Below are 113,314 nucleotides of genomic sequence, written 5' to 3' on the forward strand. Positions count from 1 at the left end.
CTGACGTTGACCACCTAATTCAATGACCGCATTATCTGGCAAGCGCTCAATGAAACCCTGAACCTGAGCAAGCTGGTTCACATTATTGACCGGTCCAAACATGGTGGTGGGGTCAAGAGGTGAACCGGTGATCGCGTTAGCACGTGCATACTTGACCAGCTCTGCCATGAACTCGTTATAAATGCCTTCTTGCACCAGCAAACGAGTTGCTGCTGTGCAGTCCTGTCCAGCGTTGAAGTAACCAGCACCCACAATTCCTTCGACTGCTGAAGGGATATCGGCATCGTCAAAGACGATGACGGGAGCCTTTCCACCAAGTTCTAGGTGAACACGCTTAAGGTCCGTTGCTGCGCTCTTTGCTACTTCCATGCCGGCACGAACAGAACCGGTAATGGAGATCATTTGTGGAATCTTATTCTCCACCATTGCTTTTCCGGTGTCACGGTTACCCATCACCGCGTTAAAGACACCCGCGGGAAGGAACTCTGAAGCCATCTCCGCCAACAACATGGTAGAGGCTGGGGTGGTGTCAGAGGGCTTGAGCACGATGGTGTTACCGGCAGCAATAGCTGGAGCAAACTTCCACACCGCCATGTTAAGGGGGTAGTTCCAGGGCGTGACCTGACCAATGACACCAATGGGCTCGCGACGAATCATGGACGTGTGGTCAGCCATGTATTCGCCCGCGGACTTGCCTTCGAGGTGGCGGGCTGCGGTGGCAAAGAAACGAATCTGATCAACCGAGGGCATGATCTCGTATTCCACGAGTGTCTCGAGTGGCTTACCGGTGTCCTTGGACTCGACCTCGGCGAACTCACGTGCGCGAGCTTCCATGGCATCTGCGATACGGAACAGCGCTAGCGAACGCTCACTGGGAGTGGTCTCACCCCAGCTTTCGAAAGCTGTTGCCGCTGCGCTGTAAGCGTCGGCAACATCCTTCTCATTAGAGACCGGGCTGGTTGCATAAACCTCTTCGGTAGCCGGGTTCAGAATCTCTAGTCGCTCGTCAGAGCTGGATTCGACGAATTTGCCATTAACAAAGTTAGTGAAAGTGTGTGCACTCATAAACACAGCATATGACGAATAACGATAGTAAATAAAGGGTAATCCTGTGGATTTCGTAGTTTTCGATAGAGATTTCTGCGGTTTCACTTGCCTCGGTGGATTTTTAGTGCCAGAATCAAGCCCATGAACTCTAAGTCACGTACCGCACAACTTGATGAGGTATCCAAGGCCATCATCGAGCAGTTACAGGAGGACGGACGCAGGTCTTACGCCGAAATCGGTAAGGCTGTCGGTCTTTCTGAAGCAGCTGTGCGCCAACGTGTCCAAAAGCTCACAGACGCAGGCGTCATGCAAGTAGTCGCCGTGACAGATCCCATGCAATTGGGTTTCTACCGTCAAGCAATGATTGGTTTGCGCTGTTCAGGTGATACCCGAGCAATTGCTGACCAATTGTCCGCCATGAAGTCAGTTGATTATGTCGTGCTCACGGCAGGATCATTCGACATCATGGCTGAAGTTGTCTGCGAATCGGATGATGATTTGATCAATCTTCTGAATGAGCAGATCCGAAAGCTTGAGGGCGTTGTTTCAACCGAAACATTCGTATACCTCAAGCTCCACAAACAGTTATACAACTGGGGAACGCGATAAAAAATGCCGTTATTCACATCACGGAAGAAAAAAGAAGCAGCACACGTTGCTGCACCCACAGCGCATGTATCGGCAGAGAAGCCCTACACCGCACCGGTATACAACAACAAGGACCTTCAGAAGAAGGCCAATGACCACCTCTGGATGCACTTCACTCGTCAGTCAGTGATGCACGAGAATGGTGTGCCCATCATCGTCAAGGGTGACGGTCACATGATCACGGACATTCAGGGCAAGAGCTACATCGACGGCCTTTCGGGTCTGTTCGTTGTCCAGGCCGGTCACGGACGCAAGCGCTTGGCTGAAGCTGCTGCAAAGCAAGCTGAAGAACTCGCCTTCTTCCCCATCTGGTCGTACGCACACCCTTCCGCAATTGAGCTTGCAGATCGTCTCGCTGACTACGCACCAGGCGATTTGAACAAGGTCTTCTTCTCCACCGGTGGTGGTGAAGCAGTTGAGACTGCGTTCAAGCTAGCTAAGCAGTACTGGAAGAAGATGGGTAAGCCCACCAAGCACAAGGTGATTTCTCGCTCGGTTGCTTACCACGGAACACCCCAGGGTGCTCTCTCCATCACAGGTATCCCTGCGATGAAGGAAATGTTTGAGCCCTTGGTTCCTTCAACCTTCCGCGTGCCCAACACCAACTTCTACCGTGCTGAACAGCACCAAGATGACCTTTATGCATTCGGTCAGTGGGCTGCTAACCGCATTGAAGAAATGATTGAGTTCGAAGGTCCCGACACTGTTGCAGCTGTCTTCCTCGAGCCCGTGCAGAACTCCGGTGGTGCATTTGCTCCACCTCCCGGATACATGCAGCGTGTCCGCGAAATCTGCGACAAGCACGATGTGCTCATGGTTTCCGATGAGGTTATTTGTGCCTTCGGTCGTATCGGTGAAATGTTTGCCTGCAACGCCTACGGTTATGTCCCCGACATGATCACCTGCGCCAAGGGTATGACCAGTGGTTACTCCCCTATCGGTGCAACCATCATCTCCGACAAGATTTATGAGCCCTTCTCCAAGGGAACCAGTTACTTCCCTCACGGTTACACCTTCGCAGGTCACCCCGTGTCAGCAGCTGTTGCTCTGGAAAACCTCAACATCTTCGAAGAAGAGAAGCTCAACGAGAACGTGCGCACCAACTCGCCACTGTTCCGCGCCGAGCTCGAGAAGCTGCTCGACATTCCCATCGTCGGTGACGTTCGTGGTGACGGATACTTCTTCGCTATCGAGCTCGTCAAGGACAAGGCAACCAAGGAAACCTTCAACGATGACGAGTCCGAACGTTTGCTCCGTGGATTCCTCTCCAAGGCCCTCTATGACGCAGGTCTGTTCTGTCGTGCAGATGACCGTGGAGACCCCGTTGTTCAGCTTGCACCACCGCTGACGATTGGTCCCAAGGAATTCGCAGAAATGCGTGAAATCCTTGAGGGTGTCCTCAAAGAGGGTGCTCGTATCGTCTAAGTATTGAGACTCTGACTCTGGCGGAGGTTGACGAAATCATCCGCAAGATGTCAGTATCCCAACTGGGGGCGTCGTCTGCATAAGGCGGCGCCCCCACCTTTGTGTTAATGAGATGTCGCACGTGTATATGCCCTCAAGGACACAATCGCGCAAGAATTGGGATATGCCCACACCACAGTTCTACGGAGTGACCACGACAGGAATCTATTGTCGTTTTGGGTGCCCTTCACGAACTCCTCGGCCCGAGAACGTGGTGTATCTCAACTCAACGCAGGATGCCCAAGTTCTCGGTTTGCGCCCCTGTAAACGATGTAGACCTGATCAACTCACCGCCCCGCACCAGGCCTTCCACGAATTCGTTGCTTCGCAATTAGTGATTCTCGCCCAGCAACATCCTGCACACTCCATTAAGGAATATGCAGCTGCACTGTCCATATCTACGCGCCAGTTGGAGCGGATTATCTTGCTTCAAACAGGCTTTTCTCCTCGGGCATACCTCAACAGCAGCACGCCTGCGTCCCTCTCTGAAAGAATCAGCACATGAGCGCAACCTTTGCCACAATTGACTCCCCCCTCGGACGCATCGAGCTCACGAGCGACGGTGAAGCTATCACCTTCTTGAGCATCGAGGGTGTCGAGGGTTCTCCTCACGGGCGTCTTCAACACGGTGGTCGTCCGGGTACCCCTGATGCTGTCATCACCCAAGCGATCAAGGAACTGAGCGAATACTTCGCTGGCACACGAAAAGACTTTGATGTTCCAGTCAAACTTGTGGGAACGCCGTTCCAGCAAGCCATTTGGCACGAACTTCTGGCTATTCCTTATGGTGGCCACGCCTCCTATGGCGACCTGGCAACACGTGCGGGGAACCCCAAGGCAGCTCGTGCTGTGGGAGGCGCTGTGGGTGCAAACCCTGTGCCGATCATTGTTCCTTGCCACCGCATTCTTGCTGGCAACAGCAAGCTCACCGGCTACTCCGGTGGTTCTGGTGTTCCCACCAAGATTCAACTCTTGGACATTGAGGGCATCGAATACAAGTAATGGCTTATAAAGATCTCGAGATTGGCGAAGACGGCCTCGCTCGCTGTGGCTGGGTTGGAACTGATCCCGAATATGCTCGCTATCACGATGAAGAGTGGGGCGTGAAGCTTCTCGGTGATCACAAACTCTTCGAAAAGCTTTCTCTCGAAGGATTCCAAGCTGGTCTGAGCTGGATTACCATTTTGAAACGGCGACCAGGGTTTCGTGATGCATTTCACAACTTCGATATCGATGCCGTTGCTGCGTTCACTACTGATGATGTAGAACGCCTCATGCGTGATGAACGCATCATTCGTAATCGAGCAAAGATCGAAGCGACCATTTCTAATGCGCAGGCAGTACAGCAGATGATTGCGCAGCAACCAGGTGCGCTCCATGATCTCATCTGGTCATTTCAACCACTGTCGAGGCAGCGCGCAAATGCGTGTGCTGGAGATGAGCAGGTGCGCTACCAAACTTTGGCACAAGTTCCTGCTGTAACAACAGAATCAGAACAGCTGAGCAAAGCCCTCAAAAGGCAGGGGTTTAAGTTTGTGGGAGCAACCACGATGTATGCGCTGATGCAATCTGGCGGTCTCGTTGACGATCACTTGGCGGGCTGCCACAGAGCAGTTTAGGTAGCTTCGATATCGAAGGGGGTAGCCGCATTTGCGTCGCGAGGTACCGCTTTCTTCGCAACTACTGCAGGCGCAATGACTGGGGCTGATTGAGGTGCATCATCAAGAAGCGCCTCACGGATAATACGACGGGGGTCATACTGGCGGGGGTCGAGTTTCTTCCACTCTTCCTCATCAAAATCGTCACCGAGTTCTTCTTTGATGCGTTCTTTTGCGCCCGTGGTCATTTCTTTGAGCTTGCGCACTAACTGACCAAATTTTGCGGAGTACGCAGGCAGGCGTTCGGGACCAATCACGAAGACAGCAATTACCCCGATGATGAGTAATTTCTCGAAGGTCAAACCAAACACACTACGAGAATACCGCTCCTAAAGCATGCGTTAGCTCTACGCTTAAGCCCAAGGAGACTGACGTGACACACAACGAACTAACGTGGAAGTTCCTCAACGAATTTGATGTTGAGTCGAGCACCCAGGCACAAGCCCGCGCTATTTCCCTCGAACACGGCTTAAACCCCATCAGTCCAGCTGTCGGAGCACAGCTTGCTTTGGTCGCTGCTGCAACAAATGCAACCAACATGATTGAGATTGGCACCGGTTGTGGCCTGTCTGGTTTGTGGCTTCTTTCCGGTGCTCCTGAGGCAACCCTGACCTCCATTGACCCCGAGTTTGAATACCACGAGCAGGCTCGTGAATTCTTTACCGAAGCAGGTTTCCCCGCCAGCCGCGTGCGTCTCATCACCGGCAAGGCGCTTGATGTTCTTCCTCGCATGAACGAGAACAGCTACGACGTTGTCCTCGTCGACGGTGACCCCAACCAGGTTGAACAGAACGTTGAACACGCATTGCGCCTAGTTCGTGTGGGTGGAACTGTGCTTGTTCCCCACATCCTGCACGATGGCGACGTAGCCAATCCAGCCAAGCGCACAGCAGCAGTGAACGGATTGCGAGCCGTACTCACCGCTGCACAAGAATCCGAGAACATCGTGGCTGCTCTCTCCCCTGCAGGTGACGGCCTGCTGCAGTTCACTAAAATTTCCTAAACATTCTTCATAAAAAGAACCCCCGCTGAGATCAGCGGGGGTTCTTTGGTTGAGACGTTAAAACTAGGCGGGGTTTACAACCTTGGCCAGTACGTCGTGAAGCTCCTTCGCTTCAGCGTCGTTGACGGAGACGACCAAACGGCCACCACCCTCGAGAGGAACGCGCACAATAATCAGGCGACCTTCCTTGACAGCCTCCATGGGACCGTCGCCAGTCCGTGGCTTCATTGCAGCCATTTAGGCCACCCCTTTCACTTACTTTGTGTACTTCTATTATCTCGCATTGTTTACTACTCAAAAACCACAGCTATGCCCCAAACAGCTACGGAATCCGTCGTTTCAGACTGTTTTTAGGGTGGACTCCAGTCGTATCCATCAATACGCCAGCAAATCAATAGCCAGCCCCACTGTAGGGCGATGAACAAGACCGTCATAGTGACGCGATAAACCTTCGATTTCGGGGCTGCAACAGCTCCTAAAGCCGGGAAGAGTGGTGCAAGCAAACGGAAGGTGCTCGACTGAGGGAAGAAGACAGCAAGGAGGTAGAGGGCGTAGCTGATAAGCCAGAACCGAATGTCAACACCCAAACGCTTCATAGCGGGGGTGAACAAGAAGATCACAAAGCCAATCACGAGTGCTGCCAGCAACACATAACCGGCAACTTCGGGATATCCGAAGTTGGTTGTCCACCACTGGGCGGCGAAAATCCAGGGGGTGAACGGAACCAGCTCTTGGTAGCCAATGTAGGCAGAGCGCCACGCTAACTCTGTTTCCAGATAAGCCGTAGGCATACCTGTGACCGCACCAGCAATAAACAACCAGACAACCCCAGAAAATGCTGCAATAAGTGCAACTGCGGCCACAAGGACTTTCTCTTTGAGGAGGAAGCGTGCTTTTTGCGTCGCGCGATAAATCCAATGCAGGACCAACGTCAATGCAATGGCGAGAGATCCAGGACGGGTTACAGACAATACGAGGACAACCGGAATCATCCAGGCATACTTACGCCGCACCAACAGATACAGCGCAATAACAATGAGCATCAGCTGCATCGACTCTGCATAAGCCAGTTGGAATAGCGGTGAAACCGGGGCCACCGAGAACAACAGCACGGCGAAAAGGGCCTGTTGCGCGGGAACAAAACGGGTCAGGAGTTTATAGAACACCAAAGTGGCCACATAAGCACACACCACCGTGATGATGATGGCAGCAATATTCCACGGCAGGCCGGTAAGCACCATCACTCCGCGCACCAGTGCGGGATACACCGGCATGAACGCCCACGCGTTCTCGGCGATATGGCCATCTTCAGTGACTGGAAGCTGCGTTGGATAACCAACCTCAGCAATGATGTTGTACCAGCGACCATCCCACATCGAGGAGAAATCCCAGAGACTGGGCTGTGCACCTGTCCATGCGTTCTCTGCTTGCTGACTGGCCAAAACGAGAAGCATTGCTGTGGATATGGCTCGGCCAAGCAGGAAGATCAAGCTGACCTTAATCCACCAGGCCAGTCGTGTACGTGCCATCCCCCGAAAGTCCTTAGGCCTGAGTGAGCCAGTTGCGCAGTGCCTGCTCGCAGGACTCAATCTGTGACGTCAATACGCGCTCATCATCAGTGTGGGCAAGGGATGGGTCACCTGGTCCAAAGTTCACTGCAGGGATTCCCAGCGCTGAAAAACGTGAGACGTCTGTCCAGCCATATTTAGGCTTGGGTTCTTCTCCCACGGCGGCGACAAAGTCTTGTGCAATGGCAGCAGTCAAACCAGGCCTAGCGCCCTCTGCGCTGTCAGTAACAACAATCTCAAACCCGGCAAAGACATCTTGCACGTGAGCAAGTGCTTGGTCTACAGACTTGTCTGGAGCAAACCTGTAATTCACTGTGAGCACAGCAGCATCGGGAATCACATTTCCTGCGACACCGCCAGAAATCCCGACTGCGCTGAGTCCTTCACGATAATCCAGACCATCCACTGTGACTGTTGCAGGTTCGTAAGCCTCTAAGGCAGACAGGGCAGAAGAGAGTTTGTGGATTGCATTTTCGCCCATCCACGCACGCGCAGAGTGTGCACGAACGCCCTGCGTTCTCACCTCTACGCGTAAAGTTCCATTGCAACCGCCCTCAACGGTGGAGTTGGATGGTTCCCCCAAAATGGCAAAATCGCCGGCGAGTAACTCAGGGGCCACTACAGCCAAGCGACCAAGCCCGTTGAGGGAGGACTCGACTTCTTCGTGGTCGTACCAAATCCAGGTGATGTCATAGGCCGGTTCGGTGAGTTCAGCGGCAAGTTTGACGGCAACAGCAACACCGGCCTTCATGTCTACTGTTCCCCTGCCCCACAACCATTGGGCGCCTTCTTCTTCGCTGTAGCGAACCGGAAGGTTGTTGTTGACCGGAACGGTATCGATATGCCCAGCAATAATGACGCGTTGCGAACGACCAAGGTTGGTTCGTGCCACGACAGCATCTTCATTGCGGAAGATGTCCAGATGCGCATATTCAGACAGTGCTGCTTCAATCGCATTTGCGAGGGCGTGCTCATTGCCTGAAACAGACTCGATGTTGCAGATATCTGCTGTGAGCTCAACGCTAGATCGGAACAGGTCAAGCGTTGGCGTGGAGGACATGCCCCAAGTTTATCGCCGGTAACCTAGAGGCATGGTTTCTTCGCAGACAAACACGCACGCCTGGGGTTACGGGCTCGCAACTGTTGCCTCAGATGGCACCGTATTAGACACCTGGTATCCCTCTCCACAGCTAGGCACTCTGCCTGCTGGTCGTGACAAGTGGATTGTTCCTGCCGAACTTGAAGACCTCGTCGGTGAGGATGCTCGTCGTCGGGTCACCTTGGAAGCCGTCACCGTCGAGATCAACCTAGAGGAACCAGCACAGGGCACTTCAGATGCTTACCTTCGCCTGCACCTGCTTTCTCACCTTCTCGTTGCCCCGAACACCATCAACCTCGATGGCATCTTTGGCCAGCTCCCCAACGTGGTGTGGACTAACGCTGGCCCTGTACACCCCACAGATTTCACAGCGCTTCGCCCCCGACTTCTTCGTGAGGGTATTCAGGCTCAGGGAATCGATAGATTCCCTCGCCTAACCGATTACGTCACCCCAGACCGCGTCCGCATCGCAGATGCTTCGCGGGTGCGCTTAGGTGCACACCTCGCTCCTGGAACTGTTGTCATGCACGAAGGTTTTGTTAACTTCAATGCAGGAACACTAGGAACCTCGATGGTGGAAGGCCGCATCTCTCAAGGCGTTGTCGTTGGAGACGGTTCAGATATCGGCGGCGGTGCCTCCATTATGGGAACACTCTCCGGCGGTGGAACCGAGAAAATCAAGATTGGGCAGCGTTCGCTTCTGGGAGCAAACTCCGGCATCGGTATTTCCATTGGTGATGACTGCGTTGTTGAGGCAGGCCTCTATGTCACGGCTGGCACCAAGGTCAACGTCATTGATGGCGAGAATACAACCGTGATGAAAGCTAAAGAGCTTTCTGGTGTGAACAACTTGCTGTTCCGTCGTAATTCAGGAACCGGTGCCGTGGAAGTAACCTCGCGCACGGGCGTGGGCATTGTCCTCAACTCTGCCCTGCACTAATTTCTAGGGCGCGATAATCTTCACGCCAGGTTCAGTACCTTGGCTCATCGCGGCTAACGCTTCCGGAACCTCATCCAAGCTGATGGTGCGTGTAATGAACTGCCCTGGATCGATAACACCAGTAGCAATGTCGGAGAGCATCTGCGGATAAGAAGCAGCTGCCATTCCGTGTGAACCCAACACCTGTAACTCACGGCCAATCACTAAATGCATGGGTACTGTAGCGCGGTCCCCAATCTTGGCAGGTAGCAACAAACCTATTTGAACGTGGCGTCCCTGGACACGCAGGCTTTCGACTGCTGTGCGCGAGGTTTCTATACTTCCCAACGCGTCCACTGAGACATCAACACCGCCTGGAACAATCGCCTGGATAGCCTCAACAACAGATCCACGCCCGGCATTGATCACATGTGCCGCACCGGCTTGACGGGCAAGCTCTAAAGCATCATCGTTCACGTCCACAGCAATGACCTGTGCACCACAGGAAGCTGCAACCATCACGGCAGCTAAACCAATCCCGCCGCAGCCAAAGACTGCAACGCTTTCTCCCAGAGTGACAGCTGCGACATGCTTGATGGCCCGATAGCTCGTGGCAAAGCGGCACCCTAAGCTTGCTGCCACAACGAAGGGAACTTCAGCGGGAAGTTTCACCGCATTGAAGTCTGCTCGAGGAATAGCGACGAACTGAGCATAGGTACCTGGGCCGCTGAAACCTGGTTGCCATTGATCTGGACACACCTGGGCATTGCCACTTTCACACCACGAGCATTGTCCACAGCCACACACAAAGGGAAAAACAACCCTGTCTCCCACAACAAGACCAGAAACCTCCGCTCCCACCTGGTGAACCACCCCAGCAAACTCATGGCCAGGGATGTGTGGAAATACGGTGATGTCGGGATCATGACCCTGCCATGCATGCCAATCAGAGCGGCACAATCCAGCCGCTTTGACTTCGATAACAACACCGTCGGCTGGAGCTGTTGGCATCACCACGTCTACTACAGTCAGTGGCCCTGCAAACTGTTCAAACTGAACTGCCTTCATGGCGGAGGTGAGCAGGCTTAGAAGTTACGAAGCTGGTCGCCGATGTACAGCTGCTGTGGGCGACCAATCTTGGTCTGTGGGTCCAGGTTCATTTCACGCCAGTGCGCAATCCAACCTGGCAGACGGCCCAGAGCAAACAGAACAGTAAACATGCGGGTGGGGAAACCCATCGCCTTGTAGATAACACCGGTGTAGAAGTCCACGTTGGGGTAAAGCTTGCGCTCCTTGAAGTAGTCGTCCTCGAGGGCGATTCCTTCAAGCTCCTTGGCAATTCCCAGAAGTGGGTCGTTGACACCGAGGGCAGCAAGGACCTCGTCTGCGGTGTCCTTCACAAGGCGTGCACGTGGGTCGTAGTTCTTGTACACGCGGTGACCGAAGCCCATGAGACGGACGCCGTCTTCTTTGTTCTTGACGCGCTCAACGTACTTAGAAACGGACTCACCTGATTCTTGGATTTCTCCGAGCATGGTGAGCACAGCCTCGTTTGCTCCACCGTGAAGTGGGCCAAAGAGGGCGTTGATACCTGCAGAGACTGATGCAAAGAGGTTTGCATCAGTAGAACCGACCAAGCGGACAGTAGAGGTGGAAGCGTTCTGTTCGTGGTCTGCATGCAGAATGAGCAAACGCTCGAGAGCGTTGACAACAACAGGGTTCTGAACGTAAGGCTCTGCCTTGTTGCCGAAGGTTAGGCGCAGGAAGTTCTCAACAAAAGACAGCGAGTTGTCTGGGTAGAGACGAGCCTGACCGATGCTTTTCTTATGTGCATAAGCAGCCATTACGGGAAGCTTTGCCAGAAGGCGGTAGGTCGACGTTTCAACCTGCTCAGGGTTCTTGGGATCAAGTGAGTCTTCGTAATAGGTCGACAGTGCTGAAACGCCTGCAGAGAGTACCGGCATAGGGTGTGCGCGACGTGGGAATCCGGAGAAGAAATCCTTGAGGTCTTCGTGCAGGAGTGTGTGACGACGAATGTTTTCTTCGAAGTTTTCTTTCTCGACTGCGGTAGGAACTTCGCCATGAATGAGCAGATAAGCAGTTTCAAGGAAGGTCAGGTTTGTTGCTACCTGGTCGATGGGATATCCGCGGTATCGCAGGATGCCAGCCTCACCATCGATGTAGGTGATTTTCGACTTGGTGGAAGCTGTGTTGACGAAGCCATAGTCCAGTGCGGTGAGGCCTGTCTGCTTGGTCAAAGTTGAGAGGTCAATAGCTGGATTGCCTTCGGTACCGTGCAAAACGGGTAGCTCAATGGTCTTGCCGTTGTAAGTGAGGGAAATGTTCTCCCCCGCAGGCACTGAGTTAGTGGCTTCAGTCACGAAGACTCCTTGTGGAAACTGTCTTAGGTGAGTGGGTACTCAAGTTCATTCATGGTGATGAAATCCCCAAGTTATCCAAGCCTATTGGCAAAAAGTACTGTTGCTAAACACTCAGAAGTCTGCGTGCAGCCTCAGCAATACGCTCATCGGTTTCCGTCAACGACAAACGAACATGGTTAGGAAAAAAATCACCATAAAAAACACCTGGCCCAGCAATAATTCCTAAGCCGGCAAGCTTCTCAATCGACGCCCACGCATCAACGCCCTCGGTGACCCATAAATAGAGTCCCGCTTCACTGTGGTCGATGCGGTATCCGGCAGAGTTCAAAGCAGGAATGAGCATCTCCCGGCGAGCGCGATAGCGCTCTTTCTGAGCGGCAACGTGTGCATCATCATTGAGTGCAGCAACCATCGCAACCTGGACTGGCCCCGGTTGCATCATGCCTGCGTGCTTACGAATGTTGGTGAGCTGAGAAATCAATGCGGCATCTCCGGCAACAAATGCTGCACGGTATCCAGCCAGGTTGGATTGCTTGCTCAAGGAATACGCGGTCAGAATTCCAGTGAGATCGCCACCGGTTACCTCTGGATCAAGCAGACTGGGAATAGGTTCGTGTTCCCAGCGCCCAGACCAGCCCAGTTCGGCATAACACTCGTCACCGACGATGTAGGCCCCGAGTTCTCGTGCTCGCTGAACACGAGCCTTGAGCTGTTCTTTATCGAGAACTTGTCCATCTGGATTACCGGGGCTGTTGAGCCAGACCAGCTTTGTGTTTTCTGGCCATTGAGCGGGGTTATCACTCGGGAAAGGGGTTGCCTCGGCCATGCGCGCCCCAATCTCATAGGTCGGATAGGCGGCTGTAGGGTGCACGACCACATCACCAGGACCTAAACGCAACATGAACGGTAGCCAAGCAACAAACTCTTTGGACCCAATGGTGGGCAGAACATTATCTACACCCAGGCCGGTCACACCACGACGGCGAGCAAACCACTCCACGATTGCTTCGCGTAACGCGGGAGTTCCGATTGTGGTGGGGTACGCGTGTGAATCTGTCGCCTGAGCGAGGGCAGCACGAATAACCTCTGGCGTGGGGTCTACCGGTGAACCGATGGAGAGATCAATTGCACCGCCATGATGAGCTTTCGCCTTCGCCACGAAGGGCGCCATGGCGTCCCATGGGTAATCAGGCAGCTCTGTGAGCATGAAACTTAGGCCTGTGGGGGCAGTGCAGTAATTACAGGGTGGTCACCCTTGATAACGCCAACCTTGGCAGCTCCACCGGGGGATCCAACTTCTTGGAAGAACTCCACGTTTGCCTTGTAGTAGTCAGCCCACTGCTCTGGGAGATCATCTTCGTAGTAGATGGCTTCGACGGGGCACACTGGTTCGCATGCGCCACAGTCCACACACTCATCGGGGTGGATGTAAAGCATACGGTCACCTTCGTAGATGCAATCTACGGGGCACTCATCGATGCAGGCACGGTCTTTGACATCTACACATGGCAAGGCGATGACGTAGGTCAAGGTGGTACTCCTCTATCGAAAGTTCAGGTGGGTCTGACTTAACTTTACTGTTCTTTTCTTAGCTGCTGATGCTCTCGCCACGGCGGTGTTCGGGCAGTTTGGGCCAAGCCACGACCACTATCGCAATCAACGTGGGAGCAACAGCCCAGATTGTGCCCAGCAGGTTGTTTGGCACAAGGACGGATCCCCCGACGCTGCGCAGACTCAAGAGAAAAACCATGCCAATAATTCCCAGTGCCGCACACAGCACGATCAGCCTGTCTTGCACAACCATTCTCAGGCCTACGAGAAAACCGATAAGCACAATCAGAGAAAGAATCATGCCCCAGGGAATGTCGATTCCCAATATGGTCACGACGTTTTGATGAGCAACGGTGGTGATGGATCCAACCAGAAGCCCCATGAAGAGTGCTCCTAGACACAGCAATAAACGGGTGGACCAGGGGCGTGTGGGGTGTTGTTCGGGCATTTATGTAGTGTACCTAGCTAAATATCGTTCGTATCCGTATGATTATTTCCATCGGTAAGAATATTGAGTTTGACCAAGTTAGGTAATCCTTACTAAGGTAAACCTTACTTAGGTAAACCTAACTCCGTTGCTGCAACTAGAAAGACCAGTGCCAGAATAATGTTCGCAAACTTGCTCATCGGTCTTCGCGAAGGCCTCGAAGCGGCACTGATCATCGGTATTCTCGGCGCGTATCTGATCAAAATTGATCGCCGTGATGTGTTGCCCAAAATGTGGGCTGGTGTTGGCATAGCTGCACTCCTCTCTGCTGCGGTAGGAATCCTTCTTGGTGTTGGGGTTGCAACACTCGATGACAGGTCAGAAGAAATCCTCGCAGGGGTGCTGTCCTTCCTTGCTGTAGTCCTGGTGACTTGGATGATCTTCTGGATGGCCAAAACTGCTCGCAGCATCAAAGCTCATTTGGAATCAGATGTGGATAAGAACCTTGCCGGTAACGGCTGGGGAATCATGCTTGTCGCATTTTTGGCCGTCGGTCGTGAAGGAATTGAAACCGCTGTCTTCATCTGGGCGGCAGCCAACGCAACAGGTGAACGCCTGCTGCCAACCTTGGGTGCCATCATTGGTCTCGGAATAGCAGCTCTGTTGGGATGGCTCATCTTCAAGGGAATGGTGCGCTTAGATCTCAAGAAGTTCTTCGCATGGTCAGGAGCTTTCCTCATCATCGTGGCCGCCGGAATTCTCAGCTATGGAATCCACGAATGGCAAGAAGCTGGTCTACTTCCCGGCGACGCGAACAAAGCCTTTAACGTGGAAGCTGTCATAGCTCCAGACACCTGGTACGCGGTACTACTTCGCGGAACAGTCGGCTTTACGCCCGAAATGTCATGGCTGCAGGTTATCGGCTGGGTTCTCTACGTCGGAATCACCATGACAGTTTTCTTGCGCTCTATGAAAACGAAAGCCCCAGCCAAATAAGGAGAGGGCTTGTCGTCAGTGAAACTGATTACTCGTTCTGCTTCTTGAGGCGGCTCGCGTTACGTGCACGAGATTGAGCATCGAGCTCAACCTTGCGAATACGCACCGTTTCAGGTGTGACCTCAACACACTCATCTTCACGAGCGAACTCGAGGCACTCCTCGAGTGAGAGCTGACGAGAAGGAGTCATTGACTCGAAGCTGTCTGCAGTTGACGAACGCATGTTTGTCAGCTTCTTTTCTTTGGTGATGTTCACATCCATGTCATCAGCACGGGAGTTCTCACCAATAACCATGCCCTCATAAACCTCTTCAGTGGGCTGAACGAAGAAGCTCATGCGCTCCTGCAGACCAATGATGGCGAAGGGAGTGACCACACCGGCGCGGTCAGCGACGATAGATCCGTTGACACGGGTCACAATCTGACCCGCCCACTCTTCATAGCCGTGAGCAATCGCGTTAGCGATACCGGTACCACGCGTTGCGGTGAGGAATTCGGTGCGGAAACCGATCAGACCACGAGAAGGAACGATGAATTCCATACGAACCCAACCGGTTCCGTGATTAACCATCGATTCCATACGCCCCTTGCGTGCGGCAAGCAGCTGCGTGATTGCACCGAGGTATTCCTCAGGTGCATCAATGGTGAGGTGTTCGTAAGGTTCGTGAACCTTGCCATCAACCTTCTTGGTCACTACCTGTGGCTTACCCACGGTGAGCTCGAAACCTTCACGGCGCATGTTTTCAACCAAGATGGCCAGCGCAAGTTCACCACGGCCCTGGACTTCCCAGGTGTCGGGGCGTCCGATGTCGACAACTTTGAGCGAAACGTTACCGATGAGTTCACGGTCGAGACGATCCTTCACCATTCGAGCGGTGAGCTTGTGACCCTTGACCTTACCGACCAGAGGAGAGGTGTTGGTTCCGATAGTCATCGAAATAGCGGGGTCATCCACTGTAATGGCGGGAAGGGGACGAACATCATCGGGATCAGCAAGAGTTTCACCAATGGTGATCTCATCAATACCTGCCACAGCAACAATGTCACCGGGAGCAGCACTCTCAGCGGGGAAACGCTCGAGGGCTTTGGTCTTCAAAAGTTCGGTGATGCGAACGTTGGATACAGTGCCATCGTGCTTGACCCAGGCAACGGTCTGACCCTTTTTGATGGTTCCGTTGAACACACGAATCAAAGCCAAACGACCCAGGAAGGGCGACGCATCCAGGTTGGTGACGTGCGCCTGAAGTGGTGCTTCGTCATCGTAGGAGGGAGCAGGAATGTGCTTGAGAATGGCTTCAAAAAGAGGCTCAAGGTCATCGTTATCAGGCAAAGAACCATCTGCGGGCTTGTTGTGACTTGCAGCACCGGCACGGCCAGATGCATAAACAACAGGAACATCCAGGATGGAATCCAGATCCAGATCGGGAACATCATCAGCCATATCGGATGCAAGACCAAGCAGGAGGTCCTGGCTTTCGCCCACAACTTCGTCGATACGAGCATCGGGACGGTCAGTCTTGTTCACCAACAAGATCACGGGAAGCTTTGCTTCCAGTGCCTTGCGCAATACGAAGCGGGTCTGTGGAAGAGGACCTTCAGAAGCATCAACCAGAAGCACAACGCCGTCCACCATGGACAGACCGCGCTCCACCTCGCCACCAAAGTCAGCGTGGCCAGGAGTGTCAATCACGTTAATGGTGATGGGTCCGCTTGTTGCGTGCTTTCCTTCGTAGGACACAGCAGTGTTCTTCGCAAGGATGGTGATGCCTTTTTCGCGTTCAAGATCGTTGGAGTCCATCATGCGGTCTTCGCCGGCAAAGTGGGCGTCAAACGAGTTGGTCTGCTTGAGCATTGCGTCAACAAGCGTGGTCTTACCGTGGTCAACGTGAGCAACGATTGCGACGTTGCGCAGGTCTGAGCGGAGGGCGTGCGCCATGAAAAATCCTCTCGATGACCTCACATGGTCATCGTTTGTGAAAAGTGAGCGCCCGAATAACGTGTACCAGCGGCACCACAAGTGTGCGATGCCGGGAAAATCGAGCAGTTCCAGCATACCGCAGGGCTTGAACTTCTTGATTTCGAAGCCTGAGTTACTGAAATAATGAGTCAATGCGCCGTGTGATTTCCCTCCTGACAGCTCTGTGCCTGATTGCCAGCGGACTAGTCATTGTTGGGCTGGTCACACCGATAGAGCCAGCACAGGCAGCGAGCAGTTGTCCACCGGCCATCACCGAGCTAGATAACCCCAGTTTTGAAGCCCCAGTGCTGACAAACAACACCTATCAGCAACTGAATGATTCCAAAGTTCCCGGGTGGTCAACTACGGCTACAGACCACCTCATTGAAATTTGGAAGAGCGGCTTCAACGGCGTACCTGCAGCATCCGGACTGCAATTTGCCGAAATTAACGCCACTCAAAACGCAGCGCTCTATCAAGATCTTCCAACTACCCCCGGCCAAACGCTCACCTGGGGCCTTTCTCACCGAGGACGCCAAGGCGTTGACACCATGCACGTCGAGATTGGCCCTGCCGGCGGTGCATCCAACTATTCCTCTGGAACCATCAGCGATGGAAACACCGCCTGGGGTCGCTGGACTGGAAGCTACACCGTTCCCGCAGGACAGTACACAACCCGATTTGCCTTCATTGCCGATTCAACTGCGGGCGGAAATAAGAGCATTGGAAACTTCCTGGATGACATTTCCTTTGGTACGCCTGCCTGCGTGATTGCAACAAAAGATGTTTACCCCCAAGGTCCGGTCGATGTTGGCGAAACACTCACCTATGTGGTCTCGGTGACGAACGAGGGTGGTGCAGCAACCCGGGACATCACCATTACTGATGCGATTCCTGCCAACACAACCTATGTCGCTGGTTCTGCCTCCCCCTCAGGCTCGCTGTCGGGATCAACTCTGACGTTGAGACCAGCTGGAACCAATGGGGTTCTAGGAGTTGTAGAACCGGGAGCAACAGCGGTTGTCTCTTTCCAAGTAACCGTGAATTCGGCGGCAGCTCAAACCACTATTCGCAACAGCGCATCGGTCAGTTCTGACAACGGCATCGCAATCGATAACTTCACGACTAATGAGGTTGCGAACACAGTTAATGCTGCAGCAGATGTCGAAATTCTCAAAGGTTTTTCTGGAGGAGGAACTGTTACCTCTGGTGGTTCAAAGACGATGTCTTTTTTCGTGAAAAATCTCGGGCCAAGTTCAGCAACCAACGTGACCGTCTCTGATGTCATTCCTTCTTCACTGACAATCTCAGGGGCCTTGCCTGCGGGCTGTTCCACGGCTCAATCTGGTGGAAATACAGTTCTGACATGCGTTATCAACTCCATGACGTTGAACCAATTGGAGACCATTTCGCTCAATGTCGACGCAGCCACAACAGCGACAGCCATTGAAGTGTTCAACACTGCCCGAATTAGCTCTGCAAGTTTCGACCCCAACCCCGTCAACGACGTGGCCATTGCTCCGCTTTCCATCCGGCCCGATACAACTGGAGCACTGAAAATTCAGAAAGTTTCTAGTCCTACGGCAACTACCGCCGGTGGGAAAGCGGGCTGGATTATCAATGTTCACAATGCGGGAAGCTCAGCAACCTCAGGGCCAGTGACTCTCAGTGATCCAGCAGTTCAAGGATTCACGGCGACGAGCGTCACGGTCATCCCTGCCATCAACAACCAAGGCGGCGACCCAACGGTAACGTGCACTCTCGGCGCTACGCCTCTGTGCACATTCCCTACCGGAATCAACGCAGGCAATAGCTACACCGTCGTTATCTCAGGAAACCTTGCCTCTACTGTCGGTAACGGAACGGTACTAACCAATACCGCAAGCCTGAGTAACGGCGAGAGTTCTTCTGCGACCATCACAGCCAATAACGTGGCTGATGTGGTTGTCCTCAAAGAGCTCACTACTCCGGCAGAGGCAGGAGTTCCTTTGGGATATCAAGTGACTGTCATCAATGCGGGCCCTAGCGCTGCAGTGAACACCGTAATTACAGATACCCTTCCAGCTGGAACAACACTGCTGAATCTCCCCTCAGGCTGCACGAGCACAGGACAAACTCTGACCTGCGCATTGGGCACACTGGCCACTGCTTCGGTGACAACCTTGGTCTATCAGGTTTCCATACCTGATCGCGGAGGTACCTTCACCAACCTTGCAGTCGCTACCTCAGATACTCCGTTCTTAGACGCCATCACCCCTGAAGCATCAGTCACAGTTACCATTGCTGGTCTCGCGGTTACAGGCTCATCTCTGAGTGCAGCACCTCTCGGAATTGGCTTGCTTGGTTCAGGAATAGCACTGATGATCCTTGCTCTGCGACGCAAGAAGGAGCAGCTGGGGTCATAAATGAACGACGAGTGGACTCCTCAACAGCAGCGTGCGCGGACCTGGCTCGAAATTGCCATCGTTCTCGCGCTTTCGCTGGGTTCGTCTGCGATTTATTCCATCGTCTCCCTAATACGTAAGCTGACCACCCCTGAAGCACTCAATGCTCAGAAGACGGTTATTAACCAGCCACTATCTGACCAGCCCATCTTTGATCTGGTTTACCAACTCTTAGGTATTGCTTTTGGTTTGGTCCCTGTGGTGCTCGTGTTCTGGCTCTTGGCAAAGCCAGGCCAGAGTGCGTTCACACAACTAGGTTTCAACTTCAAGGAACCGGGTAAAGATCTCCTGCGCGGCTTCGGTCTTGCAGCAGTTATTGGCATTCCTGGTCTTGCGCTCTATCTCGTTGGCCACGCGCTGGGTATTACCGTCACGATTGTTCCCACAGCACTGGATACGTATTGGTGGACTATTCCTGTGCTGGTTTTGGCCGCTTTGCGTGCCGCACTGGTGGAAGAGCTCATTGTGGTGGGATATCTCTTTACTCGATTGCGGGAGTTGGGCTGGCACACCTGGCAGATCATCACCGCAAGTGCACTTCTTCGCGGTAGCTATCACCTCTATCAAGGCTTTGGGCCCTTCATTGGCAATGTTGTTATGGGTGTGGTCTTTGGGTATGCCTATCAGCGCTGGGGCCGCACTATGCCGCTGGTTATTGCGCACTGGATTTTAGATATTGTCTCCTTCACCGGCTACGCCGCCATAAAGGCACTAGCTCCCGGCTTCCTGCCAGGAACCTAGGCCCACAGCACCTAGGCTAGAACCTATGTTCAAACGCATATTCATTGCCATTGCCCTTGCGCTTGTTGCCTCACTGACGGTTACTGCATGTAGTGCAACAGATAACAGGAACCTTTCCGGCCAGGCAGCTCAAGATGCCTTGGACATTGTGGTCAAGAACTCTGTCAAGAAAATGACTACCGAGGGCGGGTCTGAAACCCTCGCAGTTGGCCAGACCACCTATGCGATTATTTATGACCCCCAGGCCCCAGAAGGCAAGCAGGTCGTCACCGCAAATCTGACTGATAACTCCCCTGCGACCTTTGACTCCTTAGAGACGGTTTCTCTTCTGGCGCTAGAGCGTTTACTCACGACACCACTTCTTGAAGATGCCGAAGTGAGTTTGACCAAGAATGTCTTCACGATTCAGGGGAAAGATTTCTTGGTAGAAATTTTTGTCACGGATGATCTTGTTTACAAATCAAATATTTGGAGCAGCACCTCAGGCTCGAAAGACCCTCAAGTGGTCGTTATTAAGTACGGCATCAGCGAGGAATCACGAACCCTGTTCAACACCGCTGTCGAAACTGCCCCTGCACAGTAATCAATACCTTTCGTCCAATTATTCAGGGAGACATTACGCCTAGAATTAACTATGGCTAAAACCTCCCACCCCACTCGCGACCGTCTCATTGAGACCATGGCTGAGTTGTTGGATGGTTCAGATCCTGAACACATCACTGCAGACCAGGTACTAAGTGCAAGTGGTGTTTCCAAGGGATCGTTGTATCACCACTTTGAGGACTTCGAAGATCTTCTCGAAGCTGCACTCATCTCTCGGTTCAGTAAGAACGTGGATGCCACTATTGACCATCTTGCTTCCATCCTCGCCACCGCAGGTTCACGCGATGAACTACTTGCCGCTTTGCGGAAAGTTAATGATTTTGACCAAGACCAGTCACGTTTCCGTTTCCGTCTTGAGCGTGCCCGTGCCGCAGGTTTGACCTACAGCAGCCCTCGGTTTCACGACGCCCTGGGCATAGAACAACAACGTCTCACGGACGCTTTTACGGACCTATTTGTGGAAGCTCAAAACAAGGGCTGGATGTCAACCGAAGTTGACGCCCGCGCAGCAGCAGTTTTTGTTCAGGCCTACACTGTCGGACGTGTCGTTGACGACATCGCTCCAGAGAAGGTCAACCCCTTAGCTTGGATTGACTTGATCATGCGCATCATCGACAAGGCAATTCTCATCTAGCCTGCCAAGACCTCCGCAGTTGACTTCACGATGGCAAATTCACCATGCAGGTTTGCTGCCGTCATTCGCGCAACCTCCTCAGCGGGAATAATGTTGCCTTCGATGTCCTTCTTGTCGAAAGTATGAGTGGCATCCAACACAAAAGTAACGTCATAACCAAGGTTGCCACCCATACGTGCGGTGGTTTCGCAGCAGAAATTCGTCATAATTCCGCAGACGGTTATGGCATTGATGTGTTCTTTCTTCAGCCACGAATCCAAATCAGGTGTTCCATAGAAGGCAGAGTTCACGCTTTTGGTGACAAAGAGGTCATGTGGGCCATCAATACCAGGCTTGAGGTCATTGCCAGCTTGGCCAGGCGCCAAGGGTGATCCTGGCTTGATGGAGTCATGGCGCACCAGAACGACAGGTTGACCAGAGTTTCGCCACTTGTCCAATAGTGCGCGAACGTTTTCTTCGCACTTGGGGTTATTTCTAGGACCGTTGCGGGGGTCATCAAACCCACGTTGGACATCAACCACAATCAGAGCATTCTTTGTCATGTCTTGAGCATAAGAGAAAAGGCAGGCCCCCAATAGGGGACCTGCCTTTTCTTCTGTGGTGCTTAGTCGCGGAACTCAGTCTTGGCGAACTCTGCATCGTCCTCAGCGGACTTCATGCGAGCAATCGAGAAGATGAGCAGACCGAACAAACACTTCGCCAGAATGTCGGCGATGGTGTATCCAACTTCGCGAGCAACAAACTGGTCAGCTACGAAGCCATCGCTGTTCATCGCGAAGATGAAGGCGATGGGGTAAACGCCCCAGGTTGCGATCAGCAAGAGACGAAGCTGCTTGATCTTCTTCTGTACTCCTGCAGACTGGCGAACCAGGCTCTTGCTGAGCTCGATGAAGAGCACATACAGGATGTAGAGGAAGGGGATGGTGGAGAGTAGACCCCAGACAGATGGAGCAATACCCCAGATGTCAAGCTTGGCGTCTCCGGGATATCCCAGAACAATCATCAGTGCTGCCGCAGGCACCAGGCGCTTGAGCAGCGAGCTCTGGAGCTGTCTGGTCAGTGCAAGGACGGCAACAATTTCCATCAGAAGCAACGGAACGGTCAGCAGCCAGTCAACGTAGCGGTAACCCACGTTGTAGACAGCTGCATTGTTCATTGCTCCATCGAGTGATGAGAATGCGTGGTTGAACGAGTCGAACATTCTGAAGTAGTGATAGGCGGCAATGCCTGTCACGGTTGCAGAGATGAGGACTGCGAGACGATAACGCGGGAGCACACGATCTCTGGCTAATACCAGGAAGAACGTAGTGAACAACATGCTGGCAATACCCAGCGAGAGCATGTTGAAAACAATGTTGAACTGGGTATCAGTCAACAGTTCGGACAGATTATTCATTGGGGTGGAACCTTCCATTAGTGAGACGTACTAATGGCGGCGGAAAGCCTCAAAGTCCTAAACCCCTACTTTGAGGCTTGGCGTCACCATATTGGTAGAACATTCCCAGCATATAGCGATATATCGTTAATTTCGACAGGCGCACATAAAGAATTGAGCCCCTCTTTCGAGGAGCTCAACCTTAGTTTTCGAATGCCTCAGGCGGTGGGCATGAACACACGAGGTTACGGTCACCGTATGCGTTATCAACACGACGAACTGGTGCCCAGTACTTACTTCTGATGCGCATCGTGAGAGTAGCGGCATCCAGACCCTCTGCAAAGGGGTAGGCAGCCTTCTCTCGTGAGTAAGGGTGGTTCCACTCACCAGCAATCGACGCTGCAGTGTGAGGCGCGTTGTGCAAAGGGTTGTCATCAGCTGGCCACTCGCCTGCAAGAACAGCATCTGCCTCTGCCTTAATGGTGATCATGGCGTTGATGAAACGCTCGATCTCTTCGAGGTCCTCAGATTCGGTGGGCTCAATCATGAGAGTTCCCGCAACAGGGAAGCTCATGGTGGGAGCGTGGAAGCCAAAGTCCACCAATCGCTTGGCCACGTCATCCACGGTCACACCAGTCTCCGCGGTCAGAGGACGGATATCCAGAATGCACTCGTGGGCAACCAGGCCGTTTTCTCCGGTGTAGAGAGTGGCGAAATACGGCGCCAAACGCTGAGAGATGTAGTTTGCAGCCAACACAGCAGACGCTGTGGCTTGGCGGATGCCCTCTTCACCCATCATGCGCACATATGCCCACGAGATAGGCAAGATGCTCGGTGAACCATAGGGAGCTGCCGAGATCTGAACACCATCGTGTGTAACCGTGGTGACCTTGCCATCTTCAACGAGCACGTGGTGTGGGTTTTGGATAGCAAAGTGGCTGGGCAGATAGGGAGCAAGGTGTGCCTTGGCTGCAACTGGTCCAACACCGGGGCCACCACCACCGTGAGGAATACAGAAGGTCTTGTGCAGGTTCAGGTGAGAGACATCACCACCAAAGTCACCAAAGCGAGCAAAACCGGTCATCGCGTTGAGGTTTGCACCATCAACATAAACCTGGCCACCAGCTGCGTGAACAGCTGCAGTGATGTCGGGCACAGCGTGCTCGTAGACACCGTGAGTGGAAGGGTAGGTAATCATCAGAGCAGCAAGCTTGTCACCGTGCTCGGCGATCTTTGCCCGCAGATCATCGAGGTCAACGTTTCCAACCTCGTCACAAGCAACAACAACCACGCTCATGCCTGCAAGAACTGCGGATGCCGCGTTGGTTCCGTGTGCACTGGAAGGAATCAAACAGATGGTGCGCTGAATGTCCCCATTAGCCAGATGGTATCCGCGAATAGCAAGCAACCCGGCAAGCTCTCCCTGGCTTCCAGCGTTGGGCTGGAGAGAGATGGTGTTGTACCCGGTGAGGTCAATGAGCCACTTCTCCAGCTGAGCAATCATCTCAACATATCCAGCAACATCATCGGCAGGAGCAAAGGGGTGCAATCCGCCAAACTCAGGCCAGGTCACTGCTTCCATTTCGGTAGCCGAGTTGAGCTTCATTGTGCACGATCCCAGAGGAATCATGCCGCGATCGAGGGCGTAGTCGAAGTCCGCAAGACGCTTGAGGTAGCGCATCATGCTGGTTTCGCTGCGGTGCGTGTTGAACACTGGGTGCTCGAGGTAGCTCGAGGTGCGAACCAGCTTGGCAGGAACAGCAGCGGCAACAGCCTGGTAGGCAGCGTTGGCGCCGAAGAATCCAGCGACAGCTTCCACCTCACCTGGGGTGGTGGTTTCATCCACCGAAATGGAGAGAGTGTCTGCATCAACGAGGTTGAGTAAGAAACCACCCTGCTTGGCAGCATCAAAGATGGCCTGTGCCTTGCCAGGAACTGACACGGTGAGAGTGTCAAAGAAGTGGTCGTGGGCGACCTGGACACCGCCGGCGCGAAGAATCGCTGCCAAAGCGGTTGCACGCTCGTGCACCTGAGTTGCAATTTCCTTGAGACCTTCTGGGCCGTGGTACACGGCATACATTCCAGCCATCACAGCAAGCAAAACCTGTGCAGTACAAATGTTCGACGTTGCCTTATCGCGACGGATGTGCTGCTCACGAGCTTGAAGAGTCAAACGGTAGGCAGGCTCACCGTTAGCGTCCACTGAGACGCCGACGAGACGACCTGGCATGCTGCGCTCAAGACCTTCACGCACAGCGAGGTAGCCGGCGTGTGGACCACCAAAGCCCAGGGGAACACCAAAGCGCTGTGAGGATCCCACCGCAACGTCAGCACCCAATTCTGCTGGGGATGCAATGAGAGTTAGGGCAAGCAGGTCTGCTGCAACGATGGTGACAGCACCGGCTTCCTTAGCCTTGGCGATGACATCACTGGGGTCCCAAATACGACCCGAGGCTCCAGGGTATTGAATGAGCACACCAAATGCCTCTGGCAGCTGTGCGCCGGAGGCGAGATCCAGTTCCACGACCTCGATATCAACAGCACCAACACGACCAGCAATCAGGCTCTTGGTTTGTGGCAAGACATCAGTGTCAACAACAAACACGTTGGATTCAACCTTGGAGGAGCGACGTGCCAGCAGCATGGCTTCTACAGCAGAAGTCGACTCATCCAGCATGGAACCGTTCGCGGTGGACAGGCCAGTGAGGTCAGTGACCATGGTCTGGAAGTTGATGATGGCTTCCAAACGACCCTGCGAGATTTCTGGCTGGTACGGGGTGTACGCGGTGTACCAGCTGGGGTTCTCCAGAACGTTGCGCTTGATCACAGCAGGAGTAATGGTGTCGTAGTAGCCCTGACCAATGAGTGAGCGACGAACAGTGTTCTTCGACGCAAACTCACGCAGTTCAGCCAGTGCTTCACGTTCGGTGGCAGGTTCTGGAAGTAGTGAAGAACCCGCAGCACGGAACTGGTCCACGTGAATGGACTCAGGGATAGCAGCCTCAATGAGCTGCTCAATGCTGTCATATCCCAACTGCTTAAGCATGTGTGCTTGAGCAGAAGAATCTGTTCCGATGTGGCGGTTGACGAACGCGTTCGACATGTATGTTCCTTGCGTGAAAAGGGCAGGGCTATTTGAGAGTGGTGCGGGGGCTACCAAAAGGTAGCGACGAATTATTCGCCGGTAAGCGCGGTGTAGGCGTCAGCCTCAAGCAGTGCAGGCATGTCTGTGATGCTGATCTTGATCAACCAACCAGCACCGAATGGGTCTTCGTTGACCAATTCTGGGCTTGCAACGACAGCGTCGTTAACCTCGACGACTGTTCCTGATGCAGGAGCGTAAAGTTCGCCAACACTCTTGGTGGACTCGATCTCTCCAACTACAGTTCCGGCGTTGATGGAGGAACCAACCTTGGGAAGTTCAACATAAACAACATCGCCGAGCTTCTCAGCCGCATACGCGGTGATGCCAACGGTGGCACTGTCACCGTTAATTTCGAGCCACTCGTGCTCTTCGGTGTATTTGAGGTGTGAGGGGTTAGCCATGATTAGTTCTTCTTTCTGCTGTAAAACGGTAAAGCGGTAACGGTATAGGGAAGACGAGTGCCGCGGATATCCACATCGATGACGTTGCCAATCTCGGAGACAGAGGGGTCAACAAAAGCCATGGCGATGGGGTATTCCAGGGTGGGTGAAAGAGCACCTGAGGTAATCACGCCGACTTTGTTTTCGCCGGAATAGACCTCGTAGTCTGCTCGCGCAGCACGCTTGCCTTCACCAACCAGACCCACCAGCACGGGTGCGTCAGCGGCGACACCCTTTTCTGCTGCGGCACGGCCAACAAAGTCGCCTTCTTTAGAGAGGGCAACGACCTTGCCCAAGCCAGCTTGGACTGGAGCGGTGGTGAGGTTGAGCTCGTGGCCGTAGAGAGGCATACCTGCTTCCAGACGGAGAGTGTCGCGGCACGCAAGACCAGTAGGAACGAGGCCACGGCTTTCGCCAGCAACCATCAATGCATTCCACAATGCGGCGGCGTGCTGAACATCGATATAGAGTTCGAAACCGTCTTCGCCGGTGTATCCGGTGCGTCCGATCAGTACCGGGTTGCCCAGGAATACCGCGGGCAAAGACCAGTAGTACTTGAGTGTTTCTAGGGTGTTCTCGGGGCGATCGTGCGCTTCAGCAGAAAGCTCAAGGCCAACCGTGTGCTGGAGAATGTCCAGGGCATTGGGTCCTTGCACTGCGATGAGTGCGGTGGCGTCGCTTTCATCTTTGACGTTGACGTCAAAACCGGTAGTGCGGTGGTTGAGTGCTTCCACGGCGGGGAAACGGTTGCCTGCATTGGCCACAACCAACCAGTGGGTCTCCCCCAAGCGATAGATCACGAGGTCGTCAATGATGCCTCCTGCTTCGTTGAGAAGCAGCGAGTACTTGGCCTGACCAATGTTCAAAGCTGACAGTTTGCCGGCGAGTGCGTAATCCAAGAACGCACCTGCATCAGGGCCAGTAATGGAGATTTCTGCCATGTGGGAGATATCGAAGATACCTGCAGCAGTGCGCACCGCGTGGTGCTCGGCGAGGTCACTGTCATAACGAACAGGCATCATGAAGCCTGCAAAGTCAGTGAAGCTTGCGCCGAGTGACTCATGCACCGCGTGCAGAGGTGAGTATCGAGGTGTATCAGACATTGAGTTCTCCGATCGGTTAGAAACCTTCGTATGGAACTCCCCCTCTGTCATTTGTGCCTGAGAGCTTCACTACCTAGGGCAGTTTTCACCGTGGGCGAGATGGTTGTTCCACCATCTTCTTTTCAGAGTGGCCCGTTCACTGCGGTACGCGTACCTGAGAGATTGTCGGGGAGGATTGCTCCTTCGGTGTTCACCTCGAGGGTGAACTCTCCCGCAATGATCGATTGACCTCGATATTCAGTTGTTATGCCAAGTCTACGGCGGTATTACCTTTTTGTTCCCACCGAGCCGAGCGAAAACTTCCGTTTGGGCAAAGATGCTTCAAGTCAGGGTTGAAGGTAGGAGATGATGCATCGCGTTTGAGTCAGAATGACACTAAGATGGTTTTACTTAGAGTCATCCTGACTCTTACAAAGTTGGAGCTATGTCAACCGAGCAAAGCCAGGTCGCCCTCGCCGTTTCGACGGTGATCTTTGCGCTGCGCCCGCACAGCTCGGGAACACCGGAGTTAGTTCTTCCACTGGTCAGGCGTATTCGGGAGCCCTACCAGGGTCAATGGGCTCTGCCTGGCGGACCATTGAACTTGGATGAGGACTTGTCCCAGGCAGCCTCACGCACCCTGTTGGAAACGACAGCACTGGAGCCGCGCTATCTTGAACAGCTCTACGCCTTCGGCCAGCTCGACCGCTCCCCCGATGACCGTGTCGTCTCGATTGTCTATTGGGCACTCGTGGCCGGCGACGAAGCAGATCGCGCAATACAGAGCGAGAACGTCCAGTGGTTCACTGCTGACGACCTGCCCGAACTCGCTTTTGATCACAATCTCATCGTCGAATACGCCCTGTGGCGCTTGCGCACCAAATTGGAATACTCACGTATTGCACACGGCTTCTTAGGTGAAACATTCACCCTGGCCCAGCTGCGTGAAGTCTATGAAGTGGTTTTGCGCAAGCCTGTAGATCCTGGCAACTTCCGCCGCATGGTCGAAGCCAGTGGAACTGTGGTGCCAACCGGCGAGCGCCTCGCCGGTACACCACACCGCCCTCCCCAGCTCTATCGCTACAACACCTCTATTGATTTATCGGACAACGGTCCACTCTCACAGCTTGAGGCATCCCGCACTCTGGCATTCACCCGAGGAGAACACTCATGACCCCGACCGCCTCGGTCAACGACCGCATTCAACTCATTGCCGCAGGCAAGAGTGAGGACACCACGTGCTCTCCGTCATTGGCCAAGGGCCCCTGGGAGTTTGATAAAGGTGCGCCTGGATACGGTCCAGGCGCATCCATGGGGGATGTCATCCCGACGGGCTCCCCCGTTCAAGGTGGTCTGCCTGAGGAATACAAGAGCGCAAGCAACGAGGAACTCCATGCACGCATCCGCGCTGCCAAAGAAACCCTCGGTGACAAAGTTGTTGTTCTTGGCCACTTCTATCAGCGCGATGAAATCGTGCAGCACGCCGACTACCTCGGCGACTCTTTCCAGCTCGCCGTTGCCGCCAAAGGACGCCCCGAGGCAGAAGCCATTGTGTTCTGTGGCGTTCACTTCATGGCAGAAACCGCAGACATCCTCTCGGGAGATAACCAAAAGGTGATCCTGCCCAACCTGGCAGCGGGTTGTTCGATGGCGGATATGGCAGATATTGACTCTGTGACTCAGTGCTGGGAACAGCTCGAGGAACTCTATGGCACTGAACCAGATGAGAATGGCCGGGTTCCAGTTATTCCTGTGACTTACATGAATTCCTCTGCAGCGCTCAAGGGTTTCTGTGGTGAACACGGTGGCATTGTCTGCACTTCCTCCAATGCAGCAACAGTGTTGGAATGGGCATTCGAACGAGGACAGCGCGTACTGTTCTTCCCCGACCAACACCTCGGCCGTAACACAGCCAAGGCAATGGGTATCTCTGTTGAGCAAATGCCGTTGTGGTGGGGTCGCAAGCCTCTCGGTGGCAACACAGAACAAGAACTCCACGACGCCAAAGTGATCCTATGGAACGGTTTCTGCTCCGTGCACAAACGCTTCACAGTGGAGCAGATTGAGAAAGCCCGTGCCGAACACCCTGGCGTGCGGGTCATTGTTCACCCTGAAAGCCCAATGGCTGTCGTCGACGCCTCGGATGAATACGGTTCCACCGATTACATCCGTAAGGCCGTCGAAGCGGCCACAGAACCGACCACCTTTGCAATCGGTACCGAGATCAACATGGTGCAGCGTCTGGCGGCCCAGCACCCTGAGCACACCATCTTCTGCCTTGACCCCGTCGTGTGCCCCTGCTCCACGATGTACCGCATCCACCCCGGCTATCTCGCCTGGGTGCTGGAGCGTCTGGTTGCCGGCGAGGTTGTGAACCAAATCACTGTTGATGAGAGTGTGGCTGAGCCTGCTCGTGTTGCTTTGGAGAGGATGTTGGCTGCCAAGCCAGCCAACTAATCCATGTCCAAAGTAGTTGTTATCGGAAGCGGCGTCGCAGGACTGATCGCTGCTGCTCAGGCGAGCCGACAACACGAGGTTGTCCTCGTGACCAAGGCAAACCTGGCCGAAAGCAACACACACTATGCCCAAGGGGGTATCGCTGCGGTGGTGTCAACAGAAGACACCGTGGCAGAACACATGGCAGACACCATGTTTGCTGGTGCGGGTATGTGTTGGGAGCCAGCTGTCGAAGTCCTGTGTTCTGAAGGACCGGGTCGTATCAATGACCTCGTGAACTTTGGTGTTGAGTTTGACCGTAGTGGGACAGACTTTGCCATGGGCTTAGAAGCAGCCCACTCACATCCGCGTATCTTGCATGCAGGCGGCGATGCCACAGGAGCTGTGACAAGTGATGCCCTGGTTGAAACGGTGCGCAAGAGTGCCACAGAAATTCGTGAATACACTTTTGTAGCCGAGATAGTGGTCGATAACGGCATCGTCAGCGGCGTTCAGGTGCTCGATGCAGACGGCATGCACTTTATTGCCGCAGATGCTGTCATCTTGGCCAGTGGTGGCGCAGGCCAGCTCTACCGCCACACCACCAACCCGACCGTGACCACCGGAGATGGTGTCGCTGCAGCATTTCGTGCCGGAGCTGTGTTGGCTGATGTGGAGTTTTACCAATTCCACCCCACAGCGCTCGCCGTGCCAGGTTCCTTCCTCATTTCTGAAGCAGTGCGTGGTGAAGGAGCTGTGCTCATTGATGCCCAAGGCGAGCGCTTTATGCAGAAGATTCACCCCCTTGCAGAGTTGGCACCGCGTGATGTTGTTGCTCGCGGCATTCAACAAACCATGATCGAACAGGGCGGGCAGCCTGTGTTGCTGGATGCAACAGCATTGGGAAGTGAATTCCTCGCGCAGCGTTTCCCCAGCATTACCAAAGCATGTCGTTCCTATGGTTTGAACTGGGGTCGCGACCCCATTCCGGTAACTCCAGCCGCTCACTATTGGATGGGTGGTATCGCTACCGACACTTATGGGCGCACATCTATTCCAGGACTCTTTGCTGTGGGCGAGGTGGCCTGCACAGGAGCACACGGTGCAAACCGGTTGGCTTCAAACTCTCTACTGGAGAGCATCGTCTTCGCACACCGAGCAGTTTCTGCCCTGGGTGAAGCGTGGCCCACCGATGCACCAAGTGTGCGCTGGGCTTCAACAGAACCGCTGGCAGAACTCGAACTTCTCGAGCCCAATCACACCTCAACCGCACAGGTTGTAGACCGCGTGGAGTTACAGACATTGATGTGGGACAGCGTTGGCCTGGCACGTACTGGAACAGATCTGACCCGCGCACTAGAACAGCTTCACTCTTGGCGTCCAGCAGATCCCGCACACCGCCTTTTTCCTGACTGGGAGGATGCCAACCTGCTTCTGCTTGCTCGCACGGTGACCGAAGCTGCGCTTTCTCGCGAAGAATCTCGCGGCGGTCACTACCGTCTGGATTTCCACGACACTGACCCGGCGAAAGCTCGCCCGATCACGCTGGTTCGAAAGGCTTAACCATGTTGGACAAAGAGACCATCGACACCGTCGTGAAAGCTGCTTTGCTGGAAGATGCCCCCACTGGGGACATCACGTCACTGTTGGTTATCGCGGAAGACGCCACCGCCACAGCAGTGCTCTCGGCGCGCGAAGCGGGAACCTTCTCTGGTTCTGAGGTTTTTCAGGCAGCTTTTGACCTGACAGACCCTCGCATTCAGGTCGAACTCATCAAACATGATGGGGATCGGTTTGAGCCAGGGGATGTTTTGGCCCGAGTGTCTGGCCCAGCACGAGGAATTCTGACCGCAGAACGTATTGGGTTGAACTTCACCCAGCGCATGAGCGGCATTGCCACCTTGACGGCCGTCTATGTTGATGCCGTCAAGGGAACTCAGGCAACCATCTTGGATACTCGTAAAACAACTCCAACCCTGCGCGCATTTGAACGCCACGCTGTGGTGTGCGGTGGCGGAACAAACCACCGCCTCAACCTCTCCACTGCTTTCATGGCCAAAGACAACCACCTCGCGGTGCTTCTTGCTGGAGGCAAGGATCTCACCACCGAACTACAGCGCGTGAAGAAAGAACTTCCCGAGGGAGTGAAGTTTGAGGTTGAAGTCGATCGCCTTGACCAGATTGAACCCGTCATTGCCGGCGGTGTCGACATCATCATGCTCGATAACTTCTCCCTCGAAGATTTGAAGACCGGCGTCGCCCAGGTCGCCGGTCGTGCGGTGGTTGAAGCAAGCGGCGGGGTGAACCTCGACACCGTTCGCGCCATCGCCGAAACCGGTGTGGATGTCATTTCCGTTGGAGCATTGACCCACTCCGCCCGCGCACTCGACCTCGGGCTTGACGTCACCATCGATACTCCCGAGAACTAGAGCTCCCATGATTTACCTCGATAATGCCGCAACCACCCCGGTGGTTCCTGCCGCGCTGGAGGCGGCTTGGCCATATTTGACTTCAGAATTTGGTAATTCCTCAAGCACCCATGAACTTGGGTTGCGCGCCAAGCAGGCACTTGAAAATGCCCGCGCCACCTGTGGCGCCTGGCTGGATGTTCCAGCATCGGACATTATTTTCACCTCGGGTGGAACGGAGGGAGACAACCTCGCCATCACCGGTCTTGCCCTCGCCTATCCCCGAGGCAAACACATCATCTCTGCCCTAACGGAACATGAGGCAGTTCTCGAAACACTGCGTTTTTTGGAACGGGTTCACGGTTTCGAAATCACGTGGCTTGAGATTGATGGCCAAGGAAATATCGATCTCGCCGAGCTCACCGCTGCGCTACGACCACACACCACTCTGGTCACCCTCATGCTGGCCAATAACGAGATTGGTACCCTGCATCCTCTGCCCGAGATTATTGACGCGGCACATGCGGTCGGCGCACTTGTGCACACGGACGCAGTCCAAGCGGCTGGCTGGTGTGATCTGCGTGTGGGTGCATCTGGAGCTGTTGTTCGCGGAGTGGATGCGCTGACAATCTCTGGTCACAAGCTTGGCGCCCCCAAGGGTTCAGGCCTGACATATATTCGTGGACGCCTGGCCGTGGAGCCTGTGCTCCACGGGGGCGGCCAAGAATTCGGTCGCCGCTCTGGGACAGAAAACGTTGCATGGGCGGTAGCACTCTCGACAGCACTGCAGCAACTTCCCGAGCCCACAGCAGAAGCCACTCGAGTGAGCACACTGCGTGATGACTTTATTGCACAGGTACTGGGAACTATCCCCCAGGCCTCTTTGACAGGAAACCCCACACAACGTCACCCCGGTATTGCCAGTTTCACGTGTGCCGGGCTCAACGGTGAGACCTTGTTGTTGGAGTTAGAACAGCGCGGCGTCATTGTTTCGAGTGGATCAGCATGTGCTGCCGGAAGCGATGAGCCCTCTCACGTTCTGGTGGCATGCGGGATTGATCCGGATACTGCAAGAACATCTATCCGCTTTAGCTTCAGCCATAACACCACAGCAGAAGAGCTGAATATGGCAGCCGAAGCATTTGTCAGCGCAGTTTCAGCAGTGAGCGGGCTGGCGCAATAGCTTCTGCCGCTCAGGCTTAGCCACGTGGCGCTAAGGCAACCAAGACCTCGTTGCGCTTGAGAAAACCAGGTTTCCAGGGTGGGTCAAAGCGCGCAAAGTAGACATTTCCCTCGGGAATCAGGCCTGCTTCTTTTACGCGCTCAAGTAGGAGTTCCCCATTGTTCTGAAAACGGGTCGCATTCCAGCCACCACCAAATTTCATCACCGCAGCATCGTGAGCATGAACGTGTGTCGTGCGCACGCGCGCATTGGCAGGCACAGGAACCTCTGAAATATCGACACCTTCGGGAAGAACGAAGGAAACCGTATGTGTTTCTTGGGCAGTAGTTTCTTGAATGACAGGCGCAGTCATGGCGAACTTCTTGTTCGCCATGTTGTTTCCTGAGATGTAGCTCACCAGTGGGCCAAAGGCCACATTCCCAGCACGCATGAAATCGCCGACGACGTCTACTTGAACGAGGACGTAGTCGGGATAGTGACGCACATCGAACCCGTCGTAGTGCTTCACGAGCGTATAGGGCTGTTCAGCAGTCATAGTGCGAGTGTATTCCTGCCGGCTGTTATCCAGCTGGGAAAGCTTGAGCCATTCGCACGGCAATAAGTTTTTCAATCAGTGCATCAGGAACTGCGTGATCGATTGGAAACTTCACTCCCCCGCCTTTTTCGGAAACCTCATACCCACTTAGATCTTCCATCATCATGCGGAAGACCTGACCCGAGTGGGGGTAGTACCCAATGTGCTTGTTGTAGGAGGCAAACCCGGCAACAACCCTGCCATTTACCCGGAATCCAGGCATGGCATAGGAAATGCACTGCTCTGCTTCAGGAATCACAGCGAGAATCTGGGAGCGTAGGTGCTCCAAAGTGCTGCGTTGGGGTTCAGGTTGAGCCTGAATATAGGCGTCAACCTCAGCGGCTGTCATGACAAACCAGTGTTGGCGCGATACACAGCAACAACAGCATTGGCGTGGCCATGACCCATGCCGTGCTCGGTCTTGAGGTAATCGACCTGCTCCATGTGCTTTTTGTCTTTTACTGCATCAAGCTGACTCATCCAATGATCGATCGGTTGACCATACTTCTTCTCAATCGAGGGGAAATAGGAGGCGGGTCCCGTAACTTTTTCGTTCATCCTTCGAGGCTAGTCACACAGAAGACAAAGGTGAAGTTAACGAACTGTGCCTCCGGAGCATCCGGAGGCACAGTTAGAGCAACCTGTTTACCGACGAGATTCACTTCCGTTGAATCCGCGGCCAAATAGCGGTGCAAACATGCAGGTGTCAGATGCTCCTGCGGAGATCAAGAAAATACCAATAAAGAAGAAGACAGCACCAATGGGGCCCCAGGTCAGTGCAGCAATAGCGAGAACGAGACCGACGACAATCCGAGCCCAGCGTCCGAAGGTCGATGACATAAATGCGGTGAAACCCATGATGACTCCTGTTCCTTGGGTGTTTCTAGATTATCGCCAGGCTCCAATAATGAGACCCATAATTGTGAGATTCACAACATCGCTGCCGACCTCAAGAATCCACACCTTGAAGCCTTGACCGGCGAACAAACGGTGGGACAGAGACGAGGCTGCTGCTAAACCTAGACCAAGGAGAAGGCCGACGAGACCGCCCTCGAGAAAACCAAAGTTGGGGTTTGACTGTGCCACAAAATAAATCACGGATGCAACAGTCACTGCCTCGATGAATGCGGCTATGGCGGTGGCACCGAAGGTGACCGCCATGTTGCCGGTGACTTCCATGTTGTTTGGATCTTTACCCATGGCACGCCACCACGCAGGGAAGAACGTCTTTGGACCAAACCAGATAGCTCCAGCAATAAATGCGGCAACGAAAGCCACCAGAATGGCAATCCAATTCAATTCGAGTAAAAACATGGTGTTCCTTAGTGAGAAAGTGACGATTTAGTTTAGGACCGCTCAGTGGCAGAATCCACTATCCGCCAGCTCTCCAGCAGGAGGATACTGAAGTTGGATGGGTTGTCCTCATCCAGAAAAGAGTTCACTCATGGACATTGCAGGAAAAGTATTCGTCGTTACCGGTGGAGGTAACGGAATTGCACGCGAGCTCGTATTACAGCTTCTCGCCAAAGGGGCAACCGTTGCCGCGGTTGACCTCAACGCGGAAGGTTTGAAAGAGACAAAGAAGCTTGCCGGCGCAGGCGCCAAGCTTTCTACGCACACTCTCAACATCACCGACCGAGCCAAAGTAATGGCACTCCCGAAAACAGTAATTAGCAAGCACGGCCAGGTTGATGCCCTTGTAAACGTGGCAGGCATTATTCAGCCCTTTGTAAAAGTAAACGACCTCGACTTTGACGCCATCGAACGCGTCATGAATGTCAACCTCTATGGCACCATCAACACGGTGAAGGCATTCCTGCCTGAACTGCTCAAGCGCCCGGAGGGTTACATTGCCAATGTCTCCAGCATGGGTGGTTACGCCCCCGTACCTGGTCAGACAATATATGGGGCTACCAAGGCTGCTGTAAAACTTCTGACTGAAGGTCTTCATTCTGAGCTCATGGACACAAAGGTTCATGTCACTGCCATTTACCCCGGTGCCATTGCAACCAATATTGCCCAGAACTCAGGTATGGCCATGCCTGCCAACATGGATCCCCATGAGGCAAATAAGTTCAAAACAACCAGTGTTGAGGTGGCTGCACACACCATCATTGGCGCTATTGAAAAGAATGCTTACAAAGTCTTCATTGGCTCTGACGCCAAAACCATGGACAAGCTCACCAGGCTCATGCCCGAGAAGGCAGCGGCCATGATTTATAAGCAGATGAAATCTCTGCTGGGCTAACTAAGCCAGGTAGTCAGCTAAGGACTGGAAGTAACTCTCCATCCCCGCCTTGGCCATGGGGATGTGTTCTTCTGGCAGCTCACCATACTGAGTAAAGCGAACCCAGCTTCCGGTTGGGCGCTCCTCGAAATCGACCACAATCTTGGCAAATTCTCCTGAAAGATCTTTGGCTGCGAATTCTGCAAGGTCTTGGGAGTAAAACATGGTGTGCTCGATGAGCTTGCCTGGTTCGACAGCAGTGTATGTGCCCCAGAAACAGGACTGGAATCCATACTCTGGAACATCAACAGCGATAGCCCACATTCCACCAACTTCAGGCTCTGAGATTGAAGAACCAGGAACATTCTTCAGCTCTGTCGGGTGATACCACGCCTCAAGCTGGGCTGCGTCGGTCCATGCCTCCCAGATACGGGACATGGGCTGGGTGTACTCACGCTCGACGGAGTAGAGGAAATTGTGCTGCATTACTTCTCCTTCGGGAGGAACATTTTGCCCACCAGGCTGATGGTCGTTTTCTTGGGGAAAAACTTCACAAGACCAGCACCGACAGCGTTTGCTCCGCCGACCACAACAGAGGGGGTGTTTTTCTCCAGTGCCGAGAAAGTTTTCTCCACCACATCTGTTGCAGGAACGGCTTTGCCCGAGGGCTTCCCGCCGGCAACGATGAAGAATTCTGATTCGGTTGCACCGGGGCTGACTGCCAGCACGCGAACCTTCGAGGTTCCCAGCTCTCCCCAGAGAGCTTCGGTGAAGGAGCGCACAAATGCTTTCGTGGCGCCATAGACGGCCATGCCTGGCACAGGTTGGAAGGATGCCGTGCTGGCAATGTTGACCACAGCACCGCGGTCACGCTCAAGCATTCCAGGCAAGAAAGCTGCGGTGAGGTCGACAAGAACACCGATATTGAGCGTGATTTCTTGCTGGGTTAGTGCCCTGTCTTCGTTAACGAAGAAACCATTGAGCCCAAAGCCTGCGTTGTTGACCAGAACATCAACGGTGAGTTTCTTTTTGGCCATCTCTTTTTCCAGCTTGGCCACGGCACCTGCTGAGGTGAGATCAAGTGCAATGACCTCCACGTTGACCGAGTATTGCTGACGCAAACGCGCTGCAAGGACATCAAGACGGTCCTTTCGGCGCGCAACCAGGACAAGGTTTGCTCCGCGAGCGGCGAAACCATCCGCATAGGCAACACCGATGCCGGCACTTGCTCCGGTAATCAGCGCAGTACTTCCGGTGTATTCCATGGAATCCTCTTTCAACAAAGATGTTGTGGCCTCAAGTCTAGGTTGTGCTGGTGATTTGTTAGCGTTGAGTCATGACTGAGCAAGTGGGGCAACCTTCCACCCGACCTGATGTGACAAACATGCTCACTGAAGCTGCAGCTGCGATGGTGAGCTCGACTTATCCAGCTCCCCAAGCAGAACTTGTGCTGCGTGATCTTGCTGATGCCTATAACGCTGATGCAGAAATTGCTCTACTGCCGACTTTGGTGCTCACGGAAACGAAAAAACACGGCGTTCCCCAGATTCGTGTGGTGAAGACGAGTTACCGTTTTGACCAAATGACGAAGGTGCAATCAATTCTTGCCCAAGCCCGTCATAACCATGACGATGCCCATGATGTTGCCGAGAGCCTGCGCTCCATCGCAACGATGAAGCCCATCTATCCTGCCTGGTTGCGGGTGATTGGCTACTCACTGTCAGCGCTAGGTTTTGGTGCAGCGTTCCGCCTAGACCTCCCCGCATTGGCCGCGGTAACGATTATGGGTTTGTTGGTGGGCATCATGGTGCTCAACCTCAGCAGAAGTACTCGCTTTGCAGCTTTACTGCCTCTCATGGCTACCTTTGTTGCTGGCCTCATGGTCGCTGGAATCTCAATCTTGTTGGATAAGCCAGACCCTGTTCGCATGGTCGCGATGCTCATTGTGGTGTTGCTGCCCGGAGCAACACTGACCTCAGGGATTATCGAGCTGGTCAGTGGTTATATGGTCTCCGGCGCATCCCGACTGATGTATGCCCTCATGATTTTAGGCAGTATGGCCTTCGGAGGTGTTCTGGCCATTTCAGTAAGTGGGATCCCTGCCAGCCGACTCGAGGATGTCACAGTCACCCTCACCCCCGCATGGGTGGCCTGGGCAGGTGCAGCAATTTATGGCGTGGGAACGTTCCTCTACTTCTGCACACCTCTTCGACTCTGGCTTCCCAGCTTGTTTGTGATGATGTTCAGTTTTGCCATCTCCGTGCTGGCAGTTCCAAGCCTGGGTGTTCCCCTGTCTGCAGGGATTGCCACAGCTGCCGGATTGATTACCTCCTGGGCAATTAATGCTCGGTTGGGTGGTGGCCCGGGAGATTTGGCTATCTTCCTTCCCACGTTCTGGCTGATTGTTCCTGGCTCGACAGGCTTCGTTGCGCTCACGGGAGAGTTGGAAGCTTCACAAAATCTCAGCGATGTTGCCGGAACGGCCGGACTTACCTTCTTTGCTATGGCAATCGGCATGATGTTGGCCACTGCGGTCTATCCACTACTGACCAAGATCACCCCGGATGCCAAGCTCATTATGCGTAACGGGGCTGGCCTGATTCTCAACACCGTGAAAATCAAGCCTGAGAAATAATTACTCGCCTGACTTTCGTGCTCTGCGGCGCATAACCAAGACCGTCAGGGTAACCATGACTGCCAAGAACATGAGTACCGAGCTAAACAGCAGCGAATCTGATCCTGATTCGGGTTCAGGTGTCTGGCTCACCGGCGCAACAATCTTCACGCCAATTGCTACCGTGACAACTTCACCTTGAGTGGAAAGTCCGTGCAATACAACAGTATGTTGCCCCAGCTGTGCTGCTGAACTGAGTGGGAACTCACCCTTGAATGAGCCAGTTTCATCGGCAATCCCTGCACCCAAGCGAGCTGGAGTTGAGAAAATCCAGGCTTCCAAAGGCGAGTTGGGTGTGTATCCCTGAGCTTCCACGGCCACTGTTGATCCAGGATTTAACAACAGGGATGATCCATTGGTTGTTGATTGGGTTGTGTTCTGCAGGGTTACAAGAACTCCCTGCTCGGTTTGGACTGTGACTGTTTGTTCAGAAACTGAAAGCCACGCCTCTATTTCATTGCCATCTAATAGCGCCTTTGCATTGCCTGTTGCAGGAGCATCAAATTGAATTCCTGGATATGGAGCATCTCTAAATTCTGGAATTGAGGAAATCACTGGAGGAGCTTCAACTTGGGGTGTTGAAGAAACAGTTGGGCTCACGGTGCGGGCTGTAGAAACAACTGCTACAGGTGCGGCAGGCATCACTGCTGATGCCTCCGCTACAACCGATCCACCCATGATGTTCATGGCAGAAACAGAAAGATTGAGAGTGGACCCCGGCGTCAATCCCCGGTATTCACAGCGGGTAGCTGTTGGGGTGCTAAAGATGCAGCCTCCAGGGCTCAGAGAGTAGCCAGTGATCGGAGAACCACCATTAGACGTCGGGACTTCCCAGGTGACGAGTGCGGTGGTTGATGAGGTTGGAGTAATGATGACATTTCGAGGAGCGGATGCCTCAGTGGCTGGAATTCCAATTGCGGTTGCTCGGTTGGATCCCATATCCGATGTGTTTGCAGAACTAATTACAACCACTTCAACGTCATATGCCACACCGTTTGTTAGCCCTGTAAAGGTGTGCCTGTTGGCGGTTGAAGCGAAAAGGTTAACGGTCGTAAGCGGGCTTTCACCTCGGGGAGTAATTGTCACTTCGTAACGACTGAAAGTACCGCCACCAAAGTTTGTCGGAGGCCGCCAGGTGACTGTCAACGTGGTATTCCCTGGAATCGCAGCCAAAGAAGCAACAGAATCTGGCGCGGTGGCGGGCGCGATTGAGGGTGAAGTATTCGAATCAGGGCCTGTACCTGCGGAGTTTGTCGCAGCAACAGCAACGGTGTAGCTTTCACCGTTTGTGAGTCCTGAGATTGTGCAGGCAGGGGGCGTTTGTACAGGAACTGCCGCACAGTCACTCTTGATAATGGAAGGCCCAGAGGTCGGAGTAGCTGTGAGCACGTAGTTAGTGATGGGCGCCCCACCGCGGCTTGCAGGTGGAGTGAAGGCAACCGTAATCGAAGAATCACCTGAAGATACGGAGGTAATCTGTGGAGCGGTGGGAACAATGGCGAGAACCCTGAAAGTTCGGGTTACCGGGCTTGCAGAAGCGTAAACGTCATTGCCTAATGCTTGGGTGACGGTGATTGAACAGTTACCCACAGCCAGGGGAGTAATTAAACCAGATGAGTTGACACTACAAATCGAACCGGTCGTCGTGTTATAGCCCAGGCTCAAACCTGAATTCACGGTGGCAGAGGCAGAAAATGCCGATGAACCAAAGTTGCGATCAGATATCGCAGGGAACGTGATGGTTTGGTTCAGCATTCCAGCAACGATGGTTTGCGAGATAGAAGTTGCTGGAAGGTAGTTGGTGGTTCCAGACTGGCTTGCCGTAATGACACACTGTCCTCGAGCAAGGAAAGTGACAACGCCATTACTCATGGAACACACTGTCGCCAACCCTGTTGTGATATTTAGGGAAACACTGGCTCCGCCATTTGAGACAGCAACGGGTGTATAGGTCATTCCAGGCAATGCTTCTTCAGGAACATTAGAGGTGAAGTTCAGAGTCTGCGAAGCACGTGTAATTGTGATGTTTGCTGTCGTGGATTCCTCTAGGTAGGTCGCATCAGCTGCACGAGTGGCCGTGACAGCACAGGTACCCACACCCGTGGAGGTCATGACATTGTTTGTCACGGTACATGGCCCACTGGTACGAACGATGGTTAGTGCACCACTACCTGAACCACCCGAAGCAACAAGGTTGAGGTTTTGTCCATATTGAACGCTCGACGCGTTGGCAAAAGAGATGCCTGCTTGGTTTGTCTGTGTAATCGTGAGCAGAGGGGTCCCCACAATGGTGGGGAGTTGATAGTTGCCCGAGTCAGGTCCAATGACATACCCAGCGTTGACAGTTACAGTGACAGCTTTATTTACTCCCACAGACGGTGAGGACACAGTCGCGACAAGCTTGGAGTGATCTACGCTGACGTCATCGCCTGGTTCGATACCCACCAGATCCGCTGCAGTGGTGGTTGCCAGTTCCACAATTGAGCTGCCGTTATAAGGCCGCAGCCCTGGAGAAGGAGTCACGGAAAGAGCGAGTGGCTTGGGCGTCAAGGTGATGGTCACATCAGCGGACCAGGCAGAGGTTGCATAGGACGCATCCCCAGCTTTACGCGCGTGAATGACACATTCACCCGCAGAAAGCGGGATCAGAGTTGTTCCAACAACATCACATGCGCCTGAGACTTCAGTAAATGAGTAGGCGCCGGTTCCCGAGCCACCTGAAGCGGTCAATGTCAGCGTTGAACCATATTCCACCGATGTTGCACTCGTGACGGTAACGGTGGACTGGGTTGCTGCCGCGATTGAGATAGTTTCTGTCTGGGTTTGAGCTAAGTAGTTGGTGTCCTCTGCACGTGTTGCAACAACAACACAGCTACCAGCACTGGTGGGGGTCATGATGGATGAGGCCACCGTACACGGGCCGCCGGTTGTAGCGAACGTGAGGGCACCTGTGCCACTTCCGCCTGTGGCCGAAAGTGAAATGTTCTGGCCAAAGACCGTTGTGAGTGCACTTGTGACAGTGATTGCCGCCTGTGCGGTGCGAGTGATTGTGATGACGGGTGTTCCTGAGACTGTGGGGAGCTGGTAGTTTCCAGCGTTTGCGCCAGTCAAGAAGCCTTGCGCCACGGTAACCGTGACTACTTTGTTGGTTGCCACATCAGAAGTGGAAACCTGAGCAGAGAGTTTGGAATCGTCTGTGCTCACCACATCATTGTTGATGATGCCTGTCAGGTTTGATGCGCTCGTGGGCGCAAGCGTCACTGTGCGGGACGTGTTGTATTGACGGGAACTGGGGTCAACGGTGACCGCTAACGAAAGTGGCTTAGGCGTGATGGTAACCGTGAAGTTTGAGGTCCATGCCGAAGCGTTATATCCGCTGTCAGCCTGCTTACGCGCTTGGAAGACACAGTCACCGACAGCGGTAGTGCTCAGGGTCGTTCCAGAGATTGAACAGGGACCCGAGACCTTGGCGAACTCGAAAGCACCGGTTCCCGCGCCACCACTTGCGGTTAATGTCAGGGTTGAACCGTAGACAACAGTGGTGGCGCTGGTGATTGATACCGCCGCTTGGGTAGCGAAGGCAATCTCAACAGTTGAGGTCGCTGTCTGCGCCGAATAGTTGGCATCCTGTGCCTTGGTTGCTGTGATGACACAGGAACCAGCTGCAGAAGAAGACAGGGTCGAACCAGAAACGCTACACGGACCACTATCGACTGCGTAGCTGGTGTTACCGGTTCCGGTTCCTCCTGTGGTTGTCAAGGTGAGAGTCTGTCCGTATACGAATGACGTCGCCGAAGTGAAGTTCAATGTTGCTTGGTCTGCTTTGGAGATGTTAACTGTGGGGGAACCGGCAATCACAGGAAGCTGGTAGTTCACAGCATCAACACCAGAGAGATAACCAGCAGAAACAGTGACGGTTACTGTCTTATTTGTACCTACATCTGCTGTTGCAACTGAAGCAGCGAGATATGAATCATCAACTGTGAGAGTGTCCCCAGCTTCTACCCCAGATAGGTCTGACACCGAAGTTGAGGCCAGGGAGACAGAGGTACCACCGTTCCATTGACGGTTTTGGGGAGTTACCGAAAGGGTCAACGGCTTAGCCGTCATCGAGACGGTGAGATCAGCAGACCACGCGGAAGTCGTGTAGTTGGTGCTGCTGAGTTTGCGCGCATGCACAACACAATCGCCAACGCCCAGAGGTGTAAGAACACCATTCTCTACGACGCAATTGCCGTTCACTTTGGCAAAATCGAAGGCTCCAGTGCCACTGCCGCCTGCTGCAGTTAGTGTGAGCGTGCTGCCATAGACAACGGTTGTCGCGTTGGTCATGGTTACCGTCGACTGAGATGCCTGGCTGATTTCGACGTTGCCGCTGAGGGTTTGAGCAGTGTAATTAGTATCAGCGGCACGGGTTACTACAACTACACAGGTGCCAACGCTCGAAGGAGTCACGATAGAACTCGAGACTGTACAAGGACCACTGGTTGTGGCAAAACTCAATGCTCCAGTACCACTTCCCCCCGTGGCAGAAAGGGTAATGCTTTGACCAAAGATTGTTGCGAGAACAGTTGTCCATGACAGTGCGGCTTGAGAAATCTGTGTAATGGTGAGAACGGGTGAGCCCGTCACTGAACTGACGGAATAGTTGGCAGCGTGTGTACCGGTGAGGAATCCAGTATTCACAGTGACAGTGACTGCCTTATTTGTTCCCACATCTGCCGTGGTTACTGCAGCGCTGAGCTTGGTGTCGTCAGTAGTGACGACGTCATTGTTGATAATTCCAGTCAGATTGGACGAAGATGTTGCCGCCAATCCCACAGCAGTAGAGGTGTTGTAGGGCCTTGATGAGGGATCAACCGTCACAGACAGAGTCAATGGTTTTGGAGTGACACTGATGTTGACATTCGCTGACCAAGCAGAAACGTTGTAGTTCGTGTCGCCCAGGTGACGGCCACGAACCACGCAGGTTCCAGCCGCGGTTGTGCTCAAAGTCGCAGCAGAAACGGAACAAGGGCCGCTGACAACCTCATACTCGTAACCCATGACGCTTTCGCCACCGCTCGCTGACAGTGTGAGCGTGTTTCCATAGACGACGGTGGTGGCACTGGTCATCGTGACCGAACTTTGATCGGCCTTCACAATGTTGACCGTGGGCGAACCAGAAATAGTGGGGAGCTGGTAGTTTCCCGCATTAGCACCAGTGAGATAGCCCGAGGCAACTGTGACGGTTACTGCCTTGTTTTCCCCCACAATGGCTGAGGCAACCGTGGCAGATAACTTGCTGTTATCGACGGTTACCACGTCATTGTTGATAATGCCGGTGAGATCAGCTGCAGTGGTGTCTGCGAGGGTCACCGTTCTAGTGGTGTCAAATGCACGGGACGAGGGATTTACAGTCACTGCGAGGGTAAGAGGCTTGGGCGTCACAGTCACTGTCTGGCTCGCGGACCATTCAGAAATGCTGTAGTTGGTGTCTGCCGCGCGGCGGGCCTTGACCACACAATCGCCTACCGAGGAAGCAGTTAAGCTGTCGCCGGTTACAGAACAGTTTCCAGATACAACAGCGTATTCAAGAGCACCAGTGCCTGTGCCACCTGTAGCGGTCAACGTGAGTGAGCTGCCATAGACAAAGGTAGTTGCGCTACTCATGGTCACAGCGGACTGAGTTGCTTGGGTAATTGTCAGCACCGGAGAGTTTGACACCGTGGGCTCTTGATAGTTAGCTGCGTGAGTTCCACCTAAGAAGCCACTGGAGATAACTGTGCTGACGGGCTTGTTGACGCCAACGGAAGCGTCGGGAACTGTGGCACTGATTTTGGAATTATCCAAAGTGATGGAGTCGTTGCCAACAAGACCCGTTACGTGCGCAGAAGACAATGTCGCGAGGATAACCGTACGTGATCCGTTGTAATCCCGGGAGGAGGGAAAAGGAGTGACCACAATAGTCAAAGGCTTGGGAGTAATGCTGATGGTGACATCCGCACTCCACGCGGAGACGTTGTAACCGGAGTCTCCTGCTTTCCGAGCTTTGACAACACAGTCTCCAACAGCAGATGGCGTCATCGTGGTTCCGGAAACGCTACAGTTTCCTGAAACCTTGGCAAACTCATAGGCACCAGTTCCGCTACCACCCTGGGCACCAAGCGTGAGGTTTGTTCCGTATTCAACAGTGGTTGCGCTGGTCATCGACACGACAGCTTGGTCGGCATAGGCAATAGAAACTGAGTAGCTTGCTGTTTGTGCTGCGTAGTTGGTGTCAGCTGCACGAGTAGCGACAACCACACAGGTTCCAGCGCTGACCGGTGTCAAGATTGATGACGCAATCTGGCAAGCTCCGCTTGAGGTGGCAAATGTGAGCGCGCCTGTGCCGCTACCACCCGAGGCAGCCAGGGTGATGTTTTGACCAAAAATGGTTGTGAGTGCACTCGAGAAAGTGATGGAGGATTGCGTTGCTTGCGTAATGGTCACAACGGGCGAACCAGAGATTGTAGGAAGTTGGTAATTTCCTGCCTTAGTTCCAGTGAGGTACCCACTTGCCACAGCAACAGTGACAGCCTTATTCGTGCCCACATCCGCGGTCGCAACGGTGGCAGAAAGTTTGGTGTTATCTACAGAGACATCATCACCGTTGATAATTCCTGTGAGGTTAGACGCGGTAGTTGTTCCGAGGGTCACATCCCTAGTGGTGTTATAGGCGCGAGATGAGGGTGACACCGTCACAGAAAGCGTTAAAGGCTTGGGTGTAATTGTGGTGGTGAAGTTAGCTGACGTAGCCGACTGGTTGTAGTTTGCATCTCCGGCTTTGTATGCGTTGTAAACGCAGTCTCCTGCGGCACTAGTGCTCAGTGTTGTCCCAGAAATGGAGCAGGGTCCAGTTACCACGGTAAAGACGTAACCGGAGGCGCTTCCGGAACCGCCAGAAGCTGTCAGCGACAGAGTAGACCCGTACACAACGGTGGAGTTGCTAGTGACGGTGACTGTTGCCTGGGAGGCCTTAGCAACAGAGATGGTCAGACTCTGTGACGCAGGGAGGTAAACCGCAGTTCCTGTTTGCGTGGCAGTAATGACACAGTTACCGGCTTCTACAATTCGAACAGTGGAACCCGAGACAGTACATTTCGCTGTAGTTGTAGATGCGTAAACGATGGGAAGCGATCCAGCAGTTGTCGTTGCAGATACAGAAAAATCTGCATCCCCAAAGGTTTTCGCTGGTACAGAACTAAATGTCACTGTTTGCGAAAGGCGCCCTACTGTAATCGTTTGGGTTGCTGTGGCGGACAGGTAGTTTGAGGTTCCAGCTTGTGTAGCTGTGATGACACAGTCGCCAGATTCAAGGAACGAAACAACTCCCCCAGAAATTGAACAGACACTGCCGTTCGACGAGCTAACCGAGAAGGTAACCGTCTGCCCAATAGAGCTTGTGGCAGCCGGTGTATACGTTCCATTAGGCAACGGAGTAGAGGGCGCAGTAGAGGTGAAGGCAACTGTTTGCGTGCCCTTGAGTACCTCTATGGTGAATGAGCGAGTAGCCAAACCATAAGTGGAGCCGGTTGCTGTGACCGTATAACTGGTTGCCCCTTGGACAGTTGTAGGTGTGCCTTGAATTACACCTGTACTAGATGAAAGTGTCAATCCAGCAGGCAGAGAGGGGCTGACACTGTAGCTCACAGAGCTACCGATTCCGGAGCTGGTCAGGGTAGTAGAGAAGTTTGATCCCACGGCTAGCGTATATGCCGATGCGGAAGAAGTCACACTTGCGGTGGGGTTAGTCACAAGCGTTGCACTGATGTCAGGGCTGAATGCACCCGCAATCCTTGTGCAGTCAGCAGCTGAAGGCGCTGAATTAACTGGATTTCCACTGACGTCCCTGTTGAACCATAGTTCACGAACGAAAGTTTCAGGCGTCGTACCCGAATTAGTCCTGCTAAAGCTGGCTGATCCAGTCCAGGTTGTAGCGCCAGGAGTTACGTTACGGGCACCATTAGCTCCGTCTGAGTAGCACCCATAAAAAGTCTGTGAAACAGATACACTTCCATTGACGAGGTACTGACTGGTCGAACCGGTTGTAACAGTACTGGGGCTAAACGAGACAGCGCTTAGCGTCGACGCAGTGACACGCAGTGTGGCCGCGTTGGAAGCAGTTTCGGAATAGTTTCCGCCGGCATCGTAGTTTCTCACCAGTGCCCTGTATTGATAGCCATTTTGGGTGGTCGTAACTGAACTCACTGTGTAGGTATTGCTTGTGCCTGTATTCAGCGAGCCAACATTCGACCAGCTGGAGCCAGAATTCGTAGAAACCTGCCACTGAATTCTGACTGTTCCACCGCCGGGATCAGTTGAAGAGACACTAAAGGTAGGCGAGGTCCCTGTCGCTGCGAAGACATTGTTTGGGCTCGTTATTGTTGAGACGCTTGTTGGAGCATTTTTGTAGCGAACCTTAACAACGCCATCGGCGCCCTTGGCACCGTTTCGAGAGTAGCCCTGGATTCCAGTTTCTGGATCAGTAATCAATGAAGTGTCACCGTGTGATGCACCTGCTCCACCACCACCACCAGAGTTTGCTACAGCTACACGAGACAAAAACTTAGCTGTCGTACCTACGTATCCACCAGAACCGTTGCCACCACCATTGACACCGGCACCACCACGACGTGATGTATCGATTGCAGCGTATGCACCGTTGAGACAGGCACCACCACCACCACCACCTGCGTAATTTCCAGGAAAACTTGTTATCCCGTTAATTCCACCTGTACCCGCAATACCGGCTACACCTGATGTGCTCGAACAGGAGCCACCAAAAGCGATACCTGCTCCACCCCAGCCGCCAACATTCGAAGTGGCAGTTCCCAGTGTGAGTCCGAGGGAGTTTGTTACGGCAGGAGCAGATCCCCCAGCTGTCCACCCTGCTGCACTCACGTCAGAGGACCACTGTCCAGCACCGCCACCATACGCCGTAATTGAAAATGTAGATGCTGAGTTAACAAATGTGGTTGCTGAACCTGCGTAGTTGGTGCCCGTGAAATAACTGGAGGGAACCGAAATGTTTGAGGTGTGAATTTGTGGACGACCACCCACACCAACCGTGATGTTGAATGACGGTGAAACCAAAGACCCCAGATTCACAGAGTTGAAGTAATAGGCACCACCACCACCACCGCTACCGGCGTCAGCTCCACCACCACCACCTGCACCCACAGCCAGAACATCAAAGGCAACCACACCATTGGGAACCGTCCAGGTGCACTCAGAGGTGTTGATAAACGTCAATGTGGTGAAACCGCCAGAATTGCTGCTGGATGGCACGCACGCAGCCGCTGCAGAAGCAGGCTGCGGTGTTGCGATAAATACGAGAAAACCTGCCAGCAGCCCAAAGATGCTGAGGGTTGAACAGGTTGCCCAAAGCCTTCGAAGGGAATTATCTGATCCAGGAATGAAAACAGATTTTCCGAGAGAAAGTTGAGGTTTTTTCCAGACTCTGCCAACAAACTTTCGACTGGACCCCCACCATTTGGTTGCGACTGACAGCATCGTGACAAAGATGTGCACGATGCGCCGTTGCAGATGAAAATACAGATTTTTCATAGGTGGAGTTGTAACCCTTGTTACCACTTAAAAGTACCCCGTTTTATACAAAAGGTCTAACTCGAAAGTACTGTGAAAGTTTGCTGTGAACAGGATTTTGGCAGGCAAAAAACCCGCCTTCTGATTCAGTTATCACTCAACCCGTAAAGTTGGGATTAATAACGAGTCTTGACGGCCCACAGGGTCCGTGAATTAGCTCACAAAGAGTGGAACGAGAGCGCCGGAGAACACCTGCCAGGCAAGCACACTCTTGGCTACCAGGCTGAGCGTGATGTATGCACGCTCACCGCGCAAGTAGCTCTTCCAGCCGCCAATTTGGCGATACTGCAGCACCTGGTTGATCGCGAAGGTGTTGAAGAAGATGAACAGTGAAATGACGATGCCATAAACAAAGCCGGGAACCTCTGCAGCGCTGGTTGAACCTGGCTGCAGAGTGTAAATCGCGATGATAATCCAGGGAACAATACCGGTCATGGAACCGAAGATGAATGGCAGGAACTTCTTGTTTCCTGGCTTTTCATACTTCTCCTGCAACGCACCAAAGAAAATCATCGAGGCGTTGACGGCGAAGATGGCAAACAGTGCTGCGAAATCTGTCGCGCCATTGAGCTGCGCAATGAGCCAGATCATCACTGAAGAGCTCAAGGAATACTCGGTCCACCGGAAGTAGTTGTGGTTGAGCTTGAGCCCATTGGCATAGCGGGTGAAGACTCCGGGTAGTGAAATAAGGAAGTGGAAGAAGGCGGACATAAACAAGAACGCCACAACTCCCAGACCCAAGTTGACTTCAAACAGGGTTACCCGCTCGGTGGGAAGATCGACCCCGGGAGGACCTGTCATGTAGTCCACGGTGACCGGGAACATCACCTGTGAACTGAGCTTGGTGAGAATGAACAAGAACGCAAGGCCCTGCAGCAGGTGTATTGCTCCGGCAACGATGTTGTAGACCCGGAGGCGTTTGATTTGTTCGTCTTCACTGCGAATTTTGCGAGCCACTGTGCACCATCCTGTGTGACTGGGGAAAACCCAGTTAGGTGTCAGTCTGCTCGCTTGAGCCAGCTAAAGCAATAAATGGGGCTGAAGTTTCAGTGAATACTTCAGTTAGCGAGGCTCAATCAAGTCTGGCCCGTTACCGCGCAGAGGGTTGACCGCATACTCACTCAAGCCGGAAGCCACAGGGATTGCTGCTGCCACAGCGGCATCAACTAGTTCTTGAGTCCCCATCGTTGCAGGATTGAGCCACTCATCCCAATACTGCTCAGGAAGGGGCACAGGATTGCGATCGTGTATAGCTGCCAGCTGCGGCACGGTCGGCATAGTCAAGATGGTCGCAGTGAGCATCCACGGATCACTCTCGGCAGCTCGCCACCACGAATACAACCCTGCAAAAGCAATCAGGTGGTCTGAGTGAATGTAATGCGGAACTTTCACACCGTCTTCGACAACCCACTCGTAATATCCGGAGGCAGGAACAAGACAGCGCTTGGACTTGACCGCATCACGCCAGGACGCTTTGGCCGCCGCATCTTCACTGCGGGCATTGAAAGTGGAGAATTTGGGTGGTTCCCCCTTCACCCAGGACGGAATGAGCGACCAGCGGGCGCTCTCTAAGCGCCGAAGCTGAGCACCTGATTGCGCATCAATCGTGTCCACCACAATAGGTACTTGGTTGGTGGGCCGAATATTCCAACTCGGAACAGGCAGGTTCTCGCCTACGACATCCACATGAAAGACGTCCTCGAGCACTTCAGTGGGTTCCGCGAGCGCGTAACCTCCACACATGCTGTGCTCCTTTAGGTGCCTGAGGACGTGAGCGAAACATCACACTTTACGTGAATGAAGTTTCCACTCGGAAGTGTTTCACGAATATTTACCCGAACAAAGTCACTGAGATCACCAAAAAGCTTGACCCCGCTGCCGAGCACTACGGGAGCGTAGGTGATTTCAAGACAGTCAATCAGATTCGCTGCAAGAAACTGCGAAGCCAGTTGACCACCGCCAACCAGCCAGATGTTTCCATCACCAGCACGGCTGGTGATCTCATCTACATGCTCTGCAGGTATCCCATCCACGAAAGCAATGTCTGCCATCTCTGGCGCAGGAAGCGATCGCGAGCTGAACACAACTGTTTTCATTTCACCAAAGAACTGTGACCATTTTTCTGGGTGGCTCAGGATGTTTTCATTCTCGAGTAGCCACTCATAGGTTCGCGAACCCATGACTTGAACACCCACGGTTGAGATAAAGCTGGAGGTAATTTCCTCGGGAGCTCCCTCAATAGAGGTGAGCCACTCTAGTGATCCGTCAGAGTCAGCAATGTAGCCATCAAGGGATGAGGCGACAAAGTAGACAATTTTAGACATTGAAGCGGAATTCGACCACGTCGCCATCTTGCATGACGTAGTCCTTACCTTCCATGCGCGCCTTGCCTTTGGCGCGAGCTTCCGCAACAGAACCGGTCTCAACGAGGTCCTCGAAAGAGATGATTTCAGCCTTGATGAAGCCCTTTTCAAAGTCAGTGTGGATCACACCGGCTGCTTGGGGAGCTTTCCAGCCCTTACCAATGGTCCACGCACGAGCTTCTTTAGGACCCGCGGTGAGATAGGTCTGCAGACCGAGAGTGTCAAAGCCAATACGAGCAAGTTGATCCAAGCCCGACTCTTCCTGACCAGTGGAGGCTAGCAATTCAGCAGCATCTTCTGGAGAAAGATCAATAAGTTCAGATTCAAGTTTGGCATCCAAGAACACTGCCTTCGCAGGAGCAACCAGAGCAGCCAATTCAGCGCGCTTCGCTTCATCGGTCAACACAGACTCATCCACGTTGAATACGAAGATCACCGGCTTCGCAGTCATGAGACCAAGATCCTTGATGGGGGCAAGATCGATGCCAGACACAGAGAGAAGCTTGCCTTCGTTAAGCACCTTTTGTGCGTCAACGGCCGCTTCAAGGGCTGCAGGTTCTGCCTTCTTCGCTTTGACTTCCTTCTCGAGGCGCGTGATTGCCTTCTCCAAGGTTTCTAGGTCAGCAAGAATGAGCTCGGTGTTGATGGTCTCGAGGTCACTTGCAGGAGAAATCTTGCCGTCAACGTGAACAACGTCGGGGTCAGAGAATCCGCGAACTACCTGGGCAATGGCGTCTGCCTCACGAATGTTGGCCAGGAACTTGTTTCCCAGACCTTCACCCTCGGAGGCACCCTTCACAATGCCGGCAATGTCAACAAAGGACACCGCAGCTGGCAACAGCTGCTGGCTGCCAAAGATTTCAGCCAGCTTGTTCAAGCGTGCATCAGGGAGGTTGACCACACCTATGTTGGGTTCAATTGTTGCGAAGGGATAGTTCGCCGCGAGAACCTGGTTTTTGGTCAGTGCGTTAAAGAGGGTGGACTTGCCTACGTTGGGCAGTCCGACGATTCCGATAGTTAGAGCCACAAGGGTTAAGCGTACCGGGCACTAGAGAGTCAACTGGACAGTTTCAGCAAAGGCAAAGTGCCAACCAAACCACCACCATGCCGCAATGACGGCAACTCTGGTAGTTCGTGACTTCATGACGTGATCGAGCATGTCCCCCATTGGGGCAATGACATGAGGTTTTCTCTGAGCATAAATCTCAACGGCAATTGCTGTGAGGACAATCACGAGATAACCGAACGCAACGAGATTCCACATCAGGGCTTCCTCCACAACTGGAGGAGGCCTAAGCCGGCAGCAAGCCACAATCCAACAAAAACAATCCGGCCCCAGATGTTTTCAACGAACGGGTCAAGAAGCACAGAGATTGTCGGAAACATGTAGATCCCATCTGGGACGGTCACGCTCAACACAAAGGCGGTTGCTTCCCAGACGCACAAAGCCACTGCCGCCATCGACCAAAACCACATTGAACGCAGCAGCGAGGTGTGGGAGCGCTCAGGGCGTTCAGGAGTTGGCGCCCAGGCAACGATAAGAACAGTGACTCCAATGGCCACCAAAGCAACCAAATCGATCCAGCTGTGCCTTGGAGCAAGAACTAGGACAAGACCAAGAACTCCTGTGATTGCCAAGGTGACGACCTTGGGTGCGACTACCGGTTGTTTCATCAAAATGATGCGGCCACCAGTAAGCCGATCAATAATCAGCATTGCCACTAAGGCAAAGAACAACACTCCATCGACATAAGCGCCGCGCCAGGTCTGAAAACCAGCCATGATGGCCAGCACGCATATCCATAAAACAGCGCTCAGCGACCACCGAGGTCGTGAAACTTCGGTGGTCGCTGGCATATAAGGGCTTAGTTCTGGGGGAAGCCCAGGTTGATACCACCGTGGCTGGGGTCGAGCCAGCGGCTGGTGATCGCCTTTCCGCGGGTGAAGAAGTGGACTCCCTCAGCACCGTGAGCCTTGGTGTCACCGAACAGTGAGTTTTTCCAACCACCAAAGGAGTAGTAGGCAACAGGCACAGGAATCGGCACGTTGATGCCAATCATGCCGACCTCGATCTCGTTCTGGAAGCGACGAGCTGCACCACCATCATTGGTGAAGATCGCGGTTCCGTTACCGAACGCACCGTTGTTGATCAGATCAACACCCTCGTCGTAGCTCTTCACGCGAACGATGGAGAGCACGGGGCCGAAGATTTCCTCGGTGTAGACCTTGGAGGTGGTGGGAACGTTGTCGATGAGGGTGGGACCAAGCCAGAATCCGCCGGCAGCGCCGTCGAATTCTTGTTCGCGGCCATCGACAACAACTGTCGCGCCATCTGCCTTGGCGATATCGATGTAAGAAGCAACCTTGTCACGGTGAACCTCAGTAACCAAAGGACCCATGTCACAGTTACGACGGCCATCACCGGTGGTGAGCTTGCCCATACGCTCCACGATCTTCTCAATCAGCGGGTCAGCAACTGGTTCAACAGCCACAACAACCGAGATTGCCATGCAGCGCTCACCGGCAGAACCGAATCCAGCGTTGATGGCTGAGTCGGCTACGAGGTCGAGATCTGCATCGGGGAGAACAAGCATGTGGTTCTTTGCACCGCCGAGTGCTTGAACGCGCTTACCGTTCTTGGCGCCGGTTTCGTAGACATACTTCGCAATAGGTGTGGATCCTACGAAAGAGATGGCCTGAACGTCTGGGTGTTCCAGGAGTCCGTCAACGGACTCCTTGTCACCGTTGAGAACGTTGAAGACACCATCAGGAAGACCTGCTTCCTTAAGAAGCTTGGCGAGCCAGATGGCTGCAGAAGGGTCTTTTTCTGAAGGCTTCAAGACAACAGTGTTACCTGCGGCTATAGCAACAGGGAAGAACCACATGGGAACCATGGCGGGGAAGTTGAAAGGAGAGATCACTCCTACAACGCCCAGAGGCTGACGAGTTGAATACACGTCAACGCCTGTGGAGGCGTTTTCGGAGTATTCACCCTTGAGCATCTGGTTGATGCCGCAGGCAAACTCGACCACTTCCTGGCCACGAGTGATTTCACCCATGGCGTCTGAAAGGACCTTGCCATGCTCGCTGGTGATGATCTCTGCGAGTTCACCCTTGCGCTCGTTGAGCAGTTCACGGAACTTGAAAATAACTTGTTGCCGTTTGGCGAGTGAGGAGTCACGCCATTCGGGGAAAGCAGCTTTTGCGGAAGCAATAGCTGCATTGATTTCCGCCTGATTAGCTAACGCAACCTCTTTGGTGATTTCACCAAGAGCTGGGTCATAAACAGGAGCGGTACGACCGGACGTGGAGGGGCACTCTGCCCCATCAATCCAGTGAGAAACAACGGGGAGTTGCGACATAAATATCAGTTCCTTCTGTGCGTACCTACTCTAGCCGTGGCGACCGGGAAATGTCAGTACCTGCTGACACACTGAATACATGGACTTCACTCTCTTTCTGGTTCTTGGATTAATTGCAGGACTCATCGCTGGTATTGCCATCGGCTGGGCTTTGCGAGCACGCAAATCACTACCGAGTGATGCGGGTGATTTGGCCGTGCGTGCCGCAACTGCCGAGGCCCGCCTTGCCGGTAAAGACGAGCAAATCCAGACTCTTGAGCGCATGCTTTCTGAACTGCGTGAGGCCAACGACCGCAGGCAAGCAGATGATGCTGCCCGCGCTCAGGAGGAACATAAAGTTCTTGAAGCTCTCGCCCCTGTGAAAGAGACCTTGCAGGCGATGCAAACCAAGGTGAACGATCTGGAAAACCAGCGCCAGGAACAATACGGCCAAATTGCTCAGCAACTCACTCAATCTCGTCAGTTCGGTGAAGAACTTCGGGCGACAACACAGTCACTTGCTTCTGCGTTGAGCTCTAACAGCGTCAGAGGCACCTGGGGTGAAGCCCAGCTTCGTCGCCTCGTTGAGGTTGCCGGCCTTACTGCCCACGTCGACTTTGATACTCAAACCACCATGACAACGGATGGTGGAACCATCCGCCCAGATATGGTGATTAATCTTCCCGGCGGCAAGACCATCGTGATTGATGCCAAGGTACCTTTCAACTCGTACTTGGAAGCGAGCCAGATTCCTGTCACCGCAACTGGGGAAGAAGCAGCCCGCCGTGAAACCCTGATGAAAGCGCACGTCAAGGCTGTTCGCTCCCACGTTGATGCACTGAGCTCCAAGAGTTACTGGAGTGGATTCGATTTCAGTCCAGAGTTTGTTCTCGCATTCATTCCTAGCGAATCTCTGCTGGCCTCAGCATTGGAAGCAGACCCCACCTTGTTGGATTACGCCTTTGGTAAACGCGTAGCTCTCGCCTCCCCCGTCAACCTCTGGGCAGTGCTCAAAACTGTTTCTTACACCTGGCAGCAGCAGGTTGTCACCGATGAAGCAAAGAAACTCTTTGATCTCGGTATTGAGCTCTACAGCAGACTCAGCACCATGACCAAGCACACTGAAGATCTGCGTAAGGCAATCGAGAACACGGTCAAGCACTACAACGGCTTTATTTCCTCACTCGAAACTCGCGTGCTTTCAACAGCTCGCAAATTCCCCGGCATTGATCCCACCAAGATCTTGCCCGAAGGTATCGAGGTTCATGAAGCCCCCAAACCCCTCACTGCAGGCGAACTCGTGGACACTGATGACAAGACCGAAGCGAGCTAGTGCCATGATGGGAACGTGAGTTCCCCAGCTTCTAACGCGCCCCGCGCTTTGCTCGCCGGGCGCGTTTTAGCGTTTGCGGGCATTGTTCTCGTCGCCTTCAGTATGCGTGCAGCTGTGGCAGGGCTCTCTCCGCTGATTCCTGAAATCAGCGCAACCTATGAGCTCAACACTGCAGCTATTGCCTTGCTCGGAGCCATTGCGCCTCTGAGCTTTGCCGCTGGAGGTATCTTCACTCCGCGTATTGAAAAGCGCATCGGTATTGAGCGCACACTCATCCTGGCGCTTGTCTTGATGATTGCCGGACACATTCTTCGCGCTTTCTCCGTGAACTGGCAGACCTTGGCTTTTGGAACCCTCACTGCGCTAGTTGGTATGGGCTTTGCCAATGTCGCCATGCCGCCTGCGGTGAGGAAATATTTCCCCGATCACGTCAGCACTATGACGGCCATCTATATGTCGGTCATGTCCTTTAGTGCCTTCTTACCTGCACTGATTGCAGTTCCGGTTGCACACGTTGTGACGTGGCGAGGATCTTTGTTGCAATGGGCAGTCTTTGCCATCATCGCCCTGATTCCGTGGGTAGTGGAATACCGCTCACACCGCAAAGACTCCAGCTTTGATGCCCCCGAAGCCGCTCCCTTGGTGCGCAAGGTTCACCCGTGGCATTCCCCCACAGCATGGTCTGTGGGCATCGTCTTGGCGGTGTCTTCCATTACCGGTTATGCCATGTATGCATGGATGCCGGTGATCCTGATTGATATTGCCGGAGTGACCCCAGCACAAAGCGGGGCGCTGCTTGCCCTCTTTGCTGGAATTGGATTACCCCTGGCATTTGTTGTTCCCGGCCTAGCCAAGCGCATGGGGAAACATGCACACTGGCTTGTCACTATCTCCAGTGTGTTTTATCTCGTGGGATATCTCGGCTTGCTCTTCGCACCTGAGCACCTGATTTGGTTGTGGGTCGCCATCGTCGGAACAGGATGTCTTGAGTTTCCATTAGCTCTCACCTTGGTGAATCTGAGAACTGAAAATGTTAGAAGTTCTATGGCACTGAGCGGATTTGCCCAGATTGTTGCTTATCTCAGCGCAGCCCTGGCTCCACCACTCATGGGAATTCTGTATGGTTCAACCAGTAGCTGGACAGTAGTTCTGACAACCCTGTTGGTTGTCTCTGTAGCACTGAACGTGCCAGCGGCGATGATTCTGCGTCGCAACCGAACGGTTGACGCAGAACTTCACGCGAAGGTTTAGACCTCGAGCCAGCGGTCTGCGCGGTAGTCGGTCTGAACGCGACGGATGGTGCCCGAGCGTCCGCGCAAAATGATGCTGTCCGTGCGGATAATCGGTCCCTTACGGCGAACACCCTCAACAAGACCACCATCGGTTACACCGGTAGCAACAAAGAAGGTGTTGTCGCTGGTGACCAGACTGTCCTGGTCATAGACGTGATCAAACTTGAGGCCTGCATCTATACCTCGCTGCATCTCTTCGTCATCCTTGGGAGCCAGCATGGTTTGAATCTGGCCACCGAGCGCCTTAATGGCGCAGGCGGTGACCACACCTTCGGGGCTTCCGCCGATACCGACACACATATCAATGCGTGATTCGTAGCGGGCTGCGTTGATACCACCGGCAACATCACCGTCCAGCAGCAAACGTGTTCCGGCACCAGCGTCGCGGATTTCCTGAATGAGACCCTCGTGACGTGGGCGGTCAAGAATAGCGACGCGAATGTCACCAACAGGCTTACCCATCGCTTTTGCCAGCGCACGAATGTTTTCACCAATGGGCTTGCGAATATCTACAACACCAACACCGGCTTCCCCAGTGACGATTTTGTTCATATAAAAAACGGAGGAGGCATCAAGCATGGTGCCACGGTCAGAGACGGCGATGACGGAGACTGCGTTCTGGCGGCCTGCAGCCGTCAGGCTGGTGCCGTCGATGGGGTCTACGGCAATATCGCAGGCAGGACCTCGTCCGGTTCCCACCTTCTCACCGTTAAACAGCATGGGGGCTTCATCTTTTTCACCCTCACCGATGACGACAACGCCCTCAAAGTTCACGGTTGAGAGAAAAGCACGCATGGCGTCGACTGCTGCTTTGTCAGCAGCATTCTTGTCGCCATGGCCGATAAATGGCACTGCGCGAATCGCGGCGGCTTCGGTGGCGCGCACCAATTCCATACCTAGGTTGCGGTCAGGGTGGAGGTTCAAAATGCCTGTATTCGTTGACGTCACGCTTTCAGCCTAGGCGTCGACGCGCGTCACCTTCTATTCGACGAGCGCGCAGCAACACATTTGGATGCGAAATACCAATAAATGAGGGGCCTCACATCCCGATTAGACTAGAGAGGCGCTTTCCCACGTATATTCGCGCCAGAATCAAGGAGATGACATGCCCGTCGCAACCCCGGAACAGTATGCAGAGATGCTCGACAAAGCAAAAGCCAAAGGCTTTGCTTACCCTGCATTCAACGTCTCGAGCTCTCAGACACTGAACGCTGTTCTTCAGGGCCTCACCGAGGCAGGTTCCGACGGAATCATCCAGGTCACCACTGGTGGTGCTGACTACTTCGCTGGCCACACGGTCAAGGCTCGTGCAACAGGTGCACTCGCTTTCGCGAAGTTTGCTCACGAAGTAGCAAAGAGCTACCCCATCACCGTGGCACTGCACACCGACCACTGCCCCAAGAACGCTCTTGACGACTTTGTTCTCCCCTTGATCAACGCTTCTGAAGAAGAAGTCCGCGCGGGACGCAACCCCATCTTCCAGTCCCACATGTGGGATGGCTCGGCAGTGCCCTTGACAGAGAACCTCGACATCGCTGAGATGATGCTTGCTAAGACCAAGAACATCCACGCCATCCTTGAGGTGGAGATCGGTGTTGTTGGCGGAGAAGAAGACGGCGTCTCCCACGACATCAACGACAGCCTCTACACCACCGTGGAAGACGGCATCAAGACTGTTGAAGCTCTGGGCCTGGGAGAGAATGGCCGCTACATGGCTGCCATGACATTCGGAAACGTTCACGGTGTGTACAAGCCCGGTAACGTCAAGCTTCGTCCAGAACTGCTCAAAGACATCCAGGAAGGTGTGGCTGCCAAGTTTGGCACCGGCCCCAAGCCTTTCGACCTCGTATTCCACGGTGGATCTGGTTCAACCGATGAAGAGATTGCTGAAGCCGTTGCTAACGGCGTAGTCAAGATGAACATCGACACTGACACACAGTACGCCTTCACTCGCTCTGTTGCGGACACGATGTTCAAAAACTACGACGGTGTGCTCAAGGTTGACGGCGAAGTAGGAAACAAGAAGATCTACGACCCCCGCGCCTGGGGAAAGATCGCGGAGACTGCCATGGCAGCACGCGTCGTTCACTCAACCGAGCAGCTTGGTTCTGCCGGTCACTCCGGAAAGTAATTCTTGTCAGATAAAAAACCAAAGGCTCCCAAGCCTGAAGATTCAAAGCAGGCTCCGACTCCGCTTACTCCAGAGGAGAAGCAGGAGCGGAGTCTTGCTCTGGATCGATTCATCACCTGGGGCTTAATCTTCGTTGGCGTGTATTCGGTTTTCTCCGGACTTGCCGACTACATCAACCCTCGCCCAGTGATGAATGCACTCGTTGACGAACTCAACACCCTCATGCCCGACTTCAACTTGGGCACGTTCACTGGTGTGGCTTTCGCCACCCAAATGGGTTGGATTGCCGTCACTATTCAGGCAGTCATTCTTGCCTTGGTTGTGTGGAAGTCACGCGAGCGCATGCAAGCAAAGAAGAAGTCGTGGTGGGTTCCGGTTATTGGAGCAGTTATCTCCAACGTTATTTCCACAGCATGTATCTTCATCTCGTTGTTGGCTGATCCTGGATTCCAAGAAGCCATCAACAATATGGCGAACTCTGCGAAGTAGTTTTAGCTCGCGCGCTTGGGCCGCAGTTCTTTAGGCAAAGAGAAGATCAGGTCTTCTTCGGCTGTCTTTACTTCTTCGATGTCGGTATATCCGGCAGTCGCAATCACCTTGAGCACATCTTGAACGAGCTCTTCGGGAACAGATGCACCGCTGGTCACCCCAACTGTGGAAACTCCGTCAAACCATTCCTGCTGAATTTCATCGGCGAAATCAACACGGTAAGAAGCCTTGGCTCCGTATTCCAGAGCTACCTCCACCAATCGCACGGAGTTTGATGAGTTGGCTGAGCCAACAACAATGACAAGATCAGAGTTTGCTGCAACCTTCTTGATCGCAATCTGACGGTTTTGGGTGGCATAACAAATGTCGTCACTGGGGGGATCTTGCAAGTTGGGGAAACGTTCACGCAACAGGCGCACTGTTTCCATGGTCTCGTCCACGCTCAACGTCGTTTGTGACAACCAGACAACTTTGTTGGGGTCTTTGACCTCAATGTCAGGAACTGCGTGAGGACCATCCACGATGGTGACATGGTCCGGGGCTTCCCCTGCTGTTCCTTCTACCTCTTCGTGGCCGACGTGCCCGATGAGGAGGATTTCATAATCGTCGCGAGCAAAGCGCACTGCTTCGCGGTGAACTTTCGTCACCAGCGGACAGGTGGCATCGATGGTTTGCATGTTCTTCGCTTCAGCGCTGGCCACCACCGCTGGTGAGACACCGTGAGCTGAGAACACGAGATGTGAGCCTTCTGGAACTTCATCGACTTCGTCGACGAAGATGGCGCCCGCCTCTTCGAGGGTGGAGACAACATGCTTGTTGTGAACGATCTCTTTGCGCACGTAGACGGGTGCGCCATAGGTTTCAAGTGCCTTCTCTACCGTGATGACTGCACGGTCAACGCCAGCACAATAACCGCGTGGGGAAGCCAGGAGAACCTTCTTCGGGTTCGGCGATGGCATCTCAACCAGGGTCTTCATGGGGCGGGGGATGCGGGGCATACCCAGTCCAATATTCGTTGCGCTCACGTACTCCAGCTTAGGCGACGAAGATGAGTGTTTGCCCGTGGTCTCTACTAGCCTGATAGGTATGAGTGAGGCAGCATCGACCCCGGACGAGCCGTGGCCCATTGCTGCCTTGACGACCAAGCTCAAGGCATACCTTGACCGCCTCGGTCTGGTGTGGGTTGAAGGCGAGATCACCCAGTGGGATCAGCGTTCCTCGGGAATCTTTGGAAAACTCAAAGACCTCACAGAAGACTCCACTATGGGCTTCACCATTTGGTCGAACGCCCGCACCAAGATGCCTGATGACATCAAACAGGGTGACCGCGTTATTGCGCTCGTCAAAGTGGACTTTTGGAAAAAGAATGGCCAGTTGGGGCTTAATGTTCTCGAACTGCGCCATGTCGGCTTGGGCGATCTGTTGGAGAAGTTGGAGCGCCTTCGCGCTCAGCTGGCTATGGAGGGCCTCTTTGACGCTGACCGGAAGGTTCCACTTCCGTTCTTGCCGCAATGCATTGGGCTGATCACCGGTCAAAACTCTGACGCAGAGAAAGATGTTCTGCGCAATGCGCATCTGCGCTGGCCACAGGTGGAATTCAAGGTCATCCACACCAAGGTGCAAGGCGACCAAACTGTTCCCGAGGTGATTGCCGCTATCCAGAAATTGGATGCCGACCCCGAGGTTGATGTCATCATCATTGCGCGCGGTGGTGGCGATTTCCAGAACCTCTTGCCCTTCAGCGATGAAAAGCTTGTGCGTGTGGCAGCTGCCTGTGTTACTCCACTGGTCAGCGCCATCGGCCACGAGGCCGATGCGCCCCTGTTAGATAACGTGGCAGATCTGCGCGCTTCCACCCCCACCGATGCAGCCAAGCGGGTTGTTCCCGACGTGAGTGAGGAACTTGCTCGCGTTGCTGATGCGAAGAGCCGCATCAGCAACAAGGTCACAAGTTTCCTCTCCACTGAGCTGGAGCGCTTAGAGAGCCTTCGTTCTCGCCCCGTCCTGGCAGATTCTGATTGGATCATTGCCACTCGGGCTGAAGAGATTGTGCGTAACGTGCAGCGCGGTTCTGACCTTGTCGACCGCGCATTGCACAACGCCATGCAAGAGACAGTGTCCTTGAAAACTCAGCTGCGAGCGCTCTCGCCTCAGCAAACCTTGGATCGTGGCTACGCCATAGCGGTATTAGCTGACGGCTCCGTCGCACGCAGTGCGAAGGATGCTCCAGCAAACACTGAATTCACGCTGACCCTTGCCGAGGGAACTGTTGACGCTGTTTCGAAGGGTGCACCGAAAAAGAAGTAGTGTGCTTCTTTCTTAGTGAAGTGCTTAGTGTTCTTCGCTGACTCTCACGGCAATCTTGCCGAGCTGTTTGCCAGCTAGGAGCTTCTGGAAACCCTCATGGATGTTTTCTAGGCTCACCGTGTCGGTAATGGTGGGACGTAATCCTTCAGACTGCATAAATGCGAGCAGGTGGGTAAATTCATCCACGGTGCATCCTGTTGACCCAATCACCGAAAGCTGCTGATAGAACACCCGGTTCAGGTCTGCTGAGGCATTCGGGCCCGATGTTGCGCCACAAATAACAACAGTTCCCCCGGGGCGAAGCGCTTTGAGCGAATGTGACCAGGTGGCTTCCCCGATGGTTTCCACGACAATATCGACACGTTCAGGCAAACGGGCTCCGGTGATGAACACCTCGTCTGCTCCTGCCTTTTTCGCAAAATCAAAGTTTGCGTCATCGCGAGTAGTGGCATAGACCGTGGCGCCAGCTGCCTTGGCTAAAGAGATAGCCGCACTGGCAACACCACCGGTGGCACCTTGCACCAGGACCTTATCTCCAGGCTTGAGTCCCGCACGGGTGAACAACATGCGGTACGCGGTACCCCACGCGATGGGAAGAACAGCAGCTTCCTCAAAACTGAAGTAGTCAGGCTTGGGCACAACATGTGTTTCTGGAACGAGCACCCATTCAGCAAAACCACCGTTGTGGACTTCCGAGAGCAGAGCACGCTGCGGATCCATGGTGATGTCACCATGTCCGCGCTCTGCGTCTCCAAATACGGGGTGAACAATCACAGGGGTTCCATCTTCGAGATATCCGGCTGCATCGCAGCCCAAGATCATCGGGATGCGCTCAGCTGGATGGCCCACACCTTTGAGGGTCCACAGATCGTGTGGGTTCAACGAGGAGGCAACAACTTTGACCTTGACCCAGCCAGGAACCGCTTGAGGTTCGGGCATATCTTGAACAACAAGCCCTGCTAGAGGGTTGGACGGGTCTTGACTGATAGCTACGGCTGCACGCATACCCTCATTCTGGCTCACTAGGACGGTGTTTGTCTGCCCTGCAGGAATGCTGTGCACAGGACGTGAACGCACACCACCGCTGCAGGTAGAATTGAGCTATGGCAACACCAGCAGATGTCTCCAAGCTCAGCTACGAAGAAGCACGTAATGAGCTCGTCGCTGTCGTTGCGCAACTCGAGCAAGGTAGCCCCACTCTCGAAGAAACTCTCACCCTCTGGGAGCGCGGTGAAGCACTTGCCGCTCGCTGCGAAGAATGGCTGGTTGGAGCCAAAGAGCGCCTGAACGCCGCCCGGGCTGGTTTAGATTCTGCAGGCGCCTCAGCAGAATGAGCCCTCGCAAGAAGGAACCCAAGATTGTCGCGGAGCTAGGTAGGCCCGAGACACCAGAAGAGACTGCTGCTCGTAAAGCGGAAAATTCAAGGCTTTACAAATCTCGTAAGACCATCAACAACCTGGTCTATTCCATGCTGGTCACTCTGGCATTGGTGTTGGTGATTTATTTCCTCGTGCCTCGCCCCGATGGTGACCCCCAATGGAACATTGACTACGTGGCCCAGAGCGAGGTTGCCGCGCAAACGTTAAACCGTGACCTGCTTGTGCCTGCCATGCCAGAAGATTGGCGAGCAAACGCAGCAGAGCTGCGTAATGCCAACAATGGCAAAGTGACCAGTTGGTACATCGGTTTCATCACTCCCAACGATCAGTTCATTGCTTTCAATGAAGCTTTTGAGGCTGACGCGACATGGGTTTCACAAACTCTCAATGAATATCCCCCAACGGGAGAAATGACAATCGATGGCCAAGTCTGGACCGTATATGACAACCGGGAAATGAGTGATCCCGGCAATGTTGAATACGCGATGGTCACCACCTCCGGTGATGCCACCATCGTCCTCTTTGGCACGGCTGACCCTGTTGAATTTGAACAGCTGGCCACCTCGATTACGGCAGACCTGAGGAGCGCCCAATGAACCGAACGCGACTAAGCCCAGCTGACGCTTGGGCTGAAATGATTCGCGGTAACGAACGCTTCGTCTCTGGCGCCCCCGCTCACCCTCGCCAGGACGTGGAACGCCGTGCCGAACTCATGGAAGAACAGCGTCCCCTCTCCGCCCTCTTCGGCTGCTCTGACTCCCGTCTCGCCGCAGAGATCATTTTTGATAAGGGCTTGGGAGACTTATTCGTTGTGCGTAACGCAGGCCAGATTATTTCTGACTCTGTCGTGGGCTCACTGGAATATGCCGTGGGCATCTTGGAAGTTCCTCTCATTGTCGTGCTCGGCCACGACAACTGTGGGGCAGTCAAGGGCGCAATCAACATGTTGGGTCCAGATGCCTCACAGCTTCCTCCCCACATTGCGAGCCTGGTTGCGCGCATCGTTCCCGCTATTCGTCGTGTTGCCGGCAAGGCAGGACAGTTCGCTCCCGATGGTTCCCTCAACCCCGCAGACGTTGATGCTCTCGAAGTGGGTCGCGAACACCTGCGCGACACCATTGCTGAACTGATGGAAAGTTCAGAACTCATTACCCAGGCAATTGCCGACGGCAAACTCGCCATCGTGGGCGCCAACTATCGCTTGGGTCAAGGTGCTGTTAAGCCCGATGTTGTCGTAGGAGACATCGGTATCTAACTTTCTCCCCTCCCTTTATCCCCAAAGGACTACTCGTGGCCACAAACAAGGAATTCCGCGTCGAACACGACACGATGGGTGAAGTGCTGGTTCCCATCACTGCGCTCTATGGTGCACAAACACAGCGCGCGGTGGAGAACTTCCCCATCTCAGGCTCCACTCTCGAGGGAGCTCACATCGCAGCCCTGGCGCAAATCAAGAAATCTGCTGCCCTGGCCAATGCTGAACTGGGTGTGTTAAACCAGCGCATCGCTGAAGCCATCGCCTGGGCGGCCGATGAGGTTATTGCGGGCAAGTATGACGATCAGTTCCCTATCGACATTTACCAAACGGGCTCTGGTACCAGCTCAAACATGAACATGAACGAGGTGCTGGCTACTCTCGCCTCAAAGAAACTGAAGAAGCCTGTTCACCCAAATGATCACGTGAATTGCTCACAGTCCTCCAACGATGTGTTCCCCACGTCCGTGCACGTGGCCGTGACCAGTGCACTCATCAAAGATCTCATTCCATCTTTGGAATATCTCGCTAAGGCACTCGAGAAGAAAGCCAAGAAGTGGGCAACGGTGGTCAAGTCAGGGCGCACCCATCTCATGGATGCCACCCCTGTTACTCTCGGCCAAGAGTTTGGCGGCTATGCAGCACAGATTCGCTTAGGCATTGAACGCATCAAAGCTGCCCTGCCCCGTGTTGCCGAGGTTCCCCTCGGAGGAACAGCCGTGGGAACGGGAATTAACACCCCCAAGGGTTTCCCTCAGTTGGTCATTAAGAAACTGGCCAAAGAAACCAAACTGCCGATCACTGAAGCCCGTGACCATTTTGAAGCCCAAGCTAACCGTGACGGCTTGGTGGAGGCCTCAGGTGCTTTGCGCACCATCGCGGTGAGCTTGACCAAGATCTGTAATGACATCCGCTGGATGGGCTCAGGTCCGAATACCGGCCTTGCTGAAATTCATATCCCTGATCTGCAACCAGGCTCCTCCATCATGCCGGGCAAGGTGAATCCTGTAGTTCCCGAAGCAGTACTCATGGTCTGCATGCGTGTCATTGGTAATGATGCGGCTGTTGTGATGGGTGGCGCGTCTGGACTCTTTGAGCTCAACGTCGCCATTCCCGTGATGGGAAGCTCCGTGCTGGAATCAATCCGTTTACTTTCTGCCTCAGCACGCATCTTGGCCGATAAGACTGTTAACGGCCTAGAGGCTAATGTGAAGCGAGCTCGGGCACTGGCAGAGTCCAGTCCCTCGATCGTGACACCGCTGAATAAATACATCGGTTATGAAGCAGCAGCAAAGATCGCCAAGCATGCCGTTGCTCACGGCATCACTATCCGCGAAGCCACGCTGGAACTCGGCTATGTCGATGGCAAGAAGCTCACGCTCGAACAACTCGACAGTGCCCTAGATGTGCTGTCAATGACACATCCCTAACTTGGAGATCCACACATGAAGTACACCCAGTTACGCGAGCTCACCGTTTCTCGAATCGGCTTAGGCTGCATGGGAATGTCACACCTGTTCACAGGCAAGGATCAGCCCGACGAAGTGCACATTGCCACGATTCACCGTGCCTTAGATCTCGGTGTGACATTCTTCGACACTGCTGAAATCTATGGCCCCTTCAAGAACGAAGTTCTCGTGGGCAAGGCCCTCAAAGCTCACCGAGACAAGGTCGTTATTGCCACCAAGTTTGGTCTCATGACCGGCGAGGGGCCTGACCGCAAACTTGGTATGGATTCCACCCCGGCAAATATTCGTTATTCCGTGGAGCAATCCCTCAAGCGCCTGGGCATGGATTACATCGATCTGTACTACCAGCACCGCGTGGATAAGTCTGTTCCGATCGAGGACGTGATCGGAACTCTCCAGGAACTCATTACTGAAGGAAAGATTGGTCACATTGGTCTTTCCGAAGCGGGTAAAGAAACTATTCGCCGGGCAAACGCCGTTCACCCCATTACAGCGTTGCAATCGGAATATTCACTGTGGACTCGAGATGGTGAAGACGGCACTCTCGATTTGTTGCGAGAGCTAGGTATTGGCTTTGTTCCTTACTCCCCCTTAGGACGCGGGATGCTCAGCGGCAAGATCACCTCGCTGGATCAGTTCGACGCCGATGACTGGCGTTTGACGAATCCTCGCTTTGAGCCAGAAGCTTTCGAGAAGAACAAAGAAATCCTCACCGAGGTCATCAGCATTGCGGAAGAAGTTGGCTGCACTCCAGCTCAGCTTGCTATTGCCTGGCTGTTAGCGAAAGGTTCGGACTGGTCCCCCATTCCGGGCACTGTGCGGATCAATCACCTCGAAGAGGACCTCGCGGCGGTGGATGTTGTGCTCAGCGATGACCAAATAGCGCGTTTAGATAATGTCACGCAACCCATTGGTGATCACCACTCTGCAGCGCAGTTGAAAATGTTTGACCGCTAGGAACTCCATGACTCGTATCGCTGTTATCGGTTTATCTGACTCCCTGCTTGAGTTAGCTGTATCACTCAAGAACGCCGGCGCAGACGTGGCGGGCTTTGATGCTCATGTCCCGCATTATGTCCCTATTCCGGTCAGTTCGAGCATCGAAGAAGCCATCGAGGGTGCAGATATCGTGCTCGTGCAGAGCGCACCGCATCTAGCTCTTTCAACAGCAGAGAAGATTTCTCCTGTCCTGAAAGCAGGAGCAATCTATGCAGATTTCTCTGCAGGAACTCCTGACCTCAAACAGAGCATTAAACAAACTGTTCCCGAGGGCGCCTGTGCAGATGCCGCCCTCGTGGCAGAGGTAGGCGTGGAAGCCTCTGGTGCTGCTGCAAAGCGACTGGTTTCTGAGCTCACTGCCTTATCCCTTCCTGCCTATTTCATTTCAGATAGGGCAGGGGATGTTGCCACCCGTCAGCTGTTAAGAAACCTTCTGGCTAAATCTCTCACCGGAGCTCTCACAGATACTCTCTGGGCTGCCGAGAGTATCGGATTGCAGGACTTTGCCTGGCAAGAAATTCAGCGTAAATTCGAGGGCATGACTGCTGCCAGCGCTCAAGAACTCATCAATGATGCCGCGCACAACTTCAAACGCCACCAAATAGAAATGCAGGATGTGGTGGAGATTTTGGCACAGAGCGGATACGAAAGCACCATGATTGCACCCATCCAGTTCACGCACGGCCGCATCATGCATGGGAAGAAAATTCCACACGCTCAGCCTCCGGCGAAGAAGTCTTAACGAGTTATCCCCGCACAGTGTGCGGGGATAACTCGTTCTGTCCTGGAGGTGGCAGAAAGGTTTAGTAGTCCAGCTGCTGCTGCAATTTGTCGAGAACGATGTAACAGGGAAGAACCTGAGCAACACTCGCGTTAGGTTCACGGCCTTCCTTGATCGCTGCCACGAATTCACGGTCCTGAAGTTCAATACCGTTCATGGACACATCGACGTTGGAGACATCAATGACTTCCTCTTTGCCGGTAACAAGGTCGTCATAGCGGGCAATGTAGGTTCCAGTGTCGCCGATGTAGCGGAAGAAGGTTCCCAGCGGTCCATCGTTGTTGAACGAGAGTGACAGGGTGCAAATCTTGCCGGTTTCGGTGGCCAACTGGATGGACATGTCCATGGCAATACCAAGTTCAGGGTGCTTAGGACCCTGAATGGCGTTCGCCTTCACGATCTTCTCGCCTGTTTGGTACTGGAACAGGTCCACCGTGTGGGCTGCGTGGTGCCACAGCAGGTGGTCAGTCCACGAACGTGGCTGGCCAAGAGCATTCATGTTGGTGCGGCGGAAGAAGTAGGTCTGCACATCCATCTGTTGAATGTTGAATTCTCCGGCGGTTATCTTGTTGTGAACCCACTGGTGTGAGGGGTTGAAACGACGGGTGTGACCCGCCATGGCGATCAAGCCGGTTTCCTTCTGGACATCCACGATTTCTTGAACACCCTGCAGGTTATCTGCCATGGGGATTTCCACCATGACGTGCTTTCCTGCACGCAGAGCCTCAATGGTCTGGTCATGGTGCATCTGGGTCGGGGTGGCAAGGATCACACCGTCAAGGTCTGGCTGGGTCAGAAGCTCGGTGTAGTTGTCAAAGCCCTTGTCTGCGCCGTATTTTTCAGCGATTTCATCAGCCACGTTCTGGCGGCTGTGAGCGACGTATTTGATGTTGGCGTCAGCGATGTTGGCCAGAGCATCCAGATGCTTCTGACCGAAGGCTCCCAAGCCTACGACGGCAATGTTGACGGTCATTCTTAGTCTTCCTTCGGGGTCAAAATGAGGTGTCCAACTGAGGTGTTGGAGGCAGGAACGTGGTTGAAGCGGTAAACCTCGTTGACTTTGTCACCGAGGGCTCCACGCATAATGAGCCACATAATGAGTTCAACGCCTTCAGAACCGGCTTCGATCATGTATTCCAAGTGTGGCTTGTATTGCAGCACCTCAGGCTGGTTGATGAGGTCATCCATGAACTGGATGTCCCAGGGCAGGTTGATCAAACCTGCTCGTGCACCCTGGATCTGGTGGCTCATGCCCCCGGTTCCCCACACTTCAACCTTGAGGTCACCATCGAACTGCTCTACAGCGCGGCGGATTGCCTTACCCAAGGCGAGGCAACGCTCACCAGAGGGCTGTGGGTTCATCACCACGTTGACGGGCAAAGGAATGACTTTGGTAGGCCACTTGTCGGGAGTGCCATACATCAACGACATGGGCACAGTGAGTCCGTGGTCAACCTCAAGAACGTTGAGCACGGTCATATCGAAATCGTCCGTGATCAGCGACGCTGCGAGGTGGGTTGCCAGCTCAGGAGCACCTTCTACAACGGGCACGGGACGTGGGCCATAGCCTTCGTCGCAGATGGCGTAGCTATCTGCGATTCCAATGGCGAAGGTGGGCATGATTTCCATGCCGAAGTAGGACGCGTGGTCGTTGTACACGATGATCGCGACATCAGCGGGGTTGTCTTTGGCCCACTGCTTGGAGAATTCGTAGCCATCAAACATGGGCTTCCAGTAGGCGTCCTGGGTCTTGCCCGAGTCAACCGCGTGGCCGACGGCGGGGACGTGACTGGTCGCAATACCTGCAACAATCTTGGCCATTATGCTTCGCCTCGTTCCTTCTTTGAACGCCAGCCTTCAATATTGCGGCCGCCGTCCAACATCATCTGCTGGTATTCCTGCACGTTCATATCCGTCATTGTGCTGACGGCTTGAACATAGGAGAGTCCTTCTGATGCAAAAATCTTGGACAGGAAGTAGACGTTTCCGCCCAGGTCGAGCATCTTTTGGAAGTCGCGGTCAATAACCGCTTGCTTCTGCTCTTCAGTCATGTCCCACTCGTCGAGGTAGGCACGGTTATCTGCCAGGAAGCGCTTGCGGTTTTCTTCAGTACGCAGGCTCATGCAGAACTGGTTGAGGTGGAATCCTTGACGAGCCAACTCAATGGTGAAGATGGTCGTTCCTGGAATGTCCTTGTACTGCTCAAAGTTGGGCTTCATGATTAGCTCCAGTAGAGGGTGTTGGGGTTAGTAACAAGCAATTTCTCCTGCAGCTCAGGGGTTACTGCAATCGAGGGGACATAGTCAACCAAGATGCCGTCATCGGGCATCTCAGTCTTCATGTTGGGGTGCGGCCAGTCTGTGCCCCACAAAACGCGGTCAGGGAATTCTTCAACTATCTTCTTGGCGAAGGGAACAACATCTGCGTACTCAGGTGATCCGCTCTTGGTAAGGCGGTCTGGGCAGCTGACCTTGCACCAGATGTCTTTGTTGCCTCGCATAAAATCAAGGAACATGTCGAATTCTTCGTTGTCGACAGGCTTGGTCACATCGGGACGTCCCATGTGGTCAATCACGAGTGGGATGTTCAGCGAGTTGAAGAAATCCTTCTTTTCCTTCAGGTCTGCAGGCTCGAAGTAGAGCACAACATGCCAACCGAGGGGCCGGATTTTTTCAATGATTTCCCTGTAGTAGTCATCTGGCTTAGGATCAACCAAACGCTTGACGTAGTTGAAGCGAACGCCGCGCACACCCAGATCATGCATGCGCTGCAGTTCTTCGACAGTGATATCTGGCTTCACAGTGACGACACCACGGGCTTTACCATTGGCACGCTCAAGAACATCCAGCAACGCTGAGTTGTCTGCGCCGTGGCAGGTGGCCTGCACCACAACGTTCTTCTCGAAGCCGAGGAAGTCGCGCAGAGCAAAGAGTTGTTCCCAACTTGCATCGCAGGGAGTGTATTTGCGCTCGGGTGCGAAGGGGAACACATCACCTGGACCGAACACGTGACAGTGGGCATCTACAGCACCTGCAGGGACCTTGAACTTGGGCTTGCTGGGGTTGGGGTGCCAGTCGAGCCAGTCAGCATCTTTTACAAATGCGCTCATAGTCCACGCTCCTGCAGCATGGCGTCCAGGCGAGGAAATACCTTACGGGCATTCTTAGAGAAGATATTGGTGCGTTCTTCGTCGGAGATCTTCGCTACGTCGATGTAGCGCTTGGTGTCATCGAAGTAGTGACCGGTTTGTGGGTCGATTCCGCGAACGGCACCAATCATTTCCGAACCAAAGAGGATGTTCTTGTTGTCGATGACATCGACAAGAAGATCAATACCTGGCTGGTGGTAGACACAGGTGTCGAAGAAGACGTTGTTCATCAGATGAGTATCCAGGCTGGGCTGCTTGAGCATGTCTGCCAAACCACGGTAACGACCCCAGTGGTAAGGAACAGCACCACCACCGTGAGGAATGATGAATCGCAGTGTGGGGAAGTCTGCGAACAGGTTTCCCTGCAGCAATTGCATGAACGCTGTGGTGTCAGCGTTCATGTAGTGAGCGCCGGTGGCGTGGAAGTTATGGTTACACGAGGCAGAGACGTGTATCATGGCGGGAACATCAAGTTCGACCATCTTCTCGTAGAGGGGGTACCAGAACTTGTCCGTCAAGGGAACGGTCTGCCACTGACCACCGGAGGGGTCAGGGTTAAGGTTCACACCAATGAAGCCCAGTTCATTGATGCAGCGTTCCATTTCCTTGATGGTCTCGGTCAGATCAGCACCAGGTGACTGGGGCAGCTGAGCAACACCCACGAAGTCTTCAGGGAAAAGGTCAACAACGCGCTTGATGAGGTTGTTGCAAGCAACAGTCCACTCCAGGCTGATGCGCTGGTCTCCCTCGTGGTGGCCCATAGCCGAAGCGCGTGGAGAGAAGATAGTGAGGTCTGAGCCGCGCTCTTTGATGAGCTTGAGCTGGTTCTGCTCAATGGTCTCTCGGATTATCTCATCAGAGATTTCAGGGTATTCAGGGCTGGGCTGACCAGCAGCATAGGCAGCAAGCTGGTCAATACGCCACTGGTTGTGCAGCTCAGGCGCTGTTGTGTAGTGGCCGTGAATGTCGATAATCATGCGTTCTCCCACGCGGTTTGAGGTACAAAAACTGATCCCTGCATGAGCATGCGGGCGGTGCGCAGCAGCGCAGACTTTGTCACAACAGGTGTGCCCGAGGAGTTATCTACTTCCATCTGGACGGTGAAGAACCCGGTGGGGTGTTCAACCTCAATCTCCATGCTCGAACCCACGGTGTCTAGGCCAGCAATCTGGGCAGCAACGCTTCCCTCCAGCATGCAGGCAGTGGCAACGGAGACAGCGCCCAGCACACCGATGCTTTCGTGCACACGGTGAGGAATGAAGGTGCGGGTAGAGACGAGGCCACTGTCTTGGGCTGGCGCTAGCAAGCTCATCTTGGGCACGGTTTTGTTGGTGACATCACCTAAGTTCATGAGCGGACCAACTGCTAAGCGAACTTCTTCCACGCGGGCCTTGAGTTCTGCGTTTGCCTCGAGCTCAGCTGGAGTTTCATAGCCAGTAATGCCGAAGTCGGAAGCATTCAGGCAGACAACAGGCATGCCGTTGTCGATGCAAGTCACCTGCACGCCGAGAACCTCATCCACTATGTTGCCGGTGGGCAGCAAAGCACCACAGCTGGATCCAGCAACATCTTCAAAGTTGATGGTGATAGGGGCGTGAGTTCCAGGAACTCCGTCAATCCGTGCGGTGCCGGCATAGTTCACGACTCCACCGGGAGTCTCGACAAAAGCAGTCGCCTTGGAGTCAGTGTTTTCCATGTAGATGGCAACGGGAGTCACACCATCTGCTGCGCGGACGAAACCTTTTTCAATAGCAAAGGGGCCCACACCTGCCAGGATGTTTCCGCAGTTCTGCTGGTCGCTGACCTCAGCGCGGTCAGGCCACACCTGTAAAAAGAGGTAATCCACATCGATGCCGTCTCGCTCAGACTTCGAGACAACGGCAACTTTAGAGGTGAGTGGGTGTCCGCCACCCATGCCGTCAATCTCGCGCACGTCTGGTGACCCCATCGCTGCAAGTAGGAAGGTGTCACGGGCAGCACGATCTGCAGGCAAATCACTGGCGAGGAAGAACAGTCCCTTGGATGTTCCTCCGCGCATGACTGCGCAGTCGACGGCTACTTGAGAATTGGTCATCCCTGGTAGTCCTCGTAGACGAGTCCCTTAGCAGCGAGCTTCTCGCGCATGTTGTAAATATCGAGACCGAGTTCACCCGCAGCAAGACGCTTGCGCTTGCCGGCTTCCATTGCTTCGCGCTCTTGAGCAGCCTTGAGAACCTTTTCGGCATCTTCGCGCTTGACCAAGCAGACGCCGTCAATGTCAGCCACGATGACATCCCCGGGGCGAACCAGCTGGTCTGCCATCAAAATGGGTGTCTGCACGTTTGCAATAGTTTCCTTGACAGTTCCTTGCGAGCTGATGGTCTTGGACCAGACAGGGAAGCCCATTTCGGTCAGCGTGGCCACATCGCGCACACCGGCGTCAATGACGAGTCCGCGCACGCCGTGAGCCATCAGACTCTCGGCAAGAAGGTCACCCAGGTAACCGTCGTCGCAGGGGCTGGTGGGAGTGACAACCAGAATGTCTCCAGGCTGAGCCTGCTCAACGGCGACGTGAATCATCCAGTTATCGCCGGGGGCAACTTCACAGGTCAGCGCATTTCCAGCAATCATTGCGGGGAAGATGGGGCGCAGACGACGGTTCAACAGACCAATTCGGCCCTGGGCCTCATGAACGGTGGCGGATCCGAGTGCGGCGAGGCCGTCAACAATCTCGAGTGGGGTTCGTGGTGTTCCTCGAACAACGCGTGCCATGATTCTCCCTTGAAAACTCTGAATAAAAGCAATAAAGCCTGTATCCAGACAACTGCATTGTGGCGCAGATTTCCAAGGAGCCTTCCGGATAGTGGAAGGCTAATTTATTTCAGCTTGAGGGCGAACCGTCTCGCCCAGACCTGCCTCAACCAGTTTTTGTGACAGTGCAGCACCGGTGACCTGCATGACCGGCACCATTTTGCCCAAGTCGCGTCCATCACTGGGAGCAACAATGCCCAGCGCCGCAATCACGTTGCCGCCCTTGCCACGCAAGGGCACAGCAATGGAAATTGCTCCCTCCGCGAGTTCTTCACGCGTCCACGCAAAGCCTTGCGTGCGAATGGATTTGAGTTGGGAATCCAATAAACCCGGATCAGTGATGGTTTGATCCGTGAACTTATCCAAAGAGTTGAACACTGCATGCTGCAGTTCTGAGCCTCCGTGTGCAAGAAGAACTTTGCCCACCCCCGTGGCGTGAAGAGGAAGCCTGGAGCCAGGTTTACTCATGACTTCCAGGCTTCGCGAGCCAGCAATACGGTCCACAATCAAACAGCGGAATCCATCAAGCACCGCTATTTGAACCGCATCACTGCCAAGTTGATACACATCTTCCATGTAGGGAAGCGCGACTTCACGCAGGTCTGCGTGAACCGACGCAAGCATTCCTAATCGCCAGATTTTGCTTCCGATTTCATAATCCCCGTCGGAACCACGAACTAGGGCGTCCTGCTTCTCCAACTCATGAACGAGACGGTGGGTTGTCGTCAGGGGAAGGTCAGCGCGCCTGGCGATGGAAGCTAATGACTGACGTCGATGCTTTGCATCAAAGGTGTCGAGGACGGCGAGCGCGCGACCAGTGACAGTGCGAGAGGGAGTGCTCTTTTGTGTCACGATTCGAGTCTATTTCGCTGAAGTGACAGCTACTGGGCATCGAGCTCAGCTGCGATGGAAGCAGCCGCATCTGTCAGGGTGGAAACCAAACGATTGATGTCGAGTCTGTTGAGGTGAACAATCACGCCAACGGCGGCAACACACTTCCCCTTGCGCATGATGGGAACAGCGATAGAGCCACTGCCACGTGTCATTTCTTGCCGGGTGATCGAGTAACCGTTCTTGCGAACTTCTGCCAGGTCTTTTCGCAGGGCTTCCGGGTTAGTAATGGATTGTGGGGTGGGCTTAGGAAGTGGTTGGGCAAGGTATTGCTCAATAGCTTTCTCAGATTGATAGGCAAGCAATACTTTGCCCACACCGGTGGTGTGCAGTGGAAGGTGGCCTCCCGCGCGGCTGATGGTGGGGATACTGCGTTCACCAACCAGACGGTCAACATAGAGTGCCTGACCGCGGTCGAGAACTGCAAGCGTCACGTTCTCCCCCGTCTCTTCATAGAGGCGAGCCAGGGTGGGAAGAGCGCTTTCACGCAAACGCTCACTCAGCGGCGCATGTTGGGCAATGGTCCAGAGCTTGGTCCCTACCCGGAAACGACGATCGCCACCCTTGCTCAGGAAGCCACCCTGCTCGAGAGTGCCCACTATCCGGTGACAGGTCGACATGGGAAGCTTCGTAATCTCTGCGATCTGCGTCAGGGTGAGGGCGCTGTGCTTGGAGTCAAAGCATCCAAGTATCTCCATGGCTCGTTCCAGCAGTGCAGTGGGTGCACCACTTTCAACCCGTGCAGGGCTCATCGGGTTGTCCCTTCTGAAAATTCCATCTCATGAAACTTTATCCTTGTTTCACTGTGGCGAACAGGCCTGAATTGACACAGACGTTTCCCCTGAAGAAGTAAAGGCTCAAAGATGACCACAACTATTCGCACCCAGGTAGGCATTCTGGGCGCTGGCCCCGCAGGACTCCAGCTTGCACACCTCCTCCAGCGCGCCGGCATCGACTCTGTCGTGATCGACGGTCGCAGCCGCGAAGACATCGAAGAAACAGTCAAAGCAGGAATTCTGGAATCCCCCGCGGTTGAAGTTCTCGTCGACACCGACGTTGTCTCTCGAGAGCATGTTGAAACCATGCGTCACGATGGCATCGAGTTTCACTTTGACGGTCACGCTCACCGTTTCGATTTCCCCTCGCTGACCGGCAAGGGTGTGTATCTGTTCCCCCAGCACGAAGTTCTCAAGGCTCAAATCAAGGCACGCGTCGCCGCTGGGGTTACTCCCCTGTTTGAACACCTCGCCGACAAGGTTGTGGATGGCCCCAACGGACCCATGATTGTGGGCAAGACTGCCACCGGTGAAGCATTCGAAATCTCAGCGGATTTTGTTATCGGTGCTGACGGTTCGATGAGCATCGCCCGCGAATACGTCACCGGTGACCGCTTCAGCGGCATGGCCCGCGAATACCCCTTCGGTTGGTATGGAATCCTTGTCGAGGCGCCACCAAGCTCGGAAGAGCTCATCTACAGCCGCTCTGAAGAAGGCTTCGTGCTCATCTCCACTCGTGACGAACACATCCAGCGCATGTATTTCCAGTGCGACCCCAACATGGATGTCAATGCCGTCAACGATGAGCAGATCTGGGACAAGCTTCAGGCTGGTGTGGCAACCCACGAACTCAAGCGCGGTCCCATCTTCCGCAAGGACGTGTTGAAGTTCCGCAGCTACGTCCACGACAGCCTGCGCAAGAACAAGGTCTTCCTGATGGGTGATGCAGCACACACCGTTCCCCCCACAGGAGCTAAGGGTCTGAACCTTGCTTTCAGCGATGTGTTGTGGCTCAACCGCGCACTGCGTGAGTACTACCGCTCAGGGTCTGAAAAGTACTTGGACACCTACCAAGAAGACGCGCTCAAGCGCATTTGGAAGGCCGCCAACTACTCCTACATGATGACCACCATGCTGCACATCGCACCGGATGCAACCGAGTTCGATAAGAACCGTCAAGTTGCAGACCTCTACTCACACACCGAATCTCTGGCTGGACAGACCTTTATCGCTGAAGGCTATGTTGGCTGGGATTACGACGCTGACGACTGGCGTTCATAACCACACAAAACTTCGAGGCCCCCGGACCAGCAGGATGGGGGCCTCGAATATTTTCACCTTCACACTGGATAATGAGCACATGAGCTTCGAACTTGTTGAACGCGCAGAGGTCGCCATTGAGCGCCCAGAAAGATATGGCAAACAACTTGCCTCACATCTGTCTCATAAGTGCCCCATGACAGAAACCAGTCAAGGTTGGGAACTCCTGATCCGCGATGGTGAAGGCAAAGTGTTACCTGGGAGCTCTGTCCTCGTTCTTGAAGCTCGCGCCCACGACCAAGACACCCTCGTCATTGTCAAAGACGTCCTGGAGCGTCAGCTCAGAAAGTTTGCGTCCAAGCTAGACCCACTAGATATTCAGTGGAAGTGACCCGCTCTTAGCGCTTGCGGTGGATGGACTTCATGCGCGTGTAGGCGCCGATGGCCTCTGGGCCGTATTCCATACCAATTCCTGAATCCTTCCAGCCACCAAATGGGGCAGCAAGGTTAGATCCGTAGAAGTTGATACCAACAGAACCTGATTCAATGCGGCGAGCTAGTGCAGCGCCGTGCTCAGGGTCCTCGGTGAAGATAGAGCCACCCAAACCAAACGGCGAATCGTTGGCGATGCTCACGGCGTCATTTTCATCCTCGTAAGGAATGACGACGAGCACGGGGCCAAAGATTTCTTCACGGGCCACACGCATCTGGTTGTTCACATCAGCAAAGACGGTGGGCTTGTTGTAGTAGCCACGGGTGATGCCCTCCGGCATTCCCGAACCACCCACAGCAACACGAGCGCCTTCTTCCTGCCCGATACGAATGTAGTCAGCAACAGTGGCTGCCTGCTTCTTTGAAGCAGAGGGTCCATACACAGTTGCAGGGTCGAAGGGGTCGCCAATGATGGTGTTTCCTACGACCGTAGCAACAGCATCAACGACCTCGTTATACATCGACCGTGGTGCAAGAATACGTGTCGAGTTGTAGCAGGTCTGGCCAGTGTTTCGCAGGCAGGTGCGGTTGAGCATGGAGGCGAAGTAGTCCAAGTTGGCATCAGGGAGCACGATGCTTGCTGACTTTCCACCAAGTTCAAGAGTGACTGGGCGCAGGAGACGTCCGCACTGCTCAGCGAGCAGGCGTCCGACGCCTGTGGAACCGGTGAACGCAACCTTGGCCACGAGCGGGTGCTCCACTAGGGCACCAACAACATCACGGCTGCAGGTGATGAGGTTGAGCACACCCTCAGGAATACCTGCGGCCTGGGCTGCTTCCATCAGGATGCGCAGATCCAGAGGCGTCTCTGATGCAGGCTTGATGACCACTGTGCAGCCAGCAATCAGTGCCGGAGCAAGTTTGACCATCACGAGAGCAACAGGGAAGTTCCAAGGTGCAATCAAGGCAGCAACACCACGAGGCTGGCGAACAACTTCGGTGAACTGGTCAGCAACGCCAGGGAAAGGACGTTCATCAACCTGGTCGACATAGTCGGCCAGGCCGGCGTAGTAGCGCAGGAGCTTGCCAGCGTGACCTGCAGCCTGGCGAGTTTCGGTAATTCCTGTGCCGTTTTCACTCGTAATGATCATGGCTAGGCGCTCAGCGCGTGCTTCAAACTCATCTGCAAGACGAATCATCATCTCTGCACGTGCGGGTGCACCAATATCGCTCCAGCCCGTGCCACGGAAAGCATTGTGCGCTGCCTGAACAGCACGGTCAATGTCTTCAACGGTTGAGGCAGGAACAGCTCCCCATACTTCCTCAGTGGAAGGATCGACAATCTCGATCTTCGTGGAGGAGAGGGACTTAACCCAATCGCCGTTGATGAAGTTATCGTCGTGGTATTCCTGGAGCGTGGTCATGATGTCCTTACTGAATAACGTCGAGTTTGAGCAGTTCGATGGAACGAGCAAGTTCTACTTCTGCGATGGCGCGTGCCTCGGGAGTGATGAGCTGGCCATAGATGGTGTCTTCAAGACGGAGGCGAATCTCCTGTGGTGTCTTACCAAACCACAGTGCAGAGAAGGCCATACCGGTGGGCTGGAAACGCCAGAGGCGGTCAGCATCACGCATGATGGCATCTTCGATGCCGTCATGGTTGGGGTCAGTGTCGTGGCCGTCAATAATCTTGCACACTGCCTCGACGACCTCATTGCTGTATCCCAAGGGTGGCAATACTTCGCGGGCAATATTGCATCCCTCGATTTCGTGCAGAACTCGAATATCAGACTGCATAGCGTTCTCGCTACGGAAGCCCTCAGAGATGATGCGCTCCTCATCGACACGAGCCCAGCCGGTGTCGTGCAGAAGGATTGCCAGGCGAGTTACCAGTGAATCTGCCTCGGGGTGGTGGTCCAGGAGTAGCTCAGCAAAGTTGAACGACAGTGGCAGGTGAATGTCGTTAGCACGAGTGCGCAGGTAGGGGCGAACTGCCACCCATACTGCATCAAGGTTTTCCCATTGTCCGCGGGGGCTTGCCCCATTAGCGAGGGTCGGGATGTCTCCAAGGACATGCGTGTATTCCATCGTCATTTTCTTTACGCTTCCCCGCCCGTGATGAGCGTTTTGAGGGCAATGGTGGAGTCTGCTGCCGCATCTGCAGGAATGTTTGCTCCTGCAGTGAGTGCGCGGCGAACGGCCATGTAGTCGCTGACGTCATTGACAGCGTCGATGGCCAACAGGGAACCGTTCCTGTAATAGAGAACGGAGAACTTTTCCGCGGCCATATCGCCGCGAATAACGGTCTGGTCATATCCAGAAGACAAGCCTGCAATCTGAAGTTTGAGATCTGACTGATCGGACCAGAACCAGGGAACAGCACGGTATGGCTCGCGAATACCCATGAGGGTTTTCGCTGCAACCTTGGCCTGATCAACAGCATTCTGAACAGATTCGAGTCGAACCTGACCTTCGTGGCCGAGAGGGTGCGGCAAAATCACTGCATCGCCGGCTGCAACAACATTTGGGTTGGAGGTTTCGGCGTATTCGTTGACAACGATGACGCCATCTTCCATCTCGAGAGCCAACTGGTCGGCCAGTTCACCACGTGCGGTGACACCGATACCCACCATGACGATGTCTGCTGGAACGACAGAACCGTCAGCTAGTTGCACTCCGGTTACCTTGCCGTTTTCGCCGACAAGGTGAGACACCTGAGCATTGAGAGTGACTGTGGTGCCACGTTTTTCATGGGCTGCTTTATAAAAGTCACTCACGATAGGCGAGACTGCACGACCCATGAGCCTGCTACCGGATTGCAGCACGGTGACGTTCTTTCCATGCTTTTGTGCAACTGCCGCAACCTCGAGGCCAATAAAGCCACCGCCGAGCACAACAACGTTCGTAATGGAATCCCAGCGCTTTTTGAGCTCTTTGGCATCGTCGAGGTGGCGCATGTAGAGCACGCCGTCAAGATCTGCTCCGTCGACTTTGAGCTTGCGCGGATCTGCACCTGTGGTGAGAGCAAGCTTGTCGAACGCATAGGTTTTTCCTGAACGGCCTGTGGCCACTCCCCCGTTGGGACCAAACTCAACATGCTCGATCTGCTCGCCGGTAACCACGCCAATGTTGTTTTCAACATAGAAGTGTTCGTTACGGAACTCTAAAGATTCTTCATCCATATCACCGGCCAGATAGGCCTTTGACAGCGGTGGGCGCTGATAGGGAGCATATGCTTCCTCGCCCACGATGGTGACATCACCGGCATAGCCTTCGTCGCGCAGCGACGAGGCTATTTGCATGCCGGCTTGGCCGGCACCGATGATGAGAATCTTTTCTTTCATGATGATTACTGCTTAGGTGCGATCCGGACTTTGAGACCGTCGAGGTCTGCACACATCTTGATCTGGCAAGACAGGCGGGAAACAGGAAGACGCTCAGACTCAGCACCATCGAGCATGTCGTCTTCGAGGTCGGAAACTTCGCCGACAGCATCGACGAATGCGTCATCGACGTACACGTGGCAGGTTGCACACGAGCATGCGCCACCGCACTCTGCAACGATGCCCTTGACACCGTTCTTGACAGCGATCTCCATCACGGAGTCACCATCGCGGGCTTCGAGGGTGGTCTCGGTTCCGTCGGGGGAAATATAGGTTACGTGAGGCATGTCTTACTCCTGTTGTCTCTTTCTGTCTGACGAGTGCTTAGATAAATTGTTTGCCGCCATCGACCACGAGGGTCTGGCCGGTGATGTATCCGGACTGTTCGCCCGCGAGGAAAATTGCGGTTCCCACAATGTCTTCAGGCTGGCTGGCACGCTTGATCGCACCGCGGTCCACGCCATAGGTCTCGGCGTCTTCCATCAGGCTCAGGCTTGCTTCGGTGAGCGTAAAGCCGGGTGCAATGGCGTTAACGGTGACACCCTGGGGTCCAACCTCTCGTGCCATGACGCGGGTCATACCAATCACGGCACCCTTAGATGCGACATAGTGCATCCATAAAGGTGAGCCACTGAAGACGGTAGCGGAGGCAATGTTCACAATGCGACCACCTGGTTGTGTCATCCGTGGATATACCGAGGCGGAACACAGCCATGCACCCTTGACGTTCACGTTCATGACGCGATCCCATTCAGCGGGGTCAATCTCGGTAAAAGGCTTGCGGGTCAATGTTGCATAGATGGCCGCGTTGTTGATGAGCACATCAATGCGACCAAAAGCATCGATGGCTGCCTGAGCGAGGGCATCGGTGGATTCTTTGTTGGTGACATCTACCTTGACAGCGATTGCTGCTGCGCCAGAGGCGGTCAGCATCGCTGCAGTTTCTTCCACACCAGCGAGGTCAATATCAGCCACAACAAGCTGTGCACCCTCGGCAGCAAAACCCTGCGCAAATGCGCGACCGAGGCCGCCAGCTGCACCGGTGACGATGACAACTTTGCCCTCAAATTGATCTGTGGCCATTAGGCGAGGTCCTCTCGGGTGTACGTATTAGCCAGTTCATCCATGTAGTCCATGCACGCTGTGGTGACGAGAACCCTGGACATGGCTTTGGCTTGGTCAGTAAAAAGTTCGTTATATGCGCGGTAGGCACACAACCGCAGCGACTGCTCGGCATCAATGCCAAACCAGTCCATCACGACGCGGCGACCGTGTGGGGTGACTCGCCAGACCTTGTCGGAGTCTTTCACGACGGAGTCGTTTGTGCTCATCGCGACAAGGCGGGTGTCGTGGCCATCAATGATGTCCACAATCGCAACGATGTCTTCTTCGGGGACACCGACCTGCTCGAGAATTTCACGAGCTATGCGTGCACCCTCTTTCTCATGCTGAATGATGAGGTGATCGAGGGAACCATCGGCTCCGGGAGCAATCGCTTCGAGGGCGAGGCGCTCATCGACGGTGGACCAGCCAGTGTCGTGCAAAAGAATTGCGGGAAGCACGATGTTTTCATCGGCTTCAGGAATCTGTGAGAGCAAAGCTTGGGCGATGGAATATGCATACAGGCTGTGCGCATCGTTATCGCGTGTGCGAAGGAAATCCTTCGCCAGGGACCAAATCGCCCCATCCCGCTCGTTCAGTTCAATCATCCCAGGGACTCGCGATGCGTCCGGAATTTTTCCAGTGACATCGCGGCCCAGGTGATTGACAACTGGTGAGTGGGATGGGGACGACATGGTTTATTCCTTAGTGGCTGCTAACTTAGCCAATGATCTCGACGGTACCGTTCGAGCCATCGACTCGAAGCTTCATACCGGTCTTGATCTTGGTGGAAGCAGAACCGGTACCGGTGACGGCGGGAAGGCCGTACTCACGGCAAACGATAGCCGCGTGGCTCATCATTCCACCGATGTCGGTAACAGTTGCGCTGATCTTGCCGAAGACAGGTCCCCAGCTCGGTGCGGTCACAGGAGCAACAAGGATTTCACCCTGCTGGAGCTGGTCGAGCTCCTCTGGTCCCATGATGACGCGAGCCTTACCCTCAACAACACCAGGGGATGCTGCCATACCCTTGAGTTGGTTGGGGTCGCCCTCGTCGGCGCCAAGCCACTGCTGAACCTGCTCGGTGGTGATACCCCAGAGCATGATGGTGAATGGCTCGTTGATTTCTGCAGGAGGCTCGTTGAATGCAGGCTCGGGGCGTGCAGTCATCAGAGCATCTACGATCTTGCGACGACGCTCAATTTCAGCTGGCCAGTAGGTAGGTGCGATGCAGTCTGCGCCAACACCCCAACCGGTTGCGAGGTCGAACAGTACGGGACGTACTTCGTCACGGGTCAGGTAGAGCATGTCATCTGGCTCAGTCCAGAAGCCGTAGCTGTGGAGCAGACGAGACAGCTGACGAACCTTGCGCCAGAAGACGCCCATGGTCCAGTGCTCGATGTAGAAGTTGTGGTCTTCTACGTAGGGGTACACGGTGCGTGCAAGACCGAGCTTGCCGTTGAAGGTCTCGAGGGCTTCGCCATCGAGCAGTTCAGCGTATTCACTGGTGATGCGGTCGCGCTCTGCAATGAGCTCGTCCTTGGGGCGGTGAAGCTGCTCGCCCTTTGCGGCACGAACAACGTAGTCCTGGATATAGCCCATTGGCAGATCCAGGTTGTCACGCCAGTAGACGTCAGAACCGTAGAAACCGTTACCGCTGGTGTAGTTGAACCAAGGCTCCTGAGCCTTCTCCCACGCAGCAATCCACTTCTTGCCATCTGCAGAGCCTTCGAGCTCAGCCAGAGTAGCTGCAGCATCGTTGTTCTTTGCGAAAACAGCGGTGAGGTTGTGCTTGACAGCGAGCTCAGCGAGATCCTTGAGCTCGTCATCGGGACGGAAGAGAACCGAGTCCACACCCATCACCATCTTGGCGATAGCCAAGTCGGGGATGCCGGGGAAGGATTCCTTGCAGAAACCGAAAAAGTCCAGGTAGGCAACGTAACCGAGGTTCAGGAACTCGAAGTGGTGCTCCCAGTTCTTGTATGCCAGCTGGATGAGGCGGTCATAGTCAGCCATCATCTTGGCGGTGGGGTCAATACCAGCACCGCTGGTGATGACCTCAATGTCAACCATCTCTGGAAGCGCTTCGAAGTTGATGGCGTCCATCTCTTCGATGGTTGCAAGAACCTTCTTCTTCCAGTTTTCGAGCAGGGTGTTCCAGTTCTGGAAGTAGTAGCCTGCACGCTCCATGAAGTGAGGAACGCGGTCACCGATGAGCTCAGGTGCAACTGCAACAGGGCTCATGTAGCAGAAACCGTTGTGAATACGGAATTCAATACCGTTTGCTGGAGGGATGATGTAGTGGCGGGTGTTGTATGCACCGAGGCAACGTACGGCGAATTCCACACCGACGGTCTCAAATGGCTTGAACACGTTGGGCCAGTGCTGCGAGTCGCAGAACCAGAACTTCGCGTTTTCCTTGTCTTTCAGGTTTTCCTGGAATACAAGGTTGTATGGGTAGAGGTCTTGCCAACCTTCAGCGCCCTTGGGTGCTGGCAGGTCATAAGGCGAGACGAAGCTCTTACGAGCAGCGCTAGGCGTCATTGCTTTTGCCTTCTTTCCGAACATGTGGTGGTGCCTTTCTCATCGTCGAGACTGGTGTTACAGGGTTGTGGTGCAGGTGTTGCCGTTGTTGTGGGGCTTTACTTGCGGTCTCCGATTTGGGCCATCAGCGACTTTGTGATCGCTTCAATACCGGAACCGGTGGAAGTGATTTTCACTTCCTGCTTCTTCTGTGACCACACCGTTTCGGGGCGGCTTTGCAGAAGGAGAACGTTGGAACCTGCAGGAAGGTCGGCGTCGATAGCCCACTCAATGTCCTGAACTGTTCCGTAGTGTTTGTGTGCAGCCTTAGCTAAAGTTGCGACCTGAATCAGCTCTTCATCGCTGAGGCTGGGGCTGTTGCGACGCTCGGCGTCGACTTCCTTGCGGATCACGGTGCCGTGACCTGAAGGCACGAGTTCTTCGTGCTTGTCAGAAATGGTGCGGTTGATGATGTGCATCATGACTTTGTCGATAAGGAAGTTATCTGGGGTGACTTCACCAGAGACAACCATCTCACCCAGGCCCCAGCTGGAGTCGACAACAATCTTGGACTTGTCACCGTTGCTGGGGTCAATGGTCATGGCCACACCGGAAGTGCGAGAGTTGACCATCTTCTGAACGGCAACAGCCATTGACAGACCCTCATCGGGAATGTTGTTTGCCATGCGGTAAGTGATTGCACGGGCGGTGTACAGCGATGCCCAGCATTCACGAATCTTCTGCATGACAGCTTCTTGGCCGATAATCCAGAGGTAGGTGTCCTGCTGTCCAGCGAAGCTTGCGTCAGGCAGATCTTCAGCGGTAGCACTGGAGCGTACGGCGACAGGTACTTCGCCACCACACAAGTCCATGAGCTTCTTGTAAGCAGCGATGGTTTCATCGCGCACATCAGCAGGAACTTCCTGGGTCATGATCAGTTCGCGGATGTGAGCTGCACGGGTGTCTACGTCAGTCACATCGTTGGGGTCTAGACCTTCGAGGTGCTTCACAATGTGATCGCGCAGTGTGGTCTGGTTCATCACCGCATCAAATGCGTCAGTGGTCACGGCGAATCCGGGAGGGACAGGCATACCTGCGCTGGTCATGATGGCCAGGCTGGTGCACTTGCCGCCCAGACGGTCGTGTTCTGGAGTTTCTGTGCTGTCAAAAGCGAAGGTGTACTTTCCCATGGTTTTCCTTTACTTGGTCCACTCAACTGGTACCGACGTTGGTACCCGGAAGGAGATGTTTTCGATGAAGTTAATGTCTGCTCCTGGCATCAGTCGCAGGGTTGGAATTTTCTTAGTGATTTCTTCCAAAGCAACCTTGCCCTGCAGTTTCGCAAGGAGGTTTCCGAGGCAGAAGTGGATTCCGTAACCGAATGACATGTGGTTACGGGCGTTTTCGCGACCGATGTCAAAGACATCGGGGTTCTCAAACACGCTGGCATCACGGTTTGCCGAGCCCATGAGCAGAAGAACACCAGATCCTTCAGGAATCTTGACTCCGGCGATTTCTGCATCGCGGGTTGCCTTGCGGCGCCAAGCCACAATGCTTCCTGCCATGCGCAGCACTTCGTCAATGGCGCCTGGAATCTTCTCGGGGTCTTCCACGAGAGCTTGGTAGGTCTCAGGGTTCGACAGCAGCATGCGCAGTGAATTAGAGATCAGGGTGGTGGTGGTTTCGTGACCAGCGAAGAGCATCGAGTACAGCAACGATGCAATTTCGTGGTCAGAGATCTCATTACCTTCAGCCTGAAGCTTCAACAGATCTGCAGCGAGGTTGTCCTGTCCAGGGTTCGCCTTATTGTTGGCCACAATTTCCTGGCAGAAGTTCCAATACTCAACGAGGTTGTGTGCGTGAGGAATCTGTTCCTCATCGGTGAGCTCTGCCCAGGTCATTAAAGCGCGGCTACCCGACCACTTCTTGATTTCAGGAATGCGAGAAATGGGAACACCAAACAAGGTCAGGATGGTGATTGTGGGCAGGTCGTTTGCGATGTCGCTGAGGATGTCTCCGGGTTCTCCCGCGGCGAGCATCTTGTCAATCATGATGTCAACGTTTTCGCGAATAGCTGGTTCGAGAACTTTGTAGCGGCGAGGAGTGAACGCCTTGGAGGCAATGGAGCGAATACGGGTGTGCTCTGGCGGAATGCGAGCAGAGAGACCGGAGTATGCGGTGAAGCCACCCTCTTCCATGATCTTTTTGGCAGGTGCACCCATGGGGCGAACTGGAGCTTGGGCGTTTTCAGAGGAGAAGGTCTCCCAGTCTTCGAAGACTGCTTTGACATCGTCGTAACGAGAGACAACGAAGTAACCGATGCGGTCGTCATACATCACGGGCTCTTCGCGGCGAAGCTCAGCGTAAGCGGGGAAGGGGTCCTTCATGTCGAAGGGCTCGTATCCGTGGTATGTGGTTGCACCCATGTGCGTTCCTCCTTGAACTGCTTATTTACATAGTCGACCTGTCGGAGGTAAACAGATAGACATGTTTCTCACTCAATGAGAATGACATTGAAAGATTTTTTCACACCCGCGTAAATACGGGGAAAACGTGGGAAAAATAGTTAGCGAATCGTCCGGCCAGACATCGAAGATTGGATGCTTTCGACGGTTCCGCGCATCAAAGGCATCAAGCGGCGCACCTCACCAATCTTCGCTTTATCGAGCACCATACCCACCGCAGCAATGGTCTGACCTTCAACAATGACCGGCAGCGCCAGAGAGAACTGCCCCACGCGCATTTGCTCAATCGTGATGGAATACCCAGTGCGCTGCACCTCATCTATTTCAGCACGAAGAATCTCAGGATCGACCACCGTTTTCGGAGTGGGTGTTTCCAATTCACGCTCGAAATAGGCTTCGATAAACCATTCAGGCTGGGCTGCCAACAGCACACGGCCCACGGCCGTGGCATGCAGGGGCAGTCTGCCACCCACGCGTGAAATGAGGGGCACTTTGCGGGAGCCATAAATCTTGTCGGTATACAGCGTCTGAGTTCCCTCGCGCACAGCCATGTGCACGTTCTCGTGAGTGAGATCAAAGAGATCTTGCAAGAAAGGGTGAGCACGGTCGCGTAAACGACGACCAGCTAATTGGCCCAACTCCCAGATGCGCATACCCACCTGATATTTGCCATCTGAGGTCTTATCCAGACCGCCCCACTCTTCAAGCTCGTGCACGAGACGATAGGTAGTTGACAGGGGCAAACCAGAGCGCTGAGAAATCCGGGCAACAGAGAGTGCGCCAGGAGAATTCTCAAAAGCAGAGAGCACCGACAGTGCACGCGAGGTGACGCTGCTGGATTCAGCTGTTTCAGCTTTGTTGTGTGCCACCATCACCACCTTGTTGAGTGCCTCATGGTCATGTTACCCAACGCAATCCCCTCAATGGGAGTTCACGCTGTAACGCAGATGCCCCCGGATATACCGGGGGCATCGCGCTCACTGGAAGAACTAGTTGCTTTGGGGTGCTTCAAGTTGTGGCATCTCCCCTGGGGCAGGAAGCATGTGCTTCATCTCCCCTTCCAACTGGTCGAATTCGTGCATCATGTCTTCCATGTCCCCCTCGTACATGATGTGACCGCCACCCTCCATGATGTGCACCTGCCCAGCTGGGTATCCGTGGCCAAATGGACCGCTGAATGCTGCTGCGGTAAAGGCCACCCACATACCAAATAGGAAGATTCCGATGATGCTGAGGGCACCACTAACAATGACGGCGACTTTCGCCAAAACGTTGTTCTTGCCCGCCTTGTTTGACCACACCCACGCGATGATTCCCAGCGCTAGCGCGGGAAGCGGCATAAAGAAAGCAAACACCAGAGCAACAATTCCCAGTGTCTGGCCGGGATATGTGGCGCTGGTGGCGTCGTGCTCAACAGCTGGCTTAGTGCCGGAGGTAGCAGTCTTTGCTTTGGGCGACTTCGGCTCCTGAGCAGGATCAAAAGTTTCTGGGGTGGACGCGGCCATGATTACTCCAATGAAGGGGGATGTGTTCTCACGGTATCGAGCGAACTTATGAGTCGGCTGAGAGAAGTTTATGAATTGCCCTAACGTGAGAGGTATGGCTCATCCTCCCCAGCAGGTCTCCGTTCACGTCCGCGCTTTCATCACCTGGCTGACTATTTTTCCCCTGGTGGCATTGGGATTGACGTTTCTCATGCCACTACTCGGTGACACACACCCCATCTTCAAGGCATTCGTGTTGACCCTGATTGTGGTTCCGCTGGCGGTCTACGTGATTGTTCCCCGGCTGTTGGGGCTCTACGTCAAGCTCAGCTCAAAGAAAAGCTCAAACACACACTAGGAAGGGTTGATGCCGAAGGCAACAGCCAACTTCTCAATCTTCTCGGCACGCCCCAAACGAGGCAGGTCACTGCCGTCACGAACGACACGGCCGCGTGCTTCGAAGTCTGCGAGGAATGTTCGAGCCCACGCAACATCAGACTGAGTGGGGCTAATTGCTTCGTTGATGACCGGGATTTGGTCGTGGTGCAAACACAGCTTTCCGGTCATGCCCAATGCAACAGCGTGCTCTGACTTTTCACGCAGAATTCCATAGCTGGATCCCACCGTGGGGCCATCGATGGGGCCCGGAAGGTTTCCAATACGACTTGCCACAACCAGGCGCGAGCGAGGATAGGCCATGGCAATATCTTCCACACTGGTTCCGGTGTCCCGGCGGTAGTCACCACTGCCAAAGGCAAGACGGAACGCTCCGCGAGCGCACGCAATCTCTCGAGCTTCTTCAATACCTAAAGCAGATTCCACGAGGGCAAGAACACGGGTCTTGCCGCCGAGGCGATCGAAAGTTTCGGTGACGTGAGAGCCGTCTTCTGTTTTCGCGAGCATGACACCCAGAAGCCCGGGAACATCACGAAGCTGATCGATGTCGTCTGACCAGAAATTTGATGCACGGTCGTTAATGCGAACCCAGGCTTGCTTTGTTTCAAGCCACTTGGCCACCTCATCACGGGCAATGCTCTTCTGTGATGGATCTACCGCGTCTTCAATATCGAGAACAATCTGGTCTGCTTTGGAGGCAGCAGCAGCGTCAAACTCTTCAGTTTTGGCACCGTTGACGAGCAGCCAGGAGCGCGATATTTCTGCAGAAATCATAGATAAAGACTACTTGGACAAAAAGGTCGTCATAGCCTTGGCAACCTCGAGAGGTGCTTCGACGACCGCTTGGTGTGATGCGCCGGCAATAATGACCTGCTGAGCTTCGGGCACTGTCTCCGCGATGATTGCCCCGGCTGCAGGCGGAGAGCCAGGATCGATCTCTCCCGAGATCACCAGAATGGGCACACGGATGTCTGCCAAATAACCGCGGGCATCAAAAGCACCCAGTGCTTCACACGTTTTGATGTAACTGGAGTCATCGGTCGAGGCAACCATATCCAAGAGAGCTTTCACCGCTCCAGGATCTTTGGTGATGAAATCATCAGAGAACCAGCGCGCGGGAAGCGCAGGAACGAGCGAAGCTGTTCCGTGCGCTTGAACCTGAGCAATACGTTCGCTCCACCCCTCAGGGCCCCCCATATAGGGCGCAGAACACACGACAACAGAGTGCTTAATGCGGTCAGGGAATTTGTGTGCAATTTCGAGAGCAATAGCGCCAGCAACCGAGACCCCGGCAAAGTCAAAGCGCTGAATTCCGAGTTTGTCTGCCGAAGCGATGACGGCATCTGCGACTTCTTCGAGAGTGTAGGAATCGGTGGGGACAGGTGATTTGCCGTGCCCTGGCATATCGAAGCGCACGATGGAATAGTGCACTGAGAGGGCCGGCATGGCCCTCTCCCACAAATGAATATCAGTGCCGAGGGCATTGCCGAGAACTAAAACGTTGTCAGCTGAGGCTAGTTCTTCAGCAGGAGTATCTGAGACGGTGTAAATCTGTGGGACGGCCATAGCCCCACTTTACTCAGCTCGTAAACAGTGCGGTGAGCGCCATCGCAACCCAGAACCCCAGGAGCATGAAAGGTCCAAATGGAATACGGGTTTCTTTCGTCACCGCCCACGCTTGAGACAACGGGAGATCTTTTCTTCTCAGCAAAGTAATCATCAACACAACAAGTGAGGCAAGGCCACCAAAGATAAATGCAAAAACTGGAGACAGAATGGCCGTGGGGGCACCGATCAACCCTGCAGCACCGCCGAGAACCCCGGCAAGCTTCACATCCCCCATACCCATTCCACCGCCGTAACTGAAGATGAGAAGGAATCCGAAATAGCCTGCCGCAGAAATGGCAGGAATGAGTGGGTACTCACCCGTGCTGATCCAGACGCCGATCCAGGCAATTGCTATTGCTGCATAGCCGGGCATCACCCAGGCATTAGGAAGTCGGTGAGTGCGCCAATCAATGCGCACCAGTGGAATGGTCACGACCGCCAGATAGGCCAGCGGGATGATTTGCCACAACGTCATGTGCTCACGATAATGCAGATAGCCCTCGCAAAGCGAGGGCTATCCACAGTCCGCGGGTGAGCTGACGACGAGTACTCTCCTCCCCAGCTATTCGCGTGGCGTCTAGAGGACTTCCTGGCGTTCCAGGAGGTCGGTGACGAGCGCCGCAATAGCGGAGCGCTCAGAACGGGTCAGGGTGATGTGACCGAAGAGTGGCTGTCCCTTCAGGCTTTCAATCACGCTGGCGATGCCATCGTGACGACCCACTCGCAGGTTGTCTCGCTGAGCTACGTCATGCGTGAGAACAACTCGAGAGTTTTGGCCGATACGGCTGAGCACTGTGAGCAGAACGTTGCGCTCAAGAGACTGTGCCTCGTCCACGATGACGAATGCATCGTGAAGTGAGCGACCACGAATATGTGTCAGTGGCAGAACCTCGAGGATTCCGCGATCGACAACCTCATTCATAACGTTGTCGGAGACTAGAGCGCCCAAGGTGTCAAAGATGGCCTGACCCCAGGGGTTCATCTTTTCTTCTTTATCCCCTGGAAGGTAGCCCAGCTCTTGACCGCCGACTGCGTAAAGCGGGCGGAAGACGATGATCTTCTTGTGCTGCTGACGTTCCAGGACTGCCTCAAGACCGGCACACAATGCCAGCGCTGACTTTCCAGTACCGGCAGAGCCGCCCAGCGAGATGATTCCCATACTGGGGTCGAGCAGCATGTCTATCGCCAGACGCTGTTCTGCCGAACGGCCGTGAAGACCAAAGATGTCACGGTCACCGCGCACCAAAGCAATCTCACCCTTATGAACTACACGGCCAAGTGCAGAGCCACGGTCGGAGTGAATGATCAAGCCAGTGTTGATGGGGGTGTCTTTGACAGCGCTGGTGCGCAGCACCTCATCTTCATACAAGATGGCCATGTCGTCAGCGCTGAGGTCAATCTCTTCATGCCCCATCCAACCGCTGTCCACAGCGAGCTCGGCACGGTATTCCTCAGCGTTCATGCCGATAGAAGAAGCCTTGACACGCATAGGGAGGTCTTTGGAGACCACGGTCACATTGAGACCATCGTTGGCGAGGTTCATCGCCACAGCCAGGATGCGACTGTCGTTGTCTCCCAGCTGCAATCCAGATGGAAGCACCGCCTGGTTGGAGTGGTTAAGTTCAACCCGGAGCGAACCACCCTCCCCAATGGGGATGGGGAAATCTAAACGTTCGTGCTTAATGCGTAAGTCATCAAGAATGCGCAACGCCTGACGAGCGAAGTAACCGATCTCGGGATCGTGACGTTTCTTTTCCAGCTCACTAATCACCACCACCGGGATGACCACGGCATGCTCCGCGAAGCGGAACAATGCCTGGGGGTCAGACAACAAAACCGAGGTATCTATGACATAGACACGCTCGGTTGTGGATGAGGAAGTGGACTTCTGGCGCTGACCGGATTGACCAGTCTTAGCGCCACTACTTTGTGGGCTCATGTCATGAAAGTACGACCCTCGTCACCCACTTTCGTGGCGACACGCCCGATGTTCATCTAAGTGTCATCGGGATGACATCACAGAGCTTTTATCCGCCGAAACGACGCTCGCGACGTGAGTAGTCACGCATGGCACGTAGGAAGTCCACTTCACGTAAATCTGGGTAGAGAGCTTCCACAAAATAGAACTCGGAGTGGGCACTTTGCCAGAGCATAAAGTCAGAAAGCCGCTGTTCTCCAGATGTCCTAATCACCAGATCAGGGTCAGGAAGTCCACCGGTGTAGAGGTGGTCGCTGATCAGTTCAGGAGTGAGCTTATCGGCTAGCTGGTCCAGGCTGCCACCATGACTCTGGTGCTCCGAGATGATGCTGCGCACCGCATCAGCAATCTCTGCGCGTCCCCCATACCCAATCGCAAGGTTGACGTGGAGTCCGGTGTTGTTTTTGGTTCGCTCCTCTGCATCTAGCAGTGTTGCTAACAGCTCTGGAGGAAGTACATCGTCTTTGCCCACGTGATTGATTTTCCAGTTACGGAAGTGAGATAGCCCTTCGGCAAGCTCCGCAATGATGTTGTACAGCTCGGTGAGTTCGGTCTTATCGCGCCCGGTGAGGTTATCTGTGGAGAGCAAATACAGCGTGACCATGCCAATGCCTAGATCATCACACCAGACAAGGAACTCAGGAACTTTCTGGGCGCCTGCGCGGTGGCCATGAGAGGGGTTCTCCAAGAAGCGCTCTCTAGCCCAGCGACGGTTGCCATCAACAATCATTCCAATGTGGTGCGGAAGATTGTCTTTGTTGAGCCCCCGACGCAGGCGTTTTTGATACAGGCCATAGAGCGGACCTGTCTTATTCGCGCGCGACATCACGTCCATGACTTTACCGAAGGTTAGGCGCCTGCGAGCAGTGTTACGCCCAGCGTGCTCACAATAAAACTGGCGTACGCTGTTTAAATGAGCTTGCCGCTAATCGAGGATGCCGAGTCTCACCCCCACGTGGAGGTGAAGCCCTCCTGGCGTGGATGGATTCACACCGGCACATTCCCCTTGGCTATCGCCGCCGGAGTTGTGCTCATTGTTCTGGCTGATGGTCCAGCAGCAAAGTGGAGTTCTGCGGTCTTCATGACCACCTCACTGCTGCTTTTTGGCATCTCGGCGTTGTATCACCGCATCAACTGGAAACCTAAGACCAAGGTGATGCTCAAACGCTTTGATCACGCCAACATTTTCTTACTTATTGCCGGTACCTACACGCCTTTGGCAGTGTTGGCACTCCCACCCAGCAAGGGTGTTCTCCTGTTGGTGATGGTGTGGAGCGGTGCGCTGTTGGGCATTTTCTTCCGGGTGTTTTGGGTGCACGCCCCGCGCTGGTTGTATGTCGCGTTGTACATCCTGCTCGGTTGGGCAGCCATGATGTACGTGGTTGATCTCTTCCAAGCAAACATCGCCATGATGGTGCTGGTTATCGTAGGTGGTTTGGCCTACACCGCCGGCGCGGTGATTTACGGAATGAAGAAACCCAACCCCGTTCCAGGTGTGTTTGGCTTCCATGAAATCTTCCACACACTCACGGTTATCGCGTTTATGTGCCACTGGACGGCAATTTTGCTCATTGCCATGAACCCTGCCTATAACGCCTAAAGGTTGTTATCTGCCCAGATGACGATCGCGTCGTAGTGGTATTTCCCTAAGCCCTCGGCTATCCCTTCGTAGGTGTCCCGATAGGGCGAAGGCATGATGTAACTCAAAGCGAGGCTCTTGTAGGCCTCTCGAGTGGGTTTCCAAAACTGAGAGCAAAACTCGTAGTGCTGACGCACAGCATCCTGGATGGATGCCGCGTCAGCTGGCACGCCTTCATTTAGGCCTGCAACAAATTGCTGCGTTATCGCATCAAAAGCAGCAGTGAACTGCTCATTTTGTTCTTTCGAGTAGTCGTTGGTGTACTGCTCGGAATATATTCCGAACTGGTTCGACATGAGGGAAAGTGACTACTTCGACTCGGCGGCGCTGGTGTCAGCAGCCTGCTCAGCGTCGAGCTTCTTGTTGATCTCTGCGCGCATGTTCACACGGCGCATGCGACGAACCATGTCGATCAGAAGGAGAACGGTCGCAATGGTGACAAGGATTGTGGCAACGAATCCCACCACTCCAGGAGAGACCAGCTGAGGGTCAATTGTCTCTTCTGCAAAAAGCACGGGTCCTCCGAAGGGTTTTTAAGCTAATAACCTTATTAATAGAGTACTGGGCGAAACTGAGAATTCGTCCGTCACGACGGGCCGCCAAGGAGCTCCATGAGTACCGAAACTAACCTCGCAGATCGCTACGGACGATCACGCGATGACCGCGGACCCATCCGCCGTAACCTTGGTGTCATCATTGTCTCGTCAGTGATCATTATTGGCCTGGTGAGCTGGGTCATCTTCACCGATGCACTCGGGTTTGGTCCGCAGACCTCCGCACGCGATCTGGGGTTTGAGGACCTCACCGAAACAAGCGTGACCGTGGAATTTGAACTCACGGCAACTCCTGGACACGAGGTGGCTTGCGCTGTGCAGGCCCTCAACACAAGCTTTGCCATTGTGGGTTGGAAGGTGTTTGTCTATCCACCTTCACAGCAGCGCATCCGCGATATTAAAGAGACCATCACCACGAGCCAACCAGCGACCACCGGTTTGGTTTACCAATGTTGGCTCACCTAGGCTAAACCCTATGGCTAGCGAAGAAATCAAAGAAACATGGCTCACTCAAGAGGCGTATGACCGCCTCAAGGGAGAACTCGACACCTTGTCCACGACAGGTCGTGAAGAGATTGCCAAGCGTATTGAAGCTGCCCGCGAAGAGGGTGACCTCAAAGAAAACGGTGGCTACCACGCTGCTAAAGATGAGCAGGGCAAGATCGAAGCTCGCATTCGCACCCTGACTGCTCTGCTCAAGGACGTCAAAGTCGGCGAAGCCCCCCAAAGCTCTGGTGTTGTCGAAACTGGAACCGTAATCACCGCCACAATTGCCGGTGATGAAGCAACATTCTTACTCGGCAACCGCGAAATTGCTGCCGGAACCGACTACACCGTCTACAGCGAAAGCAGCCCCATGGGTGCTGCCATCTTGGGCCTCAAGGTCGGCGAAAAGACCACCTTCACTGCCCCTAACGGGAAAGACATTGAGGTTAAGGTCATCAACGTCGAAACGTTCACCGGCTAACTCAAACCACAGAATAAAGCCTCCCTTTCGGGAGGTTTTATTCGTTAAGTGTTAGATGTCGTCGCTGATGCGGACTTTGAATCCCTCATCACGCAGGGCCTTGATGACCTGCTTGCGATGTTCCTTGCCACGAGTCTCGATGTGAAGTTCGAGTTCGACCTCACTGATCTGGAGGCCACGACCGTGACGGGTGTGCAGCACCTCAACAACGTTCGCGTTCTGCTCGGAAACAATCTCTGCCGTGCGGGCTAGCTGACCAGGACGGTCAGGAAGCATGACTCGAAGCTTGAGATAACGTTCTGAGGCAGCCAAGCCGTGACCAACAATGCGCTGCAACAGCAGTGGGTCAATATTTCCACCTGAGAGGATGGCGACAGTTTTGCCTGTCTTCTTAATCTTCTTCGCCATGATGGCGGCAACGCCGACAGCACCGGCAGGTTCAACAACGAGCTTGGCTCGCTCGAGCAACATGACAAGTGCACGGGCAGTGTCATCATCGGAGACGGTAACAACCTCGTCGACAGTGTCCTTGATGATCTCAAAGTTCAACGTTCCAGGGCGCGCAACGGCAATACCGTCACAGATGGTGGGATGCACGTCTACGGTGACGGGTTCTTTCGCCTCCAACGAGGGAGGGTAAGCCGCCGCGTTCTCGGCCTGAACACCAATGATTCTGATTGTGCGTCCGAGGGTGGCAGCTTTTTGCTTCACCGCAGAGGCAACACCAGAGATGAGTCCGCCGCCACCGATAGGCACGATGATGGTGTCCACATCAGGGACTTCTTCCAAGATTTCGAGGCCCAGGGTTCCCTGACCGATGATGACATCTTGGTGGTCGAAGGGGGCAATAAAAATACCGCCGGTTTCCGCCGCAAATTCTTTGGCGGCCTTGAGCGATTCGTTGAAGATATTTCCGGTCAGAACAACTTCAGCGCCGTATTCACGAGTTGCCTCGAGCTTAGGCAGAGCTACGCCCAGCGGCATGAAGATGGTTGCTTTGATGCCGAGTTCGCGAGCTGCGAGAGCAACACCTTGTGCATGGTTTCCAGCTGAAGCAGCAATCACACCCTTGGCACGCTCATCTGCAGATAGCTGAGAGAGACGGTTATATGCGCCGCGAAGCTTGTAGCTACCGGTACGTTGCAAGTTTTCACACTTAAGGAATACCTCTGAGCCGAGCACTTTGCTCAGGTAGCGGGAAGTTTCCATCGGAGTGGATTGCGCCACTTTGCCCACGGTTTCCCGGGCGGCCTCGAACTCGGACAGGCTAGGTCCAACTATAGGCTTCGAGGTCATATCCAAAGTTTAGAGGAGAGTTCTGAAGCTCTAAAACTTGCCGCCCATTTCGTGTAGTCGTTGAACCCGATCTTCGATAGGTGGGTGGGTTGCAAACATGCGGTCGACAATGCCGGGCTTCACCGGATCCGCAATCCACATGTGGGCCATGCTGGAGCTCTGTTTTTGCAGAGGGCGACCATAAGCGGCAAGTTTCTGGAGTGCACTAGCTAGTGCCTCTGGGTGCCTAGTTGCCAATGCCCCTGTGGCATCTGCCAAATACTCGCGCTGCCGGGAGATAGCCAATTGCACCATCGTGGCAACCAGTGGAGCAATAATCATGGCGGCCAAACCCAGCACCAACATGACGGGGTTACCACCACCGTTCGAATCACGCCGGGGGGCGAAGAATGACATGCGCAAAAGCATGTCGGAAAGGAAGCCCACTGCAACGACCAGACCAAACACAATCATGGATACGCGGATGTCATAGTTGCGAACGTGACCGAGTTCGTGCGCCATAACACCTTCGAGCTCAGCGTCATCCATCAAATCAAGAAGACCCGATGTTGCTGCAACGGCAGCATGCTGAGGGTCACGACCGGTAGCAAAAGCGTTGGGTGCCTGGTCGTTGATGATGTAAATCTTGGGCATGGGTGTACCTGTGGCAATGCACAGGTTTTCTACGATTCGATACAAACGCGGGTTGTCCGCTTTTTGAATCTCTATCGCCCCGGCAATAGAGAGTGCCTGAGACCCTGCCAGGTAATACTGGAACAGGGCATATCCAGAGGCAATCACGATGGTCATCACGGTAATGGTGACGTCGTTGTAGATGTAACCAGCAAGCCACCCCAAGCCGCCAATGATCAGCAAGAAGAACACCATGATGACAACGGTGTTGCGTTTGTTTTTCGCAATTGCGGAATACATCAGAGCCCTTGCTCAGAAAGTTTTAGAACTGGATGCGTGGAGGTTCTGCAATAGCTGCAGCGTCGGCAACATCGAAGAAGTCGCGCTTGTCGAACTTCAACTTGTTTGCCCACATGTTGTTCGGGAAGGACAAGATCTTGGTGTTGAATTCGCGCACGCCACCGTTGTAGAACCGGCGAGCAGCTTGAATCTTGTCTTCAGTGTCGACGAGTTCACTTTGGAGCTGGAGGAAGTTTTCACTGGCGTGGAGCTGGGGATATGCCTCTGCCACAGCAAAGATGCTCTTGAGCGCAGCCTGCATGTGGCCTTCGGCCTCAGCGGCAGCCGCCGGTGTTTCCGCAGTGAGCGTTTCCGCTCGAGCCTTCGTTACTGCCTCGAACACACCTCGTTCGTGGGATGCATATCCCTTGACGGTCTCGATGAGGTTGGGAATCAAGTCCGCTCGACGCTTGAGTTGAACGGTGATGTCACTCCACGCCTCTTCGACTCGAACATTGAGCGTGACAAGGCTGTTGTAAGTAGCCCAGAGGTAGATGCCGACGATGACAGCAAGCACTAAAACAATGCCGAGAATGGGGAGCAGTAAATCCATAGCTCCAATGGTACGACGAGAATGCTGGATGAATGCCGAGAGATTCATGCATGACGCAACTGGTTCATTCGGACACAAATCTCAATAAGCTAAACCCATGTCTTCCCCGCGCACACGCAGAATTCATCCTGCATGGCTTGTTGCTGGGGTTGGATTTTTAGCACTGGTTGGCGCCGCCGGTTTTAGATCCGCGCCAGGTGTGATGATGGTTCCTCTCGAGGAGGAATTTGGCTGGAGTAGCACCACAATCTCCATTGCCATCGGCGTGAATATTTTGCTCTTTGGCCTCACTGCCCCGTTCGCGGCAGCGTTAATGAGTCGTTTCGGACTACGCAAAGTCACCACCGGCGCATTGCTTCTTATTTCTGCTGGAAGCGCCCTGAGCATTTTTGCCACGAACCCGTTCATTTTGGTGTTGACGTGGGGAGTCTTGATTGGGCTCGGTAGCGGCTCGATGGCATTGGTCTTTGCTGCCACAATCACCAACACGTGGTTCCTTGCCCGCCGAGGACTTGTTGCCGGTGTTCTCTCTGCAGGAAGTGCAACAGGTCAACTGATTTTCCTTCCTGTGATGGCCAATTTGGTCACCACGACAGGATGGCGTTCAGCATCGCTGTTGATAGCGGCAGCCGCCTTAGCGGTAGTGCCGCTGATTTTGCTGTTCATGCGTAACTCCCCCGCTGATCTTGGTGTGCGTCGCTACGGCGAAAGTGAGGAACAAGCCAAGATAGCCGCGGCACTGCTTGCGGCAGAACCTCCTCGGGGGAACCCCGCGAAATATGCGCTAGTGGTTCTCAAGGAAGCGTCACGCTCTCGAACTTTCTGGGCTCTAGCTGTCGGTTTCGCCATCTGTGGTGCCACCACCAACGGTTTGATTGGTGTGCATTTCATTCCCTCAGCGCATGATCACGGCATGCCCGAAACTACTGCTGCGGGCTTGCTTGCCGCAGTGGGCATCTTCGACATTTTTGGCACCATTGCCTCTGGTTGGCTCACCGACCGCGTCAACCCTCGAATCTTGCTCGCGATTTATTACTTCGGTCGTGGCATATCTCTCATGCTCTTGCCCGTTCTTCTCTCGGCCACCATCCACCCAAGCCTGATTCTTTTCATCGTGATTTATGGCTTGGACTGGGTGGCCACAGTTCCCCCCACCATCGCTATATGTAATGAGATGTTTGGCAATAAGGGACCCATCGTCTTTGGTTGGGTCTTTGCCTCCCACCAGGTAGGGGCCTCCATTGCAGCTATCGCTGCCGGAACTGTGCGAGACCTCACCGGCGAATACACCCTGGCATGGTTTGGTGCCGCGGGCTTATGCGCCGTCGCAGCATGGGTGAGTTTCAGGATTCGAAAAGCCCCGACACCAGTCCAGTAAGAGGAATACACTATCTACAACCGTTAAGAGACGAACGGGGCCAGAGACAACGGAGTCACTGCAATGTACGCATTTCCCGAACTTACTGCTGCTGCCAGAGCACAACTGCAGGGCCTCATTGGCACGAGTACTCGTGGTGCCCAAGATCTCCTCGATCGTTTTGATCGCTGGGGCCACGACCTCATCGAAGCGTTTGCTCAGCTCTACCCGATCGAAACAGCACTGCCTCAAATGATCGAGGTGATGGCCGTAGCTCACCTTCACCGTGATGAAGAGCTCCAGCAACGCGACCGTGAGCGTGTTCTAGAACAGGACTGGTTTCAGTCTGAAAAAACTATTGGCTATGTTGCCTACGCTGACCTCTTCGCAAAAAACCTCAAAGGAATCAACAAACGCATTCCCTATCTCAAAGATTTGGGGATCACCTATCTCCACCTGCTACCCATTTTGAAGCCCCGGCCAGGCGCTAACGACGGGGGCTATGCCGTCATGGACTATCGCGCTCTTCGTGAAGACCTCGGCTCCATGAAGGAATTGCGCTCAACAGCAGACAAGCTGCATGACTCAGGAATCTCGCTCACGCTCGATCTCGTTCTCAACCACGTTGCGCAGGAACACGTGTGGGCTGAAAAAGCTCGAGCAGGTGATGCCACGTATCGCGAGTACTTCTATGTTTATCCCGACCGCACCATCCCTGATGAGTTTGAAAAAACTCTCCTGGAAGTTTTTCCTGACTTTGCTCCCGGGAACTTCACCTGGGATGACAAGCTCCAAGGCTGGGTGTGGACGACGTTTAACTCCTATCAATGGGATGTGAACTGGTCGAACCCTGCCGTGTTCTGCGAATACGCAGACATCATTGCCAACCTGGCCAATCACGGAGTTGACTGCATCCGCTTAGATGCAATTGCATTCATGTGGAAGCGGATGGGAACAATCTGTCAGGGTGAACCAGAGGTTCACGTAATCACCCAAGCACTGCGCGCCTTTGCTCGCATACTGTGTCCCTCGATGATTTTCAAAGCTGAAGCGATTGTGGGGCCTGCCCAGGTGGGCGCCTACTTTGGTGAGGGAAAGCACGCAGGAAAAGTCTCCGATCTGGCGTATCACAACAGTTTGATGGTGCAGATTTGGTCGGCGATTGCCGCCAAGGACACCTCCCTCATGGTGCACACCATGTCACGGTTTAGTGGACTACCGAACACGACCGCATGGGGTGTGTATCTGCGTTGCCACGACGATATTGGGTGGGCAATCGATGACACGGATGCCCACGAAGTGGGCCTCAACGGTCACGATCACCGCCTTTTCCTTGCTGAATATTTTGAAGGAAACTTCTTTGGATCTTTGGCAACTGGGCAACCCTTCATGCCAGACCCGGTCAGTGGGGAACGTCGCACCTCTGGCACCGGCGCCAGCCTGGCAGGCATTGAAAAAGCCATCAAGCTCAAAGACGAGATGCTCCTTAACCAAGCCATTGATCGATATCTTTGTGCCTACACAATGGTGTTTGGTTTTGCCGGTATCCCCCTGCTCTATATGGGTGATGAGATTGGCCTGCTGAACGACCACAGTTATCTCAAAGACGAAACCAAGAAGGAAGATAACCGCTGGATTCACCGCCCCAAGATGAACTGGCGCGTAGCGGATGCGGCCGCTGCCGGCGAACTCGATGACAAACCTGCAGGGCGAATTTACAACCGCATTAAGCACGTCATTGATGTTCGAAAGTCTCTTCCTTCGCTTCATGCCAGCGTTGCCACGACAGTACGAGCAGGTTCGGGTAAAGGAGTGGTCATTTTTGACCGCAAGCACCCTGCCGGAGATCTCATCGAGGTTTACAACCTCTCAGAATCTTCACGATGGCTCGGTTCACAAGAACTTGGTGGAATGACTGGGAAAGTGACAGACCACCTCACCGGGCACACCTTCGAGATAGGTAACGGTGTTCCGTTAGCACCCTATGAAGTGCGCTGGTTTAGCCAGGCGTAGTTGTTCACAGGCCTATCATGCTGGATTCCTCGACGCTATAATTCTGTACATGACAACTCTTTCCCTCGCTGAAGCACGAGCTAACCTCTCCAAGCTTGTAGAGGCAGCTGTCACCACTCAAGAAGTATTTGAGATTACTCGAAACGGAAATCGTGACGCAGTTCTCATGAGCGCTGACGAATATGACTCCCTCATCGAGACCATCGACATTCTGGGTGATGAAGAAACGATGAGTCAACTTCGCGTGGCCTTGGCCCAGCAAAAAGCAGGCTTGAGCGTTGCTATGGATAAAGAAACACTCCTTGCGAGCGTTGCTGCCAGAATGCCCGAATGAATCAGCCTTATACCGTCAAAATTCTTCCTGCCGCACGCACTGCAATTGAGGTTCAATTACCTCAAAAAGTTGCTTCCGCTGTCATCGAGTTCATCTACGGCCCGCTTGCCCAAAACCCCCACCGACTTGGTAAACAGCTGCGCGGAGACCTGGCAGGAATGATGGTTGCCAGGCGCGGAGAATACCGAGTGATTTATGAAATCTTCGATCATGAAATCATGATCGAGATTGTGCTGGTGTCACATCGACGCACAGCGTATATGCGTCGATAAACGCGTACGGTTGCGTCTTATCTCAACGTTTGCTGAGTGAGTTTTTTCTTCTCAGGAAAAGGGCTCCGCCGAATAAGGAAATTATTGCGACGACAGAGAGAACAGCACCTGCCTCAGAGGAGCTACCAGTTTTTGCAAGTTCCTGCGGAGTCGGGGTAGGTGTAGGAGTTGGTTCGACCAAGTTGATGACACTCACAGTGTCATTCAATAGCGACGTGGCATAGGCGCTACGACCATTCGGGGTTACTGCAATCCCGGTCATACCGGATGCAACGTTGATTGTGGAGATCACTGCCTTGGTCGCAGTGTCAATGACTTGAACCTGACCTGTATCAAAACAGGCAACGTAGAGCTTTGCTCCGTCAGGGGTGATTGCCATGCCCATAGGACCGCTTGCCACACTGATTGTGTCAGTTACTGCATTATTCGCAGTATTTACAACGCTGACAGTGTTAGGGCCCTTGTTCACCACATAAAGCTTCGAAGCGTCTGGACTAAAGGCCATGGAGCGGGACTCAGCACCGATTGAAATGGTGTTTGCGAGAGTGTTGTTTGATGTAGTAAACACCTGTAATGAACTCGCGGCGTAATTGGTGACATAAAGCTTGGCACCATCAGGCGAAACAGCAACCATCAGCGGGCTCGTCGCAGTTGAAACGGTATTCGTAACTGTGTTATCGCTGGCACGAATAACGGAATAGGTGTTGCTGATCACATTGGCAACATAAATTTTGCTGGAATCTGGTGAAACGGTAACACCAAGTGGAGCAGAGCCAACAGTTACGTTTGCAACCACGGTGAGGTCAGAGAGCCTAATTACGGCAACTGCGTCACCGGTGTTCTTGGAAACATAGGCATATGTTCCCAGCGGATTGATGGCAATGTCTGTAGGGCTGCCGCTGACTGTGATGGAAGTTTGCACAGTATTTGTTGCTGTGTCTATGACATCCACACGACTGGCATTAGAGATTGCCACGAGAGCTTTCGAGCCATCAGGTGTTATTGCAACTGACCAAGGCTCATCGCCGACGGCAATCGTGGCAACGACGTTATCAATAGTCGCGTGTGCTGGTGTTGTAACAAAGAAAACCAGGAAAAGAGCAAGCAACGAGGTGAGGCCAGCTCGGAATGTGGACTTAGTCAGCAACGTTGCTCCAGTGTTGGGTGAATAAAGCCAGGTTTCCGGCGATGTGTTCAGCCTATCTTCAGGCGTGGTTTTTGTGTTTGATTTTCACGGTACCCCCAGTGGGACTCGAACCCACACTGGATCGATTTTAAGTCGATTGCCTCTGCCGATTGGGCTATGGGGGCGTACCTCTCAAGGCTAGCAAAGCACAAGGGAGGCCGCGGACGGCCTCCCTTGTGTGAGAAGTTTTACTTCTTGACTGCGGGCTTCTTTGCAGGAGCCTTCTTTGCAGCTGGCTTTGCGGCAACCTTCTTAGTAGCAGGCTTTGCTGCTGCCTTAGCTGGAGCTGCAGGGCGTGAAGCAAACTCTTCGAAAGCGGCACGAGGTGTCTCACGAGCTTCGAGAGAGACGATGTCACGTCCGAGCCAGAAGTTGTTCCACCATCCCCAGATGACGCGGAACTTGCGCTCGAAGGATGGCATAGCCAGACCGTGGTATCCACGGTGTGCAAGCCACGCGATGTATCCCTTGAGGGCGATCTTGCCGGACTGGAATACACCAATGTTCAGACCAAGGCCTGCAACAGCACCCAGGTTCTTGTGGAAGTAGTCAGTGGGTCCTTCGCCACGTAGCACGGCAACAACGTTGCGAGCCATGAGCTTGCCCTGGCGAACAGCGTGCTGAGCGTTAGGTACACAGTAGCCACCTACGCCGCCACCGGAAAGGTCAGGACATGCGGTTGCGTCTCCAGCACCCCAGGCGCCTTCAATAACTCCGTTGTCGCCTTCAACGCGCAGGTCGGCGCGCACGCGCAGACGTCCACGCTCGTCGAGGGGGAAGTCGGTTGCACGCAGCATGGGGTTAGCCATGACACCTGCGGTCCAGATGATGAGGTCGGATTCGAAGCTTTCACCGGTGGAGAGCTGGATTACACCGTTCTCTGCTGACTGAAGCTGAGTGTCTAGGTGAACCTGAGCACCGCGGGTTGCGAGGTTGTTCAGAACCCACTTGCTGGTCTCGAGCGAAACTTCAGGCATGATGCGACCCATAGCCTCAATGAGGTGGAAGTGGGTGTCATCGAAGGTGAGCTCTGGGTAGTCCTTGATGAGGTCGGATGCGAGTGAGCGAAGCTCAGCGAAAACCTCTATACCTGCGAATCCACCACCAACAACGGTGACGGTGAGCAGGCGGTCTCGCTCAGGACCTTCAGGAAGCTGTGCTGCCTTGTCGAAGTTAGAGAGCAGGCGGTCGCGAATAGCAACAGCCTCTTCGATGGTCTTCAGACCAATAGCGTTATCAGCGATGCCGGGGATGGGGAAGGTACGAGAGACGGCACCAGCGGTGAAAATAACCTGGTCGTACTTCTCGTCGAACTGCTTACCTGCGTTAGGAACGATGGTGGCAGTTTTCTTGGCGTGGTTGATGCCTGCTACCTTGCCGGAAATGATGCGGGTCTTACGTAGGTGAGAGCGGTGACCAACAACTGCGTGGCGAGGCTCGATGGATCCGGCAGCAACTTCGGGAAGGAAGGGCTGATAAGTCATGTAGGGCAGTGGGTCAACAATGGTGACTTCTGCTTCTCCGTTACGGAGGAGTTTTTCGAGCTTCCACGCGGTATAGAAACCAGCGTAACCAGCACCGACAATCAGAATCTTGGGCACAGTAATACGTCTCCAGCTAGACATTGGGGGGTTGGGGCGTCTCGTCTGTTTCGTGACGGGAATGATCACGGGGAACAACAGGACGAAGTCTTCGAGTAACTCCGATGTACCCGATAACTACAATCGTACCGAATCCAGCGAAAAACAGTAACGGAACACCCACGGTGGTCAGCTGATAGAGCGTGGGAAGACCCGCAATATTGCCACTGTCGAAGGGCAAGGGAGCTGGGGTTGCTGTCGAGGTATCCCATGGGATGGGAGTAGAGGTGGAGCTTCCGCGCCGATACAACTTGATCCATTCGGTGAGATCACCCAGTGGGTTTGCTTTCACCGGTGCGACCTCTGCTGTCACGGCAGCGTAGGCGTTGATCTTTCCGTAGCCGTAAATAGGGCTAGGAACTTCTCCCACAGGTGTAGCAGTAGCGATAACGCGCTGAATCACGTTGTTGGCATCGAGTTCAGGATGTGATGCTCGCACTAATGCCACCAGTCCAGAGACGATGGGGGCTGCACCACTGGAGCCAGACCACTTCATGTATTGGCCGCCAGGAGCAACACCAACAAGTGCCTCACTGGGGGCAGAAACCGCGATGGTGATTCCTTGACTGGAGGCGTCGTAGCTGGCTTCTCCGTTGACATCCAAACCGGCAACGGTCAAGACGCCAGGGATTGTTGCGGGTGCTCCCACTTCGTTAGTTCCAGAGCCGCGGTTTCCCGCAGCAGCAACAATCACGACATCATGCTCGAAGGCATAGAGGAATGCCTCATCCCAGCTCTTTGGCCATTCCAGCGAGTTTCTGGTCAGGGACATGTTGATTACTTTGGCGCCCTGATCCACCGACCATTTGATGGCATTGGCTATCTGTTCATCTGAGGGGATAGCCGTGTCTACACCGAACGCCACTGAAGCTGAAAGAAGCTGCGCTGCCGGAGCAGTTCCTAAAATTCCGTTATTGCCTCCGGTGCCACGGCCTGCCAGGACAGAAGCCACCAAAGTTCCGTGATCAGGCGATGCGCCCACCGGGGTGCGACCATCAGGGGACCCAACGCCGGAAAAATCTGCTCCCCCGACCACAGCAGCATTGATATCGGGCGCATACCCAATACCTGAGTCAATGACCGACACCAGGACGCCCTCACCGCGGGTGATATCCCAGGCTTGATAGAAGTTGTAGTCCGAAAGCCAATACTCCATGTCACGGATGTAGTCAGCCCGGGCAGGCACAGCCTGCAACACCGTCATCATGGTGACGGCAAAAGTAGCAAGAAGAATTAGTCCTCGTCGTAGACGACGCACTGGCACACCTCAGGAGACCAACTCGAACGGGCTAGAGCAAGGTCCCCGATGGGGTTGACTCCCGGTCCTGCTGCCAGGGCATGTCCGGCCAGCGCGTGAAGACACTTCACGCGCACCGGCATTCCCCCAGCAGAAATCCCATCAATTTCTGGAACAACGCCAAAGCTTTCACGGTCCGCAATGAACTGTTCGTGCGCGGCAAGATACTGCTTTTGCATCTCAGGGTCCGCGTTCAACACCTCAGTGAATTCAGCCATCACCTGGGTTGCTTCCAGATCGCTCATGGCGACGGTGGCAGCCGGATGAGTGAGGTAGTAGAAGGTAGGAAACGGTGTTCCATCAGAAAGTCGGGGCGAGGTAGCCACCACGGTGGGCGAACCGCACACACAACGGGCAGGAATACCAACGACATCACGTGCCGGGCGGCCCAGTTGTGCCGAAACAATCCGGATGTCTTCATCACTGACGGGATCAAAGGGGGGACGCATGAAAAAACTTTCTTACTGAACTGGCTGAACTTGAGCAGGGGTGGGTGTTCCCAGCCCAGCGATGAGGAAAGACTTCAACAGGCCAGTAACCCAGTCTGTTTGGGTGTTTTGGAGTTCAGCAGTTGCTTTCTCCCGCTTGAGGTCTTCCACCTGAGTGTCGTTAATCACGAGGTAACTAATCTCACCGGGCATGACGTAGTAGAGACGGTCACGGGCCTGGGCACGAACATAGGCTGGGTCATCCCAGCGAGCACGCTGCTTTTCCAGTTCAGTGAGATCAGCCTGTTTCTGGGCAGCTTCTGCTTGCAAATCAGCAACAACTTGGCGTTGTTCGATCAAGATTTTCAGTTGCGGAGCCAAAATGCCCACGCCCAGTAAGGTCAAGGACATCACCAAGATGGTGAAACCAGAAACACGAATACTGCCAAGCCAGACGCCCGCTTTCGTGGTTCCGGTGACCAGAGCCACCGGAACCTTACGAACGCGGACGTTTTTCTTGGCCATTTCGGCGTGCTACTCCTAGGCGGAGAAACGGGGGAAAGCGCTGCGTCCTGCGTAGACGGCTGCTTCTCCCAGTTCTTCCTCGATGCGAAGAAGCTGGTTGTACTTCGCGACGCGGTCGCTACGTGCAGGTGCACCAGTCTTGATCTGACCACAGTCGGTTGCAACCGCGAGGTCAGCAATGGTGGTGTCCTCGGTCTCACCGGAACGGTGAGAGAGGATGGCCTTCATGCCGTGACGCTGTGCCAGCGATACAGCATCGAGGGTTTCGGTGAGGGTACCAATCTGGTTGACCTTCACGAGAATGGAGTTACCGGCCTTGAGGTCGATACCCTTCTGCAAACGGACAGGGTTGGTTACGTACAGGTCATCACCAACAAGCTGGAGCTTGTCGCCGAGTTCAGCAGTGATGTGGGTCCAACCGGTCCAGTCATCTTCATCCAGTGGGTCTTCAATGGAGACAAGTGGGAAGTCACGAACGAGCTCGGCGTAGTAGGCAGTCATCTCTTCAGAAGAACGCTTCTGGCCTTCGAAGTGGTACGCGCCGTCCTTGAAGAACTCTGAAGAAGCAACGTCCAGAGCAAGGGCAATGTCCTTGCCAGGCTTAAAGCCAGCCTGCTCGATGGCACCAACAATGAATTCGAGTGCACCACGGTTGTTAGGCAGGTCAGGAGCGAAACCACCCTCGTCACCGAGGCCAGTAGCCATACCGTTCTTCTTCAGCAGTGACTTGAGTGAGTGGTAAATCTCAACACCCCAGCGCAGTGCTTCAGAGAAGCTTTCTGCGCCGTATGGAACTGCCATGAATTCCTGAATGTCAACACCGGTGTCTGCGTGAGCCCCACCGTTGATGATGTTCATCAGGGGAACAGGAAGGGTGTGTGCGTTGGGTCCGCCAACATAACGGAAGAGAGGAAGATCTGCGGAGTCTGCAGCGGCCTTGGCCACAGCCAGAGAAACACCGAGGATGGCGTTAGCACCCAGACGCTTCTTGTTCTCTGTGCCATCGAGCTCGATCATGGCGGAGTCGATGAGGCGCTGGTCAGCGGCATCGAAACCTTCGAGTGCGGGACCAATTTCGTCGATGACAGCGTCGACGGCCTTCTGAACACCCTTACCGAGGTAACGGTTCTTGTCTTCGTCACGAAGCTCATATGCTTCGAAAGCTCCGGTGGATGCACCCGATGGAACTGCAGCGCGGGCAAGCACGCCATCTTCGAGCAGAACCTCAACTTCGACGGTGGGGTTACCGCGAGAGTCAAGAATTTCGCGTGCGCCAATGGCGTCAATCAGTGCCACAGTATCTCCTTGTGATGTTTGTTTTATAAGTAAAGAGGGAGGGAAACAGTCTTAATTCTAGGCGAGGTCCTTGAAGACCAGGTCCTTGGCACTCGTAGTCTCAGCAGAAACAAAGGCAAAGGAGCCAAATCCTGCCTCGCGGGCGCGATCAAGCACAGGTGTGAGATTTTTCGCACGCTTCTCAAGGCGAACACGCTTGCCAGCAGCAATAAGCTCGCTCTTAATCCCCATCAATGTTGAAAGACTCAGATCAGCGCTGTCCAGGACGGCATCGTGAACCAGCACCACACTGTCTTGTGCACCTGAAGCTTCAACTTCAATGAGATCAACAATGCGTTCAAAACCAATAGAGAAACCCGCCGCGGGAACGTCTTGACCAAGGAATCGGCCAATCATGCCGTCATAGCGTCCGCCGCCACCTACTGAAGATCCAGATTCAGGGTGAGCTATCTCAAAGATGGTGCCGGTGTAGTAACCCATGCCGCGAACCAGGGTGGGATCAAAGCGCACCTCAACACCGGAAGGCAATTGTGTAAGTGCCTGAGCCAAGGTTTCCAGATCTGCCACTGCATCGGAATCAATGCCGTCGGGAAGAACAGAAAGGATATCTTCGGTGGTCATTGGAACCCCGCCTGAAGCCAGGTGCGGTTCGATGCGCTCCAGCAGTCCGCCCAGGACTGCGGCGGCATCAGGGCCGGTTTCTGACAGTTCGCTGACGACACCCTCGGCACCAATTTTGTCGAGCTTGTCGATTGAGATCAATGCGGAACCAAAACGTTCTGGGGCAAAACCGCAGTAGTCAAGAATGCCTGACAAAATACGACGGTCGTTGATGCGAATGGTGCATCCTTGGAGTCCGAGGGTGGACAGCACTGCTGAGGTTGCCGTAATGAGTTCCACCTCGGCAAGCTGTGTTCCATCACCGATGATGTCGATGTCACACTGCACGAACTGGCGGTAGCGACCCTTCTGGGGTCGCTCAGCACGCCATACGGGTGCAATCTGAATCGCACGGAAAACGGTGGGAAGCTCTGCGCGGTGGCTGGCATAGAACCTGGCCAAAGGAACCGTGAGATCAAATCGCAGACCCAAATCGGCCAGGTCGTGTGCATCTCCAGATTGTGCTGCTGCCTCGAGCGCCCCGCGGTCGAGTCCGCGCTTGAGCACGCTGAAGGCGAGCTTTTCGTTATCTCCGCCCAGACCTGAGTGCAAACGTTCAAAATCTTCGACGACTGGAGTTTCGATTTCTTCAAAACCGTGGCTGGAGTACACATCCCGGATGATGCGCAAAGCGCGTTCGCGCTTGGCCTTATCTGCGGGAAGGAAATCCCGCATGCCGCGGGGAGGAGAAACGTCACGAGCCATGTATCTATTCTGCCTCTCGAATGTCTTCCTGCAGTTCACGCAGCCGCACACGCAGTGCTTTCTCAGCGTCAATGCCCTGCTCGCGGGCAGAGGAGACAATGCTCAGCAAAATACTGCCCACCTCGTCTTCGCTTTCCCAGATGGGCGGATCAGGCAGGTGCTGCTTCTCTAAACCGACCTTCTCAGCTTTGCCCAGAAGTTTCTCGGCGAGCGCGAGAGCAGGCATGGATTGTGGGATGCCGTCGAGCGTGGAGGTTCTTCCGGGCTTTTCTGCCTTCTTGAGTTCATCCCACACTTGAATGACTTCGTCAGCAGTTTCGAGTTTGTTGTCGCCGAACACGTGTGGATGCCGCCCAACCATCTTGGCGGTCATGTGGGCGGCAACGTCTTGAATATCGAATTCTTCACCCGGGGTGGTGGATGCCAGATCTGCGTGGAAGATGACTTGATAGAGCACATCCCCGAGCTCTTCGATCATCTCGTCACGATTGCCTGACTCTATGGCATCGATGAGTTCGTAGGTTTCCTCGATGAGGTATTTGATCAGTGACTCGTGTGTTTGCTCGGCATCCCAAGGGCAGCCTCCTGGTGCTCGCAGCACGGCCATGACTTCGATGAGTTCATCGAGTTTGGATTGGTCTTTCTTCTCTTCACTCATGAGTTGCTCTTGAGGTATTTCTCACGAATACCCCAGCGATATGCGGTCACATAGGCGATGGCAACGATGAGTGCGGGGGCAACAACGATGGGAATGTAGGCGAATTCTCCGCCCACAGTAAATGCCTGTAGGAAGGCGAAGAGGGCAAACCCAATTCCAGATATTCCAGGCTTATTCCAGCCCACAACGATGAAGAATACGAGGGCAACTGCTGGCAACAGGTGGGTAAATACTGCCCAGGTGTAAATCAAACTGGGGTTGGATGCTCCGCTAAGCATGGGTTCTTGTCGTGCTTGTGACTCATCCCACCATGCAGTGAAGTAGAGGGCTGCGACGGCTAACGCAAGGATGCGAGAAACCCATATCGCTGCGAGATAGCGCGGGCTTCTCACTTCACGAAGTGAGGAGAAGATGGGGTTGGTCATCAGTTTCCCTCCAGATGTACAACCCCATCTTCTCACCGAGACTGAGAGACACAGACCCGGTTCACTCGTCCGACAATAAATTGTCGGTTTTGGCTCAGGACTCTACGTGGTGAGACGTCCTCGTAGCTGAGCCAATTCTTCGGTTAGTGCTTCAGGAACACGGTTACCAAATTGTTCGAAGTATTCCTCGGTGAGGTCACACTCCGCAGTCCACATATTGCGATCAACATGGAACAACTTTTCCAGGGCGTCCTCTGAGACATCCACGCCATCGAGGTTGAGTGTTCCTGCTGCGGGAACACGACCCATGGGGGCGTCTTCGGTTGCCACGTCGCCGTCTACGCGGCGTGCAATCCACTCCAGGACACGAGAGTTCTCGCCGAACCCTGGCCAGAGGAATGAGCCGTCAGCGTCTTTACGGAACCAGTTGACCTGGAAGATTGCGGGAGCCTTGTCGCCGAGCTGCTTGCCAATCTCGAGCCAGTGACCCCAGTAGTCAGCCATGTTGTAGCCACAGAAGGGAAGCATGGCGAAAGGATCGCGGCGAAGATCACCGACAACACCTTCTGCTGCCGCGGTCTGCTCACTCGACATCGTTGCCCCGATGAACACACCGTGCTGCCAGTCGAAGGCTTCAGCGACCAGTGGGATGTTTGTTGCACGGCGGCCACCAAAGATAATGGCGTCCAGGGGTACACCAGCAGTTTCGTACCACTCGTCCGAGAGGGTGGGGCACTGCTGAATGGGAACAGTAAAACGTGAGTTGGGGTGTGCGGCGGGACGTCCTGCATCAGGAGTCCAGTCGTTGCCACGCCAATCAATGAGGTGCTCAGGAACGGACTCCGTCATACCCTCCCACCAGACGTCGCCGTCATCGGTGAGTGCCACGTTGGTGAAGATGGTGTTGCCGCTGACGGTATCCATCGCCACAGGGTTGGTCTTTTCACCAGTTCCTGGTGCGACACCGAAGAAACCTGCTTCAGGGTTGATGGCGTAGAGACGACCGTCTGAGCCTTGGCGCAACCACGCAATGTCATCACCGATGGTTTCTGCTTTCCATCCGGGGATGGTGGGGCGCAGCATGGCCAGGTTGGTCTTGCCACACGCCGAAGGGAACGCAGCAGCCATGTGGTAGGCCTTACCCTCAGGCGAGGTGAGCTTGAGAATGAGCATGTGCTCGGCGAGCCAGCCCTCTTGCAAACCCATGTATGAACCAATGCGCAGCGAGAAGCACTTCTTAGAGAGAAGAGCGTTTCCACCGTAACCAGAGCCGAAGGACCAGATCTCGCGAGTTTCTGGGAAGTGGCAGATGTACTTGATGGGGTTTGAAGGCCAGGCAATGTCCTCGATGCGACGACCGGTGGCATCAACCAGTGGCATACCAACCGAGTGGACAGCAGGAACCCAGGGGGTCTTCTCGTCGATTTGCGCCAAAGCATCAAAGCCCATGCGAGTCATGATGCGCAGGTTGAGCACAGCGTAGGGAGAGTCCGTAAGTTGGATGCCGACCTGCGAGATCGGTCCACCGTAGGGGCCCATGGAGAAGGGAACGACGTACATGGTGCGTCCGCGCATAGACCCATCGAAGAGTCCACGCAGTTCTTCATTCATGAGATCTGGGTCACGCCAGTTATTGGTGGGACCTGCATCTTCTTTCTTGACGGAACAAATGAAGGTGCGGTCTTCAACGCGTGCGACATCATCGGGGTCAGAGCGAACCAGGAACGAGTTGGGGCGCTTTTCTGCATTGAGGGGAATCATGGATCCCGCTTCAACGAGGAGCTTGGTCAGGCGGTGCCATTCGGCATCCGAGCCGTCGCACCATTCAATACGTTCAGGCTTGGTCAGCTTGGCAATGTCTGCAACCCAGTGCAGCAGGGCACGCTGAGTGACAAAGGGAGGTGCGTTGAGTTCAGTAGCGATGGGCACCTCAGGCTGTGCGATGGGCTCGGTTCGAGTGAGGTCTGCAATCGACATCTGAGTCTCCTTTGTCTCATCCAAGTCTCGAGGGAAGAAAAAACTTGGTGATATTTCAAGTATTGAGGAGAGATATGAGAAAGATTCACAAATTTCACTAGAAAAAAGTGGGCTTTTTCTCGTATTGTAAAGAAATGGCCGCAGACATGATGATTTTAGGCAAACGCATCAAACATTTCCGCATCAGCTCGGGAATGACCCTCGAACAACTGGGAGACAGTGTGGGGGTTGTGCCCAGCCAACTCTCCCTGATTGAGAACGGTAAGCGAGAGCCCAAGCTCTCGCTCCTCAATGCCATTGCCACAACCTTGGGTGTGAGCGTGCAAGAACTGCTGAGCACCGAGGCTCCAGATCGCCGCTCAGAACTCGAGATTGAACTCGAACGATTGCAGCAATCTGAGCTGTACACCTCCTTGCAACTGCCTGCCGTGCGCAGCACCAAGGGCCTCAGCGATGAAGCGCTCGAGGCTATTGTTGGCCTGCACAAAGAAATGGAGCGGCGCGAACGCCTCTCTATTGCCACGCCTGAGGAAGCACGTCGTGCTAACACCGAACTGCAAGCGGTGATGCGCGAGAAGAACAACTACCTGCCTGAGCTCGATGAGCTGGCAGAAGATCTCGTCAAGCGTGCTGGCCACGAAAGCGGTGCTCTCATGCACCGCACGGTGGCAGAGATGGCCAACCTTGTCGGGTTTGAACTCATCTTCGTCGATGACCTGCCCAGTTCAGCTCGTTCCATCACTGACCTCGCCAATGGTCGTATTTATTTGCCGCCTGCCTCTATTCCTGGCGGTCACGGATTGCGGGCCATGGCGCTGCAGGCCATCGCACACAGATTGCTCAACCACCAGAAGCCCTCAAACTACGCCGAATTCTTGCAGCAGCGCCTAGAAATC

The 113,314-nt window shown here is 54.1% G+C and carries 115 protein-coding genes, 1 tRNA gene and 2 riboswitches (2 of these 118 only partly in view); of the genes, 41 read left to right on the top strand and 75 right to left on the bottom strand.

Annotated elements, in window-relative coordinates:
• On the bottom strand, positions 1 to 1,065 hold the 5' portion of the coding sequence (locus AUMI_RS04500) for a gamma-aminobutyraldehyde dehydrogenase (protein WP_096381792.1). The gene continues 372 nt to the left of window position 1, outside the view; the window shows 1,065 of its 1,437 coding nt (coding positions 1-1,065); its start codon is at positions 1,063 to 1,065; its stop codon lies beyond the left edge, outside the window.
• Positions 1,066 to 1,188: 123 nt separating this feature from the next.
• Between AUMI_RS04500 and AUMI_RS04505 the strand changes: the two genes are divergently transcribed.
• The 5 genes from AUMI_RS04505 to AUMI_RS04525 all read left to right on the top strand — a co-directional run bounded on the left by AUMI_RS04505 (position 1,189) and on the right by AUMI_RS04525 (position 4,778).
• Positions 1,189 to 1,656 (top strand): Lrp/AsnC family transcriptional regulator, encoded by a 468-nt coding sequence (locus AUMI_RS04505; RefSeq protein ID WP_096381795.1) that lies wholly within the window; start codon positions 1,189 to 1,191, stop codon positions 1,654 to 1,656.
• Between the two features lie 144 nt (positions 1,657 to 1,800).
• Positions 1,801 to 3,120: an aspartate aminotransferase family protein gene (locus AUMI_RS04510; RefSeq protein WP_231951874.1), complete on the top strand. Its 1,320-nt coding sequence runs from the start codon at positions 1,801 to 1,803 to the stop codon at positions 3,118 to 3,120.
• Between the two features lie 163 nt (positions 3,121 to 3,283).
• Positions 3,284 to 3,664 (top strand): Ada metal-binding domain-containing protein, encoded by a 381-nt coding sequence (locus tag AUMI_RS04515; protein ID WP_197702049.1) that lies wholly within the window; start codon positions 3,284 to 3,286, stop codon positions 3,662 to 3,664.
• A complete protein-coding gene (locus AUMI_RS04520) occupies positions 3,661 to 4,161 on the top strand; it encodes a methylated-DNA--[protein]-cysteine S-methyltransferase (protein WP_096381801.1) in 501 nt (166 codons plus the stop codon). Before AUMI_RS04515 ends, AUMI_RS04520 begins: the two co-directional genes overlap by 4 nt.
• Positions 4,161 to 4,778 carry a DNA-3-methyladenine glycosylase I gene (locus AUMI_RS04525; RefSeq protein WP_096381804.1) on the top strand — a complete coding sequence of 206 codons (618 nt, stop codon included), beginning with the start codon at positions 4,161 to 4,163 and terminating at the stop codon, positions 4,776 to 4,778. The genes AUMI_RS04520 and AUMI_RS04525 overlap by 1 nt, the downstream gene beginning before the upstream one ends.
• On the opposite strand, the gene AUMI_RS04530 is transcribed toward AUMI_RS04525, so the two are convergent.
• Positions 4,775 to 5,128, bottom strand: coding sequence for a twin-arginine translocase TatA/TatE family subunit (locus AUMI_RS04530; protein WP_096381806.1), 354 nt, complete (start codon positions 5,126 to 5,128; stop codon positions 4,775 to 4,777). The two genes, AUMI_RS04525 and AUMI_RS04530, sit on opposite strands and share 4 nt — an antisense overlap.
• A 62-nt stretch (positions 5,129 to 5,190) precedes the next feature.
• Between AUMI_RS04530 and AUMI_RS04535 the strand changes: the two genes are divergently transcribed.
• Complete coding sequence (locus AUMI_RS04535) at positions 5,191 to 5,820, top strand: O-methyltransferase (RefSeq protein WP_096381809.1); 630 nt, start codon at positions 5,191 to 5,193, stop codon at positions 5,818 to 5,820.
• 63 nt (positions 5,821 to 5,883) lie between these two features.
• Here AUMI_RS04535 and AUMI_RS04540 read toward each other — a convergent pair whose 3' ends face one another.
• From AUMI_RS04540 to dapE, 3 genes are all read right to left on the bottom strand, one after another.
• Complete coding sequence (locus AUMI_RS04540) at positions 5,884 to 6,057, bottom strand: DUF3117 domain-containing protein (RefSeq protein ID WP_096381811.1); 174 nt, start codon at positions 6,055 to 6,057, stop codon at positions 5,884 to 5,886.
• A 113-nt stretch (positions 6,058 to 6,170) separates the two neighbouring features.
• A complete protein-coding gene (locus AUMI_RS04545) occupies positions 6,171 to 7,349 on the bottom strand; it encodes a hypothetical protein (RefSeq protein WP_231951703.1) in 1,179 nt (392 codons plus the stop codon).
• Positions 7,350 to 7,362: 13 nt separating this feature from the next.
• Positions 7,363 to 8,448: a succinyl-diaminopimelate desuccinylase gene (dapE, locus tag AUMI_RS04550; protein ID WP_096381813.1), complete on the bottom strand. Its 1,086-nt coding sequence runs from the start codon at positions 8,446 to 8,448 to the stop codon at positions 7,363 to 7,365.
• A gap of 31 nt (positions 8,449 to 8,479) precedes the next feature.
• Here dapE and dapD point away from each other — a divergent pair, with 31 nt between their 5' ends.
• Positions 8,480 to 9,427, top strand: coding sequence for a 2,3,4,5-tetrahydropyridine-2,6-dicarboxylate N-succinyltransferase (gene dapD / locus AUMI_RS04555; protein WP_096381815.1), 948 nt, complete (start codon positions 8,480 to 8,482; stop codon positions 9,425 to 9,427).
• A gap of 3 nt (positions 9,428 to 9,430) precedes the next feature.
• On the opposite strand, the gene AUMI_RS04560 is transcribed toward dapD, so the two are convergent.
• The 5 genes from AUMI_RS04560 to AUMI_RS04580 all read right to left on the bottom strand — a co-directional run bounded on the left by AUMI_RS04560 (position 9,431) and on the right by AUMI_RS04580 (position 13,786).
• On the bottom strand, positions 9,431 to 10,474 hold the full coding sequence (locus AUMI_RS04560; protein ID WP_096381818.1) for an alcohol dehydrogenase catalytic domain-containing protein: 1,044 nt from the start codon (positions 10,472 to 10,474) through the stop codon (positions 9,431 to 9,433).
• Between the two features lie 17 nt (positions 10,475 to 10,491).
• Entirely contained in the window at positions 10,492 to 11,748 is a 1,257-nt protein-coding gene (locus AUMI_RS04565) for a citrate synthase (RefSeq protein ID WP_425338944.1), read from the bottom strand.
• A 142-nt stretch (positions 11,749 to 11,890) separates the two neighbouring features.
• Positions 11,891 to 12,994, bottom strand: coding sequence for a succinyldiaminopimelate transaminase (dapC, locus tag AUMI_RS04570; RefSeq protein ID WP_096381820.1), 1,104 nt, complete (start codon positions 12,992 to 12,994; stop codon positions 11,891 to 11,893).
• Between the two features lie 5 nt (positions 12,995 to 12,999).
• A complete protein-coding gene (gene fdxA / locus AUMI_RS04575; protein ID WP_096381823.1) occupies positions 13,000 to 13,317 on the bottom strand; it encodes a ferredoxin in 318 nt (105 codons plus the stop codon).
• Positions 13,318 to 13,375: 58 nt separating this feature from the next.
• Positions 13,376 to 13,786 (bottom strand): hypothetical protein, encoded by a 411-nt coding sequence (locus AUMI_RS04580; protein WP_148664050.1) that lies wholly within the window; start codon positions 13,784 to 13,786, stop codon positions 13,376 to 13,378.
• A 159-nt stretch (positions 13,787 to 13,945) separates the two neighbouring features.
• Here AUMI_RS04580 and efeU point away from each other — a divergent pair, with 159 nt between their 5' ends.
• Positions 13,946 to 14,761, top strand: coding sequence for an iron uptake transporter permease EfeU (gene efeU, locus AUMI_RS04585; protein ID WP_096381828.1), 816 nt, complete (start codon positions 13,946 to 13,948; stop codon positions 14,759 to 14,761).
• 28 nt (positions 14,762 to 14,789) lie between these two features.
• Here efeU and typA read toward each other — a convergent pair whose 3' ends face one another.
• Positions 14,790 to 16,697, bottom strand: coding sequence for a translational GTPase TypA (typA, locus tag AUMI_RS04590; protein WP_096381830.1), 1,908 nt, complete (start codon positions 16,695 to 16,697; stop codon positions 14,790 to 14,792).
• 173 nt (positions 16,698 to 16,870) lie between these two features.
• Here typA and AUMI_RS04595 point away from each other — a divergent pair, with 173 nt between their 5' ends.
• Genes AUMI_RS04595 through AUMI_RS04610 form a run of 4 tightly spaced genes read left to right on the top strand, consistent with a single transcriptional unit; the run spans position 16,871 to position 21,140 of the window.
• Positions 16,871 to 19,123: a DUF11 domain-containing protein gene (locus AUMI_RS04595; RefSeq protein ID WP_096381832.1), complete on the top strand. Its 2,253-nt coding sequence runs from the start codon at positions 16,871 to 16,873 to the stop codon at positions 19,121 to 19,123.
• On the top strand, positions 19,124 to 19,903 hold the full coding sequence (locus tag AUMI_RS04600) for a CPBP family intramembrane glutamic endopeptidase (protein WP_096381835.1): 780 nt from the start codon (positions 19,124 to 19,126) through the stop codon (positions 19,901 to 19,903).
• A 25-nt stretch (positions 19,904 to 19,928) separates the two neighbouring features.
• Positions 19,929 to 20,486, top strand: coding sequence for a hypothetical protein (locus AUMI_RS04605; protein WP_096381837.1), 558 nt, complete (start codon positions 19,929 to 19,931; stop codon positions 20,484 to 20,486).
• 51 nt (positions 20,487 to 20,537) lie between these two features.
• Positions 20,538 to 21,140, top strand: coding sequence for a TetR/AcrR family transcriptional regulator (locus tag AUMI_RS04610; protein WP_096381840.1), 603 nt, complete (start codon positions 20,538 to 20,540; stop codon positions 21,138 to 21,140).
• Here AUMI_RS04610 and AUMI_RS04615 read toward each other — a convergent pair.
• From AUMI_RS04615 to gcvT, 5 genes are all read right to left on the bottom strand, one after another.
• A complete protein-coding gene (locus tag AUMI_RS04615) occupies positions 21,137 to 21,682 on the bottom strand; it encodes a cysteine hydrolase family protein (protein ID WP_096381841.1) in 546 nt (181 codons plus the stop codon). The two genes, AUMI_RS04610 and AUMI_RS04615, sit on opposite strands and share 4 nt — an antisense overlap.
• 62 nt (positions 21,683 to 21,744) lie before the next feature.
• Positions 21,745 to 22,536, bottom strand: a complete 792-nt coding sequence (locus AUMI_RS04620) for a bacteriorhodopsin-like (RefSeq protein WP_096383469.1) — start codon at positions 22,534 to 22,536, stop codon at positions 21,745 to 21,747.
• 181 nt (positions 22,537 to 22,717) lie between these two features.
• On the bottom strand, positions 22,718 to 25,618 hold the full coding sequence (gene gcvP / locus AUMI_RS04625) for an aminomethyl-transferring glycine dehydrogenase (RefSeq protein ID WP_096381844.1): 2,901 nt from the start codon (positions 25,616 to 25,618) through the stop codon (positions 22,718 to 22,720).
• 71 nt (positions 25,619 to 25,689) lie between these two features.
• Positions 25,690 to 26,061, bottom strand: coding sequence for a glycine cleavage system protein GcvH (gene gcvH / locus AUMI_RS04630; protein WP_096381846.1), 372 nt, complete (start codon positions 26,059 to 26,061; stop codon positions 25,690 to 25,692).
• A 2-nt stretch (positions 26,062 to 26,063) separates the two neighbouring features.
• Positions 26,064 to 27,203 (bottom strand): glycine cleavage system aminomethyltransferase GcvT, encoded by a 1,140-nt coding sequence (gcvT, locus tag AUMI_RS04635; protein WP_096381849.1) that lies wholly within the window; start codon positions 27,201 to 27,203, stop codon positions 26,064 to 26,066.
• Between the two features lie 37 nt (positions 27,204 to 27,240).
• Positions 27,241 to 27,334: riboswitch (glycine riboswitch) on the bottom strand.
• A 1-nt stretch (position 27,335) separates the two neighbouring features.
• Positions 27,336 to 27,427: riboswitch (glycine riboswitch) on the bottom strand.
• 200 nt (positions 27,428 to 27,627) lie between these two features.
• Between gcvT and AUMI_RS04640 the strand changes: the two genes are divergently transcribed.
• The 5 genes from AUMI_RS04640 to AUMI_RS04660 are packed head-to-tail and all read left to right on the top strand — an operon-like array spanning position 27,628 to position 33,209.
• Positions 27,628 to 28,356 carry an NUDIX hydrolase gene (locus tag AUMI_RS04640; RefSeq protein ID WP_096381851.1) on the top strand — a complete coding sequence of 243 codons (729 nt, stop codon included), beginning with the start codon at positions 27,628 to 27,630 and terminating at the stop codon, positions 28,354 to 28,356.
• Positions 28,353 to 29,639 (top strand): quinolinate synthase NadA, encoded by a 1,287-nt coding sequence (nadA, locus tag AUMI_RS04645; RefSeq protein WP_096381854.1) that lies wholly within the window; start codon positions 28,353 to 28,355, stop codon positions 29,637 to 29,639. The genes AUMI_RS04640 and nadA overlap by 4 nt, the downstream gene beginning before the upstream one ends.
• 3 nt (positions 29,640 to 29,642) lie before the next feature.
• Positions 29,643 to 31,181: an L-aspartate oxidase gene (gene nadB, locus AUMI_RS04650; RefSeq protein ID WP_096381856.1), complete on the top strand. Its 1,539-nt coding sequence runs from the start codon at positions 29,643 to 29,645 to the stop codon at positions 31,179 to 31,181.
• A 2-nt stretch (positions 31,182 to 31,183) separates the two neighbouring features.
• Positions 31,184 to 32,047, top strand: coding sequence for a carboxylating nicotinate-nucleotide diphosphorylase (nadC, locus tag AUMI_RS04655; RefSeq protein ID WP_096381859.1), 864 nt, complete (start codon positions 31,184 to 31,186; stop codon positions 32,045 to 32,047).
• Between the two features lie 7 nt (positions 32,048 to 32,054).
• Positions 32,055 to 33,209: a cysteine desulfurase family protein gene (locus AUMI_RS04660; protein ID WP_096381861.1), complete on the top strand. Its 1,155-nt coding sequence runs from the start codon at positions 32,055 to 32,057 to the stop codon at positions 33,207 to 33,209.
• Between the two features lie 16 nt (positions 33,210 to 33,225).
• On the opposite strand, the gene AUMI_RS04665 is transcribed toward AUMI_RS04660, so the two are convergent.
• The 5 genes from AUMI_RS04665 to AUMI_RS04685 all read right to left on the bottom strand — a co-directional run bounded on the left by AUMI_RS04665 (position 33,226) and on the right by AUMI_RS04685 (position 35,097).
• Entirely contained in the window at positions 33,226 to 33,744 is a 519-nt protein-coding gene (locus tag AUMI_RS04665; protein ID WP_096381863.1) for an SOUL family heme-binding protein, read from the bottom strand.
• Between the two features lie 25 nt (positions 33,745 to 33,769).
• Complete coding sequence (locus AUMI_RS04670; protein ID WP_096381865.1) at positions 33,770 to 34,132, bottom strand: iron chaperone; 363 nt, start codon at positions 34,130 to 34,132, stop codon at positions 33,770 to 33,772.
• Entirely contained in the window at positions 34,129 to 34,341 is a 213-nt protein-coding gene (locus tag AUMI_RS04675; protein WP_096381868.1) for a DUF4287 domain-containing protein, read from the bottom strand. The genes AUMI_RS04670 and AUMI_RS04675 overlap by 4 nt, the downstream gene beginning before the upstream one ends.
• 87 nt (positions 34,342 to 34,428) lie before the next feature.
• Positions 34,429 to 34,641: a YgaP-like transmembrane domain gene (locus AUMI_RS04680; RefSeq protein WP_096381871.1), complete on the bottom strand. Its 213-nt coding sequence runs from the start codon at positions 34,639 to 34,641 to the stop codon at positions 34,429 to 34,431.
• 30 nt (positions 34,642 to 34,671) lie between these two features.
• Positions 34,672 to 35,097: a DUF1761 domain-containing protein gene (locus tag AUMI_RS04685; protein ID WP_096381873.1), complete on the bottom strand. Its 426-nt coding sequence runs from the start codon at positions 35,095 to 35,097 to the stop codon at positions 34,672 to 34,674.
• Between the two features lie 130 nt (positions 35,098 to 35,227).
• On the opposite strand from AUMI_RS04685, the gene AUMI_RS04690 reads away from it, so the two are divergent.
• The gene (locus tag AUMI_RS04690; RefSeq protein ID WP_096383470.1) at positions 35,228 to 36,031 is read left to right on the top strand and encodes an SDR family NAD(P)-dependent oxidoreductase; all 804 of its coding nucleotides are present in this window, start codon (positions 35,228 to 35,230) and stop codon (positions 36,029 to 36,031) included.
• Here the strand turns inward: AUMI_RS04690 and AUMI_RS04695 are convergent, their stop codons facing one another.
• The gene (locus tag AUMI_RS04695) at positions 36,032 to 36,496 is read right to left on the bottom strand and encodes an SRPBCC family protein (protein ID WP_096381876.1); all 465 of its coding nucleotides are present in this window, start codon (positions 36,494 to 36,496) and stop codon (positions 36,032 to 36,034) included.
• Positions 36,496 to 37,275 carry an SDR family NAD(P)-dependent oxidoreductase gene (locus AUMI_RS04700; protein ID WP_096381878.1) on the bottom strand — a complete coding sequence of 260 codons (780 nt, stop codon included), beginning with the start codon at positions 37,273 to 37,275 and terminating at the stop codon, positions 36,496 to 36,498. The genes AUMI_RS04695 and AUMI_RS04700 overlap by 1 nt, the downstream gene beginning before the upstream one ends.
• 71 nt (positions 37,276 to 37,346) lie before the next feature.
• Between AUMI_RS04700 and AUMI_RS04705 the strand changes: the two genes are divergently transcribed.
• Entirely contained in the window at positions 37,347 to 38,645 is a 1,299-nt protein-coding gene (locus tag AUMI_RS04705) for a threonine/serine exporter family protein (protein ID WP_096381880.1), read from the top strand.
• On the opposite strand, the gene AUMI_RS04710 is transcribed toward AUMI_RS04705, so the two are convergent.
• The 8 genes from AUMI_RS04710 to AUMI_RS04745 form a co-directional block, all read right to left on the bottom strand.
• Entirely contained in the window at positions 38,646 to 48,272 is a 9,627-nt protein-coding gene (locus AUMI_RS04710) for a YDG domain-containing protein (protein WP_148664051.1), read from the bottom strand.
• Positions 48,273 to 48,464: 192 nt separating this feature from the next.
• Positions 48,465 to 49,268 (bottom strand): heliorhodopsin HeR, encoded by an 804-nt coding sequence (gene heR, locus AUMI_RS04715; protein ID WP_096381885.1) that lies wholly within the window; start codon positions 49,266 to 49,268, stop codon positions 48,465 to 48,467.
• Positions 49,269 to 49,373: 105 nt separating this feature from the next.
• Positions 49,374 to 50,054 carry an SOS response-associated peptidase gene (locus AUMI_RS04720; protein ID WP_096381887.1) on the bottom strand — a complete coding sequence of 227 codons (681 nt, stop codon included), beginning with the start codon at positions 50,052 to 50,054 and terminating at the stop codon, positions 49,374 to 49,376.
• An 11-nt stretch (positions 50,055 to 50,065) separates the two neighbouring features.
• On the bottom strand, positions 50,066 to 50,635 hold the full coding sequence (locus AUMI_RS04725) for a dihydrofolate reductase family protein (protein ID WP_172418256.1): 570 nt from the start codon (positions 50,633 to 50,635) through the stop codon (positions 50,066 to 50,068).
• Positions 50,628 to 51,701, bottom strand: a complete 1,074-nt coding sequence (gene ychF, locus AUMI_RS04730; protein ID WP_096381892.1) for a redox-regulated ATPase YchF — start codon at positions 51,699 to 51,701, stop codon at positions 50,628 to 50,630. The genes AUMI_RS04725 and ychF overlap by 8 nt, the downstream gene beginning before the upstream one ends.
• Positions 51,702 to 51,722: 21 nt before the next feature.
• Positions 51,723 to 51,938, bottom strand: coding sequence for a DUF6186 family protein (locus AUMI_RS04735; protein ID WP_096381894.1), 216 nt, complete (start codon positions 51,936 to 51,938; stop codon positions 51,723 to 51,725).
• On the bottom strand, positions 51,938 to 52,531 hold the full coding sequence (locus AUMI_RS04740) for a hypothetical protein (RefSeq protein WP_148664052.1): 594 nt from the start codon (positions 52,529 to 52,531) through the stop codon (positions 51,938 to 51,940). The genes AUMI_RS04735 and AUMI_RS04740 overlap by 1 nt, the downstream gene beginning before the upstream one ends.
• 8 nt (positions 52,532 to 52,539) lie before the next feature.
• Entirely contained in the window at positions 52,540 to 54,036 is a 1,497-nt protein-coding gene (locus AUMI_RS04745; protein ID WP_172418258.1) for a CoA-acylating methylmalonate-semialdehyde dehydrogenase, read from the bottom strand.
• Between the two features lie 79 nt (positions 54,037 to 54,115).
• Here AUMI_RS04745 and AUMI_RS04750 point away from each other — a divergent pair, with 79 nt between their 5' ends.
• Entirely contained in the window at positions 54,116 to 55,348 is a 1,233-nt protein-coding gene (locus AUMI_RS04750; protein WP_096381902.1) for a DNA recombination protein RmuC, read from the top strand.
• A gap of 15 nt (positions 55,349 to 55,363) precedes the next feature.
• Positions 55,364 to 56,599: an MFS transporter gene (locus AUMI_RS04755; protein ID WP_096381904.1), complete on the top strand. Its 1,236-nt coding sequence runs from the start codon at positions 55,364 to 55,366 to the stop codon at positions 56,597 to 56,599.
• Here AUMI_RS04755 and glpX read toward each other — a convergent pair.
• Positions 56,596 to 57,534, bottom strand: a complete 939-nt coding sequence (glpX, locus tag AUMI_RS04760; RefSeq protein ID WP_096383472.1) for a class II fructose-bisphosphatase — start codon at positions 57,532 to 57,534, stop codon at positions 56,596 to 56,598. The two genes, AUMI_RS04755 and glpX, sit on opposite strands and share 4 nt — an antisense overlap.
• A 211-nt stretch (positions 57,535 to 57,745) precedes the next feature.
• Here glpX and fbaA point away from each other — a divergent pair, with 211 nt between their 5' ends.
• Positions 57,746 to 58,771 carry a class II fructose-bisphosphate aldolase gene (gene fbaA, locus AUMI_RS04765; RefSeq protein ID WP_096381907.1) on the top strand — a complete coding sequence of 342 codons (1,026 nt, stop codon included), beginning with the start codon at positions 57,746 to 57,748 and terminating at the stop codon, positions 58,769 to 58,771.
• Positions 58,772 to 58,774: 3 nt separating this feature from the next.
• Positions 58,775 to 59,260: a DUF6264 family protein gene (locus tag AUMI_RS04770; RefSeq protein WP_096381909.1), complete on the top strand. Its 486-nt coding sequence runs from the start codon at positions 58,775 to 58,777 to the stop codon at positions 59,258 to 59,260.
• Positions 59,261 to 59,262: 2 nt separating this feature from the next.
• On the opposite strand, the gene AUMI_RS04775 is transcribed toward AUMI_RS04770, so the two are convergent.
• A complete protein-coding gene (locus tag AUMI_RS04775; protein WP_096381911.1) occupies positions 59,263 to 60,258 on the bottom strand; it encodes a 4-hydroxy-3-methylbut-2-enyl diphosphate reductase in 996 nt (331 codons plus the stop codon).
• Positions 60,259 to 60,322: 64 nt separating this feature from the next.
• Here AUMI_RS04775 and xseA point away from each other — a divergent pair, with 64 nt between their 5' ends.
• Positions 60,323 to 61,567 (top strand): exodeoxyribonuclease VII large subunit, encoded by a 1,245-nt coding sequence (gene xseA, locus AUMI_RS04780; protein WP_425338912.1) that lies wholly within the window; start codon positions 60,323 to 60,325, stop codon positions 61,565 to 61,567.
• Positions 61,568 to 61,591: 24 nt separating this feature from the next.
• Here xseA and AUMI_RS04785 read toward each other — a convergent pair whose 3' ends face one another.
• Positions 61,592 to 62,644: a zinc-binding dehydrogenase gene (locus AUMI_RS04785; RefSeq protein WP_425338913.1), complete on the bottom strand. Its 1,053-nt coding sequence runs from the start codon at positions 62,642 to 62,644 to the stop codon at positions 61,592 to 61,594.
• Between the two features lie 26 nt (positions 62,645 to 62,670).
• Here AUMI_RS04785 and AUMI_RS04790 point away from each other — a divergent pair, with 26 nt between their 5' ends.
• The 6 genes from AUMI_RS04790 to AUMI_RS04815 all read left to right on the top strand — a co-directional run bounded on the left by AUMI_RS04790 (position 62,671) and on the right by AUMI_RS04815 (position 67,411).
• Positions 62,671 to 62,901, top strand: a complete 231-nt coding sequence (locus AUMI_RS04790; protein ID WP_096381916.1) for an exodeoxyribonuclease VII small subunit — start codon at positions 62,671 to 62,673, stop codon at positions 62,899 to 62,901.
• Complete coding sequence (locus AUMI_RS04795; RefSeq protein ID WP_096381918.1) at positions 62,898 to 63,542, top strand: DUF4245 domain-containing protein; 645 nt, start codon at positions 62,898 to 62,900, stop codon at positions 63,540 to 63,542. The genes AUMI_RS04790 and AUMI_RS04795 overlap by 4 nt, the downstream gene beginning before the upstream one ends.
• Entirely contained in the window at positions 63,539 to 64,201 is a 663-nt protein-coding gene (locus AUMI_RS04800; RefSeq protein ID WP_096381921.1) for a carbonic anhydrase, read from the top strand. Before AUMI_RS04795 ends, AUMI_RS04800 begins: the two co-directional genes overlap by 4 nt.
• 74 nt (positions 64,202 to 64,275) lie before the next feature.
• Positions 64,276 to 65,631 carry a class II fumarate hydratase gene (locus AUMI_RS04805; protein WP_096383476.1) on the top strand — a complete coding sequence of 452 codons (1,356 nt, stop codon included), beginning with the start codon at positions 64,276 to 64,278 and terminating at the stop codon, positions 65,629 to 65,631.
• Between the two features lie 15 nt (positions 65,632 to 65,646).
• Positions 65,647 to 66,627 carry an aldo/keto reductase gene (locus AUMI_RS04810; protein WP_096381923.1) on the top strand — a complete coding sequence of 327 codons (981 nt, stop codon included), beginning with the start codon at positions 65,647 to 65,649 and terminating at the stop codon, positions 66,625 to 66,627.
• Positions 66,628 to 66,634: 7 nt separating this feature from the next.
• Entirely contained in the window at positions 66,635 to 67,411 is a 777-nt protein-coding gene (locus AUMI_RS04815) for a Rossmann-fold NAD(P)-binding domain-containing protein (protein ID WP_096381925.1), read from the top strand.
• A 61-nt stretch (positions 67,412 to 67,472) separates the two neighbouring features.
• Here AUMI_RS04815 and AUMI_RS04820 read toward each other — a convergent pair whose 3' ends face one another.
• The 9 genes from AUMI_RS04820 to AUMI_RS04860 form a co-directional block, all read right to left on the bottom strand.
• Positions 67,473 to 68,423 carry a Gfo/Idh/MocA family oxidoreductase gene (locus AUMI_RS04820; protein ID WP_096381928.1) on the bottom strand — a complete coding sequence of 317 codons (951 nt, stop codon included), beginning with the start codon at positions 68,421 to 68,423 and terminating at the stop codon, positions 67,473 to 67,475.
• A 2-nt stretch (positions 68,424 to 68,425) separates the two neighbouring features.
• The gene (locus tag AUMI_RS04825) at positions 68,426 to 69,271 is read right to left on the bottom strand and encodes a class III extradiol dioxygenase subunit beta (protein WP_096381930.1); all 846 of its coding nucleotides are present in this window, start codon (positions 69,269 to 69,271) and stop codon (positions 68,426 to 68,428) included.
• On the bottom strand, positions 69,271 to 69,669 hold the full coding sequence (gene ligA / locus AUMI_RS08250) for a protocatechuate 4,5-dioxygenase subunit alpha (protein ID WP_096381933.1): 399 nt from the start codon (positions 69,667 to 69,669) through the stop codon (positions 69,271 to 69,273). The genes AUMI_RS04825 and ligA overlap by 1 nt, the downstream gene beginning before the upstream one ends.
• Before the next feature lie 2 nt (positions 69,670 to 69,671).
• Complete coding sequence (locus AUMI_RS04835) at positions 69,672 to 70,559, bottom strand: amidohydrolase family protein (protein ID WP_096381935.1); 888 nt, start codon at positions 70,557 to 70,559, stop codon at positions 69,672 to 69,674.
• A complete protein-coding gene (locus AUMI_RS04840) occupies positions 70,556 to 71,575 on the bottom strand; it encodes an amidohydrolase family protein (protein WP_096381938.1) in 1,020 nt (339 codons plus the stop codon). Before AUMI_RS04840 ends, AUMI_RS04835 begins: the two co-directional genes overlap by 4 nt.
• On the bottom strand, positions 71,572 to 72,672 hold the full coding sequence (locus tag AUMI_RS04845) for a 4-oxalomesaconate tautomerase (protein ID WP_096381940.1): 1,101 nt from the start codon (positions 72,670 to 72,672) through the stop codon (positions 71,572 to 71,574). Before AUMI_RS04845 ends, AUMI_RS04840 begins: the two co-directional genes overlap by 4 nt.
• Positions 72,669 to 73,349, bottom strand: coding sequence for a 4-carboxy-4-hydroxy-2-oxoadipate aldolase/oxaloacetate decarboxylase (locus AUMI_RS04850; RefSeq protein WP_096381943.1), 681 nt, complete (start codon positions 73,347 to 73,349; stop codon positions 72,669 to 72,671). Before AUMI_RS04850 ends, AUMI_RS04845 begins: the two co-directional genes overlap by 4 nt.
• 99 nt (positions 73,350 to 73,448) lie before the next feature.
• Positions 73,449 to 74,240 carry an IclR family transcriptional regulator gene (locus AUMI_RS04855; protein ID WP_096381945.1) on the bottom strand — a complete coding sequence of 264 codons (792 nt, stop codon included), beginning with the start codon at positions 74,238 to 74,240 and terminating at the stop codon, positions 73,449 to 73,451.
• A gap of 29 nt (positions 74,241 to 74,269) precedes the next feature.
• Positions 74,270 to 75,031, bottom strand: a complete 762-nt coding sequence (locus AUMI_RS04860; RefSeq protein ID WP_096381948.1) for an IclR family transcriptional regulator — start codon at positions 75,029 to 75,031, stop codon at positions 74,270 to 74,272.
• A gap of 111 nt (positions 75,032 to 75,142) precedes the next feature.
• Here AUMI_RS04860 and AUMI_RS04865 point away from each other — a divergent pair, with 111 nt between their 5' ends.
• A complete protein-coding gene (locus AUMI_RS04865) occupies positions 75,143 to 76,336 on the top strand; it encodes a 4-hydroxybenzoate 3-monooxygenase (protein WP_096381951.1) in 1,194 nt (397 codons plus the stop codon).
• Positions 76,337 to 76,415: 79 nt separating this feature from the next.
• Entirely contained in the window at positions 76,416 to 76,706 is a 291-nt protein-coding gene (locus tag AUMI_RS08165; RefSeq protein ID WP_096381953.1) for a DUF2218 domain-containing protein, read from the top strand.
• 7 nt (positions 76,707 to 76,713) lie between these two features.
• On the opposite strand, the gene AUMI_RS04875 is transcribed toward AUMI_RS08165, so the two are convergent.
• The 11 genes from AUMI_RS04875 to AUMI_RS04925 form a co-directional block, all read right to left on the bottom strand.
• Positions 76,714 to 78,171, bottom strand: a complete 1,458-nt coding sequence (locus AUMI_RS04875; protein WP_096381956.1) for an aldehyde dehydrogenase — start codon at positions 78,169 to 78,171, stop codon at positions 76,714 to 76,716.
• Positions 78,172 to 78,178: 7 nt separating this feature from the next.
• Positions 78,179 to 78,835 carry an HD domain-containing protein gene (locus AUMI_RS04880; protein WP_197702050.1) on the bottom strand — a complete coding sequence of 219 codons (657 nt, stop codon included), beginning with the start codon at positions 78,833 to 78,835 and terminating at the stop codon, positions 78,179 to 78,181.
• An 11-nt stretch (positions 78,836 to 78,846) separates the two neighbouring features.
• Entirely contained in the window at positions 78,847 to 80,091 is a 1,245-nt protein-coding gene (locus AUMI_RS04885; protein WP_096381960.1) for an NAD(P)/FAD-dependent oxidoreductase, read from the bottom strand.
• Positions 80,092 to 80,096: 5 nt separating this feature from the next.
• Positions 80,097 to 80,417, bottom strand: coding sequence for a 2Fe-2S iron-sulfur cluster-binding protein (locus tag AUMI_RS04890; RefSeq protein WP_096381963.1), 321 nt, complete (start codon positions 80,415 to 80,417; stop codon positions 80,097 to 80,099).
• Between the two features lie 37 nt (positions 80,418 to 80,454).
• Positions 80,455 to 81,213, bottom strand: coding sequence for an SDR family NAD(P)-dependent oxidoreductase (locus tag AUMI_RS04895; protein WP_096381965.1), 759 nt, complete (start codon positions 81,211 to 81,213; stop codon positions 80,455 to 80,457).
• Positions 81,213 to 81,926, bottom strand: coding sequence for an HD domain-containing protein (locus AUMI_RS04900; RefSeq protein ID WP_096381968.1), 714 nt, complete (start codon positions 81,924 to 81,926; stop codon positions 81,213 to 81,215). The genes AUMI_RS04895 and AUMI_RS04900 overlap by 1 nt, the downstream gene beginning before the upstream one ends.
• A 25-nt stretch (positions 81,927 to 81,951) precedes the next feature.
• The gene (locus tag AUMI_RS04905) at positions 81,952 to 83,799 is read right to left on the bottom strand and encodes a PEP-utilizing enzyme (protein WP_231951707.1); all 1,848 of its coding nucleotides are present in this window, start codon (positions 83,797 to 83,799) and stop codon (positions 81,952 to 81,954) included.
• A 74-nt stretch (positions 83,800 to 83,873) separates the two neighbouring features.
• On the bottom strand, positions 83,874 to 84,944 hold the full coding sequence (locus AUMI_RS04910) for a PEP/pyruvate-binding domain-containing protein (RefSeq protein WP_096381970.1): 1,071 nt from the start codon (positions 84,942 to 84,944) through the stop codon (positions 83,874 to 83,876).
• A gap of 9 nt (positions 84,945 to 84,953) precedes the next feature.
• On the bottom strand, positions 84,954 to 86,180 hold the full coding sequence (locus AUMI_RS04915; protein WP_096381972.1) for a cytochrome P450: 1,227 nt from the start codon (positions 86,178 to 86,180) through the stop codon (positions 84,954 to 84,956).
• 140 nt (positions 86,181 to 86,320) lie between these two features.
• The gene (locus AUMI_RS04920; protein WP_197702051.1) at positions 86,321 to 87,088 is read right to left on the bottom strand and encodes an IclR family transcriptional regulator; all 768 of its coding nucleotides are present in this window, start codon (positions 87,086 to 87,088) and stop codon (positions 86,321 to 86,323) included.
• Between the two features lie 120 nt (positions 87,089 to 87,208).
• Positions 87,209 to 87,724, bottom strand: a complete 516-nt coding sequence (locus AUMI_RS04925; RefSeq protein ID WP_096381977.1) for a hypothetical protein — start codon at positions 87,722 to 87,724, stop codon at positions 87,209 to 87,211.
• A 94-nt stretch (positions 87,725 to 87,818) separates the two neighbouring features.
• Here AUMI_RS04925 and AUMI_RS04930 point away from each other — a divergent pair, with 94 nt between their 5' ends.
• A complete protein-coding gene (locus AUMI_RS04930) occupies positions 87,819 to 88,061 on the top strand; it encodes a putative antibiotic biosynthesis monooxygenase (RefSeq protein WP_197702083.1) in 243 nt (80 codons plus the stop codon).
• Here the strand turns inward: AUMI_RS04930 and AUMI_RS04935 are convergent.
• The 5 genes from AUMI_RS04935 to AUMI_RS04955 form a co-directional block, all read right to left on the bottom strand.
• Positions 88,058 to 88,873 (bottom strand): HpcH/HpaI aldolase/citrate lyase family protein, encoded by an 816-nt coding sequence (locus tag AUMI_RS04935; protein ID WP_096381982.1) that lies wholly within the window; start codon positions 88,871 to 88,873, stop codon positions 88,058 to 88,060. The genes AUMI_RS04930 and AUMI_RS04935 overlap by 4 nt on opposite strands.
• A 9-nt stretch (positions 88,874 to 88,882) precedes the next feature.
• The gene (locus tag AUMI_RS04940) at positions 88,883 to 89,665 is read right to left on the bottom strand and encodes an alpha/beta fold hydrolase (protein WP_096381984.1); all 783 of its coding nucleotides are present in this window, start codon (positions 89,663 to 89,665) and stop codon (positions 88,883 to 88,885) included.
• 13 nt (positions 89,666 to 89,678) lie between these two features.
• Positions 89,679 to 90,182, bottom strand: coding sequence for a prepilin peptidase (locus tag AUMI_RS04945; protein ID WP_096381986.1), 504 nt, complete (start codon positions 90,180 to 90,182; stop codon positions 89,679 to 89,681).
• Between the two features lie 102 nt (positions 90,183 to 90,284).
• Positions 90,285 to 91,646, bottom strand: a complete 1,362-nt coding sequence (gene phoH2, locus AUMI_RS04950) for an RNA 5'-3' helicase PhoH2 (RefSeq protein WP_096381988.1) — start codon at positions 91,644 to 91,646, stop codon at positions 90,285 to 90,287.
• 88 nt (positions 91,647 to 91,734) lie between these two features.
• Positions 91,735 to 92,511 carry an isoprenyl transferase gene (locus tag AUMI_RS04955; protein ID WP_096383482.1) on the bottom strand — a complete coding sequence of 259 codons (777 nt, stop codon included), beginning with the start codon at positions 92,509 to 92,511 and terminating at the stop codon, positions 91,735 to 91,737.
• An 87-nt stretch (positions 92,512 to 92,598) separates the two neighbouring features.
• On the opposite strand from AUMI_RS04955, the gene trhA reads away from it, so the two are divergent.
• Positions 92,599 to 93,285: a PAQR family membrane homeostasis protein TrhA gene (gene trhA / locus AUMI_RS04960; RefSeq protein ID WP_096381991.1), complete on the top strand. Its 687-nt coding sequence runs from the start codon at positions 92,599 to 92,601 to the stop codon at positions 93,283 to 93,285.
• Here trhA and AUMI_RS04965 read toward each other — a convergent pair.
• Together AUMI_RS04965 and AUMI_RS04970 are read right to left on the bottom strand one after the other, a co-directional pair.
• Positions 93,282 to 93,620, bottom strand: coding sequence for a TipAS antibiotic-recognition domain-containing protein (locus AUMI_RS04965; protein WP_096381993.1), 339 nt, complete (start codon positions 93,618 to 93,620; stop codon positions 93,282 to 93,284). The two genes, trhA and AUMI_RS04965, sit on opposite strands and share 4 nt — an antisense overlap.
• 12 nt (positions 93,621 to 93,632) lie before the next feature.
• Positions 93,633 to 93,839, bottom strand: a complete 207-nt coding sequence (locus AUMI_RS04970) for a hypothetical protein (RefSeq protein ID WP_096381996.1) — start codon at positions 93,837 to 93,839, stop codon at positions 93,633 to 93,635.
• A 96-nt stretch (positions 93,840 to 93,935) separates the two neighbouring features.
• On the opposite strand from AUMI_RS04970, the gene AUMI_RS04975 reads away from it, so the two are divergent.
• Both AUMI_RS04975 and greA read left to right on the top strand, forming a co-directional pair.
• Positions 93,936 to 94,343, top strand: a complete 408-nt coding sequence (locus AUMI_RS04975; RefSeq protein ID WP_096381998.1) for a DUF4307 domain-containing protein — start codon at positions 93,936 to 93,938, stop codon at positions 94,341 to 94,343.
• A gap of 10 nt (positions 94,344 to 94,353) precedes the next feature.
• On the top strand, positions 94,354 to 94,845 hold the full coding sequence (gene greA, locus AUMI_RS04980; RefSeq protein ID WP_096382000.1) for a transcription elongation factor GreA: 492 nt from the start codon (positions 94,354 to 94,356) through the stop codon (positions 94,843 to 94,845).
• A gap of 51 nt (positions 94,846 to 94,896) precedes the next feature.
• Here greA and ilvA read toward each other — a convergent pair whose 3' ends face one another.
• From ilvA to AUMI_RS04995, 3 genes are read right to left on the bottom strand one after another with little or no spacing between them, the layout of a single operon-like run.
• Complete coding sequence (ilvA, locus tag AUMI_RS04985; RefSeq protein ID WP_096382002.1) at positions 94,897 to 96,141, bottom strand: threonine ammonia-lyase; 1,245 nt, start codon at positions 96,139 to 96,141, stop codon at positions 94,897 to 94,899.
• Between the two features lie 30 nt (positions 96,142 to 96,171).
• Positions 96,172 to 97,053, bottom strand: coding sequence for a M48 family metalloprotease (locus tag AUMI_RS04990; protein ID WP_096382004.1), 882 nt, complete (start codon positions 97,051 to 97,053; stop codon positions 96,172 to 96,174).
• 22 nt (positions 97,054 to 97,075) lie between these two features.
• Complete coding sequence (locus AUMI_RS04995; RefSeq protein ID WP_096383484.1) at positions 97,076 to 97,645, bottom strand: LemA family protein; 570 nt, start codon at positions 97,643 to 97,645, stop codon at positions 97,076 to 97,078.
• A gap of 97 nt (positions 97,646 to 97,742) precedes the next feature.
• On the opposite strand from AUMI_RS04995, the gene AUMI_RS05000 reads away from it, so the two are divergent.
• From AUMI_RS05000 to AUMI_RS05015, 4 genes are all read left to right on the top strand, one after another.
• A complete protein-coding gene (locus AUMI_RS05000) occupies positions 97,743 to 99,023 on the top strand; it encodes an MFS transporter (protein WP_096382007.1) in 1,281 nt (426 codons plus the stop codon).
• Positions 99,024 to 99,086: 63 nt separating this feature from the next.
• The gene (locus AUMI_RS05005) at positions 99,087 to 101,015 is read left to right on the top strand and encodes an alpha-amylase family protein (RefSeq protein ID WP_096382009.1); all 1,929 of its coding nucleotides are present in this window, start codon (positions 99,087 to 99,089) and stop codon (positions 101,013 to 101,015) included.
• 49 nt (positions 101,016 to 101,064) lie between these two features.
• Positions 101,065 to 101,349, top strand: a complete 285-nt coding sequence (locus AUMI_RS05010) for a type II toxin-antitoxin system Phd/YefM family antitoxin (protein WP_096382011.1) — start codon at positions 101,065 to 101,067, stop codon at positions 101,347 to 101,349.
• On the top strand, positions 101,346 to 101,621 hold the full coding sequence (locus tag AUMI_RS05015) for a type II toxin-antitoxin system RelE family toxin (RefSeq protein WP_096382013.1): 276 nt from the start codon (positions 101,346 to 101,348) through the stop codon (positions 101,619 to 101,621). The genes AUMI_RS05010 and AUMI_RS05015 overlap by 4 nt, the downstream gene beginning before the upstream one ends.
• 22 nt (positions 101,622 to 101,643) lie before the next feature.
• Here AUMI_RS05015 and AUMI_RS05020 read toward each other — a convergent pair whose 3' ends face one another.
• The 11 genes from AUMI_RS05020 to AUMI_RS05070 all read right to left on the bottom strand — a co-directional run bounded on the left by AUMI_RS05020 (position 101,644) and on the right by AUMI_RS05070 (position 112,418).
• The gene (locus AUMI_RS05020) at positions 101,644 to 102,768 is read right to left on the bottom strand and encodes a YncE family protein (RefSeq protein ID WP_096382016.1); all 1,125 of its coding nucleotides are present in this window, start codon (positions 102,766 to 102,768) and stop codon (positions 101,644 to 101,646) included.
• A 90-nt stretch (positions 102,769 to 102,858) separates the two neighbouring features.
• Positions 102,859 to 102,932 (bottom strand) — tRNA-Leu (locus AUMI_RS05025).
• A gap of 63 nt (positions 102,933 to 102,995) precedes the next feature.
• Entirely contained in the window at positions 102,996 to 104,408 is a 1,413-nt protein-coding gene (locus tag AUMI_RS05030; RefSeq protein ID WP_096382018.1) for an NAD(P)/FAD-dependent oxidoreductase, read from the bottom strand.
• A gap of 16 nt (positions 104,409 to 104,424) precedes the next feature.
• Positions 104,425 to 105,705: a S8 family serine peptidase gene (locus AUMI_RS05035; RefSeq protein WP_342411382.1), complete on the bottom strand. Its 1,281-nt coding sequence runs from the start codon at positions 105,703 to 105,705 to the stop codon at positions 104,425 to 104,427.
• Positions 105,681 to 106,193, bottom strand: coding sequence for a DUF501 domain-containing protein (locus AUMI_RS05040; RefSeq protein WP_096382024.1), 513 nt, complete (start codon positions 106,191 to 106,193; stop codon positions 105,681 to 105,683). Before AUMI_RS05040 ends, AUMI_RS05035 begins: the two co-directional genes overlap by 25 nt.
• Before the next feature lie 12 nt (positions 106,194 to 106,205).
• Complete coding sequence (locus AUMI_RS05045) at positions 106,206 to 106,697, bottom strand: FtsB family cell division protein (protein ID WP_096382026.1); 492 nt, start codon at positions 106,695 to 106,697, stop codon at positions 106,206 to 106,208.
• A gap of 15 nt (positions 106,698 to 106,712) precedes the next feature.
• On the bottom strand, positions 106,713 to 107,993 hold the full coding sequence (gene eno / locus AUMI_RS05050; RefSeq protein ID WP_096382029.1) for a phosphopyruvate hydratase: 1,281 nt from the start codon (positions 107,991 to 107,993) through the stop codon (positions 106,713 to 106,715).
• A 57-nt stretch (positions 107,994 to 108,050) separates the two neighbouring features.
• Positions 108,051 to 109,358 (bottom strand): histidine--tRNA ligase, encoded by a 1,308-nt coding sequence (gene hisS / locus AUMI_RS05055; RefSeq protein ID WP_096382032.1) that lies wholly within the window; start codon positions 109,356 to 109,358, stop codon positions 108,051 to 108,053.
• A 4-nt stretch (positions 109,359 to 109,362) separates the two neighbouring features.
• Entirely contained in the window at positions 109,363 to 110,016 is a 654-nt protein-coding gene (locus tag AUMI_RS05060; protein ID WP_096382034.1) for a nucleoside triphosphate pyrophosphohydrolase, read from the bottom strand.
• A complete protein-coding gene (locus AUMI_RS05065) occupies positions 110,013 to 110,441 on the bottom strand; it encodes a DUF7670 domain-containing protein (RefSeq protein WP_096382036.1) in 429 nt (142 codons plus the stop codon). Before AUMI_RS05065 ends, AUMI_RS05060 begins: the two co-directional genes overlap by 4 nt.
• A gap of 102 nt (positions 110,442 to 110,543) precedes the next feature.
• Positions 110,544 to 112,418 carry a phosphoenolpyruvate carboxykinase (GTP) gene (locus tag AUMI_RS05070; RefSeq protein ID WP_096382038.1) on the bottom strand — a complete coding sequence of 625 codons (1,875 nt, stop codon included), beginning with the start codon at positions 112,416 to 112,418 and terminating at the stop codon, positions 110,544 to 110,546.
• 134 nt (positions 112,419 to 112,552) lie between these two features.
• On the opposite strand from AUMI_RS05070, the gene AUMI_RS05075 reads away from it, so the two are divergent.
• Positions 112,553 to 113,314, top strand: the 5' portion of a protein-coding gene (locus tag AUMI_RS05075) for a helix-turn-helix domain-containing protein (protein WP_096382040.1). It continues 678 nt past the right edge of the window; 762 of the gene's 1,440 nt are visible here — the first part of the coding sequence; it begins with the start codon at positions 112,553 to 112,555; its stop codon lies beyond the right edge, outside the window.

The organism is Aurantimicrobium minutum (assembly GCF_002355535.1).
Taxonomy (GTDB): domain Bacteria; phylum Actinomycetota; class Actinomycetes; order Actinomycetales; family Microbacteriaceae; genus Aurantimicrobium; species Aurantimicrobium minutum.

Coding starts and splice junctions, on each gene's coding strand:
- AUMI_RS04505 (WP_096381795.1), top strand. CDS start 1,189: ATGAACTCTAAGTCACGTACCGCACAACTTGATGAGGTATCCAAGGCC.
- AUMI_RS04510 (WP_231951874.1), top strand. CDS start 1,801: ATGCACTTCACTCGTCAGTCAGTGATGCACGAGAATGGTGTGCCCATC.
- AUMI_RS04515 (WP_197702049.1), top strand. CDS start 3,284: ATGCCCACACCACAGTTCTACGGAGTGACCACGACAGGAATCTATTGT.
- AUMI_RS04520 (WP_096381801.1), top strand. CDS start 3,661: ATGAGCGCAACCTTTGCCACAATTGACTCCCCCCTCGGACGCATCGAG.
- AUMI_RS04525 (WP_096381804.1), top strand. CDS start 4,161: ATGGCTTATAAAGATCTCGAGATTGGCGAAGACGGCCTCGCTCGCTGT.
- AUMI_RS04540 (WP_096381811.1), bottom strand. CDS start 6,057: ATGGCTGCAATGAAGCCACGGACTGGCGACGGTCCCATGGAGGCTGTC.
- AUMI_RS04545 (WP_231951703.1), bottom strand. CDS start 7,349: ATGGCACGTACACGACTGGCCTGGTGGATTAAGGTCAGCTTGATCTTC.
- dapE (WP_096381813.1), bottom strand. CDS start 8,448: ATGTCCTCCACGCCAACGCTTGACCTGTTCCGATCTAGCGTTGAGCTC.
- dapD (WP_096381815.1), top strand. CDS start 8,480: ATGGTTTCTTCGCAGACAAACACGCACGCCTGGGGTTACGGGCTCGCA.
- AUMI_RS04560 (WP_096381818.1), bottom strand. CDS start 10,474: ATGAAGGCAGTTCAGTTTGAACAGTTTGCAGGGCCACTGACTGTAGTA.
- dapC (WP_096381820.1), bottom strand. CDS start 12,994: ATGCTCACAGAGCTGCCTGATTACCCATGGGACGCCATGGCGCCCTTC.
- AUMI_RS04580 (WP_148664050.1), bottom strand. CDS start 13,786: ATGCCCGAACAACACCCCACACGCCCCTGGTCCACCCGTTTATTGCTG.
- efeU (WP_096381828.1), top strand. CDS start 13,946: ATGTTCGCAAACTTGCTCATCGGTCTTCGCGAAGGCCTCGAAGCGGCA.
- typA (WP_096381830.1), bottom strand. CDS start 16,697: ATGGCGCACGCCCTCCGCTCAGACCTGCGCAACGTCGCAATCGTTGCT.
- AUMI_RS04595 (WP_096381832.1), top strand. CDS start 16,871: ATGCGCCGTGTGATTTCCCTCCTGACAGCTCTGTGCCTGATTGCCAGC.
- AUMI_RS04600 (WP_096381835.1), top strand. CDS start 19,124: ATGAACGACGAGTGGACTCCTCAACAGCAGCGTGCGCGGACCTGGCTC.
- AUMI_RS04605 (WP_096381837.1), top strand. CDS start 19,929: ATGTTCAAACGCATATTCATTGCCATTGCCCTTGCGCTTGTTGCCTCA.
- AUMI_RS04610 (WP_096381840.1), top strand. CDS start 20,538: ATGGCTAAAACCTCCCACCCCACTCGCGACCGTCTCATTGAGACCATG.
- AUMI_RS04615 (WP_096381841.1), bottom strand. CDS start 21,682: ATGACAAAGAATGCTCTGATTGTGGTTGATGTCCAACGTGGGTTTGAT.
- AUMI_RS04620 (WP_096383469.1), bottom strand. CDS start 22,536: ATGAATAATCTGTCCGAACTGTTGACTGATACCCAGTTCAACATTGTT.
- gcvP (WP_096381844.1), bottom strand. CDS start 25,618: ATGTCGAACGCGTTCGTCAACCGCCACATCGGAACAGATTCTTCTGCT.
- gcvH (WP_096381846.1), bottom strand. CDS start 26,061: ATGGCTAACCCCTCACACCTCAAATACACCGAAGAGCACGAGTGGCTC.
- gcvT (WP_096381849.1), bottom strand. CDS start 27,203: ATGTCTGATACACCTCGATACTCACCTCTGCACGCGGTGCATGAGTCA.
- AUMI_RS04640 (WP_096381851.1), top strand. CDS start 27,628: ATGTCAACCGAGCAAAGCCAGGTCGCCCTCGCCGTTTCGACGGTGATC.
- nadA (WP_096381854.1), top strand. CDS start 28,353: ATGACCCCGACCGCCTCGGTCAACGACCGCATTCAACTCATTGCCGCA.
- nadB (WP_096381856.1), top strand. CDS start 29,643: ATGTCCAAAGTAGTTGTTATCGGAAGCGGCGTCGCAGGACTGATCGCT.
- nadC (WP_096381859.1), top strand. CDS start 31,184: ATGTTGGACAAAGAGACCATCGACACCGTCGTGAAAGCTGCTTTGCTG.
- AUMI_RS04660 (WP_096381861.1), top strand. CDS start 32,055: ATGATTTACCTCGATAATGCCGCAACCACCCCGGTGGTTCCTGCCGCG.
- AUMI_RS04665 (WP_096381863.1), bottom strand. CDS start 33,744: ATGACTGCTGAACAGCCCTATACGCTCGTGAAGCACTACGACGGGTTC.
- AUMI_RS04670 (WP_096381865.1), bottom strand. CDS start 34,132: ATGACAGCCGCTGAGGTTGACGCCTATATTCAGGCTCAACCTGAACCC.
- AUMI_RS04675 (WP_096381868.1), bottom strand. CDS start 34,341: ATGAACGAAAAAGTTACGGGACCCGCCTCCTATTTCCCCTCGATTGAG.
- AUMI_RS04680 (WP_096381871.1), bottom strand. CDS start 34,641: ATGGGTTTCACCGCATTTATGTCATCGACCTTCGGACGCTGGGCTCGG.
- AUMI_RS04685 (WP_096381873.1), bottom strand. CDS start 35,097: ATGTTTTTACTCGAATTGAATTGGATTGCCATTCTGGTGGCTTTCGTT.
- AUMI_RS04690 (WP_096383470.1), top strand. CDS start 35,228: ATGGACATTGCAGGAAAAGTATTCGTCGTTACCGGTGGAGGTAACGGA.
- AUMI_RS04695 (WP_096381876.1), bottom strand. CDS start 36,496: ATGCAGCACAATTTCCTCTACTCCGTCGAGCGTGAGTACACCCAGCCC.
- AUMI_RS04700 (WP_096381878.1), bottom strand. CDS start 37,275: ATGGAATACACCGGAAGTACTGCGCTGATTACCGGAGCAAGTGCCGGC.
- AUMI_RS04705 (WP_096381880.1), top strand. CDS start 37,347: ATGACTGAGCAAGTGGGGCAACCTTCCACCCGACCTGATGTGACAAAC.
- AUMI_RS04710 (WP_148664051.1), bottom strand. CDS start 48,272: ATGAAAAATCTGTATTTTCATCTGCAACGGCGCATCGTGCACATCTTT.
- AUMI_RS04720 (WP_096381887.1), bottom strand. CDS start 50,054: ATGTGTGGAGGTTACGCGCTCGCGGAACCCACTGAAGTGCTCGAGGAC.
- AUMI_RS04725 (WP_172418256.1), bottom strand. CDS start 50,635: ATGTCTAAAATTGTCTACTTTGTCGCCTCATCCCTTGATGGCTACATT.
- AUMI_RS04735 (WP_096381894.1), bottom strand. CDS start 51,938: ATGTGGAATCTCGTTGCGTTCGGTTATCTCGTGATTGTCCTCACAGCA.
- AUMI_RS04740 (WP_148664052.1), bottom strand. CDS start 52,531: ATGCCAGCGACCACCGAAGTTTCACGACCTCGGTGGTCGCTGAGCGCT.
- AUMI_RS04745 (WP_172418258.1), bottom strand. CDS start 54,036: ATGTCGCAACTCCCCGTTGTTTCTCACTGGATTGATGGGGCAGAGTGC.
- AUMI_RS04750 (WP_096381902.1), top strand. CDS start 54,116: ATGGACTTCACTCTCTTTCTGGTTCTTGGATTAATTGCAGGACTCATC.
- glpX (WP_096383472.1), bottom strand. CDS start 57,534: ATGGAATTGGTGCGCGCCACCGAAGCCGCCGCGATTCGCGCAGTGCCA.
- fbaA (WP_096381907.1), top strand. CDS start 57,746: ATGCCCGTCGCAACCCCGGAACAGTATGCAGAGATGCTCGACAAAGCA.
- AUMI_RS04775 (WP_096381911.1), bottom strand. CDS start 60,258: ATGCCCCGCATCCCCCGCCCCATGAAGACCCTGGTTGAGATGCCATCG.
- AUMI_RS04790 (WP_096381916.1), top strand. CDS start 62,671: ATGGCAACACCAGCAGATGTCTCCAAGCTCAGCTACGAAGAAGCACGT.
- AUMI_RS04795 (WP_096381918.1), top strand. CDS start 62,898: ATGAGCCCTCGCAAGAAGGAACCCAAGATTGTCGCGGAGCTAGGTAGG.
- AUMI_RS04800 (WP_096381921.1), top strand. CDS start 63,539: ATGAACCGAACGCGACTAAGCCCAGCTGACGCTTGGGCTGAAATGATT.
- AUMI_RS04805 (WP_096383476.1), top strand. CDS start 64,276: ATGGGTGAAGTGCTGGTTCCCATCACTGCGCTCTATGGTGCACAAACA.
- AUMI_RS04810 (WP_096381923.1), top strand. CDS start 65,647: ATGAAGTACACCCAGTTACGCGAGCTCACCGTTTCTCGAATCGGCTTA.
- AUMI_RS04815 (WP_096381925.1), top strand. CDS start 66,635: ATGACTCGTATCGCTGTTATCGGTTTATCTGACTCCCTGCTTGAGTTA.
- AUMI_RS04820 (WP_096381928.1), bottom strand. CDS start 68,423: ATGACCGTCAACATTGCCGTCGTAGGCTTGGGAGCCTTCGGTCAGAAG.
- AUMI_RS04825 (WP_096381930.1), bottom strand. CDS start 69,271: ATGGCCAAGATTGTTGCAGGTATTGCGACCAGTCACGTCCCCGCCGTC.
- ligA (WP_096381933.1), bottom strand. CDS start 69,669: ATGAAGCCCAACTTTGAGCAGTACAAGGACATTCCAGGAACGACCATC.
- AUMI_RS04835 (WP_096381935.1), bottom strand. CDS start 70,559: ATGAGCGCATTTGTAAAAGATGCTGACTGGCTCGACTGGCACCCCAAC.
- AUMI_RS04840 (WP_096381938.1), bottom strand. CDS start 71,575: ATGATTATCGACATTCACGGCCACTACACAACAGCGCCTGAGCTGCAC.
- AUMI_RS04845 (WP_096381940.1), bottom strand. CDS start 72,672: ATGACCAATTCTCAAGTAGCCGTCGACTGCGCAGTCATGCGCGGAGGA.
- AUMI_RS04850 (WP_096381943.1), bottom strand. CDS start 73,349: ATGGCACGCGTTGTTCGAGGAACACCACGAACCCCACTCGAGATTGTT.
- AUMI_RS04860 (WP_096381948.1), bottom strand. CDS start 75,031: ATGAGCCCTGCACGGGTTGAAAGTGGTGCACCCACTGCACTGCTGGAA.
- AUMI_RS04865 (WP_096381951.1), top strand. CDS start 75,143: ATGACCACAACTATTCGCACCCAGGTAGGCATTCTGGGCGCTGGCCCC.
- AUMI_RS08165 (WP_096381953.1), top strand. CDS start 76,416: ATGAGCTTCGAACTTGTTGAACGCGCAGAGGTCGCCATTGAGCGCCCA.
- AUMI_RS04875 (WP_096381956.1), bottom strand. CDS start 78,171: ATGACCACGCTCCAGGAATACCACGACGATAACTTCATCAACGGCGAT.
- AUMI_RS04880 (WP_197702050.1), bottom strand. CDS start 78,835: ATGGAATACACGCATGTCCTTGGAGACATCCCGACCCTCGCTAATGGG.
- AUMI_RS04885 (WP_096381960.1), bottom strand. CDS start 80,091: ATGAAAGAAAAGATTCTCATCATCGGTGCCGGCCAAGCCGGCATGCAA.
- AUMI_RS04890 (WP_096381963.1), bottom strand. CDS start 80,417: ATGCCTCACGTAACCTATATTTCCCCCGACGGAACCGAGACCACCCTC.
- AUMI_RS04895 (WP_096381965.1), bottom strand. CDS start 81,213: ATGGCCACAGATCAATTTGAGGGCAAAGTTGTCATCGTCACCGGTGCA.
- AUMI_RS04900 (WP_096381968.1), bottom strand. CDS start 81,926: ATGTCGTCCCCATCCCACTCACCAGTTGTCAATCACCTGGGCCGCGAT.
- AUMI_RS04905 (WP_231951707.1), bottom strand. CDS start 83,799: ATGTTCGGAAAGAAGGCAAAAGCAATGACGCCTAGCGCTGCTCGTAAG.
- AUMI_RS04910 (WP_096381970.1), bottom strand. CDS start 84,944: ATGGGAAAGTACACCTTCGCTTTTGACAGCACAGAAACTCCAGAACAC.
- AUMI_RS04915 (WP_096381972.1), bottom strand. CDS start 86,180: ATGGGTGCAACCACATACCACGGATACGAGCCCTTCGACATGAAGGAC.
- AUMI_RS04925 (WP_096381977.1), bottom strand. CDS start 87,724: ATGGCCGCGTCCACCCCAGAAACTTTTGATCCTGCTCAGGAGCCGAAG.
- AUMI_RS04930 (WP_197702083.1), top strand. CDS start 87,819: ATGGCTCATCCTCCCCAGCAGGTCTCCGTTCACGTCCGCGCTTTCATC.
- AUMI_RS04935 (WP_096381982.1), bottom strand. CDS start 88,873: ATGATTTCTGCAGAAATATCGCGCTCCTGGCTGCTCGTCAACGGTGCC.
- AUMI_RS04940 (WP_096381984.1), bottom strand. CDS start 89,665: ATGGCCGTCCCACAGATTTACACCGTCTCAGATACTCCTGCTGAAGAA.
- AUMI_RS04945 (WP_096381986.1), bottom strand. CDS start 90,182: ATGACGTTGTGGCAAATCATCCCGCTGGCCTATCTGGCGGTCGTGACC.
- phoH2 (WP_096381988.1), bottom strand. CDS start 91,646: ATGAGCCCACAAAGTAGTGGCGCTAAGACTGGTCAATCCGGTCAGCGC.
- AUMI_RS04955 (WP_096383482.1), bottom strand. CDS start 92,511: ATGTCGCGCGCGAATAAGACAGGTCCGCTCTATGGCCTGTATCAAAAA.
- trhA (WP_096381991.1), top strand. CDS start 92,599: ATGAGCTTGCCGCTAATCGAGGATGCCGAGTCTCACCCCCACGTGGAG.
- AUMI_RS04965 (WP_096381993.1), bottom strand. CDS start 93,620: ATGTCGAACCAGTTCGGAATATATTCCGAGCAGTACACCAACGACTAC.
- AUMI_RS04975 (WP_096381998.1), top strand. CDS start 93,936: ATGAGTACCGAAACTAACCTCGCAGATCGCTACGGACGATCACGCGAT.
- greA (WP_096382000.1), top strand. CDS start 94,354: ATGGCTAGCGAAGAAATCAAAGAAACATGGCTCACTCAAGAGGCGTAT.
- ilvA (WP_096382002.1), bottom strand. CDS start 96,141: ATGACCTCGAAGCCTATAGTTGGACCTAGCCTGTCCGAGTTCGAGGCC.
- AUMI_RS04990 (WP_096382004.1), bottom strand. CDS start 97,053: ATGTATTCCGCAATTGCGAAAAACAAACGCAACACCGTTGTCATCATG.
- AUMI_RS04995 (WP_096383484.1), bottom strand. CDS start 97,645: ATGGATTTACTGCTCCCCATTCTCGGCATTGTTTTAGTGCTTGCTGTC.
- AUMI_RS05000 (WP_096382007.1), top strand. CDS start 97,743: ATGTCTTCCCCGCGCACACGCAGAATTCATCCTGCATGGCTTGTTGCT.
- AUMI_RS05005 (WP_096382009.1), top strand. CDS start 99,087: ATGTACGCATTTCCCGAACTTACTGCTGCTGCCAGAGCACAACTGCAG.
- AUMI_RS05010 (WP_096382011.1), top strand. CDS start 101,065: ATGACAACTCTTTCCCTCGCTGAAGCACGAGCTAACCTCTCCAAGCTT.
- AUMI_RS05015 (WP_096382013.1), top strand. CDS start 101,346: ATGAATCAGCCTTATACCGTCAAAATTCTTCCTGCCGCACGCACTGCA.
- AUMI_RS05040 (WP_096382024.1), bottom strand. CDS start 106,193: ATGCGTCCCCCCTTTGATCCCGTCAGTGATGAAGACATCCGGATTGTT.
- AUMI_RS05045 (WP_096382026.1), bottom strand. CDS start 106,697: ATGGCCAAGAAAAACGTCCGCGTTCGTAAGGTTCCGGTGGCTCTGGTC.
- hisS (WP_096382032.1), bottom strand. CDS start 109,358: ATGGCTCGTGACGTTTCTCCTCCCCGCGGCATGCGGGATTTCCTTCCC.
- AUMI_RS05060 (WP_096382034.1), bottom strand. CDS start 110,016: ATGAGTGAAGAGAAGAAAGACCAATCCAAACTCGATGAACTCATCGAA.
- AUMI_RS05065 (WP_096382036.1), bottom strand. CDS start 110,441: ATGACCAACCCCATCTTCTCCTCACTTCGTGAAGTGAGAAGCCCGCGC.
- AUMI_RS05070 (WP_096382038.1), bottom strand. CDS start 112,418: ATGTCGATTGCAGACCTCACTCGAACCGAGCCCATCGCACAGCCTGAG.